Origin of the sequence: Microvirga sp. 3-52 (assembly GCF_018383585.1) — a bacterium.
GTDB lineage: Bacteria > Pseudomonadota > Alphaproteobacteria > Rhizobiales > Beijerinckiaceae > Microvirga.
Genome location: NZ_JAHAMK010000013.1, coordinates 1 through 110,362, shown reverse-complemented (window position 1 = coordinate 110,362; position 110,362 = coordinate 1). Strand labels below are relative to the sequence as shown.

The following is a 110,362-nucleotide window of genomic DNA, read 5'->3' as shown; positions in this document are numbered from 1 at the left end:
GTGGCGGGCGGCCGCGTGACAGGAATGCCCCGCCTCGACAAAGCGCGCCACTCGGCGGCGCAGATCCAGCGAGTAGGACTTGGTCATCGCTCATCTCCTCCCAGAAAGAGGGCTGAGACAAGTGAATCACGAAGCCGCCGCGCCGCATAGCCCCAAGGACTCCGTCAGAACTGCCGTTGCTCTAGATGACTGACGAAACGCCTTCTGAGAAGAATCTCCTCGAGAAGTTCGGCGTAAGCTCCCTCGTTGAGGCCACCGGTAGTAATCACAGCGATCTTCAGGTGCTCCTTATTCAGCAACTTCTCGAAACCTTGTGGCTACCAACAAATTCTAAAGACGAAGAAACGGACCAGCGAATGGACGCCGCAATCGCCGCTCTGATCGCGATCCGACCGCAGGACGCACTTGAGGGAAGTCTCGCGGTCCAAATGGTTGCCGTTCATAACGCTGCATTGGGCTGTCTCACACAGTTCGTAGGTGCTCAGCACTCACCCCAGCGCTTTGAATACATCAAACAGGCTGAGCGACTGATGTCGCTGTACCTCCGCCAACTGGAGGCTCTCGACAAGCATCGCGGAATCGGAGTGGCCAGAGTCAATGTCGAGAACGTGAATGTCCAGGCTGGCGGCCAAGCAGTTGTAGGCCATGTGCAAACCGAGCGGATGCTAGCTCGTCCTGAAGTTGAGGGCAGCCCGCCTGGGAAGGCACTTGAGCACAAACCTGTTGAGACCTTGGATCCAATGCCAGCGGCTCCCGTTCGTGCCGCCGCGAGGACAGGGCGCCATGGGTCGCCATAAACGACATACCAGCCCAATGCTCAACAGCCGCCGCTGCGGGGCCACAACTCGATCAGGGACTGCGTGCCTTGCGCCGGCGGTTCGGGGCAAGACGCGGTGCCGGATGCACGGGGGCGCGAAAGGATCAGGAGCGCCGATTGGCAATCAGAACGCGCTTAAGGACGGATTGCATACACAAGAGGCGATTGAAGATCGCAAGGCGTTACGGGCTTGATCCGACGCTCGCGCAAACTGCTTGATGACTTCAAGTGATTTTGCTGTCTACGAGCCTTGGTGTGTCCACGCTTCCTTCGGTCTTTCATCGCAGCGATCGGTTGGATCGGTGTTCCAACGCTCTCGCGTCGGTTCACCGCATCCGGGTTTGGGCTATGCAGACGTCGGTCTGCTATCAAGCCTCCAACATCTTTGGTTCATATGGTTTGATGCATCGAATTGCAGGAGGCGCCAGATGCCTAAGAGGCCTCGACGCGCAAATATGTGGGCCTACAGAGGTCTCTCTAACTTTTAGCCCAATTCTCAATCACAAGCCCATGAACCCTCTTGAACTCGCGTTCGTTATTGGTGACGAGGGTTAGCCCCAGGCTCTTTGCGTGAGCGGCAATCCAGAGATCGTTGTTGCCAATGAGTTCGCCTCGGGCAGCCAGATCGGACCGGATCCTGCCATAGATCGTGGCCACATCAATGGCCAAGGGGACAACCGGGATCAAAGCGGTCAACTCGTCCAAGATCATCATGGCTTTGACTGGGTCAGGGCTCTTCTGCACTCTATAAATCAGCTCGCCGCAGGTAATGACCGAAATCGTCGTCGATCCTGGTGGCAACACCTTGAATCGGTCCAGCACTGCTTGTGGGCGCTCCCGACGGATGTAGATGCAGATATTGGTGTCGAGGAGATACTGGAGTTGGGCCATCAGAGCCCCTCGCGCTCCTGCGGCGGGAAATCATCACGCCCGACATCCGGGAGATCACACAGCAATTCGAACGCGCGGGCCAGATTTCTGGGTTTTTCCCGCAGCACGATTTCATCGCCACGGCGGAAGATCTCGACCTCATCACTCGTGAGACGAAACTGCTTGGGCAATCGGACGGCCTGACTGTTGCCGGACCGGAAAACCTTGGCGATGGCCATCTGCTCTTCCGTATATACAAAAAGGTATATACGAAGCCTGCGATTTGCTTCAAGGCCCCTATTATCAGTGACAGGCTATCTGGGCTTGGCTTATGTGCTCAGTTTAGGCCGCTCGTTTGAGGAAATCTGGTCCACCATGGGCTCCGTTGGGGCATGAGACACGTGTGCAGACCATCCCCGTCGAGACTTGAAACCGAACTGGATCGGTCCAATTCAAGCCTCGGATGCCGCCCTGCCTGCGGCCGTGTTAGCCCTTCAGAACCGGAGATCTCCCATGCAGCAGCGTCAGCTTGGCCCCTTGCAGGTGTCCGCCCTTGGCCTCGGCTGTATGGGCATGTCCGAATTTTACGGCAGTGGCGACGAGGCCGAGTCCATCGCCACGATCCATCGCGCCATCGAGCTGGGCGTCACCTTCCTCGACACCGCCGACATGTACGGCGTCGGCCGCAATGAGGAACTGGTCGGCCGCGCCATCGCGGACCGGCGCGACAAGGTCGTGCTCGCCACCAAGTTCGGCAATGTGCGGGGTCCCAATGGCGAGCGCCTCGGCATCAGCGGCAAGCCCGATTATGTGCGCCAAGCCTGCGAGGCGAGCCTGAAGCGGCTGAAAGTCGATGTGATTGATCTCTACTACCAGCATCGCGTCGATCCCGAGACGCCCATCGAGGACACGGTCGGCGCCATGGCCGACCTCGTGCGCGAGGGCAAGGTCCGTTACCTCGGCCTGTCAGAGGCCGGTCCCCAGACCATCCGGCGTGCTCATGCGGTTCACCCCATCACCGCGCTTCAGACCGAATACTCGCTCTGGAGTCGTGATCCGGAGGACGCGATCCTGCCGACCGTGCGCGAACTCGGCATCGGCTTCGTGCCCTATTCGCCGCTGGGCCGTGGCTTCCTCACCGGGCAGATCAGGAGCGTGGACGATCTCGCGGCTGATGATTTCCGCCGCAACTCACCGCGCTTCCAGGGTGAGAATTTCCAGAAGAACCTCGACCTTGTGCGCGAGATCGAAGCCATGGCCCGCGAGAAGGGCTGCGCCCCCTCGCAGCTGGCGCTCGCCTGGGTGTTGGCGCAGGGCGATGACATCGTGCCGATCCCAGGCACCAAGCGTCGCCGCTATCTCGAGGAGAATGCGGGCGTGCTGAACGTGACGCTCACCACGGACGACCTGGCGCGCATTGATCGCATCATCCCGCCGGGCGCTGCCGCGGGCACGCGCTACCCGGAACCGGGTATGAAGATGGTCGGGCTCTAAGCCCTGCCTTTGTCCCCTACACCTGGGAATAGTGGGGATCCGTCAACGCTCCCTAAGCACTGCCCTTGGGCGGCAAGTCCGCCAGCCCAATGTCCTCCAATGGCTCCAGAAGGGACCGAAGGAACTCGATCGTCTCGGCAGCTTCGATGAGGAGAGCCTGTACCTCGTCGAGGGGGAGATCTCTCTCGCATTCGGAGGCGGCCTTAAGTCGGTCCACGATATCACGTCCGGACATAACCCTCCCCTATCAGGTTCACTTGGTATTGGCGCGGAACGATAAGGAGTTCCGCGAGCCGAAGCCAGCCGACTACAATCGATGAACCTTCTCTTCACCCCTTCCTGCCATACCCTCGGCAACCCATATCGGCGACACACAAGACGCAAATAGGATCGGGCGCGTGGTGATGAACCGTTTGACAATAGCTCTGGCCCTGGTTGGTTGGGCTCTTTATGGCTTCTCCTTCCTAGGCCCTCGATCTTCGGAGGCGGGCGCACAGGCTGAGATTACCCGCTTGTCCCAAGCTGCTGAAACGGCCAGTGCAGACCGTGATGCTCTTGCCGTGGAACTGGAGCGGTTCAAAGAGAGGCACCAAGACCTCCAGAACATCCAGAAGCAGATTGCGGCCGCTACGCAGGAACTGAAGCATCTGGAATATCTTCGGGCTCGGGTCAGCGGGGAAATCGACACGTTGCGTCCTCAACCCTCCGGAGGCTCCGCGCAAGCAGCTGCTCCAGAAGAGACAGTGTCGCCACAAGTGGGCCCCGCCCCTCCTGCGGAAGTCAGCCTCCCCCCTTCGAAGGAGGAAGTCCGTAGGGCACAGCAGACGCTCACAATCCTGGGTTATGGGCCCCTGAAAGCAGACGGCGTATCCGGCCCGGGCACCCGCCGGTCTATTGAGGCTTTCCAGCAAGGGCAAGGGCTGCCGGTAACCGGGCAGCTCGACGCTGACACCGTTCGTGCCCTTCGCACGCCTCGAACGGCGGCACAGCCCTGACTACGCGAGATTGACGGGTAATCCTGTGCTCCTCTCGTTCGATGTATGCGGCGATTGGTGACTTGGCCCCAGGCAGCGATAAAGCGATTGCGGCCCGCAGAATCATCGACACTTGGAGGCCGCCGGAATGCCCAGGAACGGACAGATTACACTTGTCATCGACACATCTGCCTGCTGCAAGGTTTACTAAGGCAAGACAAAGGAATACCGGGGGCCTGCTCCTTCTTGGTATACATCCCAACATTTCCCGGAGAAGGTTGGCAGGTTCGTAAGGTGAAAGCTCTCACCGAGGCACGCAAGGTTGCAGAGGCCTTTGTGCAGCATGCTCAGGCTAGAGCATCGGACGTTGAAACGGACGCATATCCAGTGGCCGTGAGAAAGTGCCAGCATTCCTGAGGCTCGAACAAGTCGCAGGTATCACTGATGACCAGGGTACATTAACGGTTCCGGCTTCGGCTTAGCGCAGGTGCGCCTTGAGCTTAGAGAGGGTTTGCTCACGCGGTTCAAGTGGGGCAGACACGCCAGCAGAATCTGAACTGTTGTGGGACATGGATCAAACTCACTGATCAGCCTTGGACCATTGTGTCTGTCGATCTGCGATATAGGACCAGGCGTTCGGCCCGCAGTACTCGGTTTTCAGATCCGAGTATCCGACTTGGTCTAACCAGATTGTAACTCGTTGCTGCGGTTGTCGCGAACTGGGTGGCGCAAGCGAACGCCGGGCCCACCGCCATTTCCGAAGATGAACTGAATGCCAGCCGCTTCGAACGCACTTTGGATAGCATCCGCATTGGCAGGCGTCAGTGTTATGGGCCCGTCCTGAGCCTCCGCGCGGCGTATCGTTGCAACCCCCAACTTTGTACGGGCAGCGAGATCGTCAGCACTCCAGCGCAGAAAAGCCCGCGCAGCACGTATCTGAGACCCTGTGATATAAAAGCTATCACTTGATCCCATATTGACGAATCCGAGTTCGTATGATATAAAAACTATCACATGATAGCAAAGAGATAGAATTCATGCCCCACCAATCGTGCAACGGCTTACTCTCTACTCGACCTGCTCTTCATTACGCCAGAGCGTCTATCAAGCAAACTGCGTTCCTGTCGCTTTCTCGTCATCCTGGCTGAAATCTGTAGCGCCCACCAAGCAATGAATTTTCCCGCTCCAATCTATGAAGAGCTACAATGAAAAGAACAACATACTCCACTTCTTCCAGGGTGCTGGTCACATCGCCGGCTCCCTCACGGAGTGCATCCCAATCAACAGTCGCCTCCTTGGGTGTGCGGGCCCACCTAGTCCTGCCCAATACCGACCGAGAGCATCAAGTGAAAAGCTTGGTAGCTTCCTGCGAAAGTCTGCGTCTCGAGTGGGAGAGCTTATTTCAGCGCATTGTTGATTTCCTCGAAGATGACGCTGAATTCTCGCGAGACGCTAGCCGTTCCTCACTGGACAATCCGGAGTGAAGTGGTCATGGCATTCGTCGATGTTGAACAAATGGGAACGACTGCTCGCCGGAAGCTCACGCCACACCGGCGTCTTCAAGTGTGGGAGAGAACGGGCGGTCGATGCGTCTTATGCCATCGAATGATCGATGGCGTGCGCGAACGCTGGATTGCCGAACACATCCGAGCCCTAGAACTTGGAGGCGCAGATGATCTGAGCAATATGGCTCCAGCCCACGAAGCATGCGCTTTGGTCAAAACCAAGGATGATCACCATCGCGCTGGAAAGGCGAAGCTGCAGAAAATCCGATATATTGGGGCAGAAGCCTCAGAAAGGACGCTGCCGTGTGGAAAGGATAGCCCTTGGAAACGCAAGATCTCGGGTGTGATCGTTGCACGATAAAGCATCCTGCTAGACATAGCCGACGACACCAAATGGACTAGCAAGCTCATCCGTCCACCTGTTGGAAATCGAATCTATAGAGCGGGATCGGCAACAACCTGTTCTCCATGGAACTGGCAAGCGTCCGCGCAAATGCAGTTGTCGTGCGACCCCGATCGCAAGTGTACGATCACGCCAGCAGTCCCTATTGGACAGCAGGTGACCAGGCAACGATCCTTTGAAAGACCAAGATTGATATCCGTAGTCTTTCCTCTGCCGCAAGCGTCAAATCCGACCTGAATACGATCGGGCGCTCAGGGGCGAAGCCTTCGACTGACCGCCTTGCTCTACACTGCCAAGGCTAATGCAACGGTGGGGTGCCTTAGCCGTTCGTCCTTGATATTGGATGGAACGGTAAGGCTATCAACATTGTTGATGACAGCGCGGTCCTTGGGGTGGCCCGCCATTGCCGCTCACGGGTTTTAGAGGCAATGGCCACCTGAAATCCTCGGCCTTCTGGACGGGCACGGAGGCGCATGACGCAACCGACCGAGTCGTCTACGACCGCAACAACGACGTTCTCTATTACGATCTCGACGGCACCGGCGTGACCGAGCAGGTCGTGGTGGCGAAGCTGTCCACGAGACTGAAAATGACCAACCTGGACATCTTAGTCATCTAGGCCGAGTCCGCAGACATCCCGCAAAATAGAGCCCACCCAGTGGGCAGCCATGCACGTAGTGTTAACCTTGGCCGTTGAATCTCAGACCCACCGGGCGCGTTGCGTATCTGCCCGGTGCAGTGTGTTTAGCCTCCCAGCGCCTTAACCAGGAAAAGGCCCTCACTGGCATGGGCTTACCTACAGTAGCCATTCGCACTCCAATGTTGACGTCTTAACTTGGAAGTGTGTTTGGATTAGCTCTCACAGGAGCGCAGGGATGCTCCACAGTGTGAGAGTACGCCTCAACAAGGGTCCAGAGCATTATCGCGCCAAAACAATCCGCATGTTATATCTTGTAAGTGTGACTTCTTGATCATACGCCGCAATTGAATGCCTTCGAGGGGTTCAAGAAACCTTGACGCACTAGAGAATTGTCAGCGAGGAAGCAAAAAAGATCCGAGAGCAGGCTTCTAGACGTCCTTGGTCCCGGCATCGTTCAACCTACGCGACATCCTGGTTACTGATGCTCTTCAATTCATTTGCGTTCTTGCTCGTCTTTTTTCCCGCTTCTTTGACATTGCATTGGCTGGTTGAGCGCTTTCAGCCGCAATGGCGGCTGCCTCTATTGCTCATTTTGTCGCTTCTCTTCTATGGCTACTGGGATTGGCGCTTCGCGCCCGTTCTCGCAGCTTCGATCCTGGTGAATTGGCTTGTTGCCCAGACCTTCCTGCACACGCGCCAAGGGGTCCTGATCACACTGGCGCTGATCGCGAATCTCACCGTTCTCGGCATTTTCAAGTATTTCAACTTCTTTGCTGGCTTTGCGGAGGCCATCTTAGGTGTCACGGCACCAAAGTGGGACATCGGGCTCCCTTTGGGCATTTCGTTCTTCACGTTCCACCACGTGATGTATCTCATCGACCTCAAGGCCGGGCGGGCGCCCCGCTTCAGCCTTGTCCGCTATGCTCTCTACATTGCGTTCTTTCCACAGGTGCTCGCTGGCCCCCTCGTTCGCTGGAGCGAGATCATGCACCAGTTCGACGAACGGCCGTACCAGCGTCCTGACGCAGCAGAGCGCTTCGGGCGCGGACTTATCCTGCTCACCTTCGGCCTTGTAAAAAAGGTCTTCGTCAGCGACCCCTTGGCAGAATACGTGAACCCAATATTTGCCCAAGCAGGGGCTGGAGCCGCAATCCCCACTCTTGACGCATGGCAGGCCACACTCGGGTTCACATTTCAAATCTATTTCGACTTCTCAGGTTATACGGACATGGCTCTTGGCATGGCCCTGATGCTCGGAATCGTTCTGCCGCAAAATTTCAACAAACCGTATTCAGCGACGTCCCTTCAGGACTTCTGGCGCCGCTGGCACATGACCTTGTCCCGCTTCCTGCGCGACTACCTCTACATTCCCCTGGGAGGCAGCCGCAAAGGTCTTGGCGTTCAGATCGGTGCCCTCTTCGCCACCATGACGCTGGGTGGCCTCTGGCATGGCGCCGGCATCACCTTCATCGCTTGGGGCGTTGCGCATGGTCTTGGGCTTACCGCAGGCGTTCTCTGGCGCCGGGCCGGGCTGCGCATGCCGGCCGCGGCGGGCTGGGTGCTGACGATTCTGTTCGTCATGTTCTCGTGGGTGCTGTTTCGGGCTCCGAGCTTCGATGCGGCCCTTCGGATCTATGAAGGCCTGATCGGGCTCACGTCGATCGGCGAGACATTCAAGTGGCGAGCCATCGCCCTTGCTGCTGCCATCGCCTGCCTAGGGCCAACGGCGTGGACGGCTATGCAGTTTGTCCCACCCCGGCGCTGGATTGCTGTCGGGCTTGCGGTTGTTCTGATGGCAGTTCTGCTCCAGATCGGCGACGCCGCGAACTACGAGTTCATCTATTTTCAGTTTTGACGGACGGCGCATCCCATGACTGCAGAAGTTCAACATCAGGCGTGGAAGCGCTTCGCACTATGGGCGGCGTCTTCCACTGCTGCTCTCTTCCTCGTGCTTCTCGGAGGAGTTTACCTGATCGACCCCTATGACACAGGACGCTCGCCATTCTCGACCGAGCCTGACTTGCGTGGCCAGAAGGAAGTCAATGCGACAGCGAGCGTGGGGCGAAATCCGACGTATGAAGCGGCCGTGATCGGCAATTCGACGATCGCCCTTATCATGCCGTCGCGCCTGACAGCGCTGACAGGAATTCCGTTCGCCCAACTTTCCGTGCCCGGAGTGCAGATTCCCGAGCAGCTCACAATCATCGACTGGTTCATGAAGCACCATGTCGGCACGGCCAAAGCGCTGGTGATTGCAGTCAATCGGGATACTTGGTGTGCGCATGATCCGACGCAGACCGGCACCAGTCCCTTCCCGTTCTGGCGCTTCAGCGATTCCCCCTTCGAGTATCTGGCGGGCCTGATCAGCATGAGCAGCGTGGAACAGGCGGGCCGGCGTCTTGGACTCGTCCGCAGTTCGAAGACCGAACCTGCCGTTGATGGTTATTGGGATTACGAACCGATCTACGCGAGGCTTCTGGCAGATCATTCCCGCAGACGCGAACTTCTGTCCCAGCGGCTAAACGAACAGCAAGGCTTTGCTGATCCATCATTCCCGGCAGTCAGTACCCTGAAGCAGAAGCTCACGGCCCTTCCGGCTGACCTGTCGGTCGTTTTCGTGTTCCCGCCCGTATTCACGGCAAAGCAGCCTCGCCCTGGCACACCGAGACACAGGTCTGAACAGGCCTGCAGGCAGCGTTTCATCGATTTTGCGGCAGAGCGGCCGAATACTGCGACCATCGATTGGTGGAATGATCGCCCGGAATTGAAGAGCCCTGACGTCTTCATTGATCAGATTCATTATCGGCATCCGATCGCGCGGATCATGGAGGATGATATTGCAGCTGCCTTGCACAGCATCCGAGGCATCGCCCCCATGACATCATCCCGCAAGGTGGGCGATACGGGTGCTCCGGCCATCCGGTAACTCACTGAGTCATAAGAAGGAGCAGTCTCAGCTTCATCAGGCGATGGTCTCAGGCAATCTGAGGTGGCCCGCATGGGTGCCAAGTTAAGCATGGATTGTCCATGCCAAGGCATTTGCTTGCCGCGGACTTCCGTACTCTTTGCCCACGACCTTCGATCATCACGATACCGGATCATGTGATGAAGCAATGCTTCCCGTTGAGACACCGGCTGAACCGCCAGTGCTTGGCCAGAGGAAGGAAGGATCGAAGAGGATCGAGGACGGGTCTAACCCTTGACGCTGATCGCCGCCGCAGGAGCTGCTGGACAGGTTAGGACAAACTCGGAATGCACGCGGGTGATCTCAGTACCGCTTGCAAGGGTGCACGCCTTCAGATCCGGGGTTGTCGCAAGATACTCGAGCGCCGCGTCCTCGTATCTTACACCCGTCGTGGCCGTCCTCGGCGGGTCTGACCTGACTTTTTCGCAAAGAGACCGGCGAACCTCAGCGACCTCATACGCACGCACCAGGATCTTTGGCTCTCCAGGCTTGCGATAGACCTGATATCCGCCGCCACAGCTGGTTTGCACGTTGGTGTAGCCCACGGCAATGTAGGGGGACAGCGTTCCGATTGACGATGCTGACGCACACGCGGCTAGAGATCCAGAGAGCGCAACGATCGAGAGCAGAGACGAAGGACGGCGGAGCATCATGGCCTCAGAGTCCGAGAAGTTGGACCCGTCTTAACAGCAATGGCCAAGCTTGTCTCGCAGAGTAGAGTGCTTGGCCATGTCCCAGCTCATAGTGGAGCTGCCAGCCTCTTCGCGGCCGTAACCGGCCGAAGGGCCACTATAGAGCCCGGCACTCACGCCATGGTGCACTGCGGGAAGACAACCGGCGGACCAGCTTGATTGTCTATCCCTGCAAGATCCCGAGCTGAAAGCCGCCAATCTTCTTTAACGACGCCGCTGCCCTGCGTGGCCTGTGGCCTTAAGATTTGCTGTTCCGCAGGGTTCGAGGATCCGGCTCCGCGCAAAATTCCACTCAGAGCCACTGATCAATCGGGCAGCTGCTATCGTCCGTAGACGTCTTCGACGCGGATGATGTCGTCCTCGCCCGTGTAGCTGCCGACCTGTACCTCGATCAGCTCAAGCGGAATGCGGCCGGGGTTGGTGAGGCGATGGACGGCACCGATCGGGATGTACACCGACTCGTTCTCGTGCAACATCACCACATCCTGGTTGACCACCACCTCGGCGGTGCCTCGCACCACCACCCAGTGCTCGGCGCGATGGTGATGCTTCTGCAGCGACAGACGCCCGCCGGGTTGAACCATGATGCGCTTGACCTGGAACCGGGAGCCCCGATCAATCCGCTGATACCAACCCCAGGGACGGTACATGCGGATGTGCTCCGATGCCTCAGGGCGCTGCTTGGCACGCATCGAGACGACGAGGTCCTTCACCATCTCAGAGCGGCTGCGGGAGGTCACAAGCACCGCATCGGTCTTGGCAACCACGACAATGTCGTCGATCCCCACCACGGTCGTGAGAATATCATCGCTGTGGACCAGGCTGTTGCGCGCCTCAACCACCTCCACGTTCCCGCGCAGGACATTCCCTGCCTCGTCCTGAGGCGAGGCATCCCATAGCGCTCCCCATGAGCCGATATCCGACCAGGAGAACGAAACCGGCAGGACCCCTGCCCGCTCAGTGCGTTCCATAACGGCAAAGTCGATTGAGGTCTTGGGCGCCTGCTTGAACGTCTCCTCGTTGAGACGAACGAAGTCGAGATCGGTGACCGCGCCATCGAGCGCCTGCCGCGCAGCGGCCAGGATTTCCGGCTGGAAGCGTTCCAACTCCTCGATCATGACATCCGCCCGGAACATGAAGTTGCCGCTGTTCCAGAGGAAGCCCTGCTCGATATAGCCCTGAGCCGTTTCTGCATTCGGCTTTTCGACGAAGCGGTCGACTCGCGATGCATCTGTGCCCTTGATGGTCTTGCCTGGCTGAATGTAGCCATAGCTCGTTGCCGGGTACTGCGGCACGACGCCAAGGGTCATGATGTACCCCTGATGGGCCGGCTCGAAGGCTGCCCGGCAGGAGGCGGCGAAGGCGGCCGGGTCATCGATGACATGGTCGGCTGCGATGACCAGAACGACTGTCTCTGGGTGGATTCGAGCCGCATGGCAGGCCGCGACCGCGATGGCGGCAGCAGAATCCCGCTGAACAGGTTCGAGAATGATGTCGGCCTTGGAACCAATTTGCGCCAGCTGCTCGGCGACGATGAACCGGACATCGTTGCTCGAGATGACCGTCGGTCGGAGAAAGACCTCTGGCGCGGTCACGCGTTGGACAGCTGTCTGGAATGTGGAATGCTCACCCAGCAAAGTGATGAACTGCTTGGGCATGCTGTCCCGTGATGCGGGCCATAGCCGCGTTCCCGAGCCGCCGCACATGATCACGGGTAAAATATGATTGCCGCCCTCGCCCATTTCCGGCCCTTCTTGATAGATAATTGGCCTCGTAAACACCGGTTAAGCCCACGTCAACCGAGGAGTATCAGTGTTCTAAGCCCTGTGCCAAGGCCGGAGGCAACCCCGATGCGACGCTCCACCGCACCAGATGCTTTCACATTATCCATATGGGATTAGCATGGAACAAGCTCGGGCTAACCGTGAAGGATTTACCTCTGTAAGAGGTCGTCCTCAGTGAACGGTGTTTTCTTCCGCAGCAAAGACCTATAGCTGTTGGCTATGCTATGGGTCGGAAATTATAAGTTCCCATGCCACTTGGAGCTTTGGGCAGAGGCAAGACGGATATAGTTCTCACCATGCCCAAGGCGCTCAGGAGAGTAGAGGTTTCTGATGCGAGCTTCGACCAGAACTTGAAGTATAATTTAGAAGCCTCTAGCAAGTTCAAATGAACGACAAGCCAATAAAACTGATGCCCGCCAACCAGAAACGTGTGGTTCTACACTATTGGGGCCGTCGCGGAGGCGGATCTCTTCTTACGCTCCTTCTCGCGCAGTATTTAACAGACAGCCAGACTCCGACAGAAGTCATCTTGTCCCTTACGAAACAGAACAACGATGTCAAGGCATTCGAGGCGAGCGGATTGCCTCTTCTGACAATTGACCGTCCGTGTCTCACCAGCCTTTGGCGGACAGCCTGGTTTCTCCCCACCCAATTGGCACAGCATGCCAATGCTTTGGCCGCCCTCAAGCCAGATGCTGTCATCATGACAATGAACTCGCCTTTTGCATGGCCTTTCATCCGGGCTCTGCGGAACCGAGATCTCAAGGTTATATACGTAGCCCACGACGCGGAGCCTCACCCGGGCGACTATGCCGCTACTTGGCAGCGTGTGACTCAGGACCTGCTGATCAAGAGCGCCGACCGGGTCATAACCTTATCGAGCAATGTCTCGCGACGTTTGGCAGAGAGGATTCCGCCATCAAGCAGCAAGATCTCGATGATCCCTCTCGAAGCAGTCTACCCCACGAAGAGGCCCCTCCTGCCTGAGCGGCAATCAGCCGATGAACCGGTCCGCCTTCTCTTTTATGGCCGCCTCCTCCCGTACAAGGGTTTGGACCTTCTGGCCCAGGCCCTGCACCCCTTGAAAGATGATCGTCGATGGCAATTGACCCTTGCAGGCTCCGGCCCTCTTGAGTCGGAGGTAAGCAGAGCCTTCGCCGACTGGCCGCAGGTGGATCTGGAGCTTGGATGGATCTCGGATCAACGCACGGAAGAGCTCTTCTCAAGCCATGATCTGCTGCTTTGCCCTTACAGAGAGGCCAGTCAATCAGGGGTCATTGCCGAGGCCCTGTCTTGGGCCATGCCGAGTCTTGTCATGCCAGCGGGGGCCCTGCCTGAGCAGATCGGCCATGGCGCGGCCGGGCTCATCGCACAAACCGGAGATGCCGAGGGCTTCCGTCGCGCCTTGGTGTCAGTCCTCGAACAGCCAGAGTCGCTGGCCGCTCTCTCATATGGAGCTGCCACGCTCCTTGCCGAGCGCCGGGATAAAAGGGACTGGATCCACCTGATCGAAGCCATGGCCTGCTCCTGAAAAGGTATCGCTCCCATAGGTCCAGCTTCTGGTTTCGTTCAAAACCTATGAACCCAGCAGCTATCCAACCCGTTCAGCGATTGCTCAGCAGAAATTTATTACTGTTCCGATGCGGCATGGAAGCTTCGTCAGGATACGAAATCTGGAGAGGAAAATGGGTCGTTGGACTCTTATTTTAGCAGTGATCAGTACAAGCTTGGTTGCGGCTAGCACGGAGGCCGAGGCGCAGGTCTATGGCAGTTTCGTGGATAGTTGCACTCGGATCGAACAGCGCGGCCCCTTCCTAAGGGCCTTGTGTCAGGATCAGTATGGTCGTCTCGTGCCGACACGGCTAGACTTGCGAAATTGCGCGAGTGGTCAGGCCGCGAACCGGAACGGTCGGCTGGTTTGCGAGGGAGGCGATTATGGGCGTTACCGCCGCGATGATTATGGCGACGAGTACTACCGCCCCTCCCCTCGCCCCTCGTACCGACCACCCGATCGGTACTACTCACCCTACTAATGGCTTGGCCGGTACGTTCCCGGAGAGAAGCGCGCTCTAAATGAGATACTTCACGTAGGCAGAGTATCTATAAGCAATCCGCTGGGGCTGAACTAAGTAGATAGAAAGTGCAACGCTGATCCCGACTGGGACACCGGTGGCAATCAACGCTGGGTTGCCCGAACCATTCGCACAGGCTGGCCAGGTCCAATAGGAACCAGCCAGGAGATTACGGCTGTAACTCACCGTACCACTCGATCGCGCAGCTTGCCGGCTTGGGCGTGATCCAAACCGTGTGCCTGCAAAAACGTAGCCCTCATGGCCCCAGTGCGATCAAGCATCCTCTCGCCGGTACCTCGATTCGCCGCAGTCGTCGCCGAGTTCGGTTTCCGATCTCACCCTCCGCGAGACATTGCGTTCTATGATCGAAAGAACACAAACCTTAGCAGTCGAACTTGTCGCATTTTACCTGGCATGTTCCACGTTGATCTTTGATCATTTGTAAGCTCCAAGCACCACATTAAGCCCAAAGACATCTCGTCTAGTGGGGGTGTTCGGATCCAGCCTTGGCCTAGCTGACCTCAGACCATCCCGCTGATTGACAACCTTTTGCAACTCAAGTTATGAGCGCCGTTCAATAGGATTGTTGCAATGTATCACGATGCCCATGTAAGCTTTCCGCGACGGATATTGCACAAGAGCATTGCCGGCTATTATCGGGCACGTCCTGCTGTGTTGCGGTTGGCGCGTCAAAGTCAACATGCTGCACGTCGCACATTCTATCAGGGTATCGACCGTATCAACGATGTTTTGCGGAGGAGTACTCTCGCGCGCGTCTCCGATCCGGAAGGCACCATTCGGCTCGCCTGGGCACGATCACCCGAGCTTCAGTATACCAATATTGGCGATGCTCTGAGTGCTGTCATGGTTACAGCCCTGAGCGGGCGCGTGTGCCGCAAGGAAAGATTCTTTTCCTTCAAGGAAAGAATCTTCGGCGTTGGCACAATCGCCCATAACATCCGAGGAGGCACCGCTCACGTGTGGGGAACGGGTCTCGACGTCCGGTTTAACTCTTTCGACAAAAGCTTGGGGCACTTTGCCGTTCCTCCCTATACGAAAATTCGTGTCCATGCGACGAGAGGCCCGTTCACGCGACAAGCATTCATCGATGCCGGCATCCCCGCGCCTGAGGCGTACGGTGATCCTGTTTGGGTCCTTCCCTCGATTTTTCCAGCTGCGGCGGAGAAGAAATGGGATCTGGGGGTTATCGTTCACGTCACGGAACTGACCGAATTCTCGCCCAAGGCACAAACCCATACTCGCTTCAACCGGTACCATGTTCCGGAAGAACTGAGGGATCGTGTCAAGATCATCAACACGGTGGTCGAACCGACTCTAGAGGCGATGATGGCGCGAATGGAGGAAATCACCTCCTGCCGGCGCATTCTCAGCGTGAGCCTCCATGGCCTTGTCTTTGCAGAGAGCTACGGCATTCCCTGCATGTACTTCAACCTCGAGGGATCGAACGATTGTCGAACCATTCGCCTTGATAATCAGGCGCTCGATCACCGCGTTCGTGATCTCTATGCAGGGCTGGGGCGGACAGAACTAACGGTTTTTGGGTGCGACCGCGCCCAGCGAACGGATTGGGCTGTCGCAATGGCAGCGATCGATGAATCTTGGCAGCCTGCCGAATTCAACCCGACCCCGATGCTCGATGCGTTCCCCCTGCCGCTGGCTTTTGACCCCCGGCATGGTAAGCCCTTCAAAGACTTTGACTTGCTCCGAAAAATCAAGCTTTGACGTGGGCGGGACGTCAGATTTCCTAAACAGACGTGGGCAACCAAAGGGGTTACGTGCGTCAGTAACGATTACCCCAGTGGTCGCACCGCCCCGATCCTGTACGTCCAGATTTTCAGGATTTTCGACCCAAGTCATTGACTTTTCTTGAGATTAGCAGCTCAAATAGGACTCGCAAACATGTCTCGTCAAAGCGTACTTATCGACGGTTCGCAATTCCTCAGCAAAGCCGCGACTGGCATCGGGTCTTACGGCCGCACCCTGGTGCGTGCATTGCGGAAGACTGGCACGAAGGTAACAGTTCTCTATGGCCAGGGCGTACAATTGCCGCGCAATACGCCTCCCCTTGCTCTTGCCGTTCAAGTCTTTGGCAGTGAGCGCCTCCCAGAACGGCGGCTCGTGCGCTTTGCGCGCAATATTCCTTTCCTCACCGGTGCCATGCTCGGGGTCACGCGGCGCGTCCAGCCACTGGAGGTTTCAACTGATGGCGTCAACCTCGACGCATTTGAGCCTCCACTGCCCGCAGCTGACACCGTACTCAATGCCTCCAGGCTCTATGAGCGCGCCGCCTTGCAATTTCTTGTCAAGGACCGCCTCATGCAGATTGATCCACCGGGGGACATTGGCTTCGCCCATTGGACCGGGCCGGTCACGGTAAAAGCCAAGGGCGTTCCTAACATCTATACATTGCACGACGTCATTCCATTGCAATTTCCCTATTTTGTGATTGACCGAGGCGCCCTTGCGTTGCGGCAGCACACGGCAATCGCGCGGGCGGCCGATCACATCATTACGGTTTCGGAAGCCTCCAAGCGTCACATTATGGATATCCTGAAGATCGAGGATGATCGCATAACCGTAACGTATCAGCCGACACCGAACCTACCGACTCTTGAGCAGGTTGAGGCAGAACGCCTGGTGGAGACCGTTTACGGCGCCCAACCCGGCCAGTATGCGCTTTTTCTTGGCGCTATCGAGCCCAAAAAGAACCTCAAGCGTCTGATAGAAGCTTTCCTGATCGCCAATCCAGGCATTCCCCTCCTCATTGCTGGGCCAAAGGGTTGGCTGAACAAGGAGGACTTAGCGCTCATCGAGACAGTCTCTGCACGGCAATCGATGGTTCGCCAATTGGGCTATCTGCCCCGGCGCCACGTGACCGCCTTGCTGAAATGCGCGCGCTTCTTCGCATTTCCTTCCATCTACGAGGGCTTTGGCCTGCCTGTGCTCGAAGCGATGCAACTCGGGGTTCCAGTCCTGACCTCGAACACAAGTTCGCTTCCAGAAGTCGCGGGTGACGCAGCGGTGCTGGTTGATCCGCTCGACCTTGATCAGATGACGAAGGGTATCAGGGCTCTCGCCAACGACTCGGATTTACGAGCAGAGCTTTCAGTCCGCGGACCTAAGCAGGCTACCAAATTTTCTGAGGATGCTTATCAGCAGCGCTTGGAAGCGGCCTACAGAAAGGTAGGCATATCACTGTCGTCGACAACTTGATGATACTTGCCGCAATTGCAGCCTATAGCGCCATCCGCAAGCTCCTCTCTCATCCTAGCCCTTTAGAACCCTTCGCTCAGGTAAGTCAGCCTTTCTCCGCGCGATGAGCTAGAGCCTAGACGCAGAAGAGCCCACATCAGCGCCCTCTCTCGCTTTCCCGGTCAGAGCGTAGCCGAAAATCCCGCATAGCCATGCAGCACTTCGGCGTTGTACTGGTCACGAGCATGAGGGCAAAATATAGGATCAACGCCGTTTTCAAGTGAACTAATCTTTGAATAGTGCGCAGAACTTTATGTAGTCTAGTGCTTTAGGGAACATGATCTTCTCTAAACCTTGACACACCATTCTGCAGATTGGTGGCTGTGTCAGCATGCTGCGACCATTTTATGGTTGACTTGCGGGCTGCAGGAGATCATCTGCGAACCTGTTTTCTTCTAACTCAGCTGCGAGCCCCATGAGCGTCAATCTGGCCCTCACGACCGATAACACTGTTGCCCGTTTGGCCCCACGCCCGAGTCAGACGCAGCTTGCCCTGGATGACCTTACTACGGGAATCAAGAGCTGGTGGCTCTGGAGCACCATGGCCTGGCAGGATATCCGGCTGCGCTACAAGGGCTCGATGCTCGGCCCATTCTGGCTCACCATCAGCATGGGCATCATGGTAACTGCGCTTGGCGTTCTCTATTCGGCCATTTGGAAGCACGACATCACAGACTTCCTGCCGTACCTCGCCATTGGCCTGCTCTTCTGGAATCTGATTTCATCACTCATCAGCGATGGCACACAGGCCTTCATCAAAGCCGAGGGCATTCTTCTTCAGGTGAAGATGCCGGTCACCATCCATGCCATGCGCAGTGTGGTGCGCAATCTCATCGTCTTCCTGCACAATTGCGTGGTTGGCGCTGCAGTTCTGCTCTTCTTCTCGGTTCCCCAATCACTCTACAGCCTCGTGAGCTTGATCGGTCTGGTTCTCATACTCCTGAACGGGTTCTGGTTCACGATGCTGGTGGGGATGATGTGCACCCGCTTCCGGGATATCGGACCGATCGTGGCGAGCCTTACTCAAATTGTCTTCTTCCTGACCCCTATCATCTGGATGCCGAATTCGCTCGGCAACAAGTTGTGGGTGATGTATCTGAACCCGGCCTATGCCTTTCTCGAGATTGCGCGCGGCCCGTTGCTGGGACACTCCATCCCATTGCCTGTGTGGGCCATGGCTTTCGGCGTCACCATCCTCGGTTTTCTCGTCACGTTCGTTTTCTTTGCCCGGTTCCGGGCCCGCCTTCCCTTCTGGGTCTGACCGCCATGGCCGACATCACCCTTGCAAACATCAGCCTGCGCTTTCCGCTCTACCGCGATAACAGCCGCTCCCTGAAGCGCAGCCTGCTGTCGGCCGGAAAGGCGATCTCACGGTCGCGGACGATCTCGAAGGACGGCTCTCACACCGTGGTCAACGCCCTCAACAATGTCTCGTGCCGGATCGAGCATGGTGAGCGCGTCGGCCTGATCGGCACCAACGGCGCGGGCAAGAGCACACTCCTGCGCGTGCTTGCGGGCATATACGAGCCGACCTCGGGCGACATCCAGGTTGACGGCCGCGTCAGCGCGCTCCTCAACATCGGTCTTGGCGCCGATCCGGACGCGACAGGCTATGACAACATCCTCCTGCGTGGCCTCTACATGGGGTTCACCCCCGCGGAGATCAGAAAGCTCGCACCCTCAATCGCCGAGTTCACGGAGTTAGGCGACTTCCTCGACCTGCCTGTGCGGACCTACTCGTCCGGCATGAGCATGCGTTTGTCGTTCGCCATTGCAACGGCTCTACAGCCAGAGATCCTGTTGATGGACGAATGGATCATGGCGAGCGATCGTCGCTTCCTCAACAAGGCTCGGGACCGCGTTGACAGCTTTGTGTCGCGCTCGCAGATCCTCGTCCTTGCATCCCACTCGCCTCAAATCCTGGCTCAGTGGTGCACACGGCTCATCTGGATGGACAGCGGCTCCATCGTCATGCACGGCGAAACCGATTCCGTTCTAAAGCAGTACGAAACGGGTGAGCCGCCGCTCGCTCAGGCGAGCTGATCGCCGTTCCTGTCCAGAGGCAATCGGTTCTAGCCTCAGAATATCCGTTCAAATTCTCGCGGGGTATGGATGCGGAGATCGATCCTGAAATTCGCCCACTTCCATATCTGGCGGCGGCTGCCGCGCAGCATGCGACGTGCCGCACTGCTCCATGGATCGGCATGGCTCGCCCCACGCATAACAACAGACGTAAAACCTGAGACTCCTATCATTGTCGTGGGTCCATTACGGGCGGCGTCCGGGCTTGGCGTAGGCGCGCGGACCTGCCACGACGCTGTCAGGAAGGCGGGATTGCCTGTCTATGGTATCGACCTGACGCGCGCCCTCCTCCACGAGGAAGACTACCCTGACTTCACTTTCGATGACGGACGCCATCTCCTAGGGGCTGGAACGGTCTTTCTTCATGTGGGAGGACCGCTCGTGCCGCTGGCGCTCCTGCGCCTTGGCCGCGACCTGGTGAGCAACAAGCGCATCGTTGCTCATTGGGTGTGGGAACTACCTCAGGTGCCCCATGACTGGCGCCTGGGAGTTCCCTTCGTGCATGAGATCTGGACCCCAAGCCGGTTTGCGGCGGACGCACTCGGCACGATCGCCGGTGATCGGCCTATCCACGTGCTCCCGCATCCGATCAATCCGCCCGCCCAATGGCCGAAGCAGCTAGCACTGAGTGATCAGCGCCCGTTTACCGCCCTGGTGATCCTCAATATTGCATCAAGCTTTGAGCGCAAAAATCCCTGCGCTGCCATCAGGGCGTTTCGGCAGGCCTTTGGCGATGATCGAAATGTGCGTCTTATCGTGAAATACGCAAATGCGTTTTCCTACCCAAGGGCTGCCCAGCTCATGGAAGACGCGGCGGGGGGAGCCCCCAACGTGACTTTCATTCGCGATACGATAGACTCCGCTGGGATCGACGCCCTGTATGCCGATGCCGATGTCATCATATCCCTTCATCGCGCAGAAGGGTTTGGACTCGTCGTTGCCGAGGGCATGTTGCGCGGCATTCCCGTAATTGCAACGAACTGGTCCGGCAACACAGACTTCCTAACGCCCGAAACGGGCGTGCCAGTGAAGTACACGCTCGTTCCGGCTCACGATCCTCAGGACACCTACGAGCATCCAGCCATGCACTGGGCTGAGGCGAATATTGATCAGGCCGCTGAAGCCCTCAAGACACTGCGAGCTAATCCGGATCTGCGCAGGACACTTGGTTTAGCGGCCAGAACCCACGCAACCGCGCTTTTCTCACCACGAGCCTATGGTGCAAGGATCAAGGAACTGCTGGCTTTGGCATGAACGATCTCGGTGCTGTGAAGGGTACCGTTCGAGCGGCCTACGTCAAACCTGTACCCGTTTACTGAATTGCTGTCTCGGATTTGCGACAGTGTACCTGACGTGGTTCGCCCGCAGAACGGCGATGGTGAGGGAGATTGGGATGGCTGCACTCGGGATCCGCTAGAGCAGTTTTAAGTTAGACAGGCTCATATCCGCTGTTCTTGAGATAGTTCCGGCACTCCTCGGGCGAGAACTCATCGAGTTGCTTTCCGATTGTTGGTGGCTGTGCCAGTCTCGTCGAGGAAGACGAAGCGGCTCGCATCCATGAAGCGCTGCCACACGCGAAAGCGGCGGCGCTCCTGGGCTACGTCCGGTGGATCCTGCTCGGCCGCCCGGAGCGTCTTTTTTGTGCATCAGATCGATGCGCTTGAGCATCAGGTGAATGGTCGAGAGCGCCTGTACCTCGATCCCACGGGCCCGCAGCTCACCCTGGATATCGGCCAGCGTGATGCCGGACTTGGCGTCCACGAGGGAGCGCAGCAGATCCTGAGATAACGGTGAGGTCATGGCGAGCCTCTGTGCTCATGCCCCTGACCACCGTCGAGTCAGATCTCCCGATTCCATTCGACCCCAAACTGCTCTAGCCCTGCTAGAGACAGTAAGAAGGTTGCTTGACGTGAAGGGGGCTGGCCAATAGCTTAGCCCCTTTCGGGAGGCATATCTTGCAGGGCGCCCGCAGGTTGATATTTGATATTGGGATGCACAACGGCGATGATACGGAATTTTATCTCGCCAAGGGCTTCAACGTCGTTGCCGTTGAAGCCAATCCCGAACTTGTGGAAGCCGGGAAGCAGAGGTTTGCCGAGCCGATTGCCGCAGGCCAATTGACCATTGTGCAGAAGGCAATTGCCGATCGGCAGGGCACCGTAACACTCTACGTTAATCCTGGTCACACGGATTGGAGTTCTATCTATAAGGACATCGCGACCCGTGACGGAGTTGAGGTGCAGGAGGTTCAGGCTCAAGCCGTAACCATCACCGACCTGTTCCGCGAATATGGCGTTCCGTACTACGCGAAAATTGACATTGAGAAAGCTGACCGCGATGCTTTGATGCAGATGAGCCGAACAACGGAGCGCCCGCGTTTCGTATCGGTCGAAGCACACGATATCTCTTATCTGACCTATCTCAGAGACATGGGATACAACCGCTTCAAGGTCGTCAATCAGGCTAATTACTGGTGGTTTAAGTGCCCAGCCGAGGCCCTTGAAGGGGAGGCGCTACCAGAGTGGAAATTTACGATCCATTCCAGCGGCCCCTTCGGTGAAGAGACGCCCGGTCGTTGGCTGGATTTCGAGAGCGCCGCCTACCTCTATCTTCAGGCTAGGCAGATCAGCGTGGAAAACGATTTCATGCTCAATCAGTGGATGGATTTCCACGCAGCAGCTTAATCCAGCCGCCTCTAGGCGGCTTTTCCTTCCCTTTAGGCTTAACTCTGCTATGTCGTAATATATATAGGGCGCCCTCTCTCCCGAGGGCGTGGATTGAAACAAACTGCTACGTCGTAAAATATAAGCGCCAAAGTTAAATTTGATTAGGAATTCTTTTAACTCTTTAGGATTGTGTCAAGCAAAGAAGCATTGAGACATCTGTTTAGCAATTTCTTGCTCACCGCCATTCTGAGCAACAACGATGGGTCTACTGCTGCTCTCAATGAGCCAATCTTTAACAAACGTGGCGGAAAGCATCCTGATATCTTTTACGGATACATAGCGCCCGTGCCGTGCTAGCCAGTGCAAGAGGTATGGCTCCTCAGGCCAGTCACCCCGAGAGACCATGATTGCAGGTGTCGCCGTGCAACCAAGTTCGGACACGATGCCATACCCTGGCTTAGTAACGACTGCATCCACCGAAGCAAGTACATCTGCATAGGGAATAGGTAGATCATCCACCGGGATCACTCCATGCTCTGACCAAGCCTGCGGCCCAATAACTATGAGCCCATCCCGATTGTATACGAACGGCGGTGGCGCTGGCGGTAGCATTCCGCCAAAAGAACACAGGACTATTGTTGAGGCATTCTTTAAACCCAATACCTCGACAAGCAGGGCTCGCTTGTTCTTACCAACATTTGCAATCGGCCGAGTGATGGAATGGGTCATGAACTTGTCCATAGGCATGCCTGGCACAAGTCGGATGAATAAGCTTGCCTTGCTGTAGGCAGTGTCCATACCTTCAATGATAGGAATCGCGCCTGGCAGGTGCCCGCAATACGTCGAGAAAATATCACTCCAATTCAGTGACGAGCACGCAATCGATGGTACAGAGGCACGTTCGGCAGCCGCGATTGCAATATATCCAATATTTGTGAAGACCGCGTCACAACGCTCTTCAGCAATAACACTTGCTAAGTCATCGATACTGCGATTAAGTCTTGCGTGTATCGCTTCATATCGATGTAGAGTGGCTGCCCTATCAACATTGAACGGGCCTTCCATTACAAGCCCGAATTCAGCGTCGCTGTAATGATGCTTTATGATGCCAGGAAATCTTTGCCCAATCAATGCGGAAGGTAAGCCGGAGCGAACTACGAGTTCAATGCCTGGATAATATTCATGCAGTGTAGTCATGATGGGAGCACTTTGAGACAAATGTCCCCAACCATGAGCTGTAATGTCAACGAGCAGGCGCATTGCCGTGGCCTGTAGATTGATTTGGCCGAATCTTTATAAATCCCCAAATGATAATGCCTGGCAGACTGGCGACTGCATAGGCAAGCCCAAGCAATAAGGAGGCGAGGAGCGCCGAACCGGCTTCCACACCCACCAAGCTGAGTAGACTAACTGCCGCTACCTCTCGGACCCCCCAACCACCTATAGAAATTGGAATTACCTGAATAAATGTAAGTAATGCGGTGATCGCCAGCAACGCCTCGGCATCGGCTTGAATACCAATGCTGCGTGCAATCATGGTGAAAGCAACGAAAGACAACAAATGAATGATGATTGAAATACCTAGTGCGAGTACCGATTGTCCTGGATAGGACAATGTCCGCATTACGTAATGAGTCAGGGTGAGAAGTCGTTGAACAAGAGGAGATCGTAGTGATCCTGTCCACGAGCGATGAACACAGACATAAACCGCCGTAACGATGATTGCACATATGGCGCAGAGCGTGCCAAGCGCCAAGATCAATCGACGATCGATCGCCTCGGGTAGGAAAGGCGTAAGCGCGATGACCATGAGCACGAGAGCAACTAGCGCCATAATCCTGTCCATCAGAACGCTGGCAGTCGCAGCGCCCAGGCGGTTTCCGAGGTGGCGCGCATAGTAAATCCGCACGGCGTCGCCGCCCACACCTGCGGGCAGAAACTGGTTCGCGAAAACAGCAAACCAGGTTACGCCTGTGAGAGAGAGGAACTTGGAGTTGCTTTCGTACTGACGAAGGAGCAGGCACCAACGAGCGCCGATGAGTATCGGTTGAAGAAACAATAGGCCAATCGCAATGACCAAAGCAGTGGGATCAATGGCCTTCAGAGACGGCAAGTCATGACGGAAACGCCACACGAGTGCAAAGACAAGTCCGCAAGATACTACCACTTTCGCTATTGAACCGAGACGTCGGTCTACATTGACGGCAGCGGCCAACCCAGCAAGCCTGGAATAGACCTTGGAAAGCATCATAAGGCTCATGCTCCGCGCAATTCATGCCAAAATGCTTTAATGAAACGGACCCCTGTAGGGATACTCTGAGCTTGAGTGTCGCCCGCAACGCGGGGATATTCGATGGTCGGAAACTCTGCGATTGAAAGCTTGTGCTTGAACGCTCTCATCGTCATTTGATATTCAATCGTATAATCGGGAGCATCCAACGCAAGAGTTCTTGCCGCCTCTCGTGTGATGGCCCGATACCCGTTTATTGAATCAGTGACGAAAGTACCTTTTCGGCGGAAACACAGATTCGCGCCGATGTTGAACGCGTTATTGGCCCACTTACGTAACTTAAGGAATTGGTCATCCTCCTCGTTCTTTGCGCCGGCCATCATACGTGATGCAATCACGAGGTCAAAACCTTGCTCAAGCAGGGGGCGGAACTTCGGTAGATCCTTAGGATCTTCATTCCCGTCTGGCGAGAAGAAGATATATGCGTCGCTATCAACCTCATCAAAGGCAATTTGAAAAGCGTGTCCACGCCCACGGCGGCTCTGGCCGAGGACAGGGATACCGCGCTCCTCAAAGTACTCCTTCGTGCCGTCTGTTGATCCTCCATCAATTACGACGATTGCGTCAAAGCCGCTTTCTGGTCCGGGCTTTGGGAGCTGCGGAAAGACGATTTCGACGCAGGGACGCTCGTTACGGGTCAGAATGCAAAGAGTGATGTGCATTGGTAGTGTACCATTCGATTGTACGGCGCAGGCCATCGTCTAGGGAAACCTTCGCTTCGTAGTTGAGGATAGCTCGTGCTTTCGATGTGTCGCACGAGCGCCGCGGTTGACCTGTGATACCCGCAGGATCAAATTCAGGGCGGACCGTCCGCTTCAAGACTGTCGAGACGTGCGTGGCGATCGCTTCAGCAGTGTCCCTAATTGTGACTTCGCTTGCTGCACCGATATTAACAGGATCGGCTTCAGCGTGCCGTGCCGCGACCTCTATGAGACCTCGGGCAAAATCATCGACGTACAAAAAGCTGCGGGAATGAGATCCATCTCCCCAAACGGGAAATCGATCTCCAGTGGCCTCTAGGGCCTTACGAATTAGGGCCGGGATGACATGGGATGTCTCGGCCCCGAAGTTGTCCCGCGGACCGTAGCAATTGTACGGTCTGGCTACAGCAATAGAAAGTCCATATTCCTGGGCAGCCGCCCTACCAAGGAACTCTTCCATGCGCTTCGCCCATCCGTAGCCCGCGTTCGTCGGCTCGGGCTCGTCTCTGAATCCTTCCGTCTCTGGCGTTGGGATTGAACAGTGGCGCGGGTAGACGCAAGCAGAACTCGTCACTAGGTAACGATCCACACGGGCTTCGGCGGCAGCGCGCAGTGACGAGAAAAACAGTGTCATGTTGTCCATGAACATTGACGCTGGATGCGCGGCATTCCATCCAATGCCGGCAACACTTGCTGCAAGGTTCATGACAACCGAGGCCCGCCGTGTGGCCCTCAAAGCATCATCCTGTACAGCGAGGTCGCCAACGACGAGTTCTACTTCTCCTTGCAAGTGAGATAGGAATGGCGCGGAAGAGGAGCGTGTGAGCACTATTGGCTGGCTGCCAAGCGCAAGCAACTGCTCGACGACGTGGCTGCCCACGAAGCCAGAACCACCTAGAACGAGGACCCGACGTTCGGCAAAGAAAGTTCGGGTGTCGGGATGAAAATCCGCTGCTCCAACAGCGCTGCGGTAAATCATTGGACGATCCGGTGAAGTTGATTTTCTTCTTCGAGGTCTGCATCGACCATGATCTTGACGAGATCATCGAAAGAGGTTTTGGGCGCCCAACCGAGTTGCTGCTTTGCTTTGCTGGGATCGCCAATCAGCAGATCAACCTCGGACGGACGCAGGTAGCGGGGATCAAATTCGACGAACTCCTCCCAGTTTAGGCCAACGCGGCCAAATGCGCGCGAGAGAAAATCTTTGACCGTCCAGGTTTCACCCGTCGCAATCACGTAGTCGTCCGATTGATCCTGCTGCAGCATCAGCCACATGGCTTCGACATAATCCTTTGCAAAACCCCAGTCACGCTTTGCATCGAGATTACCCATATAGAGTTTTTTATCTTTTCCAGACAAGATGCGAGCCAAACCACGCGTGATCTTACGCGTGACGAAGGTTTCGCCGCGACGAGGGCTCTCGTGGTTAAAGAGAATCCCGTTGGAAGCATGCATGCCATAAGCTTCACGGTAGTTGAGAACCTGCCAGTAGCTATAAACCTTTGCACAAGCGTAAGGCGACCGCGGGTGAAACGGAGTGGTTTCACGTTGAGGCACCTCGGCCACCTCACCGTACATTTCGGAACTCGAGGCTTGATAGAACCGTATCTGCTGAGTTGCACCGATATTGCGGATTGCCTCCAGCATCCGCAGGGTACCCAAACCTACAACATCTGCAGTGTAGACGGGCTCATCGAAGGATACCCGCACGTGACTTTGCGCCCCTAGATTGTAGACCTCTTGGGGCTGAATCTGCTCGATAAGCTTCTCAAGGCGGCTCCCATCCGTCAACTCACCGTAGTGAAGGATGACACGAGCGTCCGAATCGTGAATATCCTTGAAAAGATGGATGATACGCCCCGTGTTGAAGGAAGATGACCTACGGATAATTCCGTGAACCTCGTATCCTTTCTCAAGCAACAGCTCTGTCAAATACGAACCATCTTGGCCAGTTATGCCTGTGATCAACGCACGCTTCATGCGAAGTACTCCCCAACACTTTCCAAAATGAATTGAATATCTTCTTCACCCATCATCGGATGGGTACCCCAATAAAGCCCACAGTCCATTACCCTGTTGGCCCCACTTAGATCACCAGAGACCTGATGCTCGAAATGGCGCAGCGCTGGCTGACGTGCGAGATTGCCACAGATGACTGGGCGGGTCTCGATGCCACGAGCTTCGAGGTATTGTTGCAAGCCATTTCGCTCCTCGGGCGACCGGCACAGGACTGGGTAGCCGAATGGAGCAGGATGACAGCGTTGATCAAATACCATCGGCAAGACGGCGCCTTGAGCACGCAGTGACGCCAACCCATCATCGAGCTTCCGCGCGATTCTGCGGCGGCTTTCATTGAATCCGTCAAGTTTCGTGAGCTGCACCAAGCCGATAGCGGCATTAATCTCAGTGGGACGCAGATTGAATCCAGTCGTAATAAACAGAAACCGAGGGTCGATGTCTGGATTGGCAGCAGCATAGGTGTCCGCGCTTTCCATGTGCCTCACCCAGCCATGGGCCCTCACCGCCCGCATTAAATCCGCCAATGCGTCATCATCTGTCACAACCATTCCACCTTCGATTGTCGTGATGTGATGAGCGAAATAGAAGCTGAAGCTCGCCAGATGGCCGAATGAACCAACCTGCTGATTGTCCCAGAGAACCCCGAGGGATTCACAAGTATCTTCAAATAGCCAAAGCCCATGCTGATCCGCGATGCGCCGCACCGCTGGAACATCAACGGCACCGCCCAGAACGTGAACAATCGCAATCGCGGAGGTCCGCGGCGTTATTGCGGCCTCGATCGCTTCGGGTTGCATCTGAAGCGTTAGGGGATCGCAATCAACAAATACGGGGATTGCGCCGGCTTGGATAAATGGCCATACGGTTGTGGACCAAGTGAGGGCCGGCACAATAACTTCAGAGCCGGCCTCAATCCGACGACGACCGTTGTCAAGCGGGCACAGCGGATTAGCGAGCGTAAAAGTAGCCAGAAGGTTGGCCGACGAGCCTGAATTGACCATGATGGCATGCTTTACGCCAATATATTTCGCGAATTCTGCCTCGAACTCCCGGCAGCGCCCCCCCATGGTCAGGAACCCAGAGTCAAGAACGGCTTTTGCAGCATCGATCTCCTCAAGAGTCATAGTATTAACGTTCAGAGGAACACGGATTTTCGGAATGGACACCATCATAACATCCAGTATTTTGCGCTGTGCCTGTTAGCGACAAACTCGCCTTGCTCTAGTTTGCTCCGCCTACGGATGCAAGTGCCAATCTACCCAAGCCCACTCCGTTTTACGAATGATTGAGCCCATCACAGCAGCCGCATTTTAAGCAGGGCTGTTTAACCAAGTATTTAAGTGTGCTGAAACATAGTCTATCCTAGGATATATTGAGGTGTTATTCGTATCTATACCTTAGAATGCTTATTTTTTCTTCATGTTAATCGTTGGGGGTAGGTCAACCGCTTGCCTGACCGGACCTTAACAACCAATTGAAATTGGCGACATACCTCAGGTATAGGAAGAGCCGCATGCGTTCCGGTTTGAACGCCCCATTTCTTGTGGCATAGATTTCGCTCCGCACTCGGGAATAACATGATTGCTTTTGCTGGTAGGCTTGGGCGCAGCCTTTATCCATATGGCTCCTTCGTCGCCTACCTATGTCTTATCGCCGCGGCGGCGCCATTTGCTCTTTCCTACCACCGAGCAGTACCGGCTTGGGATGAGCTATTTTTTCTTCATAACGCGGTATGTGTGAACCAAGCGGTTCTATCTGGATCGATCCCAGGTCTTGATGCCTGCTTTGCTGAACTTGCAAAGTCGCCTCTCATGGCCTTGGCACTCATTCCGGCGGGCCCTCTGCACGGTAATCCGGGATCGCTGGGATTGGCATCCGTTGTGCTAGCATTAGCCATGTTTGGTGTAGCAATCGGCCTTGGACATATGGCATCCCGGTTGAAGGTCCCGGTTTGGGCCGTCGCATTAGTCAGCGTCTCAATTCTTATGACGCCATCCATCTTAGGGGCAGGCGCCCCGCTTTTAGCAGATGGCATCCTAGCATTTATTGTTGCGTGCACACTGCTCCTGCCAGTACTGGAGACACAGCGCGAGACGGCTAATGCTTGGAGCCGAGGAGTGTCTTGGGGGGTACTCTTCGGACTGGGCGCTACATTGAAGCTCAGCTATTTATTTTTCGCGGGACCGGTTTTCCTCCTGACGGCCCTCCTTTCCTTTCGGCGTGTTGGCCTGCGCACCACGGTGTTCAAGATCCTTGTAGCAGTCCTGGTCGCGTCGCCCGCTCTTCTTGTTCTAGCCCGTTACGGCAGACAATATCTCCAGCACGCTCAGAATTTCTCGTTTGGCAGCTTGGCCGAATATTATACTGACGGCGTTTCACGCTGGCTTTTTGTCTCGCAACAGCTTGATGAGAATGCTGTACCGCTCCTAATCATGGCCGTTTTCGGAGGGGCCGCCGTCTGGCGCTGGCGTCACGACCCTGTACGTGTCGCAACCGGACTGACGGTCGCAGGAATGGCTGTTCTCTTCGATTTTGTTGCCGCGGGAAGTCCTAACAAAGATCTGAGGTTTTTCTGGCCAGTCTGGGTGAGCCTGCCGATGTGCTTCGCAGCAGCCATTCCGCCCAGAACCAGCCGTAGTTCGGTGACACGATCAAGCGCTGCGATTGGCTGGGCGATGGCAGTGGCAGTTCTACTATCCTTGCCGATGCACTCGCGAATGGACCTGCGCGCCGTCGAGCAGGCGCGCGCTGCACTTGAACTTGCCCAACAGAATGGAGCCAAAAGCTTTGGTATTGCTGCGGACACTGCCGCGGTGAATGTTGAAACCTTTATCCTTGCATGGCGTCTCAATCGCGCCCAGTTCGGCGATATGCGAATATTCACGGTTGTGTATGATGTCATGCAGGGAAAGGATGCTCAGACATCTCTCGCCCGTTTAACTTCAGCTGACGTTGCTGCATTTTTTCAACCAAATGGCTCCTCGCCCGAATGGGCCAATCGGAATTTTCCCGAATTTGTTCCGCAATTGACGTCGCCACAGCGTGAGGTGATTAATCCGCCAGGAGCCGGGCCAATTCGATTGTCATTCCCACGACATTGAGCCCAGAGCAGTGCTCATCGGATTCAACACCCGCTTATGCACCTTGGGCAGACATGCCAATCTCATGATAGCATTTAGTGCCTTTCTACATGAAAACTTGAAGCGCCCGGGGAAGGGTTCATCTCCATGCCCCCGTTGGGAGTCATCACGGCCGGATCGTTAAAAGCGGTTCGGACTCATTACTGGGTTCTACATTCTCTGCGCATTGTGAGGCCCATGGGACCTCTCTATTGCCAAGCTGAGCAAGCCCGCGACAGCAAAAGGCTACGCGGCTTGGACGGCAATGAAGCGCTCATCTGCCTCCGTTGCCCGCCATGCCCCCATCAGGCGAGACGGATCCAGGGTCAACCCTTTCTGAGAGCTTGGCATGAGGTGGCGGTCAGGTAGGATTATCCTCAGAGGCTCAATACAAGCTACTGGAAGAAATACCGGGACTCGGAAACGCCACATCTTGTAGGCCAGCATGCCTGCGTCCAGCACCGAGCAGCCCATGACTGAGGCGAGCTCCGCCAGGGCATCAGGCAGGCGTGCGACCAAATCGAGGTTTCGGAACTGACGATTCACCACGCCTGAAGCGCGTCTCTGCTGCTCTCCATGAACAGATGAAACCGAGGATGACGAGACTGTATAATCGTACAGCGCTTCTTCGACCATCGCTGGCTTGAAGAACCGCAACCAGATGCCCCAGAGGGCATAATCCTCACAATGACTGCTTGCAGGATTGTGGGAGTAGCCCCCAAGCATCGTGTAGATATCGCGGCGCGCCAAGACGCTCCCATGTGGGAACGGGCATCCCACATCTACGAAAAAACGCAAAATTCCTGTCCAATCTCCGGGCCTAACATGGGATTCGAGAGGATCTCCCTCCGGAGTAACCAAGGTCATCCCGGTTGCTGTGATTGCAAGGTCGTGATCTGCTGCCATAAGATCGAGTTGCTTCTTGATCTTAGTGGGAAGCCAACGATCATCGGCATCCAATCGAGCAATGAGGGGAAACCGTGCTTCGGAGAGGCCCCGATTGAGCGTGTAGACAAGGCCTTGATTCCTTCGGTTGCGGATGAAGCGTATCCTATCAAGATCGATGTCACCAAGTTTTCGCAGAACACGCTCGATCTCCATCGCACTACCATCATCGAGGACAAGAACTTCGTAATCGTCTCGGAATTCCTGCTGCCGGATAGAGTCAAGTGCCCGACGCAGCAGCCGAATGTCCTCAGATCCAATGTCTCGAAAAAAGACTGGCAAGAGAACCGATACAGCTAATTGACAATTGTCAGTCACAAGCGCCCCCTGCCCGCACAAAGATTTCACGGGCATCAATAAGATGCCCGATTTCCCATGGCTGAAGCTCCGATCGCTCGACGATATTGAAGTCGGCAAGATCCTTCAGAAATTGGCCAATCCCCAGTCTCCGTGCCGCCAAACGCCCGCGAGCCAGCACACGCTCGCGGCACTCTTCGTAATGCTCTGGATTCTGCTTCACGACGCGATTACCGTCCCCAATTATTCGGAATTCGCAGAGCACCTCGGGGCTGCAAGCAAATCGCCCACCCGCAGCGACCAATGCCAAGAGGAAGTCCCAATCCTCAAGATAGTCCATGTCCTCACGGAATCTCATGCCGCTCCGAAGGAGGAAATCCGTGCGCACAATATAACAGTGAATAGGAATGAAGTTCCCAGCTACTAAGCTCGCAATCGGCAGCAGCTCAAATCCCTCAATTGCAGGTTCCCAAGGAACCCGTTTGTTAGAAAGGCAGACTGCGACATCCGCGGCGCTCAAACTCAGTAGTTCTAGAAGTTGAACACCGAACAGTGGGTAAAGAATATCATCATCATCGAGAAAACAGAAAAACCCGAACAGGTCGCCATTCTCTCGCAAATAGTCCAAAGCCACGTTGAGCGGGTAGCCCCGCCGGCGGGTTATATCATCAGCATGCAGAACAACGGCGTCGTTGGACAATGCATGCACCCAGCGCTCAACTTCCTCGAACGTTGCATGACTACCATGCACAACGACACACGGGGTAATCGGCACGCCCTGCTGCGTGACCGACTGGATCGTTTCACTTAGCAGTTCAAGTCGACGCCCCTGGGTCCTAATAATGCAAAGCCCTCGCTGTTTGATAGTGGATCGAGTCGGTACTAAAGCTGAGGCGGGCAGAAGTTCGTCGACGAAGTTACGAAGAAAACTGCGACGAACCGATGTCGCAATTCGCTCTTGTCGCTGGAAGCTACCAACAGACTGCGATGCGCCATGCCAGCGATATTTGTAGAGGTATTCAGGAACAAGGAGCAAAGGCTCGCGAAGCGCTGCTCGCAAAGCGAAATCATAGTCCTGGCATCCGGAATACTCCACCTTGTAGTACCCGATCTCATTAATGAGGTCTCGGCGCACTGCCTTGAGATGGCCTGCCAGCATGCCTCGGTGGAACATCGTATCGGGCGATGCCTCATGTCGTCGATATCTTAGAATTCTATCCTGCTCATCGATATCGATGATGGCGGATGAAATGTACCGACATTGAGGGAATGTCCGAATGTAGTGATCCAGAACAGCGGTAGCGTTAGGCTGAATCAAATCGTCGCAATCAAGAAACAGTAGCCATTCAGAGAGAGAAGCCTCAATGCCCTCATTGAGTCGGTTCGTGATACCCTTGTTGGCCCCATCAGAGAGAATCTTGACGAACGGGCGCGTGCTCTGGGGTATCATCTCCAATATGTCATTTCCCAAACAGCTGGGATCATCATTTACAATGAGCCATTCAATCCGTGTGACCCCGGTTGCTTTCACATCGCTCTCAATAAGAGCGCCGACGGCACGTGCGCAACGGGAAAAAAATTCCTTGTGCTTAAAATAAGGCGTTACAACTGAGAAAGTTGGAATAGCACTGCTTGAAGGTACGTCTTCGCAAGCTTTATGCGATGCCAAGAGTTCAGCGAGGAGTTGCTCCGGAATGATCTTCTGGAAGAGATCAGGCGCGCTTCCACTCGCCGGGAGATATTGGCTGACTAGAACCGTTCCACGGTGGTAATTCTTATCGCTTTCAACCTGCTCCTCCCGCAGGCCGGAACGGGGGTAGAGCCGCTCATGATTTGCAAGCTCCCGACCACCGTACCAACCGGTATTGAACACTCCATCGGCTTCTGTTCCGTCAACTCTATCATCGGCAAGGATCACCCGGCCCAAGTGCGTCCCAGATAGGGCTTGAGTTGGCTGAAGCTTCTGACTTGTGATAGGTGCGGTGCGCTGTCGTTCTTCCAGCAACATTTTTAGGCTTCTCGCTTCTGTACGACTTGCGCGTTCATTGATTGAGAGATCTCTTTCTGCTGTTCTGCAACTATAAAGGCTACGAACGGATTGAGCCCCCAAACACTAAGCATGGGATGATCGGCCAGATAGCCCGTAGTATCGAAATTTGGATTCGGATTGCGCCCCTCAGCCGCACCGAATTCAAGATAATGCCGAATGGGATCGACACCTGAAGCCACTACGTCGGGGTAGGTCCTAAGATACCACTGCACATCAAATTTACCAGAACCGGCTATGAGCCGCGCGAGCCGATCAACGTTCCGCCGATCCCACCAACTCCGGAGCTTCGAGGGAAGAAGTAGTCGGACCAGTCGACGACGACGGCTCATCCGGCGTAAGAAAAACGCGCGCCGCAGCTTTGCTACAAGATTCTTATTGTACGCCAGTTCGTGCGCACCTTGATCGGAGGCGCGCTTCTCACCGATCAAAATACCGGCTTCCCGCTCCAGCTTCGCCGTTTCCTCCGCAGCACGTATGGAGGCTTGAAAGGCCTCCCGCTGCGCTGTCAGCAAGCTCTCATACTTATCCTTAAGCTTCTGAAGCTCTACTTCGAGCGTCAGCTTATGATCTCGAAGTTGGGTTTCGAGTGCCTGCTTCTGATCGCGAAGTTGGGTTTCGAGTGCCTGCTTCTCATCTTGCAACTGCGCCTCGCTATAACGAAGCAGTTCCAGGCCAGCAGCAAAGTCTTGTTCGGCTTCCAGCACCGTTGAGTATTGCCTCACCTGATCCTCGGCAAGTTTGCGAAAATAATTATAATCTGCCATGAGCCCCTGCCCCTCTGAATGGACTTTGCTTTGCCCTCGACTGTCTCATAAAGTGCTCCTATAGCCGCGGCAACAGCTCATCAAGATTGTTGGCTATCGAGAAAATGTTCTCTCCGAAGTGTACGAAGTCCCGATCCAGGTCAGCAATTGCTTTGAGGAAGGGCAAAGCCACTTTCTGCCGTGGGAGCATCCAATCATGCAACTCAACAATAATAATTGGCGTCTTCCGGATCCACTCGATGTTCTTCTTGAAGAGTTCCTTTTCTCCGCCTTCAATATCAATTTTGACAATAAATGGGAAAGCTTCCTCTTCATGCTCAGCGAAGATCTCATTTACTGTAATGCAATCGACTGTATACTGCGAATCGTCAGTCGGCCCTGCCTCTTTAGTTTGGAATGCCCAGAAACCTTCACCAGTATCAACGACGATGGCCTGATGTGGCGTGGCGGCTAGCGCACATGGAATAGGCAACACTTGCAGGCCATGAACATTATTGAAAAGCAGGGCAAAGTTCGACGGCTCAGGCTCGATCGCGACAATTAGTGCATCTTGACACTGGGCCGCGAGATAAATTGACGTCAGGCCAATATTTGCTCCAGCATCGATGATCAGGGGACGCTTACGACTCTGGCGGGCCTTGCTGAGAAAGGCTTTTAGCTCACCAACACGCTTCAGCCGGCTAATATCAAAAGCCTTATCAACGAAGATTTGGCCGACGACCTCCGTATCGGACGTGTTAGGTCGCACAAAAATTTCTCGCACAGATTGACCATAGGAGATTGTCATCGATTCAAGGTGCATGGGGCTCAAGCTTTCTAACCTCCTTGATCAACTCACCGAGGTTCGAGCTTACCCGTACTTTCAAATAAAAAGAGTATCAACCATCTTGGTGCCGCTACATTATGTTGTAGCACATATTGCCTTACTGGCGCAAGCTAATGCTCGCCTTGGGACACTAAATCCAAGCGTTTTAACCAATCTTGAATTACCATCACACCGGATCACCAACTCGGCGCAGGTCACCGCCACTTTTGGACCGACACACTTAAGAGCCCAGTACTCTGGGTTACTAAAGCGAATTGCGGGCTGGTCTGAATCCAAAGCAATGGGTTGAGCGTTTGAGAGGTATTGGTGCAGGAGGCCTACCATGCCCCAGCCCTATTCTGCCGATCTGCGCGAGCGTGTTCTGGTGGCCTACGAGCAAGGAGAAGGCAGTCAGGTGGTGATTGCCCGCCGTTTTCGCGTCTGTCCGGCCACCGTCTGCAACTGGATCCGTCAAGCCAGCCACGAGGGGCGCCGCGGCCCCAAGCCCCACCGCGGCGGACCGGCTGGTCGACTGGGCCCTCCTGAGCTTTCGCTGCTACAGGCGCTCGTGGCCAAGACCAACGACGCGCGCCTGGACGAGTATGCGGAGCGTTTGTTCAGGCTCACCGGCAAGCGGGTCAGCCGTTCGGTGATGTGCCGCACGCTCCAGCGGCTTAAGCTGCGTCCGAAAAAAGACGCTTCGGGCGGCCGAGCAGGAGCGGCCTGAAATTGCCGCCGAGCGCGAGGCCTTTCGCCAGCAGATGAGCACGCTGCCCGTGGAACGCCAGGTGTGCCTGGATGAACGCGGGGGGACGACCAAGATGGCCCGTACTCATGCGCGAGCTCCACGCGGGCAGCGGGCGTACGGCAGTATTCCGCTCGGCTCGGGGCCGCGGCTGACGGTGTTAGGAGCACTGGCGTATGAGGGCCTGATCGCCACGATGAGCATCGAGGCATCCACCTCGACCTCCGTGCTACTGGCTTACCTCGAGCAGGTGTTGGTGCCAAAGCTCCGGCAAGTGAAGCCGGATGCCATCCTGGTCATGGACAACCTGCGCCCGCATCGGGCCACGGAAGTGGGAGAGTTGCTCGCCCGAGCCGGGATCGGACTGCTGGACTTGCCCCGCGACTCGCCCGAGTTCAATCCGATCGAACAGGCCTGGGCCAAGATGAAGGAGCGGCTCAAGGCCAAAGCCGCACGCACCCTTGAAGCCTTGGAGGCGGAACTCAAACCAGCCCTCGACACCATCACCGCAAAGGATGCCCGAGGCTGGATCAGGCATGCCGGCTATGTCCTACACTGATCCGCAAATCGCTTTAGAACAGACAACCTCACAGGCGCACGAAAGCGACCGCCCGATTGTATCGGTGGTCGTCTTGATGTGATGTGCAGAATGGCGCGATGATGCCCAGGACTGAACGTTTGCCTTCGTCTAGTCGCGGGTGCTACTCGGCTCCACTATTCACGCTAAGAGAAATTGATGACAGCAGAGACCATCCAGGCCAAACGAGCCAAAGTGATTGAGAAGTACGGTCCTTGGACGGCTCACGATATCAATCTGGGCCATGGGGTCAGCACCATGGATAAGGGACTGCATCAGCAATGGCGGGTTGATTGGATGTCTCGACTTATCCTCCAGTTTGGTGGCAGTTCACGCATGCGACAAGCTGGTGCATTCCTTGACCAAATCGGCTTCTCCTGGCTCTATAGGATCTAGGTCTTCAAGCATAAGCATATCTTGGATCTTGCGTGCTTGGAGGGGTTGTTCGCGATCGAGTTCGCCCGCATGGGTTCCCCGACGACAGGGCTTGAGATCCGCGATGTCCACTTGGCCAAGGCAGAGTTCGCTCGCAAGATCCTCAACCTGAGCAACTGCGGTCTCGTTCAAGGTGAGGTGCAAAAGATCCCCGCCAGCCTTGGCCAGTTCAATGTGATCATATGCACAGGAATCCTATATCATCTTGACTTCCCGGATTGAGTCACCTTCATTCGAGACATGGCGCGGCGCAGCGACGACCTCGTCATCGTCGATAGCTACTTTGCCTACGACCACATCAAGAACTCAGTTCTGCCCCTGACCGAAATGCGATCCTACGAATTCGATGGGCGGATCTATCGCGGCCGCGCCATCATCGAGCATGCTCAGCACGTCACAGCCGAGGAGAAGGCAACGCAACACGTCTGGGCGTCGATCGACAACGAAATCAGCGTATGGCTCGATGAGCGGGATGTGGTTGGGATCATGGACGAGGAAGGCTACAACCTTGCGCAAAAAGCCTACCCCAACGACGATTACCGTCAGAATAATCCGGATCGTCCGACACTGGTGTTTAAGCGTCGCTAACCCGAGACGTGGCCGAAGTCTGTCCACGTCCCGGACTCGGGCGCGGGCGTGCCGTGCGTGTCCTTACTCGCAATCTCGTGATGTGAACAAGCCACCCGGAGGCGGCTAGGTGTGAGTTCTGATCACGTTGCTCCGGCGACGGCCTGAGCTGGTATTCGTCGTCCGAGACTACCGTGCGGGCGCTGCTGACTGTACTAAGTCAGCCACCGCGGCAAGATCGGCAGCTCTGGCCTGAGATGAACTGAACGGGATCGCGTAGGCCTATTCCCGCAGGAGCATCTGGATGGAGCGCTCGGCCTTGCCATGGTCTTAGGCGTGTAAGGCCTCGTGCGGATGTGCCGGGTCTTGAGCATCCGCAGTGCTTTTCGGAACAGCCGCGCCACGTAACCTGATCCACTGTCCGTAATCACCCGCAAAATCTGGCTCCCGCGCGCTCTGCGGGGGTCTCGCCTGGCAAAACTTCGACATAGGCCAGCCGAGTGGCATCATCGATGGCCACATGAAAGCAATCGTGGCCAGCGCACGTGCTAGGGTTGCGCTGGTCACCTGTGATGCGATGGCCTATACCCTCGAAGCGGGCCAGTTTCTTGATATCCAGGTGGATCAACTCGCTAGGATGCTGGCGCTGATAGCTGCCCGGTGGTTCCTGTGGCTCCAAGGCCGTCAGGCGACCCTAGCCGCGCCAGGTGAGACAGGCCGCCACGGTAGAGCGGGCCAGCTTCAGGTTGCTGGCGATCTCATTTGCTGTGAGCCGGTACTCCCGTCGCAGCGTCTCGATCAGGCTGATCTAGTATTCGGCCGTGCGATTGGCAACGGTCTTGAGGCAGGACGGGCGGTTGGCCAATCCGCTAGGCCTTTCCGCTCAGTAGCGGGCCAGCCACTTGCGGGCGGTGCGCTCGCTGATGCCAAAGCGGCTGACCGCCCCCAAACAGGCGGCGGATCATTTCCGCTCGACCCAAGAAAGTCGTGCGTGCATTCTGGTGCGGGTTGTTCATTCCTCAGATTCATCAGGGGTCGTGTCGCAACGACCACCTTCACGCCCTCAGACGGGATCAACTACGTCCTCAGATCTCAGACCTAGTGACACGTTGTTGAACAAGATTGCAGGCCAGACTTCTCGCAGCCCGTCGGCCTGTGGTATGGGCCGGTATGCGCGACCGACTTATGATCTTTTTCATCCTGCTAGCTGCCCTGCTTCTCTCGCGGGCTCCTTTCCTCAACCAGATTCTGATCGGTGAGGAGGGCTCCTTTGCAGCTCTCGTTCTAAGTGCTGTTCCGGCGTCGCAAGTCACGCCAGACGGGATGCCTCAGATGCTTATCGGCAGCATTGGGGAGGAGCCAGTCTATTACCCTTTCCAGCGCAACATTACTCCCTACCTTCTGATCGAGAAGACAGCCGGAGCGCCATTGCGGGCTCTTGGCGTGCCAATGGCGGATCCTCAACAGAAGACAATCGCTGCGCGGCTATCCTATTTTGCTTTCTTTCTAGTTGGTACCGCTGGGCTTCTGTGGCTGGCCGCGAGATCATGGCTCGGCGTCGCTATTACTGTATTCGCCCTTGGCACCCCACTTGCGCTCGGCGCTTCGATCCAGCCTCAGATTGACGGCAGCACCGGCGTCGCCCTTGTGGGTCTCAGTTGCCTACTGCTCCTGGGTAGCTCACGAACACCCTCAAAGGTTGCATTAGTCCTCGCCGGGTTCTTGATCGCCATGGGAAGGCACGAACTCTCACTGGCATTCGGCGCTGCCGCCCTAACAACTTTGTCACTGCAGTGGATGTTTAAGTCACCTTTCCGTCGACAGATCGCTCTATTCAGTACCGGACTCGCAGTGGGAATCTTGACCGCAATCCTAGTCTCACCGGCAGACTATGCCATGGGTTACACAACCATGGGGCGTGTCTATTCCACCCCTTCTAGCCGGTTGAGTGCGGTATGGGCACAGTTCGTGTTCGTATGGCCGGTATGGCTCCTCATGGCAGTCGCCCTGGCCGCTGTCGGATGGAACCGCCGCGCTATCCTCAAAGATCGTCCAGAAATCATCCTCGTGTCTATAGGCGCAACCGCAATTACATTCGGGTTCGCTATCAGTGGCTGGTCCGGAGATGGTTTCCCCCGTTACTACGTGCCCGCTCTCGTTGCTTTCGCTTATGTGCTGGTCTCAATCCAACGGTACTTGCCTACACTTCCGGCTCCGCTGGCCCGCACTGCGGTGGCTTGTTTCCTGATTGGGGCGGTCGTAAATGCGAGGGCATTGGCACAGAGCTGGGTATCGGGCGCTTCGATCACGAGCATTCCGGGAGTCTCTACGCTAGCCGTGAGGACCCAGCTTGCAGCCACGGCCACTCGGACACGAGCAGATGGCACAATCGCCCTCGAGCAAGCGTCCTTGTGGATTTATCATCCTAGAGTGGACTTCATCGGGGCTGATATGGGAGCCGAGGGCGCTCGAACGCTTATAGAGGAGCGTTATCCTGATCAGCTGGGACGCCTCTCGATTCCATAAGACACCAAACTAGAGCGTCGGACCTTGAAGTGGACGCACCACTGGCGGCTTCGAGATGGCTCCAGGATTGCTGAGATGCAAAACTCATTGGATCCGACTTCTCGTCCGGCACTCTAAACTTCATTATCAAGCCTCCGCTACACACCGCAGAGTGACGGCATCAATTTCGGGCATAAGTGGGTGGAAAAAGCCGCTCGGAGGCGGCTCACTTAAAGGAATCTGACAGCCTGCGAGTTAATCGCCGATGCGGCGCATCAGGATTGGCCCACCTCGCAGCACCAGTTCGGCTCCCAGCGCTACCAATAGCGCAAGCAGCACGAGTTCTGGCAAAGCCGTTCGGATAAAATTAATCTGAGCTGAGGCAACAGCCAGCGTAGCTGCTGCGATCAGGAATGGCAGTAGCGTTATCACCGCCGGTCCCCGCATAGCAGCAATGTATCCGACAGAAACCAATAACACAAAGATCGATCGACGGGTCATATGTGCCCAGTACGCAACCGGGTATCCGGCATGCGTGCGCGGGTCACGCTATTAGCACTACAGTTGCACCTTCTGAAGATGGGCTCATAATCTGCTGATCTGACCCAGGAGGCTGCCATGACGGGTGTGCCCATCGAGCAGATGCTCGAGCTCTGGTGTGTGGAGTTGCGTCAGGTCAAAGCGGATCTCCAATCCTTGTTTGCTCACCCGGGTGTCGGCGCCTCAGCGGCTGCTTTCCTCGACGGATTGTTGGGGCCGGAGCGGCGCAAGACCGGCTGGATACGGGCGGAAACCGCAGGCGACTCGGGCCCCTGGCGTCAGCAGGCGGTGCTCGGGCGCAGCCAATGGGACGCGGATGCTCTGCGGGACATGGTGCGCGACTATGCTCTTGAGACGCCCGCCGCGCCCGGGGCCGTGCTGGTGATCGACGAGACCGGCTTTCTCAGGCAGGGTCAGCACTCGTGTGGCGTCGGTCGGCAGTACACCGGATCAGCGGGCAAGATTACCAGCTGCCAGGTTGGCGTGTTTGCCGCTTATGTCTCGGACAAGGGCTGCGCCTTCATCGATCGCCAGCTGTATCTGCCGCAGGACTGGACGAACAAGCCGGAGCGTCGGACCGCCGCTCATGTGCCCGACAACCTCCACTTCGTCACCAAGCCGCAGATCGCCGCACAGATGATCGAGCGCGCGATTGCCGCCGGTGTGCCGTTCGACTGGGTGGCCACCGACACGGTCTATGGTATCGGTAAAGTGGAGATGCAGCTGCGCCGGGCCGGCAAGTGCTATGTGCTGAGCGCCCATGCCACCGATCAGTTCTCGTCCTGGATCGACAAACCCGCAGTGGCCGGCACGGCCGAGAAGATTGCGCAGGCTCTTGCGCCCGAGGCTTGGACGCGCCTGTCGGCGGGCGACGGCACTAAGGGAGCACGCCTGTACGACTGGGCTTATCTCGAACTCGCTGATCTTGAGGCGGAGGAGTACAACGAGGATCTCACCGGCCTGTGGACCCGTGGCCTGCTGATCCGACGCAGCCTCAGTGATCAGGACCTGGCGTTCTTCTCGACCTGGTGTCCGGCCGGCACGCCGATCGAGATCCTGGTGCGGGTGGAGGGCCAACGCTGGGCGATTGAGGACGCGTTTGAGACCGCCAAAACGGAGTTGAGCCTGACGCATAACGAAACCCGCTCGTGGCAGGGCTGGCACCGGCATGTGTCACTGGTGATGCTGGCGTGTGCCATGATGGCGGTGGTGCGCGAGCGCGCCAACACGCTCACGTCACCCCAAAAAAGAAACGACGAAGCCAAGCTGCAGCGCTGGTACGCTGGTCTGTCCAGGAAATCCGCCGCGTGGCCACACGCCTCCAGCAACACCAGATCGATTTTGCCCTCGTGATCGCCTGGTCCGCGTGGCGCCGCGCGCATCAGGCGATGGCGCAGGCCTCTCATCGCAAAGGAAAGGTGCAACTGTAGTGTTAGAGGCTGGTGAGCAATTATCTTTCTTTTCGCGTGAGACGGCGCAGCAGGATGCGGCTCATAGCGAGATAGAGCAGCATCTCGCCGGTTTCGACGAGCCGCCCATAATTCTTGGCCAGCCGTCGGTTGGTGGTTAGCCAACCGATGGTCCGCTCCACCACCCATCGGCGTGCGAGGACTTGAAAGCCGCTCGGGCGCGTCGGCGGCTCTGCGTCAATCCGCATCCAGGTTCCGCCGCTCCACCAATGCCGCGGAATGGACAGCTTCCATCCAAGCGCTCTGCGCAACCAGTCCTTCAGCCCTAGATAAGCCGTGTCGGCCCACATCAACTCAATGCCGGAAACAGATGCTGCAACCCTTCCAGCAGGAGTTCGGCTCCGGTGCGGTCGTGGATTGCTCACCAGCCTCTAGTATGACACCAGGCGGTAGAGGACCTGCTTCGGATTAGTGGAGAGCAGTTTCGCCGTCCGACCACTCGTCTTGGCTAGCCGGACCGACGCATCCCAGAATTCCCGCGTATATTGTCGGTGCTGTTGGGGCATGGAGTAATCCCTAAATGATAAGAAGTGCTCTCCAGTCTCCCGAAGCAAGGCCGAACGGACCATCGTAGAGGATTGAGCTATAACAAGTCCATTGCCTGGAGCGCATTTCTAATGTGATCGAGACGAGGTCCCGATGCAGACACGAGTTCGACCGTCTTCTGAACACCAACTCGCAAGGAAATGATCGAATCCTCCGAGTGCGTTTCGACGGCAGATGCTCGGGCAATCGAGAAGCTTCGGAGCTTTACACCCGCTCTGCATGCGAGCGTGAATACCCGGCACCGACTGCAAGCTTCATCAGCGACTAAGATAATGTGATGCCCTGCGGCTAATTTGCTGGCAAGCACAATAATGTCTGTCCATTCTCGCGATTGACGCACCTGTCCAGGCCCGTGGATTCTCACAACAGGCAGATCGGGATCTTCCTCTTCTGGCGTCCAAAGGATCTCTCCGAAACTGGGCATCTCGACATCAGCGAAGAGGCGCTGGCTAATGTAAGCTCCCCACCGTTCCATGAACCGCCGATGGTTCTCGATCGTGACCTCATCAAGTCGTCGGCGATCCCACACCTCACTCGATGTGGCATTCTCATAATGGACCACGGTCACGTCAGTGCAAAGATATGTAAAAAGGCCTCCTGAGCGAAGCCTGAACATCAGGTCAGCATCTTCGAAATACGCAGGGTCAAATAGGGGATCGAACCCACCAGCACGCAGGAAAACATCGCGACGGATCAAGAGGCATGCAGCTGAACAGTAGTCTACAATGTGCGGGCCATTCATGGAGATTACATGAGCTGACGCATCGGCCTTTCCGTGTTGGATTGACCACCCATCAGGGCGGATATAAGCGCCAGCTTCCTGCAGTCGCCCATCAGGATAGATGAACTTGGGACCAACTGCACCAGCGCAATACGCATTGTTCAGTGTGTCCAGAAGGGGCAGAATATACCCAGCCGGAACAATCACATCATTATTCAACAGGAGCAATGTCGCGCCGCGAGCGAACTCCGCGCCAATATTATTAGCCTCCCCAAAGAACAGGTTCTGCTTCAACTCTATCAAGTGAGCTTGATAAGTCGCACATACTTGTCGAAGAGAGGATATCTGATCTGCATCGCTCCCATTATCAATGACGATAACTTCGTACGTCACTCCGAATGTGTTTTCAGCAATGCTTCTTAAACAAGTTAGCGTAAGTTCGGATTTATTCCAGTTAACGATAATAATAGAAACATCTATATTTAGATCTGAGCGATTATGATCACGCATGTGTTCACTCACTTCGCCGACGCAAAGTCAATTTACCTCGCAATATAACCGATGCTCGGCGAAATGGTGCAGTAATTCTCCAACTCGTTGATGTCATAACTGCATCGTAAGCAGACCTCGAACTCTCCAAAGCTCTCTCAAGTTCTTCAATCCGGAATCGAGCTTCTGAGAACACGCTCTCCTGCTGAGCGATGGAAGCACGAAACCGCTCAAACTCGGCCATGTTGTCGGATAGTACTGCAGTCACAAGGTTAGCCCTCGCTTGCGACCGTGCAAGGCGATCTTTGAGATCTTCCATTGATCCGGGTCCATTCTCGTTCACGTCAGTCTCATGGCAGCAAAGTCGACAGGCTAATTACAGCTCGTGCGACTGTAGCTGTGCTAGGAGCGAACGCCCATACTTCGTTTTGACGAGCTTGTTCGCCGCTACTTCGAAACTCCCGCGATCAATCCAGCGCTGCCTAAAGGCAATCTCTTCTGGGGATGCAATTAGCTGGCCCTGCCGGGATTGCAGAACACGAACAAACTCCCCAGCCTCCAGAAGAGACTCGTGCGTGCCGGCATCCAGCCAAGTGTACCCACGCCCGAGGCGCTCTACATAGAGGCTGTCCTGACGAAGGTACACATTGTTGAGATCGGTGATTTCCAGCTCGCCGCGCGCGGAGGGTTTAAGGCTCTTAGCGATGTCGATCACCTGCTCATCATAGAAGTACAGGCCGATCACCGCCCAGTGGGATCGGGGAACTGCCGGCTTTTCCTCAATGGAGGTGGCACGGCCACCGCCGTCGAAAGCCACAATGCCGTAGCGTTCTGGATCCTCGACCCGGTAGCCAAAGACGGTGGCGCCCTCACGGCGCTGATGCGCCTGCTGCAGCACTTCGGTCAAGCCATGGCCGTAAATGAGATTATCGCCTAGAACGAGACAGGACGGATAGCCGCGGACGAAATCCTCGCCGATGATGAAGGCCTGTGCTAGACCGTCGGGGCTCGGTTGAATCGCATATTCTAGCCGAATGCCCCACTGTTTGCCTGTCCCCAGAAGCTTCTTGAACGAGGCCTGGTCTTCAGGCGTCGTGATGATCAGGATGTCTCTGATCCCTGCCAGCATAAGCGAGGTCAGCGGATAGTAGATCATAGGCTTGTCATAGATCGGCAGGAGCTGCTTCGATGTTGACAGCGTCAGTGGATGCAGGCGTGTGCCCGATCCTCCTGCCAGGATAATCCCCTTTCGATCCATTATGCTCTCCTGTAGGTCTTGCTCTCTTGCTGCTGGGGCCTGACGCATCAAGCGCCCACTCCCAGCCTCTCACCGCGGTACACTCCTGAACGGATCCGCTCCCACCAAGGCCGGTTCTCCAGATACCAGAGCACCGTCTTGGCCACTCCAGTCTCGAAGGTTTCCTGCGGCACCCAGCCGAGATCCTGACTGATTTTGCTTGGATCAATGGCATAGCGCTTGTCGTGTCCAGGACGGTCGCGCACGAAGGTGATCAGGGTTTGGCGCGGGCCAATTCGCACATCCGGCGCAATCTCATCAAGGATCGAGCAGATAGCCCGGACAACTTCCAGGTTGGTCTTCTCGTTATGCCCACCGACATTGTAGCTCTCACCCACTTGGCCATTCAGAGCAATTAGAGCCAATGCCCGGGCATGATCCTCTACGTAGAGCCAATCCCGCACGTTCGACCCGTCACCATAAACCGGCAGAGGCTTGCCCTCCAGCGCATTGATGATGACCAGCGGCATCAGTTTCTCAGGAAAATGATACGGGCCATAATTATTGGAGCAGTTGCTCACGACTGTTGGAAGGCCGAAGGTATGGTGCCAAGCACGCACCAAGTGATCGGAAGCAGCCTTGGAAGCAGAGTAAGGCGAGCGCGGATCATAAGCCGTGCTCTCGGTGAAATAGCCTTCGTCTCCCAGCGAGCCGAACACCTCATCGGTGGAGATGTGATGGAACCGGAAGGTACCCTTCTCCGCCCCCGACAGGGTCTGCCAATACGCGAGCGCCGCTTGCAGCAGGGTATAGGTGCCGACCACATTGGTTTGGATGAATTCACCCGGCCCGTCGATGGAGCGATCGACGTGGCTCTCGGCCGCCAAATGCATGATAATGTTTGGGCGGTAGGACGAAATCACCTCCCGCATTTTTGAGCCATCCAGGATATCCGCATGGACGAAACCATAGCGAGAGTTGCTCGCAATGGGCTGGAGCGAGTCTAGATTGCCAGCATAGGTGAGTTTGTCCACTACGAGCACTTGGTGCTCTGTCGCGCCAATCAGGTGGCGCACGACGGCCGAGCCAATAAAGCCCGCGCCGCCGGTAACGAGAATACGCTTGGAGATCGACGTGAGAGACATGGAAAATCCTAAGGCTTGCGTCAGACCGGCGCCGGAGTCTGGTAGCGGAACGGTGACACGAAGTCGGAAAAGCCGGGTAATATTTTGTCTTTGTCAGAGAGAACGGCCTCGGCCGGCGTGATTGGCCATGTGATGCCGAGTGCCGGATCGTTCCAGGCCAGACCCGCATCGCACTCAGGTGCGTAGTAGCCGTCCACCTTGTAAGCGACCTCGGTATTCGTTTCCAGTGTGCAGTAGCCATGAGCAAAGCCATGTGGCACGAACAGCTGCTCGCCGCCCTCGGCTGTGAGAGTCTTGCCGACCCAGTGCGCATATGTCGGCGATCCCACGCGCAGGTCGACAGCGACGTCGAAGATGCTTCCGCGCAGAACGCGAACGAGCTTAGCCTGAGGGTTAGGAGGACGCTGGAAGTGCAGGCCCCGCAACGTGCCTTTCTGAGCGGAGAAGGCCTGATTGTCCTGAACGAAGACGATTTCGCCTAGCACCTGAGCAAAGGAGCGCGCGCTGTAGGTCTCAGAGAACCAGCCGCGCTCATCGCCGAAGCGGCGGGGGGTCAGCAGGATTACATCCCGGATTGCAGTCGGCTCAACAGATGGATTCAGCATACGTCAGGTTCAATCGCGATAAAGACAGTTCTTAGACTGAGGTCTGTACTGATAGTCATTCCTTAAGACAACTCGAATGAGCAAACCCAGACATTGTGGGAGCGCGCAATATTGGCTCAGTGCGCCACCACAAGCAGCTTTGCCATGTGTATCTTTATAACAATAATTGAGCAGAAGCTTTTTCGGAAGAGCCCAAGCTCTAAGTTCTTCGTTGACCAAAGTGTCGCCTCTAGATCCTGCCTTCTGTTGAATCATATTAGCACCGCGCAACATTCATAGGTCAAAATTCCTAGAACTGACATTATGGAAAGGCTCGTGTAATCCATTCAGCCAGATGCGGAACGGACTGAAAAATCCAATGATGACCAATCAATCAACGCAACTCGGGTCGACGATCGTTGGCCATGAGGTATTAGAGCTCTACCAAAGCCGTAACGCTACCGTTGGGATCATCGGCCTCGGCTACGTGGGGCTGCCGTTGGCGCTCACCGCAGCTCAAGCCGGTTTTTCGGTGCTGGGCTTCGATATCAATCCTTCCTACGTTGATCGCCTGAACCACGGTGAGAGCTACATCAAGCACATTTCCTCCACTGCCGTAGCTCGGGCTGTAGCCGCGGGACGCCTTGAAGCGACGAATGACTTCAGTCGCCTCAGCGAACCCGATGCCATCTTGATCTGCGTGCCAACGCCGCTCACGCAACATCGCGAGCCAGATTTGTCGTTTGTGAGAGATACCGCTGTGGCAATCGCGGCAAAGTTGCGCGGCGGACAGCTTGTTGTGCTCGAATCCACGACCTATCCCGGAACGACCGATGAGATACTTAAGCCGATCCTTGAGGCCACCGGCTTAAAGAGCGGAAAAGACTTCTTCCTGGCTTATTCCCCGGAGCGGGAAGACCCCGGCAATGCGACTTTCGGTACCTCGACAATCCCGAAAGTCGTCGGCGGTGACGGGCCTGAGGCGCTTGCCCTGGCCAATGCACTTTATAGACAGCTGGTCATCGAGACCGTTCCAGTCTCCACCGCCGCAACAGCGGAAGCCGTCAAGCTGACGGAAAACATCTTCAGGGCTGTCAACATCGCGCTCGTCAATGAGCTGAAGGTGGTCTATGCGGCGATGGGCATCGATATCTGGGAGGTCATCGACGCCGCCAAAACCAAGCCCTTCGGGTTCATGCCATTCTACCCAGGGCCCGGTCTGGGAGGCCACTGCATTCCCATCGACCCATTCTACCTGACCTGGAAGGCGCGGGAATACGACATCACGACCCGATTTATCGAACTCGCCGGGCAGGTGAACACCCACATGCCCTATTATATCGTCGAGCGTCTGGTAGAGGCTGTCGATCGGAGCGGCCGACCGTTCACCGGCTCTCAGGTCCTGGTGCTGGGCGCCGCCTACAAGAAAAACGTCGCCGATATGCGGGAGAGCCCGTCTCTAAAGCTCATTGAGCTGATTGAAGCACGCGGAGCAAATGCAGACTACCACGATCCTCATATTCCCGAATTACCACCGACCCGCCAACACGGAACCCTGACGGGACGGCGGTCCGTGCCGCTCACCCCGGCCACCGTGCCGCACTATGATGCTGTCCTGATTGCGACCGATCATGACGATGTGGATTACCGTCTTGTCGTTAGCCACGCGAAGCTTGTCCTTGATACTCGCAATGTCTGCGCAAGAGCCGGCATCGTGGATCCCAAGGTTCTCAAGGCTTAGCCCGGGTATGCCTAGACTCCTTGAAGAGCCTGTTCGGAGATTTCTCGGTCGGATGCGGAGCAAACTCGTGCTCTTGGCATGGAACCGCAAAGCCATCAGCAAAGTTGATGGTGCAGACTTTTTTCACACGTCGGGGTCCCATGGACCTCTAGGAGTCCCCCATGCCGACAGCCATCGCCATAGAAGCCAAGCCCCTTGAACTCCGCGGGATCGGAAGTGGCTTCTTTCACCTCTACCTTGTCAAAACGGTCACTGATGAACAGGGCAACATTCTTTCAGAAAAGGTGATAAGGGGCACGGCCGGAGGAGAGGGTGATCTTGAAACACTGGTTGACGTCGATCTGGCCTCCTCGCCCGATAGAAGAGGCTCGGACACCCTTGAGGAGCGACATCACACGCCTCTCGATCTTGCAGGAAGAAATGCCGATGATGTCTGGGACGTCATGGTTCAGCACGCCCGCAACATCGACAGGGCCGACCTGGACTACAGCGTCGATATCTTCAAGGAACTCCCTGGGGGCGACTTGAACAGCAACTCTGTCGTTGCATCAGTTCTCCACACAGCCCGAATCGACTGGGCAGAAGCCCTTCCGTCTGGCATCAGCAGGTCAGAAGCGCCTCTGGTCGGCCAGCTCCAGTACATGGATGTAAACGACGTTCTTCGCGGAACAGACAACACCGACTACATCTTGGGCGGCGTTGGCACCGACAGCATCTCCGGGTTCGGGCAGGATGATCTCTTGTCCGGTGAGAGCGACAATGATCGTCTGTCGGGCGGCACGGGCGAGGATAGTCTCCTTGGCGGAACAGGCAATGACCGACTTTTCGGCGGAGACGGGAATGATATCCTGCGTGGCGGTTCGGGGGGAGACGCGTTCATCTTTCATACAAATCCACAAGCCTCGGCAGGCACGGATATCATCCGAGACTTTTCTGTTGTCGACGACTCGATCTGGTTGGATGACAAGGTATTTACGACCGTAGGCCCGGATGGCCGCCTGAAATCATGGGTCTTCTGGACAGGCACTGAAGCTCACGATGCGACCGACCGTGTTATCTATGATCGTAGCAGCGGCACACTCTACTATGATCCGGATGGTACGGGCGCGACAGAGCAGGTTGCGGTGGCGAAGCTCACGTCTGGGCTGAAATTGTCTTACGCGGATTTCCAGGTGATTTAGCCGGAGCCACGGAAGGACATCAGACTAGAGCCGGAGCCATCTCCGTTGTAGCGTGAGTGGGCAGGCCTCCGATTGCGAGAGCACTCGAAGTCAACGTGGGAGCGCCTGTCCACTCCCGGCTTAATCAAGCTGGGACCACTGGGGCAGAAGAACTGCCACCAACTTTCAAGCCGTGAGCCCCATAACGTCGTTCATTCCAAGAACAAGAGCCAGTCCTCACCGACGTTCTCGGACATGACGCGTTCGGGGGTGACGTCGTGAACATCGCCATCAAACCCGAGGTACCTTAAGTTTCGGTACGCTCCGAGCACCATCTGCAAGAGCAGCTCGGCATGGGCTCGGTTCGCGTTGAATTCAAGGATTATCTTCGGTCGATCTCGCTTTAGGATCGTCTGCATACCTTTGAAGATATTGTACTCGCCTCCTTCAGCATCGATCTTGATGAAGCTCACCTTCTGATCACGGCAGGCTTCATCCAAGGTGACGGCTGGAACCGGGATGACATCGGCATCCGGCGATGAAAAGCCTTCTGGCACAATCATTGCGTTTTTCGGCTCAGTGCGAGGAACGTGGAGCATCACGGTTCCAGGTTGATCGGACACTGCGGCCTGGATCACGGTGCTACGGTCCCGAAAGCCATTAATCGAGAGTGATGCTTCAGCAGACCGGGCCACATGGGGGTTCGGCTCAATGGCAACCACCTTGCCCTTGGGGCCGACCAAATCAGCCATCAGAACAGAGTAGTAGCCGAAGTTCGCACCAACGTCCAAGACAAGCATACCTTCCTTGATCGTCCTGGCCATGAACTGTGTCAGCCACATCTCCCAGTACCCGTCGGTAAGCAGGTGAGTTGCAAAGCCGATATCCCGGGTATCAGTGAAGAACTTGTAGCGAGCGAGCATTGTGGACAGGGCGCGATGGTTCCCGAGGTACAGCGGACGGACGCGCTCACGGGAGAGCATTTCTGCGGTCTCCCGTGGAAGCGCCAGCAGTTCACGGGGTGGGATTAATCTGGCTGGATGACGGCCCGAGACCAGCTCCGTCCGAAGAGCCGCAATCTCGCGTCGAACCGCTTCCTCTAATCTTGCTGTGGGATCCGGCCACATGGCCCTCGCCAAGGCTCTTCGAATTCTGGATAGCACCATCGATATCCCGCCTATGTCTGATGGCTTGGTTTGCTAAGGATCGCGGCTCAGCCGAAACCTCGATACCAGGACAACAGCCACACTTATCAGCTTGGACCTACCCTGTGTATGCACCTTGCAGAGCCTAAGTCGCCATCTCCAGCAAGCGGCTGACAGCCTCCTGCCCCTTGGGAACCAGCCATACCACCATTGGGTCCGGGTTTCCTCGTTCCAGTCTTTAGCTATCAGTCCTCACCTTGGCTTTGCCTTCCAGGGCTCGTCTCCCATGGCATCTAGGTTCCACCGTAGGCTGGAGAGCACTGTCGGCATCGTCGCTATCTCCTCCATCGTCGAAAGGGGCTTACGGTCGATCTCAGCAAACCCTGAACCTGATGGGCCTCAGCCTAGTGGTTAGATCTCCCAAATATAGCAGCGGAACAAATGTCAGGGCAGCTTGTTTTATGATCCTCGGAAGCAAACTCCTGGTTAAACTTAGCAATAACTCGCTCACAACCTGGGTATGTTTCCGGTTCAAGCTATAAACCTTGGCTGAATACGATTTGGCCACTACCGACCTACGTATTCCGCGCAGGGCCACGATGCCTATGGGGTATGAATTCGGAAATAAGGCGAGGTAACAATCCATGGCAACTATCAACGGATCTGACGGGCTTGATCGACTGCTCGGGACCAATGGCGGCGACCTCATAAACGGAAATGCTGGCGATGACGTCATACTTGGCCTACTCGGATCGGACAGGATCTTCGGTGGTGATGGGTTTGACCGGATCGATGGCCAGTCCGGGAGCGATGTCATCTTCGGTGGCAATGCCATCGACTACATCGCGGGCGGTCTCGACAACGACCAGATCTTCGGTGAGGAAGGCGATGATCAGCTTATCGGCGAGGCTGGAAACGACGTAATCTACGGCGACAGCGGTAATGACTACGCGGCGGGCAACCCCGGCAACGACACGCTTTTTGGAGGTGCCGGAAACGACTTTTTCGTTGGCGAGGCCGGCAGGGACCGTATCCACGGCGACGATGGCGATGATCTCGTTACTGGTGGTGACGACAATGATGTCATTTTTGGTGATAACGGCGATGACCTCGTAGATGGGGATCTTGGAAACGATCGCCTCTACGGGAATGCTGGTGATGACACCGTATTTGGTGACTCAGGCAGAGACACCCTCATCGGCGGAGCAGGAGAGGATATTCTGGCAGGCGGCCTTGGCGGGGATGCTTTCGTTTTCAGCAACATCACGGACACTGGAGCAACCGCAGATACTGCCGATCTCATTAGCGATTTCAGGCTAGGGCAAGGGGACCGCGTCTTCCTCAACCTGATTGATGCCAATGAGACGGCTGCTGGTAATCAGGCGTTCACATTCGTTGGAACGGCAAACTTTACAGCGGCAGGGCAGATCAATTGGTCAACAAGTGGTGGCGAGACTCTGATTGCTCTCAATACAGACGCTGATGCGGATGCGGAAGCCGTCATCCGGGTGAGCGGAACGCGTCCGGTCAATGACGACTGGTTTGTAGTCTAATTGACCAGCGCTCAATTCGTTTGACTAGCGGAACTCTCAGGGCGGCTCTTAATCAAGGGTCGCCCTTACATCTGGACGGTCATTTTCGCCGACACGATCACGGCACCAGCGGCAATCCTAGGACTGAGGGCATTGCACCGCCGATAACGGCATAACGCTCGCTATGACAGTTACCTCTTCTCGGCCCCAACAACGTTCCGCAACCAAACACTTAGGTCATCCAAGAGATGAGCATCGGTCTTCCGCCTCGATCTCGGGAAAATGACGTGAAGGTCCTCTCTGACAGTCGTGAAGACAGCGCTTTCGCAATCCCGTCGGCGGGCATCAGAAGGTTGCAATCGCCACTGGGGGGCTCAGCTTACCTGCTGCTGCGCGACAGCCAGTCCCCATTCGAGAAGATCCGTAGCCCGCTCCTCTGTCACCGCCTCCACATAGACGCGCAGCTCCGGTGCATTGCCGGACGGGCGGAAGTGCACAACTTCACCGTTCTTCGCCATGATCCGTAATCCGTCGCGGGAATTGACCCCGGCCACTCCCTCCAAGGGGGCCATCAGGTCGGACAGGAATGCCTCATCCTGCTGCAACCGGGACACGAAGGCTGCGCTTTTGTCCGTCGCCACGTCCTGGAGCCGATTGCTGGCGGCCGCCTTGAAGGCGAACGCGGCGCCGATGTCAGCGAGAGGCTTGCCCTGGGCGACGATCTCATTGAGAGCGCAGAGGATGGGCAACATCGCATCCCGTGTGGGAAGGGCTGCGAGCCGGCGGTCCTCACGCACGATGTCGGAGCCGAGCAGCACGCCGCCATTGGCTTCAAACCCGACAATTGCCTGCGCTCCAGAGTTGGAGGCCTCGGCCATGCCTGCGATGACGTAGGGTGAGCCGACCCGGGTGCGAAGGACGGTTCTGAAGGCGCCGGACGCCTCCAGGGCGGAGTTGGAGGTCACGGGCGTGACGATCGCATCCGCGCCCAGAGACCTGGCCGTAATCGCCCCGACAAGGTCGCCGCGCAGGAAGGCGCCGCTTGCATCCGAAATCAGGGGGCGGTCCGCATCGCCATCGGTCGAGACGATCGCATCGAGCGTCTGCTCGCCGGCCCATTGCCGTGCCAGAGCCCCGTCCTCCTCGCGCAGGGCCTCGGTGTCGACCGGGATAAAGCTCATGGCCCGGCCGAGCGGTACCGCCCGAGCGCCCAGAGCTTCGAGCATCTCGACGATAACATCCCGCGCCACGGATGAATGCTGGTAAACCCCGACCGTCAGGCCAGACAGTACCCCTGCCCCAAAGAACTCCCGGTAACGGGCCTTGTAGGCGGCGATCAGATCGACATCAGGCGTTCCCGCGCGGACGGCGCGGGCCGTCTCCGGAACGGCTGCGATTCCCAACGTGGTATGCCAGGCAAGGATGCTCGCCTCGTCCTTTTTGTCGATCTCCCCATGAGCCCTGTAGAATTTCAGCCCATTGCGATCTTCCGGGATGTGGCTTCCGGTGACCATGATGGCCGGGATGCCGAACCGCATGCCATGATAGGCAAGCGCCGGCGTCGGAAGAGCACCGCAATCGAGCGGGATGAGCCCTGATTCCTGCAGGGCCGCACAGCAGAGCTGGGCAATGCTCGGGCTGCTCTCGCGCAGATCTCGCCCGACCAGCACGATATTCCGCGCCGCCGCCGCCGAGCCGTCCTCCTTGAGCATTTCGGCAAAGGCGCGGGTATAGGCAAAAGCCGGCGCGCCATTCAGCTCCACCACAAGGCCTCGCAATCCGCTCGTGCCAAACTTCAGGGACGAGGGTGTGGTTTCTGAATTCAGGTCCATCTTGATCTGCCTATATGCTCTCGCGAGGGTTCCGGGCGGCGTGGCCGAACCCGCAGCGCTCATATATCCGCTCTTGAGGAAAATTTCGAGCTCAGGTCGATAACTCCGACGCCCTATCATGCATGCACATCGTGAGGCAGGCTTGTTAACCTACGCCGGAGCATGCCCCTAGTATCTGCTCTGCGGTCGCCTCAGCTAACTTTCTCCCATGCAGAGGAAGCCTCCGAGCGTTGCAAGGCATCCAGGATGCGCATATTCAGGACAGCGTCCTCCAAACCATAATCGAGAGGTGCTGCGCCTCTGATCACCCGGCTGAAAGCCTCCCCCTGAAGGCGATATTGGTCCACCACAGGAAAGTCGATGGCTCGGGCGGAACGAGTGCCATGCATGCTGCCGTCGTCGACGAAGAGGCGGGTCGGGCTGTCGGGCGGTGCATTGAAGGGAATTTCGATCTCGATCCGCCCCTTCGTTCCGAGGATCTGGATCCGCTGATAGGGCGCGGACTGGGTCGAAACCGTGAAGGCCAACTGCCGCCCGGCACCAAAATCCATCAGGGCACTGGTGGTCCGGTCAACGCCGAAGGCCGGATCGCGATCCATGAGCGTGACGACACGAACCGGCTCGGCATCGAAGAAATACCGCCCGGCAACGACCGCATAGCAGCCGATGTCCAGGAGCCCTCCCCCGCCAATATCGGCATTGTTGCGGATATTGCCCGGATCGGCATTGAAGTATGAAAAAATGACCTGGATGGAGCGCAGGTCGCCGATCTCTCCGCTTCGGATCAGCTCACGGGCACGCTGCCATTGCGGATGGTGGCGGACCATGAAGGCCTCTGCAATCAGCACCTGAGACCCGGCCTGCCTGAGTTGCTCCGCCTCATCGGCCGTGATGGCAATGGGCTTCTCGCACAGCACGTGCTTGCCGGCAGCGGCAGCCGCCAGGGTCATGGGCACATGCAGATGATTCGGGAGCGGATTATAGATCGCCTCGATCTCAGGATCGGCGAGCAACGCTTCATAGGAGCCATAGGCTTTGGCGATGCCGAGCTCCCCGGCCATGGCACGAGCGGATGCTTCGTCTCGCGATGCAACGGCAGCCACATCGCAGAGTGGGCTTTTCATCATGCCCGGAACAACCTTGATCCGGCCAATCTTTGCGGTGCTCAGGATTCCCCAACGAACCGGCTGCATGGCGTTCTCCTCAAGTTTCGCGAGCTGTCGATGGTGCTGCAATCTCAAATCGTGGATCGCCGCAGGGATTTGTAATCCTTATGCAGAACCGGCCCGGTCGTCTCGCGCTCCAGGAGGGTCAGCGGCAGCCGGACATTCCAATCTTCAGGCTTCATGTCTTTCCGGATCAGCTTCATGAGAACGTCGGCGCCTACGCGCCCCAGTTCATGCAAGGGCTGCCGGAACGTGGTGAGCGTCGGTTCGGTGTAATCGGCGAATTCGATTCCGTCGAATCCGATGACCGAAACATCCTGCGGAACGCGGATTCGCTCCCTCCGGACGCGTTTGATGAAGCCGATGGCACTCTCATCGCAGGCGGCGAAAATTCCGGTAGGGCGATCCTTCATCTTCAGGAAGGATTCGGCAGCGGCAACGCCGGTCGAGAACACGAAAGACCCCTCCCAACGCACGAAGTCGTCCCGGCTGAAGCCGGCAGCAGCGATTCCCTCCAGGAAGCCCCGAAACCGCTCGTGCTCGATGATCGAACTTGCCGTACCGGAAATGTAGCCGAATCTGCGATGCCCGAGCTGGGTGAGATATTCCACAGCCTTCTGGGCGGCCTCACGATCCTGAACGACCACCTTCGGGATCTTGTCATCATCGATGGCAGCACACATGGCAACGATCGGAAGCCCGGACTCCCGCATATCGCGGCTGCCATTCTCGGGAATATAACCCGTCAGCAGAAGAACACCATCCACTTGGCGCGACAGGGCGAGATCGACATAGCGCGCCTCGCGCTCCCTGCGGTTGTCCAGATTGCCGATGATGATTCCGTAGCCCGACTGCGTCAACTCATCGTCGACGCCGCGGAGAATCTCGGCAAAGACCGGGTTGGTCAGCCGTGGCGCCACCACCAGCACGTTCATGGTGCGACGGGTGCGCAGCTTTTGAGCCGTGCTGTTGGGTATGTAGCCGCTGCGTCGCACCGCCTCCATCACAAGGTCGTGCGTTTTCTGCCTCACCTTCCCCGGTTCGGACAGAACGCGACTGACGGTCGCCGTCGATACCCCGGCAAGTCGAGCCACATCGGCGATGCGTATGTCCTTCACGGAGCGCCACCTTTTCCGGCTCATGCAGGTTACCTCTGGCCCCTCAGCAAGATATGTTACCTTCTCTCATAAGAAACAACTTACCTCAACTAGTGTCTTGACTAATCTAAAAAGCGCATACAACCTATATCTCAAGATGTAATCGATTACAAAAGTCGATAAACGCTTCTGGGAGGAAGCCATGAGTATGAAGACACGCGTTTCCGCGTATACCCTTTCTGTTGCCCTTGTCTGCAGCACTGGAGCATTCGCACAGCAGAAGGCCGAGGTTCTGCATTGGTGGACGTCGGCTGGTGAATCCGCCTCTGTACGAGTGTTCGCCGATCAGTTCACGAAGGCCGGCGGAACCTGGGTCGACAATGCCATTGCGGGTGGCGTCAACGCCCGTACGGCCGGCATCAACCGGATGGTGGGCGGCAATCCCCCAACCATGATGCAGTTCAATACCGGCAAGCAATTCGATGAACTGGTCAGCAATGATCTCTTGCGCGACGTGGATGCACAGGCGAAAGCCGGCAAGTGGCGCGAGATCATGCCGAAGCCCATCGTCGATGCGACTGTGCGCAATGGCAAATTCTATGCGGTTCCGGTCAATATTCACGGCCAGAACTGGATGTTCTACAACACCAAGATCTTCGCCGATGCAGGCCTTCAGCCGCCGAAGACTTTCCCTGAACTGATCGAGACCGGAGAAAAGCTCAAGGCCAAAGGCGTCATCCCGATCGCCCTCGGCGGCCAGCCGACCTGGGAACACAACCTGTTCCGGGCCGTGCTCGTCGGCACTGGCGGCGCCGACATGTTCCGTCAGTTCTACGGTGTCCGTAAGCCGGACGTGCTCAAGGACCCGAAGTTCAAGCAATCCGTCGAGCTCTTCGGCAAGATGCGCGGCCTCGTCGACCCCGGCAGCCCCGGGCGCAACTGGAACGACGCCACCGCCCTCGTGATCACCAACAAGGCGGCCATGCACTTCAATGGCGATTGGGCCAAGGGCGAGTTCACGGCGGCGGGCCAGACGCCCGGCAAGGAATACGGCTGCACCCTCGTGGGCGACAGCCCGAAGGAAGTGATCGGCGGCGACGTGTTCGTCTTCCCGACGACCAAGGACAAGGCAGCGCTTGCGACCCAGGACAAGCTGATCGAAGTCCTTCTCGACCCGGCGACCCAGCTCGCCTTCAACATGAAGAAGGGCTCGATCCCGGTGCGCATGGATGTGGATGTCTCCTCCATGGACATCTGTGCCCAGAGATCCAGTGCGGTGCTGAAGGATCCCGCCAATCAGGTCGAGTCGATGGAAATGCTCACCACACCAAACTTCCAAGGCGCTATCCAAGATGCGGTCACGCAATACTGGAACACGCCGACCATGACGGTCGATACCTTCATCGAGAAGGTGACCAATGCCATGCGGGACGCAACCTGAGGCCTGCCTCGCCCCGTTGAAGCGGGGTGAGGTACCCACCCTTGCCGGGTTTTGAACCACTCTCAATGGAGCCTGTCTGGTGGAAACCATCTCGATCCGCGCTCCCAGTGTCAGCCCGAGCGCCACGAAGACCCGACGCCGCATGCGGACACGCCTGCCCGCGGCCATTGCCCTCCTGCCGACCGCGCTCATCGTTCTCGTGGTCTATATTGGCTGCATGCTCTGGACCGTGCGGCTTTCGTTTACGAGCTCGACCCTCCTGCCCAAGCTCGACTGGTTCGGCGTGACGCAATACACCCGCCTCTTCGCCAATGACCGCTTCGTGACGTCGGCCGAGAACATTTTCATTTTCGGCTCCCTGTTCATCTCCGGCTGCCTCATCATCGGCTTCCTGCTCGCCGTGTTCATCGACCAGAACGTACGTGGCGAAGGTATTTTCCGCACCATCTTTCTCTACCCGTTCTCGATGTCGTTCGTTGTCACCGGCGTCGCGTGGCAATGGTTCCTCAATCCTGGCCTCGGCCTGCAGAAGCTCGTGCGCGACATGGGTTTCGAAACCTTCACCTTCGACTGGATCGTGAACCAGAGGATGGCGATCTACACCATTGTCATCGCGGGCCTCTGGCACGGCTCCGGCCTCACCATGGCTATCCTGCTCGCCGGCCTGCGCGGCGTGGACAAGGATCTTTGGAAGGCGGCCAAGATCGACGGCATCCCGACATGGCGCGTCTATACCTCCGTCGTTCTCCCTCTGCTCCGGCCGATGGTGGTCACGGCAGTCGTGCTGCTCGCGACCGGCGTCGTGAAGCTCTACGACCTCGTGGTCGCCATGACCCTCGGCGGTCCGGGCATCGCCACCGAAGTGCCGGCGAAGTTCGTCATGGATCACCTGTTCGAGCGCAACAACATCGGCCTCGGAACGGCCGCCGCGACGATCATGCTGATCACAGTCGTGATCGTGCTGGCACCGTGGGTCTATGTTCGCTACGTCCGTCCGCAAGGGAGTCATGCATGAGCGCTGCCGAGCCGCAGGGCCGCCGCCCCCGCCGCCTCACCATTGGTCGCATCGGCGTCTATGCCTTCCTGGCGACGTCGGCCCTGTTCTTCCTGCTGCCGCTCTGGATCATGATCGTGACCTCGCTCAAGCCCATGGAGGAGATCCGGCTCGGCAACATCCTCGCCTTGCCGGCCGCCATGACCTTCGATGCCTGGATCAAAGCTTGGTCTTCGGCCTGCACCGGGCTCGAGTGCAACGGCATCAGCGTTGGCTTCTGGAATTCTGTGCGGATCCTCATCCCTTCAGTGATCCTCTCGATCATTGCAGGCGCCGTCAACGGCTACGCCCTGTCGTTCTGGCGCGTCAAAGGCGCCAACGTCATGTTCGGCATCCTGCTGCTCGGCGCCTTCATCCCCTACCAGGTCTTTCTCTATCCCCTGGTGCGCATCTTCTCGCTGACCGGGGTTTACAATTCACTGCTCTGCATCGTCCTCGTGCATGTGATCTTCGGCCTGCCCACCATGACGCTCCTGTTCCGCAACTATTATGCGGGTCTGCCGCTCGAGCTGTTCAAGGCGGCGCGCATCGACGGTGGCGGGTTCTGGTCGATCTTCTTCCGCGTCATCCTGCCCATGTCGACGCCCATCATCGTGGTCGCGGCGATCCTGCAGGTCACCGGCATCTGGAACGATTTCATCTTCGGGCTCACTTTCGCCGGCCGCCAGAACCTGCCCATGACCGTGCAGCTCAACAACATCGTGAACTCGACGCAGGGCGAGCGCGCCTACAATGTCGACATGGCAGCCACCATGCTCGCCGCGCTCGTTCCGCTCGTCGTCTATTTCGTGTCCGGTCGGTGGTTCGTCCGCGGCATCGCCGCCGGCGCTGTGAAGGGATAAGGCATGTCGACCGTTTCCGTGCGTGATGTAAGCGTGGCTTTCGAAGCAGTCCATGTCTTCGATGGCCTCTCCCTCGATATTCAGGAAGGCGAGTTCATCGTGCTGCTCGGTCCTTCGGGCTGCGGCAAGTCCACCCTGCTCAATGCCATCGCAGGCCTGCTCGACGTGGCTGAGGGGCAGATCTGGATCAACGGCAAGAATGTCACCTGGGAGGAGCCCAAGGACCGTGGCATCGCCATGGTGTTCCAGTCCTACGCCCTGTACCCGCGCATGAGTGTGCGGGAGAACATGTCCTTCGGCCTGAAAATGGCGAAGACCCCGAAGCCCGAGATCGAGAAGCGCGTCGCCAGAGCGGCGGAACTCTTGCAGATCACGCCCCTCCTCAACCGGCGCCCTGATCAGCTATCCGGCGGCCAGCGCCAGCGTGTCGCGATCGGTCGTGCCCTGGTGCGCGACGCCGCCGTCTTCCTGTTCGACGAGCCGCTTTCCAACCTGGATGCCAAGCTGCGGAACGAACTCCGGGTCGAGATCAAGCGGCTGCATGCCCGGCTCGGGAAGACCACGATGGTCTACGTCACCCACGATCAGATCGAAGCCATGACGCTCGCCGACCGGATCGTGGTCATGAAGGAGCAGAAGATCCAGCAGATCGGCACCCCCGACGAGATCTATCACCGCCCAGCCAACCTGTTCGTCGCAGGATTCGTCGGCTCGCCGCAGATGAACTTCATCAAGGGCCGGCTCGAGAATACCGGAGAGGGCTTGAGCTTTCTTGCCGGTGATCGCCGTCTGTCGCTCGCCGGGTACCCCTTTGCCACCACACCGTCTGCCGGGCAGGAGGTCGTGCTTGGCGTTCGTCCGGAGCATCTTGAGATTGCGGGTAATGGCATTTGGCCAGGCTTCAAGGTCGACATTGTGGAACCGATGGGCGCCGACACCGTGATCTGGTGCAGCGACGGCGGCGGCTCGGTCCAGGTGCGCACCAGCGGCAGCCGCAAGGCCGCACCAGGCGAGAACCTGACGCTTCACCTCACCTCCACGGAGGTCTCGCTCTTTTCGGCCGAATCCGGCGAACGCCTGTAACCGCACCATTATCGCGACAAACCTCGCCGCACGGTCTGTCGTGCCTGCCGTCAAGAACCTTGAGGATCCCATGAGCGTCACGGATATTCTTTCCATTCAACTCTACACACTGAGATCCCTGGAGGATCTCGATCTGATTCTCGATACGGTCGCTGACGCCGGCTACCGCTATGTGGAAACCGTCGGCTCCCATCTCGACAAGGCAGCGGAGGTCCGCGCGAAGCTCGATGCGCGGAGCCTCCGGGCCTCGTCCAGCCATGTCAGCATGGCGGCTCTGCGCGAGAAGCCCGATGCGATCGTGGACGCCTGCAACACGCTCGGCCTCACACATCTCTACATGCCGGCCGTTCCGCCCGAAGATCGCGACATGGCGGCCGATGGCTGGCGTTCTCTCGGCCGTGACCTCGGGCAGATCGCAGAGCGCTTCCAGCAGAAGGGAATCCGTCTCGGCTATCACAACCACCATTGGGAGCTGAAGCCAAAGGACGGGGCGAAGACCGCGCTCGAGCTGATCTTCGAGGCCGCCGGTTCGAGCCACCTCACCTGGCAGGTCGACGTGGCCTGGCTCGTGCGCGGCAATGCCGATCCCAAGGAATGGATCGACCGCTACCGCAGCAGGGTCACGGCCGCACACGTGAAGGACATCGCGCCAGAAGGACAGAACGAAGATCAGGACGGCTGGGCCGATGTCGGTGCGGGCACCCTGAACTGGCGCGACCTCTGGCGCGTCTGCCGCGAGGCTGGCGCCGAATGGATGGTGGTCGAGCACGACAAGCCGGCAAACCCGGCTCAGACGGCCCGCAACAGCTTCGCCTACCTGCGCACAATCGAGGACTAAGGATCATGAACTCCCTCAACGTCGGCATCATCGGATGCGGCAACATCTCGGGCATCTATCTCCAGAACATCCCCGCATATCGCGGCCTCACCCTTCGCGCCTGCGCGGACATGAAGCCGGAGGTGGCGCAGGCGCAGGCGAGCCGCCACGGCATCGAGGCCCTGTCCGTCGATGAGCTTCTCGCCCGCGAGGATATCGACCTCGTGGTCAACCTCACTGTCCCGGCTGCCCATTTCGGCGTGTCGCTCGCGGCACTGAGCGCTGGCAAGCACGTCTTCTCGGAAAAGCCCCTCGCGGTCGATTTCGAGCAGGGACGCAGGCTCGTGGACAAGGCGGAAGCCCGCGGCCTTCACCTCGGCAGCGCCCCGGATACCTTCCTCGGCGCCGGCGGGCGCCTGGCCCGCAACCTCGTCGACGATGGCAAGATCGGGCACATTCTGTCCGGCACGGCGTTCCTCATGTCGCACGGCATGGAGCACTGGCATCCGGACCCGGAATTCTTCTTCAAACCCGGCGGGGGCCCGATCCTCGACATGGCGCCGTATTACCTGAGCACCCTCGTCAACCTGATCGGCCCTGTCCGGCGCGTCTTCGCCATGTCGAGGATCGGGTTTCCCGAGCGCATCGTGACGTCCGAATCACCGCGCAAAGGTCACCGGATCGCGGTCGAAACGCCGACCCACGTGATGTCCCTGCTCGAATTCGCCTCCGGCGCGCAGGTCACCTTCTGCATGAGCTGGGACGTGTGGAAGCACAGCCATCCGGCCATCGAGATCTACGGCTCGGAAGGATCGCTGCGGGTGCCGGACCCGAATTTCTTCGGAGGCCATGTGGAGATCACCGAGCGCGGCGGCGATTGGCGCGCCGTCGATTCGGGCGAGATGCCGCTGGGATCTCCCAACTGGCGCTCGCCCAATTGGGCTCCCGATGTTCCGAACAAGGCGAATTATCGCGCACTCGGCCTCGCAGACCTCGCCAGCGCTGTTCTGAACGGGACCCCGCACCGCTCCAGCGGTCGCCTGGGCCTGCACGTTCTCGAGGTGATGCACAGCATCCTCGAAGGAGCGGCGACCGGGCAGCCTCGGGCGATCACGACAAGCCTTGAACGGCCGGCCATTCTTGAAGATGCCGACGCGGCGATCCTCTGGAAGGGCCTGCCGCAGACGGCGTCCGCCGCCTGACATCGATCGAAGCGACAGAAAGAACGAACGATGCGAGAAGCACTTATCGTGTGGGGCGGCTGGCAAGGCCACGAGCCGGAGCAATGCGCCGCGATCGTCGCCGACATGCTGCGGGACGAGGGTTTCCAGGTTCATCTTGAAGACTCGACCCGCGCCTTTGGCAGCCCTCAGCTCTCCACGATGAGTCTCATCGTGCCGATCTACACCATGTCGAAGATCGAGAAGGACGAGGTCGCCAACCTTTCCCGAGCCGTTCGTGACGGCACCGGCTTGGCCGGCTTTCACGGCGGAATGGGCGATGCCTTCCGCGAGGCGGTCGAATATCAGTTCATGTGCGGCGGCCAATGGGTGGCCCATCCCGGCAACATCATAGACTATCGCGTGACCGTCACCCGGCCGGACGACCCGGTGATGCAAGGCATCCACGACTTTGATTATCATTCCGAACAGTACTACATGCATGTGGACCCCTCGAATGAGGTTCTCGCCACGACCACATTCTCCGGCGAGCACGCCCCTTGGATCGAAGGCGTCGTCATGCCGGTCGTCTGGAAGCGCCGCCACGGCCAGGGCCGTGTGTTCTACAGTTCGCTCGGGCATGTGGCGAAGGAGTTCGACGTGCCCGAGATGCGCACCATCCTGAGGCGCGGAATGGTGTGGGCGGCGCCGGACTGATACCACCGCCCTGTTCGAAACGCTGGAAGACGCGCGATATCGCGATTAAGGATGTGGACGCGTTTTTCTTTCCCATCCAGCATTCACGCGAGGAGCATCATGCGGATCATTGTCTATGGCGTCGGAGCAATTGGTGGGACGGTGGCTGCGGCCCTGGCGCTCTCGGGACAAGAGGTGATCGGCATTGCTCGCGGCGCCCACCTCAAGGCTATCCAGTCCGATGGACTGCTCCTGCGCACTCCGGAGAAGACCGAACGCGTGCATCTTCCCTGCGTATCGGACCCCACCGAGATCGACTTTCGCCCGGACGATGCCATCCTGCTGACGATGAAAACCCAGGACACGCTTGCCGCGCTGGATAGGCTGCGCGCTGCTGGCGTCATCGGGCAGGCCCTCTTCTGCGTTCAGAATGGCGTGACAAATGAGCGCCTTGCCCTGCGCTACTTTCCTGAAGTCCACGGCGTGACGGTCATGATGCCGGCTGCCATCTCGGCACCCGGCGAGGTCAGCGCCTTTTCCGTGCCGCGTCATGGCATCTTCGACGTCGGGCGCTATCCCGGCGGCAGCAATGATCACGATACCAAGCTCGCGAACGCTCTCGAGGCGGCCAATGTCGCGGCTTTTGTTTCACAGGACGTGATGCGGAGCAAGTACGGAAAGCTGCTTCTCAACCTGAGCAACATCCTGCAGGCGGCGTTCGGCTTGGATGCCGATTACCGGCATCTGGAAGCGCTGCTCCGGGCTGAGGCGGAGGCCACCTACAAGGCGGCCGGCGTCGCGTGGCTGGATGTGGGTGCAGCCGACGCTCGCAGGGCACAATTGATGAACCAGAAGCCGATCGCCGGAATCGACCGCCTGGGCAGCTCGACGACGCAGAGCCTTACGCGCGGCGGCGGTTCGATCGAGACGGATTACCTCAACGGCGAGATCGTGCTGCTGGCTCGGCTTTACGGCGTACCGGCCCCTGCGAATACCTACTTCGCGGAACTGGGAGCCCGTATGGCGCGGGAAGGGCTCAAGCCCGGAGCGGTCTCGGTTGCCCAGGCCGAGGCGGAGCTGCAGGTCCTTGGTGCAATGTCGGGGTGATAACCTATCAGCCGAGCGTGAAGGCTTCGTGCACGGCCGACTGGATCGATCCTCCCAGAACCGCACCGCCTCCGGCCACATAGATCCAGTCTCCGATCACCGTGGCTCCGACCGCGTGCCGTGGCGTCGGCATCGGCGCGTGGTGCTGCCAAGTATCGGCGGCGGGATCGTAGCTTTCCATCTGCCCGAACACCTTGGCTTGGATCGGTCTTCCCTGCTCAATGCGCCCCGCCTCGCCGCCCATGGCGAACAGCCGGCTGCGATAGACCACCAGCCCATGCCCCGAACGGGACGTCGGGAGCGGCGCCCGCTCCTCCCACGTATCCTTGGCCGGCAGATACACGTGATGCAGGTTGGTGTTGTACTCGAAGGTGTTGAAGCGTCCGCCGACGACGTGGATGACACCGTTATGCGAGACGCAGCCCACATGATCCCGCGCGCCGGGCAAGGCTTTCGCCTGCGTCCAGCGATCGGCCTGCGGATCGTAGATCTCGTGCCAGCCGACACTGGCCCTCTCGGCAACTGGTAGGGAGGCGCCGCCGATCAGATGGATCCTGCCATCGAGCACGACGGCGGCCGCAGCACCGCGGGGCCGTGGCAGCGGCGCAATCGGCGACCACCGATCCGCCGCTGAATCGTAGACATAGGCGTTGTGGTCGGGATTGCGATTCTGCTCAATGAAGCCGCCGAGGGCAAAGACGCGTCCGGCATCGGTCGCGACGGCCACATGATTGGCGCCGCGCGGCAGCGGAGCGGCTTTGAACCATCGATCCGAAGCCGGGTCGTAGACGTGGTGATAGGCACGGTCGACCCGCCCCTCCCCATAGCCGCCGATGATATGCATGCGATCGTTCAAAACCGTGGCCCAGGCCATCTCGCTGCGCGGAATGGGCAATGCCGCACGGGAGACCCATCGTCCCTGCGGGCCGGCCGGAGCCGGGCTGTCGATCACGCGCTGCGCCTCCTGCTCGGGCGTCAGATGATGCGGCACCCCTCCCTGCAGGCGGGCATACGGCTCCGGAGAGGGTGCAGCCTCGGGCAGCGGCGCGCCATGCCCTGCATGCTGGGCGGACACGCGGGAGGCTCCCAGAACGGTCAGTCCTGCGAGTGCGATGAAGTGGCGGCGATCCATGCCCGACCTCGCGAAATGTCTCCCGCAGATACTTGCGAAGGGCCACCGCCATGACAAGCGAGCACATCGCATATCCGATCAAGTTTCTGAGACCGGAGCCGGAGATTTTGCACCTGCACCGTACGATGAAGCCCATTGACTCGCGCCTGTGCAGCTTCGAGCCTGACCGGACGAAGAAACGAAGCACCGGAGGCAAGACGCCATGAACCTGTCAGTACTGCTCCGCCAACGACGCGAGGCAGGCCGCCCCGTCCGGGTGGCACTTATCGGCGCCGGCAAGTTCGGCTCTATGTTTCTTGCCCAGGTGCCGACCATCGCAGGGTTCGAGGTTGCCATGATCGCCGACCTCGATCCGGACCGTGCGCGCGAGGCCTGCCGGACCGTGGGTTGGGATGAGGAGAGGATTGCAGGCACGCGCTTCTCCGCCGACGGAACGGAGGCCAGCTCTGCGGGCGATGTGGAGGTGGTGATCGAAGCAACCGGTCATCCCGAAGCGGGAATCAGGCATGCACTGGCGGCCATCGAGGCCGGCCGGCACATCGTCATGGTCAATGTGGAGGCGGACGTATTGGCAGGCCCCCTCCTCGCCGAAAAGGCACGAGAGCGCGGGATCGTCTACTCGATGGCCTATGGCGACCAGCCGGCACTCGTGTCCGAGATGGTGGACTGGGCCCGTGCTGCAGGATTCACGGTCGCTGCAGCGGGCAAGGGAACGAAATACCTTCCCGCCTATCATACAGTCACCCCAGACGAGGTCTGGACGCATTACGGCCTGACGCCGGAGCAGGCAAAAGCAGCAGGCATGAATCCGCAGATGTTCAATTCCTTCCTCGACGGCACCAAATCCGCCATTGAGATGGCTGCCATCGCGAATGCCTGCGACCTCGACGTACCGGAAGAGGGATTGCTCTTCCCGCCTTGCGGCGTCGACGATCTCGCGCATATCCTGCGCCCGCGTGCCGTCGGCGGCCAACTCGACCGTGATGGCATGGTGGAGGTGGTGTCCTCGCTCGAACGCGACGGCAGGCCGGTATTCCGGGATCTGCGCTGGGGCGTCTATGTGGTGCTGAAAGCTCCCAACGATTATGCGGCAGCCTGCTTCAAGCAGTACGGTCTTCCCACGGATCCAACGGGCCGCTATGCGGCCATGTACAAGCCCTTTCATCTGATCGGGCTCGAATTGTCGATCTCGGTCCTGAGCGCTGCCCTGCGCGGCGAACCGACGGGCTCCTGCCGATCATGGCGCGGCGATGCGGTTGCGGTTGCGAAGCGTGATTTGAAGACAGGAGAAAGCCTCGATGGCGAGGGCGGCTATACCGTCTATGGGCGGCTGGCCCCTGCGGCTCGCAGCAAGGCTCGACGCATGCTGCCTGTAGGCCTTGCGCACGGTGTCCGCCTGACTCGAGATGTCGCCGCAGGTTCTGAGGTCACGGAAGATGACGTGGATCTGGACCCCAGCCGGTTGGCCGTTCAAATCAGGCGAGAGATGTGCAGCCGCTATGGCAGTCATGAACATGGAACCGACCCGCAGGTCAGACCATGAGCGGACTCCTGGCCCTCACCCATAGAGATGCCGGACAAGCACCCTATCTTCCGACGACCACCGATGATGGAGCTTTGCATGGATTACCGCAACTTAGGCCGCTCTGGCCTCAAGGTCTCGCCGATCTGCCTTGGAACAATGATGTTCGGTGGCCCAACGGACGAAGCACTCTCTGGGCGCATCATCGCAAAGGCGCACGAAGCGGGTGTGAACTTCATCGACACGGCCGACGTCTACAACGAAGGCCGGTCCGAAGAGATCACCGGACGTGTGGTCAACTCTCATCGCTCCCATTGGGTGCTCGCCACCAAGGTCGCCAACCCGACCGGGCAAGGCCCTAACGAGCGCGGCCTCTCGCGGCGGCGCATCATGGAGGCCGCGGAGGCGAGCCTGCGACGCCTCGGGACGGAATGGATCGACATTTACTACGTCCACAAGGAGGATCATGCGACGCCTCTGCCGGAGACGGTGCGCGCCATGGGAGATCTCGTGCGTCAAGGCAAGATCAGGTATTTCGGCGTCTCGAACCATCGGGCGTGGCGCGTGACCGAGATCTGCCGCCTCTGCGACGATCTTGGCATCGATCGCCCGGTGGTGAGCCAGCCCTATTACAACGCCATGAACCGGATGCCTGAGGTCGAGCACCTGCCGGCCTGTGATTACTATGGCCTCGGCGTCGTGCCCTATTCTCCCCTCGCCCGGGGCGTCCTCACGGGCAAGTACAGCCCCGACGCTCCACCGCCGGAGGCGAGCCGGGCCGGCCGGCAGGACAGCCGGATGATGCAGACCGAATGGCGTCCGGAATCCCTCAAGATCGCACAGGATATCAAGCGCCACGCCGAGGCTCGTGGAATCACCGCAGGCCAGTTCGCGGTGGGGTGGGTCCTGAACAATCGCTTCGTCACGTCCGTGATCGCGGGTCCGCGCACGGAGGAACAGTGGGACGATTACCTGAAATCCCTCGACTATCGCTTCACGGTCGAGGACGAAGAGCTCGTCGACAGCCTCGTCGCAACCGGGCATCCCTCCACGCCCGGATACAACGACCCCGCCTATCCAGTTGAAGGACGGTCTGTACGGACATCTATATCCGACTAGATCGTCGTTCGGCACGGGTCTTGAGCGAAAGATCCGGAGCATACCGGGCCAGCTCATGAAGCGGGGTATATTGCATTCATGCAAGGCAAACACTGCGAACAGATCCATTGCCTTGCATGAATGGAGAGATCAGGTTCTTGGCACACGGACCACCGGGGTCCTGGAGACAAAACCATGATCGATACCCGCCTTGCTCCCTATGGTGCTTTCGCCCTGCGTGCGGCCCTTGGCATCATGTTCATCGCCCATGCCTATCTGAAGATCGCCGTGTTCACGGTTCCAGGCTTTGCGGGCTTTCTCACGCAGGTCGGCTTTCCGGCATCCCTGGCGTGGCCGATCATCCTCGCCGAACTGATCGGCGGCGTTGCGATCCTGCTGGGCTTCTACGGCCGCGCGGTGTCGGTCGTGCTCCTGCCGGTTCTTTTGGGCGCTCTCCTCGTGCATGCTCCCAACGGCTGGGTGTTCAATGCTCCCAATGGCGGCTGGGAATATCCGGCCTTTCTGGCCCTTGTAGCTTTTGCTCATGTCTTGATCGGCGATGGTGCGTTCGCCGTGAAGCCCTTTACCTTCGGTCTCGGCTCGGCCGCTCCGCTCCGCCCCCGAGTCGGTTAACGTTTGGGCGGAAACCCGGAGCGGCCGTGCACGATCCGCGCGGCCGCTCATTCCTTTGCCGGATGAGCAGCTTCAGGCACGCGCCCGCCATGCCGAGCCACAGGACCCCACACCATCAGGTCTCCATGCTGGCCAGTTCGCCCTTCAACCAATCGTGGAAGGCTGCCACCGCCCGCGTCCGCGGGAGCGTTCCGGAGGTGACGAACCAATAGGCGATGCCAGTGGAATAGCGGTCCGGAAACGGTGCCGACAGGCGTCCGAAGGACATGGCATCTCCGGCCAGGGTTTCCCACGCCAGGAAAACGCCCTGCCCTGCGACGGCCGCATCCAGGCAGAGCGACGCATCGGAAAAGACCGGCCCGCCGCCCAGGATCGACTCGTCGAGACCATTCGGACCGAGCCACGCATCCCAGCCGAACATGGGCGTCGGTTCTCGGATGATAGGTACGGTGGCCAGATCCGCCGGCTTTCGCAGGCGTTCGGCGAGCCGCGGACTGCAGACGGGGAAGATCAGCTGGTCGATCAGCCGCTCCGCCTTCACGTGAGGCCAGTTGCCCCAGCCGACCCGGATGCAGACGTCCACATCGGACGTGTCCGGATCGACCAGCGCCACATCCGCATCGATGCGGATCCGGATATCTGGAAAAAGGTCGTGGAACCGCTGCAGGCGCCAAACCAGCCACTTGCTCGCGAAGACAGGCGCGACGGATACCGTCAGCACATCGTCGCGGCGCCGTTCGGCGAGGGCCAGCCCGGCCGAAATCTCCGTAAATCCGGCACTCAGGTACTTCAGGATATCCTGGCCGAACGGGGTCGGCCTCAGGCCCTTCGGCAGGCGCTCGAACAGCGGCCGTCCGATCTGCTCCTCGGCCCTCAGGATCTGCTGGCTGACGGCCCCAATGGTCACGCCGAGTTCGTCGGCAGCCGCCCGCAACGTGCCCAGCCGCCCTGCCGCCTCGACGGCCCGCAGCCCGTTGAGATGGAAGCGGCTCAAGTTCCTCATATAGTTTTTCTATAATCCTCTGCAGATAAATTCCATCCCCTTCAGGCAAAGAGGTAAGGCATCATGCAGAGATGGCAAACCTCCTCATCTTCGCAAAGCGGCTTCTCGGCGGCTATTCCCGGAGGCAGGACCTCGACGATTGCAGCGATGATCCTTTGTCGCATCCGGCCCTGCAGCGCATGACCCCTGAGCAGTTGGCAGATCTGCCGTTCGACCGAGGCCGGGCCTCGGTGGAACGTGGCCCCACCCTGACTGGAAGACCGGTCGCGTCAGCCGGCCGGGAAGCTTGCGGCGGTTGACACGGAAAGGAAGATCCATGGCAGCTCCTCTCAGCTTCCTTTGTCGAAGCGGCGTCCTTGAGCTTCCACAAGACGGGTCATCTTGCGCAGATCCTGCTCTCCCAGTTCCATGGCCGCATCCAGCCAGATATCGACGATATCCCGCAATTCCTCGTAGGTGAGCGGATTGATGCGCCGTTTGGACCGGTACATGGCCTTATGGGCATTATGCTTGCGCCTGTTGCGGGCAATATAGTCCCTGACTGCGTTCTCACCCTGGCCGTCATCCGCGAGAATGTCGACGACGCCGAGCCGATGCAGTTCCTCCGCCGTATAGACCGTGCCGCTCATGATGAGCTTCTCGGCCGCGGCTGTGCCGATCTTGCGGGAGAGGAAGCTGTACGCTCCCATTCCCGGGAAGAGGTTGAACAGAACCTCCGGCAGACCCATCTTGGCGCTTTTTTCCGCGATGAGGACATCGAAGGAGAGCGCGCATTCGAACCCGCCGCCGAGCGCATCACCTTGAACCAGCGCGATCGTGATCACGGGTGTGTGGAATGCCATGGCATTCCCATAGACCACGTCGATGCAGGCATAGGCGTACTCCCGCAGGCCCTCACGATCCCGGCGGCGGATGCAATCCGCGAAATAAGCCAAATTCCCGCCGAAATTATAAACGCCAGGCGTCTGGGATCCCGCGACAAAGTACTCGAGGTGCTGATGCTGCTCGCGGTTTCCCTCCTCCATGATCACGCGAACGGATTCTTGTACGCACATCATGTCCTGGAGCAGTTCCATCGTGATCATCGGGTGCCGGCTCGACCGCATGGCTGCCCAATAGATCCTCTGCTCAAAGTCGATCTTGACGTCGATATGGGGCAGGAGAAGGTTTGTCGCACTGCCACCCGATGGCGCCGGATTCGGCTTCTGGGACGGACGTACAGGAGGCGAAGCGACCTCGTAATCGACATTTTGGGCCTCGTCGCGGACAGGGCCAGCGACTTTGGCCGAGGGGGTCGGCATCAACACTCTCCATCATAGAGAAATTTGGACACGGCGAGCGTCATCTCGCCGAGGTTGAGGACGCCGTGGTTACGACAGGCGTCCTTTCCTATGGATAATGATCGATTAACGACGGCCTGTGTAGCCGCCCGTGCCGTTTGGTAAGTATCTTGGTTAATGGTAGGAGCCTTGTCGGCGCTTTTGAACTCGACCGGCGAGGTTATTCTGTGTTTGTCGTGCTGAAGCGATAACCCTGGATTAACCAATACCTGAAGAAGCCAGCATCGACCGCCACATGACCCAACGTTATTGTGGTATAAATTGCTCGTTCAGTGTGAGCTCAGCGTAGTCTAGTCAGTGAAATGACGATCAACTACGGGTTTGCTGCCCCTGGATCAGCCTACCGGCCTCGGCAGAGGATTGAGAACCAAGCAAGCGCGAGTACAGATCCCATGGCCGACCGAATGACCACCATCAAACAGATCGTCCCTTGAATCGATAGGGAATCATATTCAGGGATAGACCTATCTCATTGGCCAGGGATGCCGGGGGGCAAGACATGGCGCGCATTCTGATCGTCGATGACAGAAGCACGAACCGCAACATCTTCTCTCGCTTGGCGCAAGCGATCGAGGAAGGTGCGGAGGTACACGCGTCCGCGTCGCCCGATGAGGCCCTTGCCTGGCTCGGTGGGAACTGCCCCGACTTGATCATCACCGACTTCCGAATGCCGGGCATGGACGGTGCCGAGTTCACCAGGCGGGCCAGGAACAGCGTCAATGGTGCCGATGTCCCGATCATTGTCATCACGGCCTACGACGACAGAGCCTTCCGGCTTCAGGCTCTCGAGGCGGGCGCGACGGACTTCCTCAGATCGCCGGTCGACCATTATGAATTCACGACACGGGCACGCAATCTTCTCAAGCTGCAAAGGCAGCAGCAGTTCATCAAAAGTCGCGCATTGGCCCTTGAGCAGCAACTTCGCATCAGCGAGCGGTCTCAAGAGGAACTGGTTCGCAGCAGCCGGGAGGCACTGACGCAGGTCATCGACACCGTTCCGGCAATGATCAGCGCAACTGACGAAGAGAACCGCATCCTGTTCGTCAACGCCTACTTTGCCGAATTCGCCAACATGTCTCCCGAATCCCTCCTGGGACGGCCCCTGCATGCCGTGCTTCGAAGCGACAATGTGGGACATGGCGAACGTATTCACAAAGCCATTCTGGGGAAGCAGCGGGCATCTTCCAGCTTCGAGGAGCGGATCCCTGACGGCAACGGCTCCGAGCGGGCCTTCCTGACGACCAAAACGTCCCTGCGTGAACTGACAGGCGGTGTGACGGGTGTTCTCACCACATCGATCGACATCACCGAGAGGAAACAAGCGGAGAATACACTCCGGCATATCGGCTTGCATGACACTCTGACCGATCTGCCCAACCGCAGGATGCTCTACGAAAGAGTTCAGCAGGAGATCGACAGTGAGCGAGGTCAGTTCGCGTTGTTCCTGATCGATCTCGACCGGTTCAAGTCGGTCAATGATGCCCTTGGCCATGCGGGCGGCGACCGCATCCTTCAGCAGGTGACAGGTCGCCTCGTCGGCTGTGTGCCCAGCACCCATCTCATCGCAAGGATGTCCGGTGACGAGTTTGTGGTGTTGCAGACGAATATCAATGCCGCACAGGATGCCGAAGAGCTCGCGCGACAGATCATAGACAGCCTGTCGGCTCCGTTCCTTCTGGATGGGAATGAGCTGCGGCTCGGTTGTACCATCGGGATAGCCATGTCTCCGGGCGATGGACGGGACGTGGAGAAGCTCCTCAGATACGCCGATCTGGCGATGTATCAAGCCAAGGCCGAAGGAAGGAACACGGTCCGCTTCTACTCCCAGGAGATGGAAAGCATCTCGTTGAACACCATCAGCCTGGAAGCGGATCTTCTGAAGGCCATCTCGCAGGAGCAGTTCGTTCTGCACTACCAGCCTCAGGTCGATCTGGCCACGGGAGCGATCGTGGGGGCGGAGGCCCTCCTGCGTTGGATCAGACCCGATTTCGGCATCACGTCGCCTCATGTCTTCATCGATATCGCCGAGGAGACGGGCCTGATCAATGAGATCGGTGCCTGGGTTCTTAGAAAAGCCTGCGCCCAGGCAGCGTCATGGCACGCCCTGGGACATGCCCCGTTGCAGATCGCCGTGAACCTGTCGCCGGTGCAATTCCTGCGCCAAGACATCGTCCAACTCGTTGCGGAGACCCTGCAGGCAACCGGTCTGAGGCCGGAATACCTCGAGCTCGAGCTCACCGAAGGCAGCCTTCTCAAGGATGTCGAAAGAACCAAACTGATCCTGCGCGAGCTCAAGAAGCTGGGGGTTCGGATCGCGATCGACGATTTCGGTGTGGGCTACTCCTCGCTCAGCTATCTGAAAAACTTCGAGGTCGATACGTTGAAAATCGACCGTTCGTTCGTGTCCAGCCTCTCGGACGGGACCCGTGACGAAGCCATCGTCAGGGCCATCATTTCGATGGCGGAGAGCCTCGAACTGAAAGTCGTCGCAGAGGGCGTCGAGACGCAATCTCAGCTTGCCTGCCTGCTCAACCATTCCTGCGACGAGGCACAAGGCTATCTGTTCAGTCGGCCGGTGCCGTCGGACATATTCGCCGGACTGCTCAAGGAACGTCCGAGCTATCTGCTCCCGAATCCGGACATCCCTCTCCGGAAGGCGCGCGCTCGGTGATTGCGAACCTCCTGGCCCGGTTCAGAAACAGTCCCGATCGTGAACATGAGATGAGCCTCAATCGGCTCATCTTCTTGAGCCTGATCGTGACTTATACCTTTTGGATCAATCCTTCCGTACCGCGGGTGGCGCTGATCAGCGGCACGGTGTTCGCGCTCGTTTCCGCCGGGATCGTGGTCCATATGCTGGTCCGGCCCGGCCAATCGACAATCCGACGCATCGTCGCCATCGTGTGCGACCTCGCGACCGTGTCGTTCCAGCTGCGCTATGTCGGGGAGACCTCGTCGGTCCTCTTCCTGTTGTACCTTTGGATCACCTTCGGAAACGGATTCCGCTTCGGAGTCCGCTTCCTGTACATCGCCATGACGGTCTCGGCGGTTTGCTTCATGGTCGTCATTTACACGACGCCGCGGTGGCACGATGACATCTACCTCTCGGCAACCTTATTGCTGAGCCTCATCGTGCTTCCGCTCTATGCGAGCACGCTGATCCGAAAGCTCTCCAACGCGAAGGCGCAGGCGGAGGCCGCCTATCGCGCGAAGACGCTTTTCCTCGCCAGCGTCAGCCATGAGCTCAGAACCCCGCTCAACGCGATCATCGGCCTTTCCAGCCTGATGGCCGGGACAAATCTCGACGCCGAGCAGCGTGGGATCATCCGCACGATCGGCTCGGCAGGCGATACCCTGCTCCGGCAGATCAACAGCATCCTGAACCTGTCCCGCATCGAGGCGGGCCAGATGCCCCTGGAAAAGGTCGACTTCGATCTGTTGGAGGTGCTTTCCACCGCTCGGGCGATGATGCTTGCCCAGGCGCAGCAGAAGGGTCTCCGCCTGACGATCCACGTCGCGCCCGGGACACCTTCATACATTCATGGCTCGTCCCACCACCTCGAGGAGATCCTCCTCAATCTTCTCGGCAACGCGGTCAAGTTCACCGACAGCGGGTACGTCACGCTGGACGCCCGGCCGTCGAATACCGACAAGGGGCTTTTCATTCGCTTCGCCGTGTCCGACACCGGCATCGGCATTGCCCCTCAGGCGATCGGCAGAATTTTCGAAAGCTTCACACAGGCGGACGAAACCATCATCAATCGCTACGGTGGAACCGGCCTGGGCCTCTCCATCTGCAGGCAGCTGATCACCGCCATGGGAGGCACGATCGGCGTCGACAGCGAGGAAGGCCACGGCAGCTCCTTCTGGTTCACCCTCCCGGTCAGCATTCCCGACCAGATGAACCCAGTCCAGACCTTGCCGAACGGGTTTCAGCCCCTTCTGGTTTGTTCGAGCCCGGATCTCGCGAGCGGCATCGCATCACGGCTTGGCCGCGCGGACCAACTCCCCATCGTGAGAACGCTGGCAGACGCAAAAGAACATGCAGAACGGCACAGTTCCCGAGAGTGGCTCGTATTCTACTACAGCGACTTGCCTGAGGATTCCCTCGCGGACGAGATCGGGTCCGCGGAGCTGACGGCCAATCCGGTGTTGATCCGCTCGAAACCATCGGAGATCGCATCGAACGCGAGGCTGATCCGGCTATCCAGCAGCGTGCTCCCGCTTGAATTCTCCGAGGAGGATGCAAGAGTCGCTTCCATGGCCGCGGCAGCGCAGACGTCACTGGCGCAATCGATCTGGCGCGGGCCGAGCGATATCGTGCTTCCCACCGCGTCCAGGCGCCTTTCGATCCTTGTCGCAGACGACAATTCGACCAACCGTCTGGTGATCACGAAGATCCTGGAGCGTGGCGGGCACACCACGCGATGCGTCACGAATGGCGAGGATGCGCTCGACGCCCTTGAGACAGAGAGATTCGACCTCGTCATCATGGACATCAATATGCCCGTGATGACCGGCTTGGAGGCAACGAAACTCTTCCGGTTTACGGAGCCCCATGGCACCCGTATGCCCATTATTGCGCTGACAGCCGATGCAACGCCGGAGGTTGTTGCTCGAACTGTCGAGGCAGGTATGGATGCATGCCTGACAAAGCCCGTTCAGCCGGCGGTCCTTCTCAGGATCGTTGACGAGAGCGTCGGCTCCTCCACCGACAGCTTGCCGGCTACAAGCAGCGGGAACCCTAAAGGATCCCTGACTGACCATACATCCCTGATCGACGAATCGGTTCTCACGGAACTTGAGCAACTGGGAGGCAGAGATTTTGTGACGAACCTCGTGGAGGAGTTCTTTTCGGACGCCCATCATCTCGTCGGTGAACTGCGCGCTGCGGCAGCGTCAGGCGACTCCCACAGGTTCCGCCTTGAGGCCCACGGATTGCAGAGCGCCTCAGCGAATGTCGGAGCTCGGATGGTGCATGAGATTTGCATTAGTTGGCGAAAGATCACGAGCGCCGACCTCATGCGCACCGGAACAGAACAGGTTGAGCACCTGGCGCTGGAGCTTGAACGCACCCACAAGACGCTCAATCAATACTTTCTCGTCAGAGGTCGTGATACAAAGACCCCCAGCATTGTTCAATGACGCTGCCGCCATCAAGAATGTTGGCATTGAGATTCAAAGCTCGATACGGCGGGAGAAGAAGAGTTCGTCCAGCAAGATTCCTTCTTTCGGCTGGAGCGGCTTGGTCATGCGGTGATTGTCGCAGATCTTGGCTAACCCGACGTCGGAGATCTGAAACTCAGCCGCGACTTTGGTCATCGGCCGCCTCCAGACGAGATCGTAAAGGGTACCCCCAGGACAGCAGCCCGTCGGCAGGGACGGATACGTCCGCGCTCCGCCCCGTCCTGCGAAAAGGCGGCAGACCGCGCCGCTGATCCGGTCCGCCTGCTCCCCGCTCATCGGCTCAGGGATCGCGAGCACCCATTCCATCGTCGCCACCGCGAGCTTCGCGACGTGTCGCACCAGCGACGAGGATCGCTCCCGGCCCGTCCCAGGTCAGACCGACAGGCATGTGCGACACCCATGCGTGACAGGGATGTGCAGCCGTGAGGCGCGCTTCGCCCCCAATCGGGAGAAAAGCTTTCGGTTTCAGGAACTTAGCATGGGATAGCTGGGGCGCCAGGATTCTAAGCTAAGCAGTAACCACCAGCTAAGTCATTGAAGCTGCGTACCTTCCTGCTGCACGGAATATGCGTGTGTAGCACCTTTGTGCGACACCCCGCAAGGCCGATGCCGCGCGGCTTCTCCGGTTCGATTGAGCCTCATGTTTCCGCGTCAGGGGGTGAGTTGATCTCAGCCGCTTCGGACCAGCCCGCATTTGACCCAGGGTGACCATAAAACGGCCGCGGATGTCGCTGATGGCGTTCCGCCTCATATCCAGCCCGACAGGGAGGCAGAGTCCTTTGAGCGCCGGCTTCATCACCACCGCGATCATCCTGGTCGTCGGTTATGTCATCCTCTCCAAGGTCATTGGCCTTGCCTTTCGCCTCGTCATCCCCGTGGTCCTGATCCTGGTCTTGGGTGGTGCCGGCGCCCTCTCGGGCCTCCTGCCGGATCACGCACCGGAGCGTTATCCAGAAGATCAATCGGTGCCGTATACCCGAGCACAGGAGCATCCCGGCGACATTGGCGACCTCCGCCTGCGCGATCTTGCCGACATGGCGGTGGGTGCCGCCCGATCTGTCCTACAGGGGATGCTGACCCTTCTCGATGGTACCGCCGGGCATGGCGCCAAGCCGGAACCGCGCTGGGTCGACCAGCGGCAGCCCCGGCATGGCGAGGTCTATGAGGCACCATCCGATTTCGACGATGTCCCGCACCACGGGGGAGGACGGCGGGGCTGGTAGGCGTCTTCCGATAGGCCTCCTCTTCGACCAAACCTTGCCCGGACGGCTAGAAAAGTGCGGTGGATGGATCAAGCCCCCGGTTGGAGCGGGATCCCTGCATAGGCCGCCTCGAGGATTGCCTGGTAATCCGCCTCGCTGGCCGGACGAGGATTGGTCGCGGAGGAGTGATCCTCAGTCGCGCTTTTTGCGATCAGGGCAAAGCTGTCTCGCGGCACCCCCATCTCAGCCAGCGTTGCCGGCATGCCGAGCCGCGAGTTGAGACTGCGGACATAATCCGCCAGATCCACGCCATCGTTGTGGCCCAACCGGTGGCGGATCGTAGCGTATTTTGCCTCGGCATGGCTCCTGTTGAACTCAAGCACGTAGGGCAGCAGCACCGCATTGAGGGTGCCATGATGCAGCGACACCTGCTTCAGACCTCCGAGAGGATGCGAGAGGGCATGGACGGCGCCCAGGCCCTTCTGAAACGTCAGGCCTCCCTCAAGCGCGGCCATCATCATCTCATGCCGGGCCGTGCGATCCGACCCCTGGGCCACCGCCCGTCCGATATTGCCGACGGCACGAACCAGACCGTCGAGCGCAATGGCCTCTGCCGGTGGGTTGAAGCGTGGGCTGAGGAAGGTCTCGATGCAATGGGTGATCGCGTCCATTCCGGTCGCCGCCGTCAAGGACGGGGGCAGCCCAAGCGTGAGATCCGGATCGCAGATGGCGCGCTTCGGGATGAGATGGGGAGAGATAAATCCGAGCTTTCGGCCGTCCTCCAAGGTGATCAGGGCCGCCCGCCCGACCTCGCTGCCTGTCCCGGCCGTGGTTGGAATGGCGATGAGCGGGGCCACGGCCGCGGAGATCTTAGGAATTCCGCCTAAAATCGCCGCATACTGCTCCAAGGGTCCATCGTGGGTCGACAGAAGAGCCACACCCTTGGCCAGATCAATCGGGGAGCCGCCCCCGATGGCAATCAGGCCATCGCAGCCATGAGAACGGTAGAGATCCAGCGCAGCCATCACTGCGCCCTCCGTAGGATTCGTGGGCGTATCGGCGAAGACCGGAATGTGCTGCCCTGCAGAGAGAACATCTATCAGGCGATCGACTAGGCCGACGCGCGCGATTCCCGCATCGGTGACAATGAGGGGTGTCCTGATCCCAAGCTCCCGCATATCGTTGCCGACGTCCGACAGGGCGCCAGCCTGGAACCGAATGGTGGTCAAATAGGAGATCAAAGACATCCCTGCTCCTCCGTCCCGGTTGCGTTGGGTGCGTCCGCAAGCAACATTCTGCCGCAGCGCCCCTGCTTCAGGTCCAGCATCACGCGAAAGCGCCTACCAGATCAATCCACTTTGGTTCGAGGCGACATTTCACGTGGAGCTACTTGAATCCCTCTCAATGTCCCAACATCGGCGTTAGGTTGCACCTGTATCTGCTGGCCGAACGCCGCGACCGATCCGGCAATTCTCCATGTGAGCTGCCTGACGCCCTCGGCAGCGGCCGAGGTCCTCTGGTAGAGTTTGCTTGGCTACACCTATTCAAGCACTATGTTTCGAATCCTGCCGAGCATCCGCTCAACACCCCAGAGAGAACAGCGGCATGCCGATCACCGATGCTTTTGCCCCTCATCTGTTCAACGGCCAAACCGCTTTGATCACGGGCGGCACAAGCGGAATCGGGCTTGCCTGCGCTAAGGCCTTCCGAGACCTAGGTGCCAACGTCACGGCGACGGGAGCGAGTGAGGCCGAGCGGATGCGGGCGGCAGGCGACGAGGCCAATGCAGGGATCTCGTTTGCGATTCTCGACGTCCGTGACGGTCCGTCGATTGTCCACCTGCTCACGCAGTTCAACCGCCTGGACATCCTGATCAACGCCGCGGGCGTCATTCGCCGCGACCTGGAGCACGACCCAGAGGTCTTCGCAGACGTCATCTCAGTCAACCTGACCGGCGCCATGCGGGTCTGCTCCGCCGCGAAGGCAAGGCTGTGCGAAACCAGGGGCTCCGTGGTCAATGTCGCGTCCATGCTCACCTTCTTCGGCGGCCCCCGGGTTCCGGCCTACAGCGCTTCGAAGGGTGGCGTCGGTCAATTGACCAAGAGCCTCGCCGCCGCATGGGCGGCCGACGGCATCCGCGTCAATGCCGTTGCACCGGGCTGGATTGCGACGCCTCTCACGCAGGCTCTGCAGGATGACCCGGAGCGCAGCGCCCCGATTCTGTCCCGCACTCCCATGGGCCGCTGGGGCGCACCGGAGGAAGTGGCCGGAGGCGCCGTCTTCCTGGCCTCGCCCGCGGCTCGGTTCGTGACAGGCGCCATCCTGGCCATCGATGGCGGCTATCTGACTGTTTGACCACAACTCGCCTCAGAGGAGCAGATCCCATGTCCAGCCCAGAGCCCACCTCCCCCGGCACCCCCATGAACGACAAGTGGGTGCCCTACCGGCATCCGCAGCCGAAAGACTCCCCGCCCGAGCTCGTGATTCCGAACGCCATCCCGAACGACGAACGGATCTGGGTTCCTGTGGAGGAGAATGTATGGTTCCGACCGCTGCTGCTTGCGGCCTCACGCGGGTACTGGATGAACCTGCTGCGGGTTCGGAAGTCGGGCGTGCTCTCACGCCATCGCCATCCCCAACCGGTGCATGCCTTCGTGCTGAAGGGAGAATGGCGGTACCTGGAGCATGACTGGATTGCCACCGAGGGCTCCTATGCCTACGAGGCCCCCGGCGAGACGCATACGCTGGTCGTCGATCCGCACGTCGAGGAGATGATCACCCTGTTCCAGGTGAACGGAGCCATGATCTACGTCGATCCGGACGGCAATGCGACCGGCTTCGACGACGTCTTCACGCGAATCGAGAAGTGCCGGGCGCATTATGCGAAGAACGGACTCGGAGCCGACTACATCGATCAGTTCATCCGTTGACGGCAATTTGTGCAGGTTGCGATCACCTGATCGTCAGCCCTGCCGTGGCATTGCAGTCTTTCTGGAGCGCAGCGCCATGAGCAGCACCGGCGCGAGCCAGATGAGCAGCGTTGCGACCCCGAGCGCACCTGAGATCGGCCGCTCGAAGAAGGCAAGATAGCTGCCATCCGATTTGATCATGGACGTCACGAAATTCTCCTCAAGCATCGGGCCGAGCACGATGCCGAGGATGCAGGGAGCGACGGGAATATCGTTCTCCTCCATCAGAAAACCGAGCACGCCGAACACCAGCATCACGGCCACACCGAAGGCGGAGTTGTTGATCGCAAAGGCCCCCACAATGCAGAACATGAGAATGCACGGCATCAGGATCTCGCGTGGAATGCGCAGAATGGTCCGGGCACCTTTGATGGCGGCCCACCCCAAGGGCAGCATCACCAGGTTGGCGAGGATGAAGATGATGAAGACCGCATAGATGTACTCGGGATTGTTCAGAAAGATCGTCGGACCCGGGTTCATGTTCTTCAGGTAGAGCACGCCGATGACAATGGCCGTGATGCTGTCGCCAGGGATGCCGAAGACGAGCGCCGGAACCCAGGCGCCTGCAAGTGCGGCATTGTTCGAGGATGTACTCTCGATGATTCCTTCTACGTGCCCTTTTCCGAACTTCTCGGGAGTGCGGGACATTTTCTTGCTGACCGCGTAACTGACCCAGGCTGCGATGTCGGCCCCCGCCCCCGGCAGCGCGCCGATGATCGTACCCAGCACATTGCCGCGCAGCTGCTGCGGCCAGTACTGCACCATCATCCGCCCCCAGCCTCGAAAGAGATTACCAATCACGGCCTGCGGCACGGTCTGGACGCTATGGGAGATGGCAAACCGAAAGACCTCGGACACGGCGAACAGGCCAATCATCGCCGCAATGAAGTTCACGCCTCCGGTGAGCTCGGCGTTTCCGAAGGTGAAGCGGGGCACGCCGGCTGGATTGTTCAGCCCGATGGTCGAAACAAACAGGCCGATGAACAGGCTCACGAGCCCCTTCACCGGCGTTCCTGTCCCGATGAACACCGCACAGGTCAACCCGAGCAGTGCCATCCAAAAATACTCGAAGGAGCTGAACTGCAAGGCGACCTCGGCGAGAGCCGGGGCGGACAGGATCAGCACGAATGTGCCGAATAATCCTCCAATGGCCGAGAAGAGCAGGTTAGCGCCAAGGGCGATCTCCCCCTCACCGTTGCGAGTCATCATGTAGGCTTCGTCTGTGTAGGCCGCCGACGCGGGCGTTCCCGGGATGCGCAGCAGCGTGCCGGGGATGTCGCCGGCGAAGATGGCCATGGCAGAGCAGGTCACCATGGCGCCCACCGCCGGAACAGGATCCATGAAGAAGGTCACTGGCACCAGGAGCGCGATCGCCATCGTGGCAGTCAGGCCGGGAATTGCGCCGACCACGAGCCCGAACAGGGCTGCAAGAAAGATGGTCACCAGCACCGCCGGCTGGAACACGAGGCCGAAAGCAGTCTGGATTGCACTCATGACATCATCAGGGTCAGGGCCCAAGGAGCCCGAGTGGAAGGGGGACGCGCAGCAATCCAACAAAGGTCTGCTGAATCAGGACGGTTGCGGCGACCGCCACGGCCGCTGCTATCCACCAGCGGACCCCCATCATCAGCAGAAACACCAGCAGGATAGCGATGGATGTCGGGACGAAACCGAGTGCCGGCGCAGCCACGATATAGGCCAGGATCAAGGCGAAGATCACGACAAGCCTGACCCAAGCATGGTGGGTCTGAGCCCAATCGCTCCAGGCCACAGCACCCTCCCAGTGCCGAAAGCCCGAGGCAATCAGCACGACGCCGCAGCCTGCAAGCCCCATGGCGACGAGCACCGGAAAGACGGCCGCACCGTACTCCTGTCCTGGAATGGCCGGAAGTGTCCTCGCATAGGCGAACATCGCGATCGCGAACGCGAGGAGCACGGCTCCGATGATGGCATCGTTGATGCGCATCGAGGTCGGCCGGACTACTTCGCCAACCCAACCTTTTTCATGACCGCCCCGAGGTCCTCATCACTCTTCTTCCAGAACGCGAGGAACTCCTCGCCCGCCGCGAACTTCACGCCGAAGCCGCGCTGGCTCATGAAGTCGTTGTACTCCTTGCCCTTGTAGATCTTGTCCAGGGCGTCAGCGAGCCGCTTCGTGACATCCGCAGGCATGTCCTTCGGCCCGACGATGCCGCGCCACGCGCCGATAGCCCACTGGCTGCCGGTCTGCTCCGCAAGCGTGGGAACGTTCGGGAAGGTCGGATTGCGCTCGGGGTTCATGATGGCAATGCTCTTTACGCGGCCGGCATCGATGAGAGAGCGCGCCTCCGGGAGCGAGCAGGGAATGATCTCGACACCGCCTGCGACGAGATCCTGAAGTCCGGGCGCGGCCCCCTGGCTTGGCACCCAGCGGACAGTGCTGGGATCGATTTTGGCGCTGTCGAGCATGCCGGCGATTGCCAGGTGCCAGATGCCACCCTGTCCTGTCCCCGACGCCTTGAACTTGCCTGGGTTTTTCTTGATATCCTCCAGCAGATCGTTGACGGTCTTGTAAGGTGCGTCGGCGCGCACCTGAACGCCTGCCGGATCAAGATTCATCAAAGCGATCGGCGTGTAGTCCTTGTAATCGCGCTGGGTAAGCCCCTGCCAATGCAACATGCCGATCTCGACCGTCGCCAGCCCCAGGGTGTAGCCATCCGGCGCGGCCGCCGCGATAGCTTCATGTCCTACGACACCGCTACCCCCGGTTCTGTTGACGACGTTGACTGGCTGGCCAAGCTCCTTCTCGAGCAGGGAGCCGATGATGCGGGCGGTTGCATCCGTGCCGCCGCCGGCAGCCCAGGGAACGATGATGGTGATCGGTCGCTCAGGATAGGCGGCCCACGCATACCCGGCAACCGAGACCAGCGAAACGGCAGCAACGGCCAGTGTCTTCAGGAAACCACGACGCAGCATTCTTTCCTCCCGATGCGCCGGCTCCTCGTTTTCCTGGAGCCGGTCTTTGGCTTAGGTTGAGTCACGAAAACAGTATTGGCAAGCCTTACATGCCTTCCACTTCACGATTACCTGATGTCCTGTGGCATCTCCCTGCAAAAATCCTATCGGACAAGAAGCGCGCTCCCGTACAGCCCGAAACCGAAGACGATGTGGCCGGCAATGTTTAGCACCCTGATCTGTTTGGCGTTGGACCGTCTCGAGGCGGCAATGCCCGCTCCCATGCCGGGCTGGAGCAGAAACCATCCGGCTCCCACGGTAATGATGCCCACGGCGAGTGCCGGAGCCAAAGTTGGCGCTGATGCCCAGTCCTGGCGCGTGAACACCAGGAGGGCACCGGCATAGACGATGCCGATAGCATAGTGACCAATCCAGCCGACCGCACGCTCGAAAGGATAGGCCTGCGCGAGCGTGATATCGTTGTGGAAGACTTTGGCTTTGGTCAGGTGGCAGAACCAGCGTCCCACCAGCCCCCAGTTCGGCGCAGGCACCTTAAAGAACCGCTGCAGGAGCAGAGCCCAGAGATCGAGCAGCGCCGTTGCGCCAACTCCGATGAGGACTGCTCGGCTGAGAAATTCAATCATCTGTTCAGGTTCCCTCCTGCTATCTGCTCGAACACAGAGCGCCTTTAGGGCATGTACTGGCCGCCATTCACCTCCATCACCTGCCCTGTGACGTAGCCGCTGAGCCGGTCAGAGGCGAGATAAAGAAAGGCGCCGATGCAATCCTCTGGTGTGCCGAGACGATCCATGGGAATGGTGGCCTGCATGGCAGCAAGCTGCTCCGGAGTCGAATAGCGTTCGTGGAACGGGGTCATAATGACGCCGGGTGAAACTGCGTTGACCCGGATGCCGTCCTTGACCAGTTCCTTGGCCCAACCCCGCGTGGCTACTGAGATGAACCCCTTGGCCGCGGCATAGATGACCGAGCCCGGCCCTCCGCCGTGTCGGGCTGCAATCGACGACACATTGATGATGGAGCCGCCGCCCTGCGCCCTCATGTGCGAAACGCCCTCGCGAACGAAGCGCACGACCTGCTCGACGTTCAGTGCAAGAACGGCATTCACGTACTCGTCCGAGTAATCCTTGATCGGCGTCCGCCCAACGAGGCCGCCGGCATTGTTGACGAGAACGTCGAGCCGGCCGAAATGCTCAACAGTCTTGGCCACGACCCGCGCCGCTGCCTCGGGTTCGGTGACGTCCGCTTGAACCAGGAACGCCTCCCCGCCAGCTGCCCTTACCTCTTCGGCAACCTGCCGAGCCGGATCTTCGCTGGCATTGAAATGGATCGCCACGCGCGCCTTGTTGTGGCCGAACGCGACTGCGGCCGCTGCTCCGATACCGGTGCTCGCGCCGGTGATGAGGATGACCTTTCCACCAAGGTCGGGAATGGCGGGATAGATTTCAGGAGCGGTCACTACGGGAACTCCGATCACGAGTTAAGAAAGGAAAGGCCGACAGGCTTCTGTAGCGAGGGGAGCTCACTTCAGAAACTCCGGCGAGACAAGACTGGGCACGAAGAGTGCGACCTGCGGCCAGACGATGAGGAGAGCCAAGACTAGGAACATCGGGACGAGCATGATCATAGTATCCTTGAGCGCCTGCCGCATCCGAATCCCGGCGACCGAGCATGCAATCATCAGGCAGAGGCCATAGGGTGGCGTGACCAGTCCAAAGGCAAGCGACACGATGCCGATCATGGCGAAGTGAACTGGGTCGAGGCCGGCGGAGCGCGCCAGCGGCTCCAGGATCGTTCCCACAATAATGATGGCGGGAATGGCATCGAGAAAGCACCCGACGACGAGAAACACGAATGCAATGAAGAAGCCGGTTCCAATCGGCCCAAGCTCCCAGGCCGAAACACCAGACAAGATGGCCTTAGGGATCTGGTAATATGCAAGCAACCAGCCAAAGGCGCTCGCCGTGCCGACACAGAAAAGCGTTATCCCGGCGAACTTGCCCGTGTCCACGAGCGCTTCCCGGAACGCTGAAGAGTCCATTTCCCGATAGATAAAAATGGACAGGAAGCCGGCGTAAAGCACCGCGATGCAGGCCGACTCCGTCGCCGTAAACCAGCCGAAGATCTTCCCACCGATGATGATGATTGGCGTCATCAAGGCAGGAACCGAAGCCAGTATGGACTTGAAGAAGGTCCTCCAGCTGTCACGCGGATAGGTCGGGTAGCCCTTGAGAGTTGCATAGGCATGGACCGTCGCCATCTGGGCGAGAGCGATCAGCAGACCGGGTATCACTCCCGCGAGGAAGAGCGCGCCGATGGAAACCGTCAACACACCGCCCCAGACGATCATCAGGATCGACGGCGGGATGATAACGGCCAGAACCGCTGAGACGGCAGTGATCGCGACGGAGAACGAGTCATCGTAGCCTTCCCGGCGCTGAGCCTCGATAAAGATCTTCGACTGGCTTGCTGCGTCCGCAGTCGAAGAGCCCGAAATGCCCGCAAAGAAGAAGGAAAGCACCACGTTGATCTGCGCCAATCCTCCGGGGAAGTGCCCGACCATGGACCGGGACAGCTTCATAAGCCTCTCCGTGATGCCGCCGACATTCATCAGGTTCGCAGTCAGCAGGAAGAATGGGACGGCCAGAAGGATGAAGGAGTTGTACGCGTTGAAGGTCTCCTGCACGAGGGTCATGGCGGAAAGCCGAGGCTCAATAATCAGGATCGGCAGACAGGCCAGCGCCAATGCGAAAGCAATCGGAACGCGGAGCAACATCAATCCGAAGAAGATGCCGAACAGGACGAGTGCCGCTTGGCCGGGGGAAAGCATAGCGCCGGTCATCAGAGGGCCCCCTCCGGGGTCGGGATAGGGTCTGCCGGCGGCAGAGTTCCCCGGCCGAGCAGCACATTCAGTTCATCCCACATCTGCTCGCCAAGAAAGACAAGCCAAGTGATACCGGTGATCGGCCAAGCAATATGGATGACCCAGAGCGGCAGTTCGGCCAGTTCGGAGATCCGGTACCACGCAAATTGCGTGAACTCGATGCCGGACCAAATGAAAACGAGCGCAACGATGAGCACGCAGACTCGGGCGATCAACCGCACGGCGGCCTCTGGACGCGGCGACAGCCGTGGCCAGACATCAACTTCGAAATGAGAGCTCTCGCGGACGCCGATCATAGCGCCTATCATTACCGTCCAGACCAGCAGGAAACGCGCCATTTCCTCGGTCCAGATGTAATGCGGGATGACCGAGGTGAAGCGTGAAAAGACCTGCAATGTAACTGGAATGACCAGGACCGCAGTGGAAATCGCCACGAGCCAGGACAAAAACAGGCTGTACCACGCGGTAATTCTACGCCACGTGCTGCGCCGTTCGGGCATTGGTATTGCCATATGCTCCTCAATCCTTGAGAAGGCACGGTCAGGGATTGCTCCCTGACCGTGTCACGAAGCGCGGCGCACTACTCGATGCTGTTGATCTCTGCCAGGATCTTGTCAGCCTCGATCTCCTTGGCATAGGCCGCCAGAACGGGATCGACGAGTTTCTTCATGGCATCACGATCCTTGAAGGTGACCTGCTTCAGCTTACCGGCCTTCTCCAGGGCATCGAGCTTTGCCGCATCCTCGCTCGATTCGATGGTCCGGCCGTGCGCGCCGGCCTCCTTGCCGGACTTGATCACGCAGGACTGCAATTCGGCGGGCAGGTTGCGAAATGTCTTGCCGGAAAACGCCAGCGGCCGGATCGTGATGGCGTGCTTGGTCATCGCCAGGTTAGGCGCCACCTCGAAGAACTTCATTTGCTCAACGCCGGCAGCTTCGTTCTCGCCCGCGGCGATCACGCCGTTCTGGATCGCGTTGTAAACCTCGTTATAGGCAATGACGGTTGGCGACATGCCGACCGCAGCAAATGTGCGGCTCCAGATTGGGGCGCCCTGGACCCGGATCTTGAGGCTCTTAATCTCTTCCAGATTGGCAACCGGCTTATTGACGAAGATATTGCGGGTGCCGCCGCCGGCATAGCCGATCAGCATGACGTCGGCACGTTTGGCGATCTCGTCCGCGATCGGCTTGAACAGGTCCCGGTCGAGCACCTTATTCCAATGAGCAAGGTCGCGGAACAGAAACGGCGCATCAATGAAGGGAGCGGCTTTCGAGAAGGTCGACATATGTGCCGGCGAGACAATCGCGAAATCGACCGCGCGTCCTTGCGACATGTATTCGAAATACTGCTTCTCCAGGCCGAGTTCGCTATTCTTGTGCAGGATGATATTGAGCGGCTTACCGTAGCAGGACTGTACGAGTTCCCCGAACTTGGCCAACGATTTGGTGAAGGCATGGTCGTCGTTGAACTGGGACGCGCCGTGGAGCTCGATTGCCTGCTGAGCGGACACTCCTGAAGGGCCGATAGCCAACCCGAGCCCGAACAAACCGGTAGCGAGTATCTTCCTCATATCCGTATCCTCCCTGGTGACCCTCTGGCGAGGCCAAAGTACGATACTGTAGGCCAGCATCGTTATTTTCAATACTTATTCAGTATATTGCAATAGTCACCTCCGTTTATGCCAACATTTGATTTATTATCTCTCAGTAAGATGTCACGATTTCTATGTCTTACTTGACAACAACCCAATCTACCCTGAGGCATCGAGCGCCCAGGGGTAATGGCCGTGCAGGCCGTGCGTTTTCAGTATCGGACGCCCTCCCGTCGTGCAGGCTTCAGTCCTCAGCCCAAGTTCTTGCTCCCGTTGAGTTGTGTCAGAACATCCGTCAGATGCGGTATGTGCTTGCCGCTGTGGCCCATTGCACTGGCGATGGTGAGCGTCTGCAGAACGGCAGGGCCTATAAGCCCCGTCGCCTTCGCGTCATTCACCATTGCAATGAAGTAGGCGAGATCCTTGCGGGCGTTGCCGATGGCAAACTGCAAACGGGTCGGGTCGCCCTCGAGCACGTAAGGCATGATCATCTGAAACATCGCGCTGTTCGCGCCACCGGCCGAGACTAAGTCATACAGAGCCTTCGGATCGGCGCCCGTCGCGCGGGCCACCGCCACCGCCTCCGCTACGACGCTCGCGTGGCTCATCGCGATAAAGTTGTTAATCAGTTTGATCTTGTGCCCTGCGCCCACCTCCCCCACATGGAAGACGTTCTCTGCGAAGCACTTGAGGACGGGAAGGATCTCGTCGAAGAGCGTCGGACTTGCCCCCACGATGACGTTGAGACGCCCCTCCTCGGCTTCCTTCGGCGTACGGGTGAGCGGCGCATCGGCGAAACGAAAACCTCTCGCTTGATAATCAGCCGCGATCTTAACCGTCGAGATGGGATTGGCCGTGGAGGTATCGACGTGGATCAGCCCCTCTCGAGCGCCAGAAAGAATGCCATTCTCCCCGTAGACGAGACCTTCGACATCATTGGATGTCGGCAAGCAGGTGAAGATGATCTCGGACGCGGCAGCTACCTCGCGCGGTGTATCCACCTCCGTTGCGCCACGGGCAACTAGGTCATCCACCCGTTCACGGCTGCGATTGGCCACAACAGTAAGCCTGTGGCCCTTCTCGATGAGGTTCTTGGCCATGCCATGGCCCATGAGGCCGGTCCCGATGAAGCCGATACTGGCCATATTCATCCTCCCTGTTTCGTAGCTCGCACCCAGTTCCTTAGATGAGGCCCGGCACTTCAAGGTCTAAGCCTTGATTCCGACGGGGCATTTGATGCAGTCTTCAGAAAAGGGCCTGGAGATCCCCGTCAACGGCAATGGCCTGCCCTGAAATCGTACGCCCGAGTGGCGAGCACAGAAAGACGATCTGGTCGGCAAGCTGCTGTGCCGTTACGTATTCCCTCAAGGATGTGTTCGCGAGCGCCCGCCGCTCCATCTCATCGAACGATACACCGAGCTGCTGGGCCTTGGCCTCAAGTACCCGGCGCTGGCGGTCGCCGGCGACGACCCCGGGTAGGATCGCGTTCACGCGGATGCCGTCCTCGCCCAGTTCCCGAGAGAGGGACTTCGTAAAGCCGATCACGGCCCACTTGGCAGCGGCGTATGGGGAGCGCAGGGGGAAACCAAACCGGCCTGCGGCGGATGACAGATTCACGATTGAGGCATTCTGGCTTTGCCTCAGGTGGGGCACTGCAAGACGCGTGCAATTGAACTGCCCGGTGATGCAGACCTCGAGGCAGCGGTCCCAGTCCTCCGGGTTGATTTCCTCAACCCGGGCCGTCGGCCCTGCGATGCCGGCATTGTTGACGAGGACATCCAGCCCGCCGAGAACTCCCAGAGCCTCCTCGAAAATCCGAGTGACATCAGCTCGTTTCGCCACATCGCCATAGGTGGAGGTCAGGTCCGGATCGGTCGCGGTCGCCTCCTGGAGAGCGGCGCGGTCCACGTCGCAGACATGCACGCGCGCGCCCTCACGGTTGAAGGTACGGGCAATCTCAAGTCCGATGCCAGCAGCGCCAGCCGTCACCAACACACGCAACCCGGCGATGTTGAGATCCATCTTCGTTGTCTCCATCCCTAAAGCGGGTCCCCAGCACTCGGCGCCCGATTATCTTGTGATGTTCGAGAGCTGGGGCGCCGGCCTACTCCAGCAGACGTCCGGTGCTCTCGATGAAACAGGCCGCGCCTTCAATGTCGTCGACGAGCGCCTGGCGTGCGGCAGCTCCGTCACCAGCCTTCACCGCAGCGACTAGACGACGGTGATGTCCGGCTGCGCCGCCCGTTTGCAACCGTTCGGGCGAGGCCTTGAGGTCGAAATTCAGAACTGGCCCGATTTTTAGCCAGAGACCCTCGATGATTCCCACGAGGGTCGGCAGACGGGTCGCCTGGTAGACGGCGAAGTGGAGCTCCTTGTTGGCCCGGACAGCTCGATCTGCATGAGGATCGGAGCTTCGGGCCTCAGCGAGGAACGCCTCTTCGAACTGCCGCATGGCGGCGAGGTCGGATTCCGCACGGCTTCTTGCTGCCTGCTCCGCCGCGAAGCCCTCGACCGCGAGTCTCACGGTCGTCAGTTCCCGGAAGCGTGCGAGGTTCATCAGCGGGACGCGCACCGCACGATTCGGCAGCACCTCCAGAGACTGGTCGGCAACAAGCCGCGAGACCGCCTCCCGCACCGGCATCATCGAGACGCCGAGGGTTTCGGCCACGCTGCGCAGGGACATCTTCTGCCCGGGGGCGAGCTCACCGCTCATCAGCAACTCACGTAGTTCGGTATGGACGCGTTCGCCTAGGGTAACGCGTTCCAGCCGGCCGATCTGGGCGATGGCCGACGGAGTCTTGGTGGGGCGGGGGCTCGACAAGTTGCTCATTTTCCGACAGTCTAACTGTGATCACAGATCGCGGCAAGTAATGCGACAGCATCATGGGAGGGAGGAAACGGCCATGGCACATTCTGATGACTTGACCCGTCGTATGCTTCTGAAGGGAGCGGCCGGTGCGACCGCGCTCGCAGGCCTCGGGATGCCTGCAATCGTCAAGGCGCAATCTGACGTGATCCGGATCGGGCACCTCACGCCCGTTACCGGCTTCCTGGGACCGCTAGGCGAGTTCGCCCAGATGGGCGTGAAACTCGCCGCAGAGGAAATCAACGCCGCCGGTGGCGTCCTGGGCCGCAAGGTCGAGCTCGTGATCGAGGATTCGGTGAACCCGCAGACCGCCTCTGCCAAGGCCGAGCGCCTGATCGAGCGCGACAAGGTCGCGATGATCATCGGCGAAATCTCTTCCGCCTCGGCCCTGGCCATCGGTCAGGTGGCCAACAGGACCAAGACGGTTTTCATCAACACCGGCGCCAATTCCGACGCCCTGCGCGGAGCGAGCTGCAATCCTTTCATGTTCCACATCGAGGCTGCGAACTCGATGATGGTCACGGCGGTTGGCACGTACCTGAAGACCGAGAACATGATCAAGGGCAAGAAGTGGTACTCCCTCACGGCGGATTATGCCTTCGGCCATGATCTCTTCCGGGTCGCCAAGAAATTCGTGACCGAGAACGGCGGCGAGTTCATCGGCGAGGAGCTCGTCCCCACCGATGCCACCGACTTCAGTCCCTACCTCCTCAAGATCCGGCAGGCCCAGCCGGATATCGTCGCGTCGAATCTCGCCGGCAACCAGATCACGAACTTCATCAAGCAGTATGCCGAATACGGCCTCCAGTTCCCGATCACCGGCTTCGGCTTCGACACGGCGGTAGCCTGGGGCGCCGGCAAGGGAAATTTCTCTGGCATCTGGCCGCTGATCTGGCACCACATGGTCGATACGCCATCGTCGAAGAAGTTCGTCGAGGCCTTCACCAAGAAATACGGCAAACCGCCTGAGAACCAGTGCTGGGGCGACTATAACTCCCTTAAAATCGTCGCGCAGTCCTTCACCGAGATTAAAGCGGCCGACCCGCAAAAGCTCGCCGAGCACCTGCGAAAGGGTGCGAAATTTGACATTCTGAAGAGCCGCGAAGGCTATTTCCGGGCCTACGACAACCAGATGGTCCAGGAAATGTATGCCGTCCGTGCGAAGGATTCGGACAAGATGAAGGATCAGTGGGATATCTATGACCCGCTGGGCTCCGTCCCTAGCCCGAACGAGGATCTTGAGGTTCTGGCACCCCCGAAGGACGGAACCTGCAAGATGCAGGCGTGACGCCTCAAACATTGGTCAGGCCGGACGGTTGACCGCCGATCCGGCCGCCAGAAAGCACGGCATTCTGTTTCCCCTCAGTTCCGGCTCCTCGCGGGAGGACGCCTCCAATGACTGGAAAGGGAGTCTCGCGTGGCGTTCGTCTTTCTTCTTGAGCAGGTGCTGAATGGCCTTTTGGTGGGTGCTTACTATCTGCTGATCGCCCTTGGCCTGTCGCTGATCTTCTCGCTGGGCGGAATCGTGAATCTGTCCCACGGCGCGTTCTATGCGGTCGGTGCCTATCTTGCCGTAACGCTGACATCCAGGATTGGATTTGCAGGCGCGTTTGTTGCGTCTCCCTTGCTCGTCGCGCTCTTGGGCGTTGTCATTGAGCGCCTGCTCTTTCGAAGGTTCTACCGCTCGGATCCCATTCTCAGCCTGCTTCTGACCTTTGGGCTTGCCATGATCATCGAGCAGAGCCTGCGGATAATTTTCGGGGCGGCTCCCCTGCCTTTTTCCATCCCGACGGCTCTCCGGGGACAGGTCTTCCTCGGCAGCTTCATCTATCCGCGCTACCGCCTCATCATCTTCGGAGTAGCGCTCGCAGCTGTCATCGCGACCTGGTTCCTGGTTTATCGCACCGCCTTTGGCCGTGTGGTGCGGGCAGGAGTGCAAAACCCTGACATGGTAGGAGCGCTCGGCATCTCGCTTCAGCCGTACATGACAGCCATCGCCGCGCTCGGCATCGGACTCGCAGGTCTCGCCGGAGTCCTGCTGGCCCCGATTTCGGGAGTGCACCCCGCCATGGGGGCGGAGATTCTGACAGCTGCCTTCGTTGTGGTGGTCATCGGTGGGCTAGGGTCATTTTGGGGCGTGATCGCCGCCGCCGCACTCGTAGGTGTAGTGCGCGGCCTCACGATCTACGTCTTCCCACCCGCCGGTGAAGCCTCAATGTACCTGCTGATGGCTCTCGTGCTGCTTCTGCGGCCACGCGGGTTGCTTGGCGAACGCATCCAGAAATTCGAGTAGATCGATGCGCACGAATTACTGGCCTCTCCTCGTCGCCGCGGCAACACTCATGCTGCTGCCCTTCATACTCGACCCCATCGGCCTGCCGCTTCGCTCGTCGATCGATGTGGTGGTATTCGCCATCGCCTGCCTCGGCCTGAACGTTCTGGTCGGCTACACCGGTCTCGTCTCCTTCGGACACGGCGTCTGGTTCGGGCTTGGGGCTTACGCGGCGGCCTTGAGCCAGCTCCACTGGTTTCCAGAGGGCATCGTTCTTCCGGCTCTCTTCGCCATCCTCTTCATCGCTGGAGCGTCGTCTATTCTCGGTGCGCTCATCCTGCGACGCCGAGGCGTCTACTTCTCCCTACTGACACTGGCATTGGCGGCCATGCTCTTCGCAGTCGCTTACCGCTGGACGGCGTTGACAGGTGGAGAGAGTGGGCTCGGCGGCGTAGTCCGTACCCGCGCGATCGGCCTCGATCTGAGTTCGGACTGGACCTACTACTGGTTCGTGGCGGCGGTGGCGTTTGTTGTCTGCTTTGCCCTGCTGCGCTTCCACAACTCGCCCGCCGGGAGCGTGCTGGTGGCGGTCCGGGAGAACGAGCAACGCGCCCGCTTTCTCGGCTATCCGACCAATCGCTACAAGCTTCTCGGATTCGTTGTGTCCGCCACGGTAGTGGGGATTGCAGGTATCCTTTCGGTCTTCAACCATCGCTTCGCCTCAGCCGAGCCCCTTTCTGTCGCCTTCTCTGGTGAGTTGATCGCGATGGTGGTGATTGGCGGAATGCGCAGTTTTCTCGGGCCGGCCCTGGGAGCGCTCTTCTACATTCTGTTCCGCGAGTTCCTGTCGATCTGGACCCCGCACTGGCTGCTCTATTTTGGCATCCTCTTCGTCGGGTTCATCGTCCTCTCGCCGACGGGACTGATCGGGATCGCACAGCGGGTCGCGACTCCATTCCGGGCCAAGGTCATAGAAGAGGCCGCCATGGCGGGTCGCACCCTGACTGACGAACCCCTGCCCTCGTTTCTTAAACCTGACGACCATGTGGATGGCATCATTCTCGAAGCCCATGGCATTACGAAGAGCTTTGGGGCTCTCAAGGCCGTTCAGTCGGTCAACATCGCCGTACGCGACCGTAGCCTCCATGCCCTGATCGGACCGAACGGTGCCGGAAAGACCACGGCCTTCAATCTGATCTCCGGGTACTATACGCCTGATGAAGGCGACATCCTCCTTCAAGGCCGCTCCATCGCCGGGCTTTCCCCTGAAGCGATCACGCAGGCCGGGATCGGACGCTCATTCCAGATCACGAACCTCTTTCCGGCCCTGACGGTCGAAGAGAATGTCCGCCTCGCCATACAGGCCCGCCACCCGCAGCGTTTCAATCCGTGGGCGGCCGCGCGATCAATCAAGCAGATCCAAACCGAAACTTCAGCGGTCATTCGCTATCTCGGCGTTGCCGGCATCGAGAAGGCCGAGGCGGGCGCCCTCTCCTATGGCGGGCAGCGCCTCCTGGACATGGGCCTGGCGCTTGCCACAAAACCTAGGGTACTGCTGCTCGACGAGCCGCTTGCGGGCCTTGCCGCCGCCGAGCGCCGGCGCATCGGCGACATCATCAAGCGCATTTCCGCGGACGTCCCGATGCTTCTAGTCGAGCACGACATCGACCGAGTGTTCCAGATCGCCGATGCCGTTACAGTGATGAATGCGGGCCAAGTGTTGGTTGACGGGACGGTGGAGGATGCACGCACCAGCCCGAAGGTGCAGGAGATCTATATCGGCTCCGGCGCGGCCACCGTTGCCGCGAAGCCTCGGCAGAGCGCCGCCGAAGCGGCGACTGTGCTCGCAGTGGAGAAGGTCAACACGTTCTACGGCAAGAGCCATGCGCTGACGGACGTGTCCTTCGACGTGCGTCAACATGAGATCGTCGCGCTTCTAGGCCGCAACGGTGCCGGCAAATCGACCCTGCTGAAGACCCTGATCGGTATTGCGCCGCCCGGCTCAGGCTCGATCAGGCTTGATGGCCAGGAGATCGCCGGCCGGCCCTCCGCCGAGATCGCGCGTTTGGGAATCGGCTACGTGCCGCAGGGACGTGGACTCTTTGCCGGCATGACTGTGGCTCAGAATCTTGAGCTCGGACGGCTCAAGCGAGAGACCGGCCATGGCGTCCGGTGGGATCTGGACAGGATCTTCGAGTACTTCCCGCGCATCCGTGAGAGGCTCGACACCCCGGCGGATTTCCTCTCCGGCGGCGAGCAGCAGATGGTGGCGGTCGCACGCGCCCTCTCGGGCGACGTGAAGGTGCTGCTTCTGGACGAGCCCTTCGAAGGTCTTGCTCCAACCATCATCGAGCAACTCTTCGAGAGTTTCGACAAGCTCCGCCATGAGGTTTCGATTATTATTGTCGACCATCACCTGGACCTCGCACTCGCCCTGTCCGACCGGACGGTCGCCCTTGAACGTGGGCGGGTGATCCATACCGGTCCATCGAAGGATTTGCGAGACGATCTTGCGCTCCGCCGCAAGGTCCTATGGCTGTGAGCCATGAGGGAGATCAAAGAATGCCGAGTGCTGCAATCATTGGTGCCGGGCTGATCGGCCGGTCTTGGGCAATCGTCTTTGCGCGGGCCGGCTGGGAGGTGCGCATCACCGACCCGATCCCTGAGACGCTTGAGAAGGCATCTGGCCTCGTCCGCGAGGGATTAGAGGACCTCGCAAGGCATGGCCTCGTAGCTAATCCTGAAAATGCGTCAGCTCACGTCGTCGCCGTATCCTCACTCGCGGAGGCTGTGACCGGAGCCGACCTCGTTCAGGAGAACGGCCCCGAGATCGCCGAGACCAAACGGCTCATCTTCACGGAGCTGGACCGGCTCGCGCCACCAGACTGCATTCTTGCCTCTTCGACCTCCGCGATTGTTGCGTCCCACTTCACCGAAGGGCTGTCGGGCCGCGCCCGGTGCCTCGTAGCCCATCCCGTCAACCCACCTCATCTCGTGCCAGTCGTCGAGCTGTGCGGAGCTCCCTGGACTGCGCCCGAGACAGTTTCTCGGGCGCGAACAATCTATGAGAGCGTCGAGCAGGTGCCTATTGTCGTAAACCGCGAGGTCGAGGGGTTCGTCCTGAATCGGCTCCAGGGTGCACTCTTGGCAGAGGCATTCCGGCTCGTCGGCGAGGGCGTGGTGAGCCCGCAGGATCTTGATAAGACGGTCAAGGACGGTCTCGGTTTGCGCTGGTCCTTCCTTGGCCCCTTTGGAACCATCGAGCTCAACGCGCCCGGTGGCATCGCGGATTACTGTGACCGCTATACAAGCTTCTACCGGCGTCTCTCAGAGGATGCCGCAAGGCCTCATGTCTGGGACAAGGAGAATGTGAGCCGCATACTGGAGACCTGGGGCGAAGCGCCTGGACCCGGTGAACTCGCACGGCGCTCTGCTTTGCGGGACAAACGCTTGGCAGCGTTGCAGGCCCACAAGAAATCGGAACCAGATCAGTAATGTCCCGAGAGGAACCAAGCCCATGGCCCGCAAAGTCATCATAACATGCGCCGTGACCGGCGCGATCCATACGCCCTCCATGTCTCCTCATCTTCCGATTACGCCTGAGGAGATCGCGGAGGCCGCCATCAGCGCCGCAGAAGCTGGGGCCGCGATCGTGCATCTTCACGCCCGTGACCCCAAGAACGGCAAGCCTGATCAGTCGCCCGAAGCCTTCGCCCCGTTCCTGCAGGTGGTGAAGCAGCGAAGTAATTGTGTCATCAACATCACGACGGGCGGTGCGCCGACCATGCTGGTGGAGGAGCGGGTGCGCCCTGCGGCTCATTACAAGCCCGAGGTCGCCTCCCTCAACATGGGCTCAATGAATTTTGGGCTTTACCCGATGCTCAACCGGTTCAAAGACTTCAAGTACGATTGGGAGAAACCGTACCTGGAAGGATCACATGACAGGATCTTCCGCAATACTTTCTCCGACATCGAGTACATCCTGACGACCTGTGCCGAGAATGGCACCCGCTTCGAGATCGAATGTTACGACATCGGCCATCTCTACACTCTCGCCCACTTCGTAGACCGTGGTCTCATCAAGACGCCTCTCTTTGTCCAAAGCGTGTTTGGTCTTCTAGGCGGCATTGGTCCGCACCCCGAGGATGTAGCGCATATGAAGCGCACGGCCGACCGGCTGTTCGGAGATGAATACCAATGGTCGGTGCTCGGTGCCGGCAAGAACCAGCTTCACATTGCGGCCCAGGCGGCGGCAATGGGGGGCAATGTCCGTGTTGGGCTGGAGGATTCGCTCTGGATCGGTCCGGGCAAGCTTGCCGAATCGAATGCGCAACAGGTGAAAGCCGCGCGCCAGATCATCGAGGGACTTGGACTGGAAGTCGCCACCCCTGACGACGCGCGCAATATGCTGTCACTCAAAGGGGGCGACCGCGTCAATTTTTAAGGATTGGTCCTCCTTTGCTTTGGGTCCCGTCGCCGTCCTTTTGGGCCCAAACGCATGTGGTTGCTTTCTGCGACGTGCGTCGACTCGCCGGGCGGGTTACAGCCCGCCTGCGGTTCAGGGTCATGATAGATGCTGCAGTCCCTTACAGACATCAGCGGAGGACGCTAGGTAGTACGGTGAGTAATAGACATCACTCCGGAGAGCCAGCTACGCCATGAGCCAATCGAAACCTGTCAGCTCTGTTTTCATTACAGGCGCGGGAGGCAATCTCGGACAGAAGCTGATCAGCCATCTCCTGGCGCGGGACTGGTGTGAACGGATCGTCGCGCTCGACCACATGATGCCACGGCGATCCGCGGTAGCGCATTCGGACCGGGTGGAATGGGTCACCGCTGATCTCACAGATCCATCCGAAACAGGGTGGCGCGAAGCTTTGGCTGGGGTTGATGCCGTGGTTCATTTCGCAGCCCAGAATCCTTATCCCGATGCGCCCTGGAGCGACGCCTGTGCGTCTTTCGACATGACGCTCAACGTGTTGGCCGCCGCCGCTCAGGCGGGAACGCACCGCGTTGTGTTAGCCTCGTCCAACCATGTGATGGGCCAATACAAGGACCCGCCCTTGGCCGATGGTCTGACCGCAGGTGCTCTGACGACTGCCTTGCCGCCAGGTCCGGGAACGCGCTGGTTCAACGGCCGTGAGATGGTGCAGGGCGTCGCCTACGCAGCGTCGAAACTGATGGGCGAGAGAGCCTGTCTCGCTGAGGCGCATCGCTCGGGAGGTGCCCTGACCAGCGTCTGCGTTCGGATCGGCTGGTGCCAGCCGGGGGAGAACAGACCAGAGACAATCAACACATCTGGCCTGCCCGGCGCAGAGGAGAGCACAGGTCCTGACACCGAACGCGACCTGCGGTGGTTTCGCAACATGTGGCTCTCAAACCCGGACTTCGTGGCCGTGATCGAGCGGGCGCTTCTCGCGGAGGGGAAAACCTGGCCGCAGCCCAGCATCGTGGTCAACGGCATGTCGGCCAACCGGAACATGCCGTGGGACATCGAAACCTCCCGGCAGCTCATCGGCTACGAGCCGCAGGACGATGTCTGGGAGCACATCGCCTGAGGCTGTAGAGGCCCTTCGATGACAACGCATTGAGGTAGGAAAGCTTGGAAATGGAACAGGCGCTGTCTTCCGAAGTCTTCGCTGCCCTGACGGCTGTTGATACGCCGACGGTGTGCAACGCCATCGAGCTCGTCCTGGGCCGCCGGACGGCGGAGGGCTTCACGATCCGGCCGGTTCTCGCTGCCCATCCCAATCTGCCTGCCATCGTAGGCTACGCCCGCACGGCGCTGATCCTTAGCTCGCTGCCAAGCGAAGACTCACCTGATGCTGTGAGGGCTCGCCGGATCGCCTACTACAGGTATGTCGCAGCCCACCCCGGCCCAGCCGTCGTCGTTCTGCAGGATATTGATCCCCGTCCCGGGCTTGGTGCGTTCTGGGGTGAGGTCAACGTAGCGATCCATAAAGGTCTGGGAGCTCGGGGCGTTCTGACCAACGGCTCGATGCGCGACCTCGGCGCCGTCGACCCCGGGTTTCAGATTCTGGCTGGCTCGCTCAGCCCGAGCCATGCCTTTGTCCGAATCGAGGAGTTTGAGTGTCCGGTGGAGGTCTTCGGCTTGAGGGTTAAACCCAATGATCTCGTTCACGCCGACCGCCATGGCGCTGTCATCATCGACCCTGAGCTCGCCCGTGAACTTCCCCGTGCAATCGATCTCGTGACCCGAAAGGAAGCCCCGATCCTAAGGGCTGCCCGCAGTCCAGGTTTTACTGTGGAGAAGCTGATCGAGGCTTGGGGTGAGGCGGAGGAAATGCACTAACGCGCTTGGCGGTTCAGCCTGAGCGGCTAGGATTCTAAGCTAAGCAGTAACCACCAGCTAAGTCATTGAAACCGCGTGCGTTCCAGCTGCACGGGATGGTCGTCCGCAGTATCTTTGTGTGACACCCCGCAAACCATGAGGCGTCTAGGTGCATCGTTCGGCCTAAATCCATGATTAGTGCCCTGGTTCATTCAGCGCGTCTGATTGCAAAGCGCCTAAATGGCCGGACTGTCCCGCTCATTTCGCCTTTTCCAAAGTCTTGCTTTTATAGCGAACAATAAACGAATTTCAGCGCTGGCTCCTCACGTTGCATGCCCATTGTAGAATCCCAGCCCCGTATAGGTGCTGGCTTCCTCGGCGTCGTGCATATATCCCGCATCAAATCCCTATCGGGACCGGCCTGATGGGCGGCGTCGGGATCGCCTGCCGATTTTCTCGACAACGGTCTCCCTCAACGAGATGCGGGCTGGTTGAAGCGATGCCGTTACAGTCGGCAGCTTACGGAGGGCACTCAGCTTGCGCGCGAGTCGTGTCTCATCCCGATAACGCTCGTCCGTCTCGCTGACCCCGCTGTGCCCCATGATATCTTGACGCCATTCCAGCATCACCTTGGCATCGATCAGGGCGTCGTTCCCGAAATGCCTGATTGAGTGAAACGTCTTACCCTCCCCGCTTGCGGTCGGAAGAGCCCTCGCGAGCGCTGGCGCCCAACCATCGTGGAGCTGGTCTCCTAAAGGAGCATTTCCGCTTGCTGGGAGCAGGTCCGGGAAAAGGAGGTCGTACCCGAGCTGGCGAATGGCCTCGACATAATCGCGCAGGCCAAGGCGCAGGAGCTCGGGATGGATGGGGAGCTTGCGCTTCGACTGAGCGTTCTTGAGGCGGCGGTATTTGTTGGGACGCACCTCGAAGTACGGAATCCCTCCGTCGAAGTGGATGTCCGCAATCATTAGCCCGCAGATCTCCTCCCGGCGCATCAGCGAGTAGGCGGCGATCAGGGGAGCCCAGTACAATCCGTCGTGAACTACAACCGTCCCCGGCTCGAGCCGTGCACCCTCTCCGCGGCAGCCGCGCCAGACCGGCAGGTCAAAGACGGTCATGAGATCCGCCGCTGTGAACACCGCCCGGTCATCACGGTCCCGTCCCTTCTTTCGGGCCCGCAGGGTGGTCAGGTTGAGCGCCTCCGCCGGCCGAAGCCCCCGACCCACCGCGAAGTCGACAAGGTTACCAAGATGCGTCAGGTGTCGGTTGATGCTCGGGCCTTCAAGGCCCCGCTGGTTCTCGGGCAGCTTCTTCGCCGCCGCGAGCAGTTCTTTGAGCGGACGGCTCACATCACGCGATGACTTTCCGTAGCTCTTCGGCAGGGCGAGAAGGGTATCCACATATGCAGCCATATCAGCCTGCCTGAGCCGGGTGAGGTCGTCGTGCCCAACCTCCTTCACCAACAGGCCGGCGGTCTGGCGCATCTGGCGGCAGGTTTTGTCGGTCCACTCCCTGAGCTTGAGTTTGGTCGCGCAAAGCTTCTCAGCCAGATCGGCAATGCTGGCCTGCACGGCGGCTTTCTGCTCAGGCTCGGCTTTGGCGGCTGAAGGCGCAACGGGAGGCGGCGAGGCTTCAGCGGAAACGGCCGTTGGGAGCGGCGACAGCGCTACCGGATCGGACCCGAATGCCGTCGCAATATCCTCGGGAAACCCCGCGCCCCATTTTGCGGCGGAATGAAACAAGGCCGCCGCCATGCCGCGGTAGAACGCGTTCTCGGCCTGAGCGAGGGCGATGGCGCTCGGACCGACATCAGGAGCATGCTCCGCGATCAGGCTCTGCAGGCGAACAGGCTTCGGGGGCACAAGGCCCTGCTGGCGATAGAACTTCAGGACGGCCTTGACCTGGTCTGCCTCGCTCGGATCGAGCCCGCAGGAGCGGAGCCACTCAGCATCAATTGGTCCGTCCGCGGTCCGCCCCCGTTCGGCGAGAAGGCGATACACAGCACCATTGACCCGGTCCGCGCGCTCACTGCTCATCGGCTCAGGTGCCTCACGCGCCCGATCCACTGTCGCGACGAGTTCGAGCTTTGCGGCATGGCGGAGGGCAACGGCTACGAGGATCGCCTTCGCCTCGTCCTGACTCAGGCGGCCGCGCCGCATCTCGTCGAACACGAGCTCGCTCATCGCGGTCAACTCCGCTCCGATCCGGCGCGCCTCGGTCCAGTGGGTCGACTGCAGGCTGATCTGCAGGACCTGCCGTCCGTTCGCGCCGCAAGCCGGGAGCCGGCGCCGCCAGCAATATACCGCACCGCGACGCATAAGATGAGAACCGACCGGCATGTGTGACACCCATGTGTGACAGGGATGTGCAGCAGTGCGGAGCGCCTCGCCCAAAATCGGGCAAAAAGCTATCGGTTTCAGGAACTTAGCATGGGATGGCTGGGGCGCCAGGATTCGAACCTGGGAATGGCGGTACCAAAAACCGCTGCCTTACCACTTGGCGACGCCCCAATCGGTGTGGCGTGTACATAATCGGCCGGATGGCGGCTGGCAACACCGTTTTGCGAGGACCCATATATCTGCACGAAAGGCGCAATTCTCCCCTTGCGGCGCTCCCCCCTCGCCGCTATAAGTCCGGCCTCCCGAGAATTTTCGGTGTCGGAGTGTAGCGCAGTCTGGTAGCGCACCACGTTCGGGACGTGGGGGTCGCAGGTTCAAATCCTGCCACTCCGACCATTCTTCTCAAGGGCTTAGCCAGAGAGCCCAAATCCGGTAGACAGTTTGGTAGACAGCTTCAGTCTCGAGCCACCCCGCTCGAGAGAGCCTCCTCTTGTGGCTGTAGCTATGGTCGAGTTTGATTCAGCCACGCTAGGAAAGCCGAGTCGGATGAGTCGTGTAGCTTCCTCCCCGTGCTTCTCTTCCTAACCTGGGACCGGGGTGATATTGATCCTATGGTCTTGAATGGGGCTGCCAGTGAGTAACGACAGGATACCCTGCTACTCTGTAAAGGTTGAGATCCCTAACCAGCTCGGTGGATCGGATATTACCTACTATCTGGTTCGGACAGACTCAGAGTCTTTGGCGATCAGCGCTGTTCAAAAGATCCTCCCCGAGCTCTGGAAAGCCGTAAAGGCAAACCAGACAGCCCTTCGCAAAGAAACTGCGGAGGCACTCGATCTACGTCCTGGCATCCCTCGCCCAATGTGAGCCCCTCCTCCATCTTCTCTTTCAGAGGAATAGGAGAACAATGGGGGGCTTAAGAATAAACAGGGTCGCGGCCAGTCTTCTGACTGTATCCGCGACCCCTCGGCCCATAGTTGCCCCTACGGGAGCATGTCGTGTATCTACCTCCAAATAGGTACGCAAGGAGTATCCGTACCTAACCTGAGAATTTAAACGTTAATTGATTTCCGCATTATTCTTGCAGAACTGTCGGATAGCCGACTGACTATTTAGATTCCGCAACGTATACAGCGGATATCGGCTGATTTTTTGCCCCTACGCGCCGACACTAAGCGCCCTTCTCACGGGCGCTTTCTTTTTGGGCTTTCTGCCTCAACGCTCCCTTCCCCGCTTTATGCCATACCCTCGGCATGACGCGCGCCTGTCCGGCGTTGTCTGACTATTGTCGGGATCCCCTCTGCGCTTCTCGGGTTTTATTCCCGGCCTGGGGTCAGAGAACATGACGGACAGTCGGGACAGGGACGAAGCGCTGCAGAGGTTGGCCCGCACCCAGGCCAAGCCCTCTCGGCATGAACACTTGACCGGGATTGTCCTTGCCGTCCTGACCTTCACCGCCGTTGTGGCACTCGGGCTGCTGATCGGGCATATTGTAGAAAGAGAAAGGGCCGCTGTTTCCAGCGACCCTCCATGGGATGCTCTACAAGGTAGAGTGAGCATGCATGGGGCGAGCTCACCCATCCAGCTTGGGCTTCACAACCCTTATGCCGCTTTGACGCCCTGGAGGAAGGTGGCAACCTCCTGGCCTAGATCGTTGGAGTGGCGGGCGAGCTCCTGGGCCGCGCCGAGCACCTGGCTGGCAGCGGCTCCGGTCTCGCCGGCGCCTTGCTGAACGTCCCCGATGCTGCCGGTCACGGCTTCCGTGCCCCGCGCCGCTTCCTGAACATTGCGGGCGATCTCAGAGGTGGCCGCGCCTTGTTCTTCCATGGCGGCGGCAATCGAGGTCGAGATCTGGCTCATCTCGGTGATCGTGCGGGCGATCTCCTGGATGGCGGAGACCGTCTGCTGCGTGGCCTGCTGCACCGAGCCGATCTGAGCCGAGATCTCCTCGGTGGCCTTGGCCGTCTGGCTCGCCAGTTCCTTCACCTCGGTGGCCACCACGGCAAAGCCCTTGCCGGCCTCGCCCGCCCGGGCCGCCTCGATGGTGGCGTTGAGCGCCAGGAGGTTGGTCTGGCCTGCGATGGTGTTGATCAGCTGCACCACGTCGCCGATCTTGGCCGCCGTGGTGGCCAGGTCCTGCACCGCCGCATCGGTGCGCCGGGCACCCTGGACGGCCCGGTCGGCGATCTGCGAGGACTGCGCCACCTGGGAGGCGATCTCCCGGATCGAGATCGACAGCTCCTCGGTGGCGGCCGCCACCGTCTGCACATTGGCCGAGGTCTGCTGCGCGGCGGACGAGACGGTAACCGACTGCCGGGTAGTCTGGCCGGCGATGGAGGTCATGGACTGGGCCGTGGCCTCCATCTCGGTGGCCGCCGAGGACAGTCCCTGGGTCAGGGCCGACACGTTCAGCTCGAAACGCTTCGTGAGCTGGTCCAGAAGTTCGGCCCGACGCATCTTGGTCTGGTTCTCGGCCTCCTGGGCGGCGGCGAGACGGCGAGCCTCGACGGCATTGTCCTTGAACACCTGCAGCGAACGGGCCAGCGTGCCAACCTCGTCCTTGCGCTCGGTGCCGGTCACATCAACCGACAGGTCGCCATTGGCCAGCTGCCCCATGGCAGCGGTCATGGCACCAAGCGGACGCGTGACGCCAAAGATCATGATCGCACCGATCAGTCCAAGAGCCGACAGAATGCCGACAGCCGCAGATCCGATCAGGGTCCAGGAGGTGTTGGAAGCAAGGGCGGCGGCATCGTTCTTTGCCTTAACCAATGACCCTTTGCCGGCCTCGGCGCGCTCAGCCAAAAAATCACGGAGCTTCCGGCGAGCATCCCGGCCCTCGCCGTTCGAGATCTTGAGGGCACCTTCATCGTCGTTCACCAGACCGCGCTCAACGCTCTTATCGAGCAGGCCGAAGTAATTAGCGATTTGGGCCTTCATTGCACCATAGATTGTTTTCCGCTCCTCGGTATCAGCAAGTGCGAGCAGCTCGTCAGCGTGCTTGAGGGTGAGGCCCTTATAGGTATTGAAGGTCTTATCAGCGGACTTGATCAACTCCGGATCATTGAAGAGGATCAGAGTTTTTTCCTGAGTGGTGGTTTCATTAACTTCTGCAGTGATCTGCAGGATGAGGCTTTGTCGAGCAACTTCTTGTTCCACCAACTCCTGCGTGTCCTGAGCCATGTGGTTGAGGCCCGACATAGCAAGAGTAACCAATCCGACGGTTACAGCAACGAAGATGGTAACGGGAATTGCAAGCTTTGTCAGAAGCTTCAGATTATCGAGCGCGCGCATCGTCCTTCGATGACCTGCCCACATCACCGTGGGAGGTGCGCACCACAACGACGCGCAAAAAGCAGGCGGCTAGCATGTAGCTTCGCAAGCTTGCATGAGGCTTTAGCCGAAAGGCTATGTCTAGAAGCGAGACACTTCTCTATGCCATAACCCTCCCCATGACCTACTCCCGCGACACCGCCGCCATCTCCGAGCTCACCGGCGAGACCCTGCGGTGAGAAACTGCTTCACGATCGGCCGGCATCACCTCTATTGCCGGTACTACCTTGATCTCCTGATCGCGTGCCGGCGCTTTCGGAAAGGGCCCTGCACGCACCGTTGATACGCTGCTCTCCCACCATGCACTGCCTTTCCTGAGGGCCAGGCTCCGCGGACGCGGGCCCGATTCCAGCGAGCAAGAACCCAGCAAGTGCAATTCCATATGCCTTGGTCATCGGCCTTCTCCGTTGGCGATGATTAGACTTTGAACCAATTTGCAGACGGGGACTGTGCACTCTGTCACACTTAACCTGCAGGCAAGGAATTTGGGGTTGGCTTGAGGAGGTTAAGGTCGCTATGCGGCGGCTGCAGGAAGCCCGGGTGGCCAAGAAGGGCTAAGATCCAGTCTCAGGAATCAGGACGGAGTGCGACAGGTGTGTAATCTCTACAGCAACTTCGCGACCCAGGCCTCCATGACAAAGGCCTTTGCTGCCAACCGCGACCGATCGGGCAACGTGCCGCCCCTGTCCGGGATCTTCCCGGACCAGATGGCCCCGGTGGTGAGGGTGCAGGACAGCGAGCGCGAGTTGATCCAGATGAGGTGGGGCTTCCCGCCCCCGCCGAAGGTCGGCACTCAGCCGGTCACGAACGTCCGGAACGTCTCGTCTCCGTTCTGGCGCGCTTGGCTCAAGCCGCAGTACCGCTGCCTCGTGCCGCTTACCAGCTTCAGCGAGTACAAGGACACCAAGCCCCGCAAGACACCGATCTGGTTCGCCCTGTCCAAGGAGCGCCCCTTAGCCGCCTTCGCCGGGATCTGGCGCCCCTGGACGGGCGTGCGCGGCACGAAGGCCGATCCCATCGAGGGCGAGCACCTGCTCTATTCCTTCTTGACCTGCGAGCCGAACAGCGTCGTCGAGCCGATCCATCCGAAAGCCATGCCCGTGATCCTCACCAGCCCTGAGGAATACGAGACTTGGCTGACGGCGCCGGCCGAGGAGGCGTTGAAGCTGCAGCGCCCCCTCCCCGACGACATGCTCGAGATCGTCGCTGAAGGACAAAGGTCGGATCAGCCGGAGGCCGCATAGGGACACCTATATCGGCGAGTCCGGTCGTGACCTCCGAGCTCACTGGCTAACCCGTCAGCACCTGGTCTGAGGCATGCAAGAGGTCGTGATGTAGAAACCTGTTGTGCTCTCGAGCACAGCGGACTTCCGTTGCGGAATTTTATCCTCTATGAGTTTCGATACCGACAATCGGATTGAAAGATCCGAACCAGCATATGGCGCAACGGCGGGGCACAAAGTGGCTGAGCACAAGAACATAGAAGGCCTTGATGACATCCATGTCATTACCGATGCGCCATACACTATTAACGTCCCTCCAGGCCTCATCTCCCCTGGTGGCATGGTGGTCATTACGACGAAGCCTTCAGGAAACTTTGTTTTCACACCGCATCCTTCCTATTGGATTACCTTCGGTAAGTACGAGGACGGCGAGGTTATTTCCCTTTCGGATAGCATTGCCGAGCCTGGAGAGTACACAATCACGCTCTCTGCCCTCACATCCGGCGCGGTGCAGTCTGAGGTCTCGTTCGACCTCATTATCCATGAGCCCGGCACCATCCGGGCGGGATCGGGGGATGACGATGTGTATGGCAGCACCAGTATTGATGCCCTAAGCGGCGGCAGCGGTGACGATCTATTGGCCGGGGGTCAAGGCCGCGATGTGCTCCAGGGCGGATCCGGCCAGGACAGCTTCGTGTTCGACACCAAGCCGAACAAGGCCAAGAACCTCGACCGGATCACCGATTTCAACGTGACCGACGACTCGATCTGGCTCGACAACAAGGTCTTCACTAAGCTCGGGAAGGCAGGGTCGTCGGACAAGCCGGCATTACTGAAGAAGGACTTCTTCGTTGAGGGCTCTAAAGCGAAGGACAAAAACGATCACGTCCTCTACGACAGCAAGACGGGCATGTTGTTCTACGATGCCGACGGCTCCGGCAAGGTCAAACCGGTTGAGATTGCCACGCTCTCTTAAAACCTCCAGATGACCTACACGGACTTCTTCGTCATCTAAGCGAACGCCTCCTATACCCTCCCCATGACCTACTCCCGCAAGGCTACGGCGGTTCCTGTCAATTCTCACCGAATGTTCCGATAATTATCGCGCATAGCTGCCATGACGGAACAAGCACTGATGCGCACACTTGACCTCGCATAGACCTCTAGGTGGATGGCTAGCTAAGTCTTAGAGCGCCGAGTTTCTGCGCTGAGCTTGCGCCCTGATCGGATCCCCTGTGTCTGAAGACAAGTTTAGTACTTACGAAGCCGAAGATAATATGGCTCATGATCTCAATGGGCGGCGTTCCGATGTCGATAACATTGGTGTGCCGATCCTAATCGCGACGCTTGTCCTTGTTGTGATCGCAGTCGCGCTGCTGGCATACCTGTTCCTGACCTAAGGAACTGGCCCTAACACCCCCGCCCTCAAGTCCTCTATTGCCACAAAGCGGGCAACCGGCATCGCATGCAAGGATAAGACTATTGTCCAGTATTGCGACCTTTTGCACGGTTCTAGACATTACATCCGCTCGTTAGTGAGAGGTATGAGCAAAAATGACCCGGATCAGAGTGAGTCGCTCTGGAGAGTAGCATCAGCCCATGCTGAATTAGAACGCCACACGCGGGTGACGCGCATTGCTCTGGGGTTCCTCACGGCCCTTGCGGTCTTGGCTTTGGGTCTGATCATCCTCTACTTCGCTGGGATGCCGTTGTTAGCGGACACTGAGTGAGGATCTTTTCACCCCTCCCGCTATGCCACTCCCCATGACCTACTCCCGCGACACCGTCACCTACCCGAAGTGAGTTTAGGAGGCCAAACGCCAATTGCGAATGGCAGAGACTGCAGCGAATAAGGCTGCACCGATGATGAGGGCGGCCGCCGTGATTTCCCCTAAGATCTCGGCAAATGACTCGATCGTGCTGATGTCATGAGAGAGGGCTTCGTAGATCTCGTACATGCATCCCAGGGCTGTTCCTGGGAGGGCCCCAACGTATGCCAGCATCTCAGTATCCCACTTCTTGCTGGCAGTTGATTGGTCCAAGCGACTGACGAGAGTTAGAGACAATGCACATCCCTCCGGTGACCAAGTCTGGCAACCTCAACTACCCGCGGCTTAGCTTTGTTCCGCAGTTAATCTGCGGAGACCCGCCCATCTGCGGATTGATTGGGTGCAAGGCATTATAGAGTATCGGCACCTGCTGATGCGATCACGGACCAGCAAACCCACTTGGTCGGAAGAATGATGAATTGGATCAGCAGGGGCCTAACTTTTTTCCAGAACCGTCACTTTCCCGACAGACATCGGCAAGCCGGATCGCATACACAAGGACAACCGGCCCTTTTTGCCCCTACGGTCCGGACCTTAGAGCGCCCGCTCAAACGGTGGGCGCTCTTCTTTTGTCAGGGCTTTGCTGAGGACAGAGCACCGACCGGTATCCACTGTTTCCACAGCCTCAATTCTCTGCCTGCGTGCAGACTCGAGTCAGCCCCGTCACAAGGAACATGTTCCCTGTTCGTTCACAGAGTCGGACATGTCCAAGCCGCCCCGCAATCCCCGCCGTGCCTACAATGAGGATGGGAACGAGATCCCTCCTGCCACAGTGGCTTCGACTAGAGCGCAGAGCATGACGACTGTCGCTGCCTTCTGCCAAGCGAACGGGTGTGATCATGATGCCACTGTTCCGCTCCATGGCTGGCCGGATCAGACCCCTATCCCGGACATGGCGCTGAGGCTCCGCTGCTCGAAATGCGGGAGCCGGCAGATCAAGATGATGATCAACGTCGAGGAGCTCTATCGCATGACCCATGGGACACGTTTCACGTCAAAGTAGAGGGCCTATACTTTTGACGTATGTAGAAGCCGCTAAATTTGGGTTGCCTAAGCAGACACGCGTGAATAGTCTCCCTCAACAAGAAAAAGGGCCGCAACAATGCGACCCGAAAGTTTAGGGAGGAAACGCCCAAGAAGGGCGAGCAGCACGGCAACGCCAATCACCGTGCTGCATTGCAATAAAGTACTTTGTGCCTTAAAAACCAGCAAGCACAAACAGGCAGCATGGCTGCCTTTCTCTTTTTCTGTGGCTCTTTAGACACACCAGCGCAAGGGTCATTCCCTTCGTTGCTTAATAACTTCTCGCAAAAGACCATCAAACCGATCGCCAAGCCGGTCGATAGCTCCTGTTAGGCGGTCCTCCACCTCCCGCAGGACTTCCCTCGAGACAAGCCGCTCAGCCTGTGTCTCCCGGTAGGCGGTAAGGGCAGCTTGCAGGAGGGCGATCTTCTCATGAGCGGCATTGGCTGCCGCCATCGCTGCTCTTGCCTCACGGCAAGCCTCCTCAGCCTCACTCTTGATCTTGGCATCGAGCCAATCACGGGCTTTGAGGACTGTGAAGAGCCCTCCGAGCAGGAAGAGGAGGCCGCCGAGGGTTAGAGCAGTGTCTTGAAGGCTTGCTGCGCCGCCCATCCTTAAGCGGCCCCAAGAGGCTTGCGGGCCTTCCATCGGCCATAGAGCGTGCCGAGACCACCGAGGACGCTCATGCCGGCAGCCGTATAGACCTCTGCGTTAGTCTCGCCATTTGCGACCGCTGTGCCGATTGTGGCGATGCCGCCGAGGATGGCGAAGACGGCACCCCAGGTGACGCGGCTCTGATACCAGGGCTCGTTGGCGAGGTCGGACTACTAGAGCAACGGCAGTTCTGACGGAGTCCTTGGGGCTATGCGGCGCGGCGGCTTCGTGATTCACTTGTCTCAGCCCTCTTTCTGGGAGGAGATGAGCGATGACCAAGTCCTACTCGCTGGATCTGCGCCGCCGAGTGGCGCGCTTTGTCGAGGCGGGGCATTCCTGTCACGCGGCCGCCCGCCAC

The 110,362-nt window shown here is 58.7% G+C and carries 98 protein-coding genes and 2 tRNA genes; 55 read left to right on the top strand and 45 right to left on the bottom strand.

Going from position 1 to position 110,362, the window contains the following annotated elements:
• The first annotated feature begins 185 nt into the window (after nt 1-185).
• On the top strand, nt 186-797 hold the full coding sequence (locus KHP60_RS12490) for a hypothetical protein (protein WP_213564525.1): 612 nt from the start codon (nt 186-188) through the stop codon (nt 795-797).
• Nucleotides 784-1,011 carry an HGGxSTG domain-containing protein gene (locus KHP60_RS25485; RefSeq protein WP_311925022.1) on the top strand — a complete coding sequence of 76 codons (228 nt, stop codon included), beginning with the start codon at nt 784-786 and terminating at the stop codon, nt 1,009-1,011. The genes KHP60_RS12490 and KHP60_RS25485 overlap by 14 nt, the downstream gene beginning before the upstream one ends.
• Before the next feature lie 283 nt (nt 1,012-1,294).
• On the opposite strand, the gene KHP60_RS12485 is transcribed toward KHP60_RS25485, so the two are convergent.
• Both KHP60_RS12485 and KHP60_RS12480 read right to left on the bottom strand, forming a co-directional pair.
• Nucleotides 1,295-1,708 carry a type II toxin-antitoxin system VapC family toxin gene (locus KHP60_RS12485; protein WP_213564524.1) on the bottom strand — a complete coding sequence of 138 codons (414 nt, stop codon included), beginning with the start codon at nt 1,706-1,708 and terminating at the stop codon, nt 1,295-1,297.
• Nucleotides 1,708-1,926 (bottom strand): antitoxin, encoded by a 219-nt coding sequence (locus KHP60_RS12480; RefSeq protein WP_213564523.1) that lies wholly within the window; start codon nt 1,924-1,926, stop codon nt 1,708-1,710. Before KHP60_RS12480 ends, KHP60_RS12485 begins: the two co-directional genes overlap by 1 nt.
• Nucleotides 1,927-2,200: 274 nt before the next feature.
• Between KHP60_RS12480 and KHP60_RS12475 the strand changes: the two genes are divergently transcribed.
• On the top strand, nt 2,201-3,181 hold the full coding sequence (locus KHP60_RS12475; RefSeq protein ID WP_213564522.1) for an aldo/keto reductase: 981 nt from the start codon (nt 2,201-2,203) through the stop codon (nt 3,179-3,181).
• A gap of 52 nt (nt 3,182-3,233) precedes the next feature.
• On the opposite strand, the gene KHP60_RS12470 is transcribed toward KHP60_RS12475, so the two are convergent.
• Complete coding sequence (locus tag KHP60_RS12470) at nt 3,234-3,416, bottom strand: hypothetical protein (RefSeq protein WP_213564521.1); 183 nt, start codon at nt 3,414-3,416, stop codon at nt 3,234-3,236.
• 169 nt (nt 3,417-3,585) lie between these two features.
• Between KHP60_RS12470 and KHP60_RS25835 the strand changes: the two genes are divergently transcribed.
• From KHP60_RS25835 to KHP60_RS12445, 5 genes are all read left to right on the top strand, one after another.
• On the top strand, nt 3,586-4,176 hold the full coding sequence (locus tag KHP60_RS25835; protein WP_409366279.1) for a peptidoglycan-binding protein: 591 nt from the start codon (nt 3,586-3,588) through the stop codon (nt 4,174-4,176).
• A gap of 1,470 nt (nt 4,177-5,646) precedes the next feature.
• On the top strand, nt 5,647-6,021 hold the full coding sequence (locus KHP60_RS12460; protein WP_213564519.1) for an HNH endonuclease: 375 nt from the start codon (nt 5,647-5,649) through the stop codon (nt 6,019-6,021).
• 445 nt (nt 6,022-6,466) lie between these two features.
• On the top strand, nt 6,467-6,682 hold the full coding sequence (locus KHP60_RS12455) for a hypothetical protein (RefSeq protein WP_213564515.1): 216 nt from the start codon (nt 6,467-6,469) through the stop codon (nt 6,680-6,682).
• A 502-nt stretch (nt 6,683-7,184) separates the two neighbouring features.
• Nucleotides 7,185-8,558, top strand: a complete 1,374-nt coding sequence (locus tag KHP60_RS12450; RefSeq protein ID WP_213564514.1) for an MBOAT family protein — start codon at nt 7,185-7,187, stop codon at nt 8,556-8,558.
• Between the two features lie 15 nt (nt 8,559-8,573).
• Nucleotides 8,574-9,629 (top strand): hypothetical protein, encoded by a 1,056-nt coding sequence (locus KHP60_RS12445; RefSeq protein ID WP_213564512.1) that lies wholly within the window; start codon nt 8,574-8,576, stop codon nt 9,627-9,629.
• Between the two features lie 1,051 nt (nt 9,630-10,680).
• On the opposite strand, the gene KHP60_RS12440 is transcribed toward KHP60_RS12445, so the two are convergent.
• Complete coding sequence (locus KHP60_RS12440) at nt 10,681-12,102, bottom strand: mannose-1-phosphate guanylyltransferase/mannose-6-phosphate isomerase (protein ID WP_213564510.1); 1,422 nt, start codon at nt 12,100-12,102, stop codon at nt 10,681-10,683.
• 427 nt (nt 12,103-12,529) lie between these two features.
• Here KHP60_RS12440 and KHP60_RS12435 point away from each other — a divergent pair, with 427 nt between their 5' ends.
• The 8 genes from KHP60_RS12435 to KHP60_RS12400 all read left to right on the top strand — a co-directional run bounded on the left by KHP60_RS12435 (nt 12,530) and on the right by KHP60_RS12400 (nt 22,255).
• On the top strand, nt 12,530-13,675 hold the full coding sequence (locus KHP60_RS12435) for a glycosyltransferase family 4 protein (RefSeq protein WP_213564508.1): 1,146 nt from the start codon (nt 12,530-12,532) through the stop codon (nt 13,673-13,675).
• 1,132 nt (nt 13,676-14,807) lie between these two features.
• Complete coding sequence (locus tag KHP60_RS12430) at nt 14,808-15,959, top strand: polysaccharide pyruvyl transferase family protein (RefSeq protein WP_213564506.1); 1,152 nt, start codon at nt 14,808-14,810, stop codon at nt 15,957-15,959.
• 177 nt (nt 15,960-16,136) lie between these two features.
• Nucleotides 16,137-17,450, top strand: coding sequence for a glycosyltransferase family 1 protein (locus KHP60_RS12425; protein ID WP_213564504.1), 1,314 nt, complete (start codon nt 16,137-16,139; stop codon nt 17,448-17,450).
• A gap of 454 nt (nt 17,451-17,904) precedes the next feature.
• Complete coding sequence (locus tag KHP60_RS12420; RefSeq protein WP_213564503.1) at nt 17,905-18,750, top strand: ABC transporter permease; 846 nt, start codon at nt 17,905-17,907, stop codon at nt 18,748-18,750.
• 5 nt (nt 18,751-18,755) lie between these two features.
• Nucleotides 18,756-19,532, top strand: a complete 777-nt coding sequence (locus KHP60_RS12415; protein ID WP_213564501.1) for an ABC transporter ATP-binding protein — start codon at nt 18,756-18,758, stop codon at nt 19,530-19,532.
• A gap of 291 nt (nt 19,533-19,823) precedes the next feature.
• Nucleotides 19,824-20,825, top strand: a complete 1,002-nt coding sequence (locus KHP60_RS12410; RefSeq protein WP_213564500.1) for a glycosyltransferase family 4 protein — start codon at nt 19,824-19,826, stop codon at nt 20,823-20,825.
• 387 nt (nt 20,826-21,212) lie between these two features.
• Nucleotides 21,213-21,359, top strand: a complete 147-nt coding sequence (locus KHP60_RS12405; protein WP_213564498.1) for a hypothetical protein — start codon at nt 21,213-21,215, stop codon at nt 21,357-21,359.
• Nucleotides 21,360-21,526: 167 nt separating this feature from the next.
• Nucleotides 21,527-22,255, top strand: coding sequence for an FkbM family methyltransferase (locus KHP60_RS12400; RefSeq protein WP_213564496.1), 729 nt, complete (start codon nt 21,527-21,529; stop codon nt 22,253-22,255).
• Between the two features lie 174 nt (nt 22,256-22,429).
• On the opposite strand, the gene KHP60_RS12395 is transcribed toward KHP60_RS12400, so the two are convergent.
• The 6 genes from KHP60_RS12395 to KHP60_RS12370 are packed head-to-tail and all read right to left on the bottom strand — an operon-like array spanning nt 22,430 to nt 28,416.
• The gene (locus KHP60_RS12395; RefSeq protein WP_213564494.1) at nt 22,430-23,497 is read right to left on the bottom strand and encodes a hypothetical protein; all 1,068 of its coding nucleotides are present in this window, start codon (nt 23,495-23,497) and stop codon (nt 22,430-22,432) included.
• Complete coding sequence (locus KHP60_RS12390) at nt 23,481-24,485, bottom strand: lysylphosphatidylglycerol synthase transmembrane domain-containing protein (RefSeq protein ID WP_213564492.1); 1,005 nt, start codon at nt 24,483-24,485, stop codon at nt 23,481-23,483. The genes KHP60_RS12395 and KHP60_RS12390 overlap by 17 nt, the downstream gene beginning before the upstream one ends.
• Before the next feature lie 8 nt (nt 24,486-24,493).
• Nucleotides 24,494-25,189, bottom strand: a complete 696-nt coding sequence (locus KHP60_RS12385; RefSeq protein ID WP_213564490.1) for a glycosyltransferase family 2 protein — start codon at nt 25,187-25,189, stop codon at nt 24,494-24,496.
• Entirely contained in the window at nt 25,158-26,207 is a 1,050-nt protein-coding gene (locus KHP60_RS12380; RefSeq protein ID WP_213564488.1) for an NAD-dependent epimerase/dehydratase family protein, read from the bottom strand. The genes KHP60_RS12385 and KHP60_RS12380 overlap by 32 nt, the downstream gene beginning before the upstream one ends.
• Complete coding sequence (gmd, locus tag KHP60_RS12375) at nt 26,204-27,208, bottom strand: GDP-mannose 4,6-dehydratase (protein WP_213564486.1); 1,005 nt, start codon at nt 27,206-27,208, stop codon at nt 26,204-26,206. Before gmd ends, KHP60_RS12380 begins: the two co-directional genes overlap by 4 nt.
• Entirely contained in the window at nt 27,205-28,416 is a 1,212-nt protein-coding gene (locus KHP60_RS12370; RefSeq protein ID WP_213564484.1) for a DegT/DnrJ/EryC1/StrS aminotransferase family protein, read from the bottom strand. Before KHP60_RS12370 ends, gmd begins: the two co-directional genes overlap by 4 nt.
• Before the next feature lie 408 nt (nt 28,417-28,824).
• Here KHP60_RS12370 and KHP60_RS12365 point away from each other — a divergent pair, with 408 nt between their 5' ends.
• Complete coding sequence (locus tag KHP60_RS12365) at nt 28,825-30,348, top strand: hypothetical protein (protein ID WP_213564483.1); 1,524 nt, start codon at nt 28,825-28,827, stop codon at nt 30,346-30,348.
• Nucleotides 30,349-30,612: 264 nt separating this feature from the next.
• On the opposite strand, the gene KHP60_RS12360 is transcribed toward KHP60_RS12365, so the two are convergent.
• From KHP60_RS12360 to KHP60_RS12345, 4 genes are read right to left on the bottom strand one after another with little or no spacing between them, the layout of a single operon-like run.
• Entirely contained in the window at nt 30,613-31,629 is a 1,017-nt protein-coding gene (locus KHP60_RS12360) for a glycosyltransferase (RefSeq protein ID WP_213564482.1), read from the bottom strand.
• Nucleotides 31,622-33,616, bottom strand: a complete 1,995-nt coding sequence (locus tag KHP60_RS12355; protein ID WP_213564479.1) for a glycosyltransferase — start codon at nt 33,614-33,616, stop codon at nt 31,622-31,624. The genes KHP60_RS12360 and KHP60_RS12355 overlap by 8 nt, the downstream gene beginning before the upstream one ends.
• 2 nt (nt 33,617-33,618) lie before the next feature.
• Nucleotides 33,619-34,422, bottom strand: coding sequence for a hypothetical protein (locus KHP60_RS12350; RefSeq protein WP_213564533.1), 804 nt, complete (start codon nt 34,420-34,422; stop codon nt 33,619-33,621).
• A gap of 58 nt (nt 34,423-34,480) precedes the next feature.
• Complete coding sequence (locus KHP60_RS12345) at nt 34,481-35,224, bottom strand: FkbM family methyltransferase (protein WP_249688730.1); 744 nt, start codon at nt 35,222-35,224, stop codon at nt 34,481-34,483.
• Nucleotides 35,225-35,570: 346 nt separating this feature from the next.
• Here KHP60_RS12345 and KHP60_RS12340 point away from each other — a divergent pair, with 346 nt between their 5' ends.
• The 6 genes from KHP60_RS12340 to KHP60_RS12315 all read left to right on the top strand — a co-directional run bounded on the left by KHP60_RS12340 (nt 35,571) and on the right by KHP60_RS12315 (nt 40,077).
• The gene (locus tag KHP60_RS12340) at nt 35,571-35,954 is read left to right on the top strand and encodes a helix-turn-helix domain-containing protein (RefSeq protein WP_213564477.1); all 384 of its coding nucleotides are present in this window, start codon (nt 35,571-35,573) and stop codon (nt 35,952-35,954) included.
• Nucleotide 35,955: 1 nt separating this feature from the next.
• Nucleotides 35,956-36,531, top strand: coding sequence for an IS630 family transposase (locus KHP60_RS12335; protein WP_311925025.1), 576 nt, complete (start codon nt 35,956-35,958; stop codon nt 36,529-36,531).
• 177 nt (nt 36,532-36,708) lie between these two features.
• On the top strand, nt 36,709-36,945 hold the full coding sequence (locus KHP60_RS12330) for a hypothetical protein (protein WP_213564476.1): 237 nt from the start codon (nt 36,709-36,711) through the stop codon (nt 36,943-36,945).
• 18 nt (nt 36,946-36,963) lie between these two features.
• Nucleotides 36,964-37,206: a class I SAM-dependent methyltransferase gene (locus KHP60_RS12325; RefSeq protein ID WP_311925024.1), complete on the top strand. Its 243-nt coding sequence runs from the start codon at nt 36,964-36,966 to the stop codon at nt 37,204-37,206.
• A gap of 18 nt (nt 37,207-37,224) precedes the next feature.
• Nucleotides 37,225-37,572, top strand: coding sequence for a hypothetical protein (locus KHP60_RS12320; protein ID WP_213564473.1), 348 nt, complete (start codon nt 37,225-37,227; stop codon nt 37,570-37,572).
• Nucleotides 37,573-38,736: 1,164 nt separating this feature from the next.
• Entirely contained in the window at nt 38,737-40,077 is a 1,341-nt protein-coding gene (locus KHP60_RS12315) for a hypothetical protein (protein WP_213564472.1), read from the top strand.
• Between the two features lie 234 nt (nt 40,078-40,311).
• Here KHP60_RS12315 and KHP60_RS12310 read toward each other — a convergent pair whose 3' ends face one another.
• Nucleotides 40,312-40,557, bottom strand: a complete 246-nt coding sequence (locus KHP60_RS12310) for a hypothetical protein (protein WP_213564470.1) — start codon at nt 40,555-40,557, stop codon at nt 40,312-40,314.
• Between the two features lie 117 nt (nt 40,558-40,674).
• Between KHP60_RS12310 and KHP60_RS12305 the strand changes: the two genes are divergently transcribed.
• Complete coding sequence (locus tag KHP60_RS12305; RefSeq protein WP_249688723.1) at nt 40,675-41,949, top strand: IS701 family transposase; 1,275 nt, start codon at nt 40,675-40,677, stop codon at nt 41,947-41,949.
• A gap of 97 nt (nt 41,950-42,046) precedes the next feature.
• On the opposite strand, the gene KHP60_RS12300 is transcribed toward KHP60_RS12305, so the two are convergent.
• From KHP60_RS12300 to rfbC, 5 genes are all read right to left on the bottom strand, one after another.
• On the bottom strand, nt 42,047-42,355 hold the full coding sequence (locus KHP60_RS12300) for a transposase (RefSeq protein ID WP_249688722.1): 309 nt from the start codon (nt 42,353-42,355) through the stop codon (nt 42,047-42,049).
• Between the two features lie 293 nt (nt 42,356-42,648).
• Nucleotides 42,649-43,842 (bottom strand): glycosyltransferase family 2 protein, encoded by a 1,194-nt coding sequence (locus KHP60_RS12295; protein ID WP_213564469.1) that lies wholly within the window; start codon nt 43,840-43,842, stop codon nt 42,649-42,651.
• A 355-nt stretch (nt 43,843-44,197) separates the two neighbouring features.
• Nucleotides 44,198-45,079, bottom strand: coding sequence for a glucose-1-phosphate thymidylyltransferase RfbA (gene rfbA / locus KHP60_RS12290; RefSeq protein WP_213564467.1), 882 nt, complete (start codon nt 45,077-45,079; stop codon nt 44,198-44,200).
• A 47-nt stretch (nt 45,080-45,126) separates the two neighbouring features.
• A complete protein-coding gene (gene rfbB / locus KHP60_RS12285; RefSeq protein ID WP_249688721.1) occupies nt 45,127-46,203 on the bottom strand; it encodes a dTDP-glucose 4,6-dehydratase in 1,077 nt (358 codons plus the stop codon).
• Nucleotides 46,204-46,223: 20 nt separating this feature from the next.
• Nucleotides 46,224-46,808 carry a dTDP-4-dehydrorhamnose 3,5-epimerase gene (gene rfbC / locus KHP60_RS12280; RefSeq protein ID WP_213564465.1) on the bottom strand — a complete coding sequence of 195 codons (585 nt, stop codon included), beginning with the start codon at nt 46,806-46,808 and terminating at the stop codon, nt 46,224-46,226.
• A 358-nt stretch (nt 46,809-47,166) separates the two neighbouring features.
• On the opposite strand from rfbC, the gene KHP60_RS12275 reads away from it, so the two are divergent.
• Both KHP60_RS12275 and KHP60_RS12270 read left to right on the top strand, forming a co-directional pair.
• A complete protein-coding gene (locus KHP60_RS12275; protein WP_283770702.1) occupies nt 47,167-48,528 on the top strand; it encodes a nucleotide sugar dehydrogenase in 1,362 nt (453 codons plus the stop codon).
• 161 nt (nt 48,529-48,689) lie between these two features.
• Nucleotides 48,690-49,709: a calcium-binding protein gene (locus KHP60_RS12270; RefSeq protein ID WP_213564464.1), complete on the top strand. Its 1,020-nt coding sequence runs from the start codon at nt 48,690-48,692 to the stop codon at nt 49,707-49,709.
• Between the two features lie 191 nt (nt 49,710-49,900).
• Here the strand turns inward: KHP60_RS12270 and KHP60_RS12265 are convergent, their stop codons facing one another.
• A complete protein-coding gene (locus tag KHP60_RS12265) occupies nt 49,901-50,671 on the bottom strand; it encodes an FkbM family methyltransferase (protein WP_213564463.1) in 771 nt (256 codons plus the stop codon).
• Between the two features lie 806 nt (nt 50,672-51,477).
• On the opposite strand from KHP60_RS12265, the gene KHP60_RS12260 reads away from it, so the two are divergent.
• The gene (locus tag KHP60_RS12260) at nt 51,478-52,386 is read left to right on the top strand and encodes a calcium-binding protein (protein WP_213564462.1); all 909 of its coding nucleotides are present in this window, start codon (nt 51,478-51,480) and stop codon (nt 52,384-52,386) included.
• A 353-nt stretch (nt 52,387-52,739) separates the two neighbouring features.
• On the opposite strand, the gene KHP60_RS12255 is transcribed toward KHP60_RS12260, so the two are convergent.
• From KHP60_RS12255 to KHP60_RS12245, 3 genes are all read right to left on the bottom strand, one after another.
• Entirely contained in the window at nt 52,740-54,197 is a 1,458-nt protein-coding gene (locus tag KHP60_RS12255; protein WP_213564461.1) for a phosphomannomutase, read from the bottom strand.
• Between the two features lie 191 nt (nt 54,198-54,388).
• The gene (locus KHP60_RS12250; protein WP_213564460.1) at nt 54,389-55,390 is read right to left on the bottom strand and encodes a Gfo/Idh/MocA family protein; all 1,002 of its coding nucleotides are present in this window, start codon (nt 55,388-55,390) and stop codon (nt 54,389-54,391) included.
• A gap of 44 nt (nt 55,391-55,434) precedes the next feature.
• Nucleotides 55,435-56,481 (bottom strand): LacI family DNA-binding transcriptional regulator, encoded by a 1,047-nt coding sequence (locus KHP60_RS12245; RefSeq protein ID WP_213564459.1) that lies wholly within the window; start codon nt 56,479-56,481, stop codon nt 55,435-55,437.
• Between the two features lie 181 nt (nt 56,482-56,662).
• Between KHP60_RS12245 and KHP60_RS12240 the strand changes: the two genes are divergently transcribed.
• From KHP60_RS12240 to KHP60_RS12205, 8 genes are all read left to right on the top strand, one after another.
• Nucleotides 56,663-57,901 (top strand): ABC transporter substrate-binding protein, encoded by a 1,239-nt coding sequence (locus KHP60_RS12240; RefSeq protein WP_213564458.1) that lies wholly within the window; start codon nt 56,663-56,665, stop codon nt 57,899-57,901.
• A gap of 142 nt (nt 57,902-58,043) precedes the next feature.
• Complete coding sequence (locus KHP60_RS12235; RefSeq protein WP_213564529.1) at nt 58,044-58,916, top strand: carbohydrate ABC transporter permease; 873 nt, start codon at nt 58,044-58,046, stop codon at nt 58,914-58,916.
• Nucleotides 58,913-59,797 (top strand): carbohydrate ABC transporter permease, encoded by an 885-nt coding sequence (locus KHP60_RS12230; protein ID WP_213564456.1) that lies wholly within the window; start codon nt 58,913-58,915, stop codon nt 59,795-59,797. The genes KHP60_RS12235 and KHP60_RS12230 overlap by 4 nt, the downstream gene beginning before the upstream one ends.
• Before the next feature lie 3 nt (nt 59,798-59,800).
• Nucleotides 59,801-60,880: an ABC transporter ATP-binding protein gene (locus KHP60_RS12225; RefSeq protein ID WP_213564454.1), complete on the top strand. Its 1,080-nt coding sequence runs from the start codon at nt 59,801-59,803 to the stop codon at nt 60,878-60,880.
• A gap of 70 nt (nt 60,881-60,950) precedes the next feature.
• On the top strand, nt 60,951-61,718 hold the full coding sequence (locus KHP60_RS12220; protein WP_213564452.1) for a sugar phosphate isomerase/epimerase: 768 nt from the start codon (nt 60,951-60,953) through the stop codon (nt 61,716-61,718).
• A gap of 5 nt (nt 61,719-61,723) precedes the next feature.
• Nucleotides 61,724-62,899: a Gfo/Idh/MocA family protein gene (locus KHP60_RS12215; protein ID WP_213564450.1), complete on the top strand. Its 1,176-nt coding sequence runs from the start codon at nt 61,724-61,726 to the stop codon at nt 62,897-62,899.
• 30 nt (nt 62,900-62,929) lie between these two features.
• Nucleotides 62,930-63,574, top strand: a complete 645-nt coding sequence (locus tag KHP60_RS12210; protein WP_213564448.1) for a ThuA domain-containing protein — start codon at nt 62,930-62,932, stop codon at nt 63,572-63,574.
• A gap of 99 nt (nt 63,575-63,673) precedes the next feature.
• Entirely contained in the window at nt 63,674-64,660 is a 987-nt protein-coding gene (locus tag KHP60_RS12205) for a ketopantoate reductase family protein (RefSeq protein WP_213564446.1), read from the top strand.
• Nucleotides 64,661-64,667: 7 nt separating this feature from the next.
• Here the strand turns inward: KHP60_RS12205 and KHP60_RS12200 are convergent, their stop codons facing one another.
• Nucleotides 64,668-65,792, bottom strand: coding sequence for a kelch repeat-containing protein (locus KHP60_RS12200; RefSeq protein WP_213564444.1), 1,125 nt, complete (start codon nt 65,790-65,792; stop codon nt 64,668-64,670).
• Nucleotides 65,793-65,994: 202 nt separating this feature from the next.
• On the opposite strand from KHP60_RS12200, the gene KHP60_RS12195 reads away from it, so the two are divergent.
• From KHP60_RS12195 to KHP60_RS12185, 3 genes are all read left to right on the top strand, one after another.
• The gene (locus KHP60_RS12195; protein WP_213564443.1) at nt 65,995-67,335 is read left to right on the top strand and encodes an NAD(P)H-dependent oxidoreductase; all 1,341 of its coding nucleotides are present in this window, start codon (nt 65,995-65,997) and stop codon (nt 67,333-67,335) included.
• Between the two features lie 78 nt (nt 67,336-67,413).
• Nucleotides 67,414-68,433, top strand: a complete 1,020-nt coding sequence (locus tag KHP60_RS12190; protein ID WP_213564442.1) for an aldo/keto reductase — start codon at nt 67,414-67,416, stop codon at nt 68,431-68,433.
• A 174-nt stretch (nt 68,434-68,607) separates the two neighbouring features.
• Nucleotides 68,608-69,045, top strand: a complete 438-nt coding sequence (locus KHP60_RS12185) for a DoxX family protein (protein ID WP_213564440.1) — start codon at nt 68,608-68,610, stop codon at nt 69,043-69,045.
• A 115-nt stretch (nt 69,046-69,160) separates the two neighbouring features.
• Here the strand turns inward: KHP60_RS12185 and KHP60_RS12180 are convergent, their stop codons facing one another.
• Nucleotides 69,161-70,048: a LysR substrate-binding domain-containing protein gene (locus KHP60_RS12180; RefSeq protein WP_213564438.1), complete on the bottom strand. Its 888-nt coding sequence runs from the start codon at nt 70,046-70,048 to the stop codon at nt 69,161-69,163.
• Between the two features lie 71 nt (nt 70,049-70,119).
• On the opposite strand from KHP60_RS12180, the gene KHP60_RS12175 reads away from it, so the two are divergent.
• Entirely contained in the window at nt 70,120-70,347 is a 228-nt protein-coding gene (locus KHP60_RS12175; RefSeq protein ID WP_213564437.1) for a hypothetical protein, read from the top strand.
• A 30-nt stretch (nt 70,348-70,377) separates the two neighbouring features.
• On the opposite strand, the gene KHP60_RS12170 is transcribed toward KHP60_RS12175, so the two are convergent.
• Complete coding sequence (locus tag KHP60_RS12170) at nt 70,378-71,349, bottom strand: crotonase/enoyl-CoA hydratase family protein (protein WP_213564436.1); 972 nt, start codon at nt 71,347-71,349, stop codon at nt 70,378-70,380.
• Between the two features lie 538 nt (nt 71,350-71,887).
• Between KHP60_RS12170 and KHP60_RS12165 the strand changes: the two genes are divergently transcribed.
• Together KHP60_RS12165 and KHP60_RS12160 are read left to right on the top strand one after the other, a co-directional pair.
• Entirely contained in the window at nt 71,888-74,059 is a 2,172-nt protein-coding gene (locus KHP60_RS12165; protein WP_213564429.1) for a bifunctional diguanylate cyclase/phosphodiesterase, read from the top strand.
• An 86-nt stretch (nt 74,060-74,145) separates the two neighbouring features.
• On the top strand, nt 74,146-76,533 hold the full coding sequence (locus tag KHP60_RS12160) for a hybrid sensor histidine kinase/response regulator (RefSeq protein ID WP_213564427.1): 2,388 nt from the start codon (nt 74,146-74,148) through the stop codon (nt 76,531-76,533).
• Between the two features lie 33 nt (nt 76,534-76,566).
• On the opposite strand, the gene KHP60_RS12155 is transcribed toward KHP60_RS12160, so the two are convergent.
• Nucleotides 76,567-76,914, bottom strand: coding sequence for a hypothetical protein (locus KHP60_RS12155; RefSeq protein ID WP_213564425.1), 348 nt, complete (start codon nt 76,912-76,914; stop codon nt 76,567-76,569).
• Between the two features lie 440 nt (nt 76,915-77,354).
• Here KHP60_RS12155 and KHP60_RS12150 point away from each other — a divergent pair, with 440 nt between their 5' ends.
• Nucleotides 77,355-77,798 (top strand): hypothetical protein, encoded by a 444-nt coding sequence (locus KHP60_RS12150; protein ID WP_213564424.1) that lies wholly within the window; start codon nt 77,355-77,357, stop codon nt 77,796-77,798.
• A gap of 68 nt (nt 77,799-77,866) precedes the next feature.
• Here the strand turns inward: KHP60_RS12150 and KHP60_RS12145 are convergent, their stop codons facing one another.
• A complete protein-coding gene (locus tag KHP60_RS12145) occupies nt 77,867-79,024 on the bottom strand; it encodes an iron-containing alcohol dehydrogenase (RefSeq protein ID WP_213564423.1) in 1,158 nt (385 codons plus the stop codon).
• Nucleotides 79,025-79,382: 358 nt separating this feature from the next.
• On the opposite strand from KHP60_RS12145, the gene KHP60_RS12140 reads away from it, so the two are divergent.
• Both KHP60_RS12140 and KHP60_RS12135 read left to right on the top strand, forming a co-directional pair.
• Entirely contained in the window at nt 79,383-80,132 is a 750-nt protein-coding gene (locus KHP60_RS12140; protein ID WP_213564422.1) for an SDR family NAD(P)-dependent oxidoreductase, read from the top strand.
• A 29-nt stretch (nt 80,133-80,161) separates the two neighbouring features.
• Nucleotides 80,162-80,707 (top strand): 2,4'-dihydroxyacetophenone dioxygenase family protein, encoded by a 546-nt coding sequence (locus KHP60_RS12135; protein ID WP_213564420.1) that lies wholly within the window; start codon nt 80,162-80,164, stop codon nt 80,705-80,707.
• A gap of 33 nt (nt 80,708-80,740) precedes the next feature.
• Here the strand turns inward: KHP60_RS12135 and KHP60_RS12130 are convergent, their stop codons facing one another.
• From KHP60_RS12130 to KHP60_RS12080, 11 genes are all read right to left on the bottom strand, one after another.
• Entirely contained in the window at nt 80,741-82,240 is a 1,500-nt protein-coding gene (locus KHP60_RS12130; RefSeq protein ID WP_213564418.1) for a tripartite tricarboxylate transporter permease, read from the bottom strand.
• 13 nt (nt 82,241-82,253) lie between these two features.
• Nucleotides 82,254-82,712 carry a tripartite tricarboxylate transporter TctB family protein gene (locus KHP60_RS12125; RefSeq protein WP_213564416.1) on the bottom strand — a complete coding sequence of 153 codons (459 nt, stop codon included), beginning with the start codon at nt 82,710-82,712 and terminating at the stop codon, nt 82,254-82,256.
• Nucleotides 82,713-82,726: 14 nt separating this feature from the next.
• Nucleotides 82,727-83,701, bottom strand: a complete 975-nt coding sequence (locus KHP60_RS12120) for a tripartite tricarboxylate transporter substrate binding protein (RefSeq protein ID WP_213564414.1) — start codon at nt 83,699-83,701, stop codon at nt 82,727-82,729.
• 143 nt (nt 83,702-83,844) lie between these two features.
• Entirely contained in the window at nt 83,845-84,324 is a 480-nt protein-coding gene (locus KHP60_RS12115; protein WP_213564413.1) for a DUF2938 domain-containing protein, read from the bottom strand.
• 44 nt (nt 84,325-84,368) lie between these two features.
• Nucleotides 84,369-85,157: an SDR family NAD(P)-dependent oxidoreductase gene (locus tag KHP60_RS12110; RefSeq protein WP_213564412.1), complete on the bottom strand. Its 789-nt coding sequence runs from the start codon at nt 85,155-85,157 to the stop codon at nt 84,369-84,371.
• Nucleotides 85,158-85,220: 63 nt separating this feature from the next.
• Nucleotides 85,221-86,540 carry a TRAP transporter large permease gene (locus tag KHP60_RS12105; RefSeq protein ID WP_213564411.1) on the bottom strand — a complete coding sequence of 440 codons (1,320 nt, stop codon included), beginning with the start codon at nt 86,538-86,540 and terminating at the stop codon, nt 85,221-85,223.
• Nucleotides 86,540-87,082: a TRAP transporter small permease gene (locus KHP60_RS12100; protein ID WP_213564410.1), complete on the bottom strand. Its 543-nt coding sequence runs from the start codon at nt 87,080-87,082 to the stop codon at nt 86,540-86,542. The genes KHP60_RS12105 and KHP60_RS12100 overlap by 1 nt, the downstream gene beginning before the upstream one ends.
• A gap of 80 nt (nt 87,083-87,162) precedes the next feature.
• Nucleotides 87,163-88,152, bottom strand: coding sequence for a TRAP transporter substrate-binding protein (locus KHP60_RS12095; RefSeq protein ID WP_213564409.1), 990 nt, complete (start codon nt 88,150-88,152; stop codon nt 87,163-87,165).
• Between the two features lie 272 nt (nt 88,153-88,424).
• Entirely contained in the window at nt 88,425-89,324 is a 900-nt protein-coding gene (locus tag KHP60_RS12090; protein ID WP_283770703.1) for an NAD(P)-dependent oxidoreductase, read from the bottom strand.
• Nucleotides 89,325-89,418: 94 nt separating this feature from the next.
• On the bottom strand, nt 89,419-90,195 hold the full coding sequence (locus tag KHP60_RS12085; protein ID WP_213564407.1) for an SDR family oxidoreductase: 777 nt from the start codon (nt 90,193-90,195) through the stop codon (nt 89,419-89,421).
• A gap of 82 nt (nt 90,196-90,277) precedes the next feature.
• Entirely contained in the window at nt 90,278-90,994 is a 717-nt protein-coding gene (locus tag KHP60_RS12080; protein WP_249688718.1) for a GntR family transcriptional regulator, read from the bottom strand.
• A gap of 82 nt (nt 90,995-91,076) precedes the next feature.
• Here KHP60_RS12080 and KHP60_RS12075 point away from each other — a divergent pair, with 82 nt between their 5' ends.
• The 7 genes from KHP60_RS12075 to KHP60_RS12045 all read left to right on the top strand — a co-directional run bounded on the left by KHP60_RS12075 (nt 91,077) and on the right by KHP60_RS12045 (nt 99,624).
• Nucleotides 91,077-92,327, top strand: a complete 1,251-nt coding sequence (locus tag KHP60_RS12075) for an ABC transporter substrate-binding protein (protein WP_213564404.1) — start codon at nt 91,077-91,079, stop codon at nt 92,325-92,327.
• 129 nt (nt 92,328-92,456) lie between these two features.
• The gene (locus KHP60_RS12070) at nt 92,457-93,332 is read left to right on the top strand and encodes a branched-chain amino acid ABC transporter permease (protein WP_213564400.1); all 876 of its coding nucleotides are present in this window, start codon (nt 92,457-92,459) and stop codon (nt 93,330-93,332) included.
• A 4-nt stretch (nt 93,333-93,336) separates the two neighbouring features.
• Nucleotides 93,337-95,853: a branched-chain amino acid ABC transporter ATP-binding protein/permease gene (locus KHP60_RS12065; RefSeq protein WP_213564398.1), complete on the top strand. Its 2,517-nt coding sequence runs from the start codon at nt 93,337-93,339 to the stop codon at nt 95,851-95,853.
• Nucleotides 95,854-95,873: 20 nt separating this feature from the next.
• Nucleotides 95,874-96,806 carry a 3-hydroxyacyl-CoA dehydrogenase gene (locus KHP60_RS12060; protein WP_213564396.1) on the top strand — a complete coding sequence of 311 codons (933 nt, stop codon included), beginning with the start codon at nt 95,874-95,876 and terminating at the stop codon, nt 96,804-96,806.
• A 22-nt stretch (nt 96,807-96,828) separates the two neighbouring features.
• Nucleotides 96,829-97,755 carry a 3-keto-5-aminohexanoate cleavage protein gene (locus KHP60_RS12055; RefSeq protein ID WP_213564394.1) on the top strand — a complete coding sequence of 309 codons (927 nt, stop codon included), beginning with the start codon at nt 96,829-96,831 and terminating at the stop codon, nt 97,753-97,755.
• 214 nt (nt 97,756-97,969) lie between these two features.
• Complete coding sequence (locus KHP60_RS12050; protein ID WP_213564391.1) at nt 97,970-98,869, top strand: NAD(P)-dependent oxidoreductase; 900 nt, start codon at nt 97,970-97,972, stop codon at nt 98,867-98,869.
• A 50-nt stretch (nt 98,870-98,919) separates the two neighbouring features.
• Nucleotides 98,920-99,624, top strand: a complete 705-nt coding sequence (locus KHP60_RS12045; protein ID WP_213564384.1) for an RraA family protein — start codon at nt 98,920-98,922, stop codon at nt 99,622-99,624.
• A gap of 386 nt (nt 99,625-100,010) precedes the next feature.
• Here the strand turns inward: KHP60_RS12045 and KHP60_RS12040 are convergent, their stop codons facing one another.
• Together KHP60_RS12040 and KHP60_RS12035 are read right to left on the bottom strand one after the other, a co-directional pair.
• Nucleotides 100,011-101,921: a site-specific integrase gene (locus tag KHP60_RS12040; protein WP_311925023.1), complete on the bottom strand. Its 1,911-nt coding sequence runs from the start codon at nt 101,919-101,921 to the stop codon at nt 100,011-100,013.
• Nucleotides 101,922-102,038: 117 nt separating this feature from the next.
• A tRNA-Gln gene (locus KHP60_RS12035) sits at nt 102,039-102,113 on the bottom strand.
• 148 nt (nt 102,114-102,261) lie between these two features.
• Here KHP60_RS12035 and KHP60_RS12030 point away from each other — a divergent pair.
• Nucleotides 102,262-102,338 (top strand) — tRNA-Pro (locus tag KHP60_RS12030).
• Between the two features lie 1,206 nt (nt 102,339-103,544).
• Here the strand turns inward: KHP60_RS12030 and KHP60_RS12025 are convergent.
• Nucleotides 103,545-105,236: a methyl-accepting chemotaxis protein gene (locus tag KHP60_RS12025; protein ID WP_213564379.1), complete on the bottom strand. Its 1,692-nt coding sequence runs from the start codon at nt 105,234-105,236 to the stop codon at nt 103,545-103,547.
• A 632-nt stretch (nt 105,237-105,868) separates the two neighbouring features.
• Between KHP60_RS12025 and KHP60_RS12020 the strand changes: the two genes are divergently transcribed.
• The 3 genes from KHP60_RS12020 to KHP60_RS12010 all read left to right on the top strand — a co-directional run bounded on the left by KHP60_RS12020 (nt 105,869) and on the right by KHP60_RS12010 (nt 107,898).
• A complete protein-coding gene (locus KHP60_RS12020) occupies nt 105,869-106,519 on the top strand; it encodes an SOS response-associated peptidase (RefSeq protein WP_213564527.1) in 651 nt (216 codons plus the stop codon).
• Between the two features lie 148 nt (nt 106,520-106,667).
• On the top strand, nt 106,668-107,474 hold the full coding sequence (locus tag KHP60_RS25480) for a calcium-binding protein (protein WP_283770701.1): 807 nt from the start codon (nt 106,668-106,670) through the stop codon (nt 107,472-107,474).
• Between the two features lie 259 nt (nt 107,475-107,733).
• Complete coding sequence (locus KHP60_RS12010; protein WP_213564376.1) at nt 107,734-107,898, top strand: hypothetical protein; 165 nt, start codon at nt 107,734-107,736, stop codon at nt 107,896-107,898.
• A gap of 405 nt (nt 107,899-108,303) precedes the next feature.
• Here the strand turns inward: KHP60_RS12010 and KHP60_RS12005 are convergent, their stop codons facing one another.
• Together KHP60_RS12005 and KHP60_RS12000 are read right to left on the bottom strand one after the other, a co-directional pair.
• Nucleotides 108,304-108,456, bottom strand: coding sequence for a hypothetical protein (locus KHP60_RS12005; RefSeq protein ID WP_213564374.1), 153 nt, complete (start codon nt 108,454-108,456; stop codon nt 108,304-108,306).
• A gap of 1,149 nt (nt 108,457-109,605) precedes the next feature.
• The gene (locus tag KHP60_RS12000; protein WP_213564371.1) at nt 109,606-109,962 is read right to left on the bottom strand and encodes a hypothetical protein; all 357 of its coding nucleotides are present in this window, start codon (nt 109,960-109,962) and stop codon (nt 109,606-109,608) included.
• Between the last annotated feature and the right edge of the window lie 400 nt (nt 109,963-110,362).

Bases quoted from the DNA above. Each gene is read 5' to 3' on its own strand.
- KHP60_RS12490 (WP_213564525.1), top strand. From the start codon at position 186: ATGACTGACGAAACGCCTTCTGAGAAGAATCTCCTCGAGAAGTTCGGC.
- KHP60_RS25485 (WP_311925022.1), top strand. From the start codon at position 784: ATGGGTCGCCATAAACGACATACCAGCCCAATGCTCAACAGCCGCCGC.
- KHP60_RS12485 (WP_213564524.1), bottom strand. From the start codon at position 1,708: ATGGCCCAACTCCAGTATCTCCTCGACACCAATATCTGCATCTACATC.
- KHP60_RS12480 (WP_213564523.1), bottom strand. From the start codon at position 1,926: ATGGCCATCGCCAAGGTTTTCCGGTCCGGCAACAGTCAGGCCGTCCGA.
- KHP60_RS12475 (WP_213564522.1), top strand. From the start codon at position 2,201: ATGCAGCAGCGTCAGCTTGGCCCCTTGCAGGTGTCCGCCCTTGGCCTC.
- KHP60_RS12470 (WP_213564521.1), bottom strand. From the start codon at position 3,416: ATGTCCGGACGTGATATCGTGGACCGACTTAAGGCCGCCTCCGAATGC.
- KHP60_RS25835 (WP_409366279.1), top strand. From the start codon at position 3,586: ATGAACCGTTTGACAATAGCTCTGGCCCTGGTTGGTTGGGCTCTTTAT.
- KHP60_RS12460 (WP_213564519.1), top strand. From the start codon at position 5,647: ATGGCATTCGTCGATGTTGAACAAATGGGAACGACTGCTCGCCGGAAG.
- KHP60_RS12450 (WP_213564514.1), top strand. From the start codon at position 7,185: ATGCTCTTCAATTCATTTGCGTTCTTGCTCGTCTTTTTTCCCGCTTCT.
- KHP60_RS12445 (WP_213564512.1), top strand. From the start codon at position 8,574: ATGACTGCAGAAGTTCAACATCAGGCGTGGAAGCGCTTCGCACTATGG.
- KHP60_RS12440 (WP_213564510.1), bottom strand. From the start codon at position 12,102: ATGGGCGAGGGCGGCAATCATATTTTACCCGTGATCATGTGCGGCGGC.
- KHP60_RS12435 (WP_213564508.1), top strand. From the start codon at position 12,530: ATGAACGACAAGCCAATAAAACTGATGCCCGCCAACCAGAAACGTGTG.
- KHP60_RS12430 (WP_213564506.1), top strand. From the start codon at position 14,808: ATGTATCACGATGCCCATGTAAGCTTTCCGCGACGGATATTGCACAAG.
- KHP60_RS12425 (WP_213564504.1), top strand. From the start codon at position 16,137: ATGTCTCGTCAAAGCGTACTTATCGACGGTTCGCAATTCCTCAGCAAA.
- KHP60_RS12420 (WP_213564503.1), top strand. From the start codon at position 17,905: ATGAGCGTCAATCTGGCCCTCACGACCGATAACACTGTTGCCCGTTTG.
- KHP60_RS12415 (WP_213564501.1), top strand. From the start codon at position 18,756: ATGGCCGACATCACCCTTGCAAACATCAGCCTGCGCTTTCCGCTCTAC.
- KHP60_RS12395 (WP_213564494.1), bottom strand. From the start codon at position 23,497: ATGCGCCTGCTCGTTGACATTACAGCTCATGGTTGGGGACATTTGTCT.
- KHP60_RS12390 (WP_213564492.1), bottom strand. From the start codon at position 24,485: ATGCTTTCCAAGGTCTATTCCAGGCTTGCTGGGTTGGCCGCTGCCGTC.
- KHP60_RS12385 (WP_213564490.1), bottom strand. From the start codon at position 25,189: ATGCACATCACTCTTTGCATTCTGACCCGTAACGAGCGTCCCTGCGTC.
- KHP60_RS12380 (WP_213564488.1), bottom strand. From the start codon at position 26,207: ATGATTTACCGCAGCGCTGTTGGAGCAGCGGATTTTCATCCCGACACC.
- gmd (WP_213564486.1), bottom strand. From the start codon at position 27,208: ATGAAGCGTGCGTTGATCACAGGCATAACTGGCCAAGATGGTTCGTAT.
- KHP60_RS12370 (WP_213564484.1), bottom strand. From the start codon at position 28,416: ATGGTGTCCATTCCGAAAATCCGTGTTCCTCTGAACGTTAATACTATG.
- KHP60_RS12365 (WP_213564483.1), top strand. From the start codon at position 28,825: ATGATTGCTTTTGCTGGTAGGCTTGGGCGCAGCCTTTATCCATATGGC.
- KHP60_RS12355 (WP_213564479.1), bottom strand. From the start codon at position 33,616: ATGTTGCTGGAAGAACGACAGCGCACCGCACCTATCACAAGTCAGAAG.
- KHP60_RS12350 (WP_213564533.1), bottom strand. From the start codon at position 34,422: ATGGCAGATTATAATTATTTTCGCAAACTTGCCGAGGATCAGGTGAGG.
- KHP60_RS12345 (WP_249688730.1), bottom strand. From the start codon at position 35,224: ATGCACCTTGAATCGATGACAATCTCCTATGGTCAATCTGTGCGAGAA.
- KHP60_RS12340 (WP_213564477.1), top strand. From the start codon at position 35,571: ATGCCCCAGCCCTATTCTGCCGATCTGCGCGAGCGTGTTCTGGTGGCC.
- KHP60_RS12330 (WP_213564476.1), top strand. From the start codon at position 36,709: ATGACAGCAGAGACCATCCAGGCCAAACGAGCCAAAGTGATTGAGAAG.
- KHP60_RS12320 (WP_213564473.1), top strand. From the start codon at position 37,225: ATGGCGCGGCGCAGCGACGACCTCGTCATCGTCGATAGCTACTTTGCC.
- KHP60_RS12315 (WP_213564472.1), top strand. From the start codon at position 38,737: ATGATCTTTTTCATCCTGCTAGCTGCCCTGCTTCTCTCGCGGGCTCCT.
- KHP60_RS12310 (WP_213564470.1), bottom strand. From the start codon at position 40,557: ATGACCCGTCGATCGATCTTTGTGTTATTGGTTTCTGTCGGATACATT.
- KHP60_RS12305 (WP_249688723.1), top strand. From the start codon at position 40,675: ATGACGGGTGTGCCCATCGAGCAGATGCTCGAGCTCTGGTGTGTGGAG.
- KHP60_RS12300 (WP_249688722.1), bottom strand. From the start codon at position 42,355: ATGTGGGCCGACACGGCTTATCTAGGGCTGAAGGACTGGTTGCGCAGA.
- KHP60_RS12295 (WP_213564469.1), bottom strand. From the start codon at position 43,842: ATGCGTGATCATAATCGCTCAGATCTAAATATAGATGTTTCTATTATT.
- rfbA (WP_213564467.1), bottom strand. From the start codon at position 45,079: ATGGATCGAAAGGGGATTATCCTGGCAGGAGGATCGGGCACACGCCTG.
- rfbB (WP_249688721.1), bottom strand. From the start codon at position 46,203: ATGTCTCTCACGTCGATCTCCAAGCGTATTCTCGTTACCGGCGGCGCG.
- rfbC (WP_213564465.1), bottom strand. From the start codon at position 46,808: ATGCTGAATCCATCTGTTGAGCCGACTGCAATCCGGGATGTAATCCTG.
- KHP60_RS12275 (WP_283770702.1), top strand. From the start codon at position 47,167: ATGATGACCAATCAATCAACGCAACTCGGGTCGACGATCGTTGGCCAT.
- KHP60_RS12270 (WP_213564464.1), top strand. From the start codon at position 48,690: ATGCCGACAGCCATCGCCATAGAAGCCAAGCCCCTTGAACTCCGCGGG.
- KHP60_RS12265 (WP_213564463.1), bottom strand. From the start codon at position 50,671: ATGCTCTCCCGTGAGCGCGTCCGTCCGCTGTACCTCGGGAACCATCGC.
- KHP60_RS12260 (WP_213564462.1), top strand. From the start codon at position 51,478: ATGGCAACTATCAACGGATCTGACGGGCTTGATCGACTGCTCGGGACC.
- KHP60_RS12255 (WP_213564461.1), bottom strand. From the start codon at position 54,197: ATGGACCTGAATTCAGAAACCACACCCTCGTCCCTGAAGTTTGGCACG.
- KHP60_RS12250 (WP_213564460.1), bottom strand. From the start codon at position 55,390: ATGCAGCCGGTTCGTTGGGGAATCCTGAGCACCGCAAAGATTGGCCGG.
- KHP60_RS12240 (WP_213564458.1), top strand. From the start codon at position 56,663: ATGAGTATGAAGACACGCGTTTCCGCGTATACCCTTTCTGTTGCCCTT.
- KHP60_RS12235 (WP_213564529.1), top strand. From the start codon at position 58,044: ATGCGGACACGCCTGCCCGCGGCCATTGCCCTCCTGCCGACCGCGCTC.
- KHP60_RS12230 (WP_213564456.1), top strand. From the start codon at position 58,913: ATGAGCGCTGCCGAGCCGCAGGGCCGCCGCCCCCGCCGCCTCACCATT.
- KHP60_RS12225 (WP_213564454.1), top strand. From the start codon at position 59,801: ATGTCGACCGTTTCCGTGCGTGATGTAAGCGTGGCTTTCGAAGCAGTC.
- KHP60_RS12220 (WP_213564452.1), top strand. From the start codon at position 60,951: ATGAGCGTCACGGATATTCTTTCCATTCAACTCTACACACTGAGATCC.
- KHP60_RS12215 (WP_213564450.1), top strand. From the start codon at position 61,724: ATGAACTCCCTCAACGTCGGCATCATCGGATGCGGCAACATCTCGGGC.
- KHP60_RS12210 (WP_213564448.1), top strand. From the start codon at position 62,930: ATGCGAGAAGCACTTATCGTGTGGGGCGGCTGGCAAGGCCACGAGCCG.
- KHP60_RS12205 (WP_213564446.1), top strand. From the start codon at position 63,674: ATGCGGATCATTGTCTATGGCGTCGGAGCAATTGGTGGGACGGTGGCT.
- KHP60_RS12200 (WP_213564444.1), bottom strand. From the start codon at position 65,792: ATGGATCGCCGCCACTTCATCGCACTCGCAGGACTGACCGTTCTGGGA.
- KHP60_RS12195 (WP_213564443.1), top strand. From the start codon at position 65,995: ATGAACCTGTCAGTACTGCTCCGCCAACGACGCGAGGCAGGCCGCCCC.
- KHP60_RS12190 (WP_213564442.1), top strand. From the start codon at position 67,414: ATGGATTACCGCAACTTAGGCCGCTCTGGCCTCAAGGTCTCGCCGATC.
- KHP60_RS12185 (WP_213564440.1), top strand. From the start codon at position 68,608: ATGATCGATACCCGCCTTGCTCCCTATGGTGCTTTCGCCCTGCGTGCG.
- KHP60_RS12180 (WP_213564438.1), bottom strand. From the start codon at position 70,048: ATGAGGAACTTGAGCCGCTTCCATCTCAACGGGCTGCGGGCCGTCGAG.
- KHP60_RS12175 (WP_213564437.1), top strand. From the start codon at position 70,120: ATGGCAAACCTCCTCATCTTCGCAAAGCGGCTTCTCGGCGGCTATTCC.
- KHP60_RS12170 (WP_213564436.1), bottom strand. From the start codon at position 71,349: ATGCCGACCCCCTCGGCCAAAGTCGCTGGCCCTGTCCGCGACGAGGCC.
- KHP60_RS12165 (WP_213564429.1), top strand. From the start codon at position 71,888: ATGGCGCGCATTCTGATCGTCGATGACAGAAGCACGAACCGCAACATC.
- KHP60_RS12145 (WP_213564423.1), bottom strand. From the start codon at position 79,024: ATGTCTTTGATCTCCTATTTGACCACCATTCGGTTCCAGGCTGGCGCC.
- KHP60_RS12140 (WP_213564422.1), top strand. From the start codon at position 79,383: ATGCCGATCACCGATGCTTTTGCCCCTCATCTGTTCAACGGCCAAACC.
- KHP60_RS12135 (WP_213564420.1), top strand. From the start codon at position 80,162: ATGTCCAGCCCAGAGCCCACCTCCCCCGGCACCCCCATGAACGACAAG.
- KHP60_RS12130 (WP_213564418.1), bottom strand. From the start codon at position 82,240: ATGAGTGCAATCCAGACTGCTTTCGGCCTCGTGTTCCAGCCGGCGGTG.
- KHP60_RS12125 (WP_213564416.1), bottom strand. From the start codon at position 82,712: ATGCGCATCAACGATGCCATCATCGGAGCCGTGCTCCTCGCGTTCGCG.
- KHP60_RS12120 (WP_213564414.1), bottom strand. From the start codon at position 83,701: ATGCTGCGTCGTGGTTTCCTGAAGACACTGGCCGTTGCTGCCGTTTCG.
- KHP60_RS12115 (WP_213564413.1), bottom strand. From the start codon at position 84,324: ATGATTGAATTTCTCAGCCGAGCAGTCCTCATCGGAGTTGGCGCAACG.
- KHP60_RS12105 (WP_213564411.1), bottom strand. From the start codon at position 86,540: ATGACCGGCGCTATGCTTTCCCCCGGCCAAGCGGCACTCGTCCTGTTC.
- KHP60_RS12100 (WP_213564410.1), bottom strand. From the start codon at position 87,082: ATGCCCGAACGGCGCAGCACGTGGCGTAGAATTACCGCGTGGTACAGC.
- KHP60_RS12095 (WP_213564409.1), bottom strand. From the start codon at position 88,152: ATGAGGAAGATACTCGCTACCGGTTTGTTCGGGCTCGGGTTGGCTATC.
- KHP60_RS12090 (WP_283770703.1), bottom strand. From the start codon at position 89,324: ATGAATATGGCCAGTATCGGCTTCATCGGGACCGGCCTCATGGGCCAT.
- KHP60_RS12085 (WP_213564407.1), bottom strand. From the start codon at position 90,195: ATGGATCTCAACATCGCCGGGTTGCGTGTGTTGGTGACGGCTGGCGCT.
- KHP60_RS12075 (WP_213564404.1), top strand. From the start codon at position 91,077: ATGGCACATTCTGATGACTTGACCCGTCGTATGCTTCTGAAGGGAGCG.
- KHP60_RS12065 (WP_213564398.1), top strand. From the start codon at position 93,337: ATGCGCACGAATTACTGGCCTCTCCTCGTCGCCGCGGCAACACTCATG.
- KHP60_RS12060 (WP_213564396.1), top strand. From the start codon at position 95,874: ATGCCGAGTGCTGCAATCATTGGTGCCGGGCTGATCGGCCGGTCTTGG.
- KHP60_RS12055 (WP_213564394.1), top strand. From the start codon at position 96,829: ATGGCCCGCAAAGTCATCATAACATGCGCCGTGACCGGCGCGATCCAT.
- KHP60_RS12050 (WP_213564391.1), top strand. From the start codon at position 97,970: ATGAGCCAATCGAAACCTGTCAGCTCTGTTTTCATTACAGGCGCGGGA.
- KHP60_RS12045 (WP_213564384.1), top strand. From the start codon at position 98,920: ATGGAACAGGCGCTGTCTTCCGAAGTCTTCGCTGCCCTGACGGCTGTT.
- KHP60_RS12040 (WP_311925023.1), bottom strand. From the start codon at position 101,921: ATGCGTCGCGGTGCGGTATATTGCTGGCGGCGCCGGCTCCCGGCTTGC.
- KHP60_RS12025 (WP_213564379.1), bottom strand. From the start codon at position 105,236: ATGCGCGCGCTCGATAATCTGAAGCTTCTGACAAAGCTTGCAATTCCC.
- KHP60_RS25480 (WP_283770701.1), top strand. From the start codon at position 106,668: ATGAGTTTCGATACCGACAATCGGATTGAAAGATCCGAACCAGCATAT.
- KHP60_RS12005 (WP_213564374.1), bottom strand. From the start codon at position 108,456: ATGTACGAGATCTACGAAGCCCTCTCTCATGACATCAGCACGATCGAG.
- KHP60_RS12000 (WP_213564371.1), bottom strand. From the start codon at position 109,962: ATGGGCGGCGCAGCAAGCCTTCAAGACACTGCTCTAACCCTCGGCGGC.